Annotated in this window: 81 protein-coding genes, 1 tRNA gene, 3 rRNA genes and 2 pseudogenes (1 of these 87 running past the window's edge); 58 read left to right on the top strand and 29 right to left on the bottom strand. The window is 69.1% G+C overall.

The genetic code is table 11. The features are described 5' to 3' along the window. Positions 1–559 precede the first annotated feature (559 nt). The 4 genes from OG504_RS15935 to eccCa all read right to left on the bottom strand — a co-directional run bounded on the left by OG504_RS15935 (position 560) and on the right by eccCa (position 7,766). Positions 560–1,081: a hypothetical protein gene (locus OG504_RS15935; RefSeq protein ID WP_405990430.1), complete on the bottom strand. Its 522-nt coding sequence runs from the start codon at positions 1,079–1,081 to the stop codon at positions 560–562. Between the two features lie 47 nt (positions 1,082–1,128). Beyond that, positions 1,129–3,198, bottom strand: coding sequence for a DUF6571 family protein (locus OG504_RS15930; protein WP_405990429.1), 2,070 nt, complete (start codon positions 3,196–3,198; stop codon positions 1,129–1,131). After that, the gene (locus tag OG504_RS15925; protein ID WP_405990428.1) at positions 3,198–3,644 is read right to left on the bottom strand and encodes a hypothetical protein; all 447 of its coding nucleotides are present in this window, start codon (positions 3,642–3,644) and stop codon (positions 3,198–3,200) included. Before OG504_RS15925 ends, OG504_RS15930 begins: the two co-directional genes overlap by 1 nt. 156 nt (positions 3,645–3,800) lie before the next feature. Next, positions 3,801–7,766 (bottom strand): type VII secretion protein EccCa, encoded by a 3,966-nt coding sequence (eccCa, locus tag OG504_RS15920; protein ID WP_405990427.1) that lies wholly within the window; start codon positions 7,764–7,766, stop codon positions 3,801–3,803. Between the two features lie 250 nt (positions 7,767–8,016). Here eccCa and eccD point away from each other — a divergent pair, with 250 nt between their 5' ends. Both eccD and OG504_RS15910 read left to right on the top strand, forming a co-directional pair. After that, complete coding sequence (eccD, locus tag OG504_RS15915) at positions 8,017–9,522, top strand: type VII secretion integral membrane protein EccD (RefSeq protein ID WP_405990426.1); 1,506 nt, start codon at positions 8,017–8,019, stop codon at positions 9,520–9,522. A 65-nt stretch (positions 9,523–9,587) separates the two neighbouring features. Next, a complete protein-coding gene (locus OG504_RS15910; RefSeq protein WP_405990425.1) occupies positions 9,588–11,114 on the top strand; it encodes a PQQ-binding-like beta-propeller repeat protein in 1,527 nt (508 codons plus the stop codon). Between the two features lie 68 nt (positions 11,115–11,182). Here the strand turns inward: OG504_RS15910 and OG504_RS15905 are convergent, their stop codons facing one another. Continuing rightward, the gene (locus tag OG504_RS15905; protein ID WP_328678178.1) at positions 11,183–11,464 is read right to left on the bottom strand and encodes a DUF397 domain-containing protein; all 282 of its coding nucleotides are present in this window, start codon (positions 11,462–11,464) and stop codon (positions 11,183–11,185) included. A 284-nt stretch (positions 11,465–11,748) separates the two neighbouring features. On the opposite strand from OG504_RS15905, the gene rpsO reads away from it, so the two are divergent. From rpsO to OG504_RS15880, 5 genes are all read left to right on the top strand, one after another. Beyond that, complete coding sequence (gene rpsO, locus OG504_RS15900; RefSeq protein ID WP_019064787.1) at positions 11,749–12,036, top strand: 30S ribosomal protein S15; 288 nt, start codon at positions 11,749–11,751, stop codon at positions 12,034–12,036. Positions 12,037–12,367: 331 nt separating this feature from the next. Then, positions 12,368–14,590, top strand: a complete 2,223-nt coding sequence (locus OG504_RS15895; RefSeq protein WP_405990424.1) for a polyribonucleotide nucleotidyltransferase — start codon at positions 12,368–12,370, stop codon at positions 14,588–14,590. Beyond that, positions 14,587–15,966, top strand: a complete 1,380-nt coding sequence (locus OG504_RS15890; protein ID WP_366436980.1) for a pitrilysin family protein — start codon at positions 14,587–14,589, stop codon at positions 15,964–15,966. Before OG504_RS15895 ends, OG504_RS15890 begins: the two co-directional genes overlap by 4 nt. Positions 15,967–16,008: 42 nt before the next feature. Next, entirely contained in the window at positions 16,009–16,761 is a 753-nt protein-coding gene (dapB, locus tag OG504_RS15885) for a 4-hydroxy-tetrahydrodipicolinate reductase (protein WP_405990423.1), read from the top strand. Between the two features lies 1 nt (position 16,762). Further along, positions 16,763–17,215: a hypothetical protein gene (locus OG504_RS15880; protein WP_405990422.1), complete on the top strand. Its 453-nt coding sequence runs from the start codon at positions 16,763–16,765 to the stop codon at positions 17,213–17,215. A 99-nt stretch (positions 17,216–17,314) separates the two neighbouring features. Here the strand turns inward: OG504_RS15880 and OG504_RS15875 are convergent, their stop codons facing one another. Continuing rightward, the gene (locus tag OG504_RS15875; protein WP_405990421.1) at positions 17,315–17,869 is read right to left on the bottom strand and encodes a hypothetical protein; all 555 of its coding nucleotides are present in this window, start codon (positions 17,867–17,869) and stop codon (positions 17,315–17,317) included. Positions 17,870–17,991: 122 nt separating this feature from the next. Next, the gene (locus tag OG504_RS15870; protein WP_390156654.1) at positions 17,992–18,231 is read right to left on the bottom strand and encodes a hypothetical protein; all 240 of its coding nucleotides are present in this window, start codon (positions 18,229–18,231) and stop codon (positions 17,992–17,994) included. Between the two features lie 213 nt (positions 18,232–18,444). Between OG504_RS15870 and thyX the strand changes: the two genes are divergently transcribed. The 8 genes from thyX (at position 18,445) to OG504_RS15830 (ending at position 28,741) form a co-directional block, all read left to right on the top strand. After that, on the top strand, positions 18,445–19,185 hold the full coding sequence (gene thyX, locus OG504_RS15865; protein ID WP_033284978.1) for an FAD-dependent thymidylate synthase: 741 nt from the start codon (positions 18,445–18,447) through the stop codon (positions 19,183–19,185). A gap of 211 nt (positions 19,186–19,396) precedes the next feature. After that, the gene (gene dapA / locus OG504_RS15860) at positions 19,397–20,296 is read left to right on the top strand and encodes a 4-hydroxy-tetrahydrodipicolinate synthase (protein WP_405990420.1); all 900 of its coding nucleotides are present in this window, start codon (positions 19,397–19,399) and stop codon (positions 20,294–20,296) included. Positions 20,297–20,424: 128 nt separating this feature from the next. Next, positions 20,425–22,110: a ribonuclease J gene (locus OG504_RS15855; protein WP_366490327.1), complete on the top strand. Its 1,686-nt coding sequence runs from the start codon at positions 20,425–20,427 to the stop codon at positions 22,108–22,110. A gap of 508 nt (positions 22,111–22,618) precedes the next feature. Beyond that, positions 22,619–24,146 (top strand): 16S ribosomal RNA (locus OG504_RS15850). A 316-nt stretch (positions 24,147–24,462) separates the two neighbouring features. After that, positions 24,463–27,584: ribosomal RNA gene (locus tag OG504_RS15845) — 23S ribosomal RNA — on the top strand. A 93-nt stretch (positions 27,585–27,677) separates the two neighbouring features. Then, positions 27,678–27,794, top strand: a 5S ribosomal RNA gene (gene rrf / locus OG504_RS15840). The 16S, 23S and 5S rRNA genes sit together here, the layout of an rRNA operon. Before the next feature lie 113 nt (positions 27,795–27,907). Then, positions 27,908–28,570 (top strand): DegT/DnrJ/EryC1/StrS family aminotransferase, encoded by a 663-nt coding sequence (locus tag OG504_RS15835; RefSeq protein ID WP_405996346.1) that lies wholly within the window; start codon positions 27,908–27,910, stop codon positions 28,568–28,570. A 95-nt stretch (positions 28,571–28,665) separates the two neighbouring features. Next, a tRNA-Thr gene (locus OG504_RS15830) sits at positions 28,666–28,741 on the top strand. Between the two features lie 54 nt (positions 28,742–28,795). Here OG504_RS15830 and OG504_RS15825 read toward each other — a convergent pair. Beyond that, positions 28,796–31,546, bottom strand: coding sequence for a SpoIIE family protein phosphatase (locus OG504_RS15825; RefSeq protein WP_390160246.1), 2,751 nt, complete (start codon positions 31,544–31,546; stop codon positions 28,796–28,798). Positions 31,547–31,925: 379 nt separating this feature from the next. Here OG504_RS15825 and OG504_RS15820 point away from each other — a divergent pair, with 379 nt between their 5' ends. From OG504_RS15820 to OG504_RS15785, 8 genes are all read left to right on the top strand, one after another. Next, entirely contained in the window at positions 31,926–37,391 is a 5,466-nt protein-coding gene (locus OG504_RS15820) for a HAMP domain-containing protein (RefSeq protein ID WP_405990419.1), read from the top strand. 286 nt (positions 37,392–37,677) lie between these two features. Beyond that, positions 37,678–38,361 carry a two-component system response regulator gene (locus tag OG504_RS15815; RefSeq protein ID WP_405990418.1) on the top strand — a complete coding sequence of 228 codons (684 nt, stop codon included), beginning with the start codon at positions 37,678–37,680 and terminating at the stop codon, positions 38,359–38,361. A gap of 123 nt (positions 38,362–38,484) precedes the next feature. After that, on the top strand, positions 38,485–41,193 hold the full coding sequence (locus tag OG504_RS15810) for a DNA translocase FtsK (protein ID WP_405990417.1): 2,709 nt from the start codon (positions 38,485–38,487) through the stop codon (positions 41,191–41,193). A gap of 264 nt (positions 41,194–41,457) precedes the next feature. After that, positions 41,458–42,315 (top strand): RodZ domain-containing protein, encoded by an 858-nt coding sequence (locus tag OG504_RS15805; RefSeq protein WP_318019198.1) that lies wholly within the window; start codon positions 41,458–41,460, stop codon positions 42,313–42,315. Between the two features lie 110 nt (positions 42,316–42,425). Further along, a complete protein-coding gene (gene rimO / locus OG504_RS15800) occupies positions 42,426–43,898 on the top strand; it encodes a 30S ribosomal protein S12 methylthiotransferase RimO (protein ID WP_405990416.1) in 1,473 nt (490 codons plus the stop codon). Further along, positions 43,895–44,713: a CDP-diacylglycerol--glycerol-3-phosphate 3-phosphatidyltransferase gene (pgsA, locus tag OG504_RS15795; RefSeq protein WP_405990415.1), complete on the top strand. Its 819-nt coding sequence runs from the start codon at positions 43,895–43,897 to the stop codon at positions 44,711–44,713. Before rimO ends, pgsA begins: the two co-directional genes overlap by 4 nt. Beyond that, a complete protein-coding gene (locus OG504_RS15790; RefSeq protein WP_405990414.1) occupies positions 44,710–45,255 on the top strand; it encodes a CinA family protein in 546 nt (181 codons plus the stop codon). Before pgsA ends, OG504_RS15790 begins: the two co-directional genes overlap by 4 nt. A gap of 109 nt (positions 45,256–45,364) precedes the next feature. Beyond that, positions 45,365–45,739 (top strand): helix-turn-helix domain-containing protein, encoded by a 375-nt coding sequence (locus OG504_RS15785; RefSeq protein ID WP_019060943.1) that lies wholly within the window; start codon positions 45,365–45,367, stop codon positions 45,737–45,739. Between the two features lie 906 nt (positions 45,740–46,645). On the opposite strand, the gene OG504_RS15780 is transcribed toward OG504_RS15785, so the two are convergent. The 3 genes from OG504_RS15780 to OG504_RS15770 all read right to left on the bottom strand — a co-directional run bounded on the left by OG504_RS15780 (position 46,646) and on the right by OG504_RS15770 (position 53,927). Next, positions 46,646–47,410 carry an SDR family NAD(P)-dependent oxidoreductase gene (locus OG504_RS15780; protein WP_405990413.1) on the bottom strand — a complete coding sequence of 255 codons (765 nt, stop codon included), beginning with the start codon at positions 47,408–47,410 and terminating at the stop codon, positions 46,646–46,648. 32 nt (positions 47,411–47,442) lie between these two features. Next, positions 47,443–48,429, bottom strand: coding sequence for a DNA-formamidopyrimidine glycosylase family protein (locus OG504_RS15775; RefSeq protein ID WP_405990412.1), 987 nt, complete (start codon positions 48,427–48,429; stop codon positions 47,443–47,445). Between the two features lie 350 nt (positions 48,430–48,779). Continuing rightward, complete coding sequence (locus OG504_RS15770; RefSeq protein ID WP_405990411.1) at positions 48,780–53,927, bottom strand: ATP-dependent helicase; 5,148 nt, start codon at positions 53,925–53,927, stop codon at positions 48,780–48,782. A 176-nt stretch (positions 53,928–54,103) separates the two neighbouring features. Between OG504_RS15770 and OG504_RS15765 the strand changes: the two genes are divergently transcribed. The 3 genes from OG504_RS15765 to OG504_RS15755 are packed head-to-tail and all read left to right on the top strand — an operon-like array spanning position 54,104 to position 56,066. Further along, positions 54,104–55,090, top strand: coding sequence for an AraC family transcriptional regulator (locus tag OG504_RS15765; protein WP_405990410.1), 987 nt, complete (start codon positions 54,104–54,106; stop codon positions 55,088–55,090). Continuing rightward, entirely contained in the window at positions 54,994–55,761 is a 768-nt protein-coding gene (locus tag OG504_RS15760) for an AzlC family ABC transporter permease (protein WP_405996345.1), read from the top strand. Before OG504_RS15765 ends, OG504_RS15760 begins: the two co-directional genes overlap by 97 nt. Beyond that, complete coding sequence (locus OG504_RS15755) at positions 55,758–56,066, top strand: AzlD domain-containing protein (protein ID WP_405990409.1); 309 nt, start codon at positions 55,758–55,760, stop codon at positions 56,064–56,066. Before OG504_RS15760 ends, OG504_RS15755 begins: the two co-directional genes overlap by 4 nt. Positions 56,067–56,077: 11 nt before the next feature. Here OG504_RS15755 and OG504_RS15750 read toward each other — a convergent pair whose 3' ends face one another. Further along, positions 56,078–57,022 (bottom strand): hypothetical protein, encoded by a 945-nt coding sequence (locus OG504_RS15750; RefSeq protein WP_405990408.1) that lies wholly within the window; start codon positions 57,020–57,022, stop codon positions 56,078–56,080. An 80-nt stretch (positions 57,023–57,102) separates the two neighbouring features. On the opposite strand from OG504_RS15750, the gene OG504_RS15745 reads away from it, so the two are divergent. Together OG504_RS15745 and OG504_RS15740 are read left to right on the top strand one after the other, a co-directional pair. Then, a complete protein-coding gene (locus OG504_RS15745) occupies positions 57,103–57,297 on the top strand; it encodes a DUF3046 domain-containing protein (RefSeq protein ID WP_405990407.1) in 195 nt (64 codons plus the stop codon). Between the two features lie 81 nt (positions 57,298–57,378). After that, positions 57,379–58,818, top strand: a complete 1,440-nt coding sequence (locus OG504_RS15740; protein ID WP_405990406.1) for an AI-2E family transporter — start codon at positions 57,379–57,381, stop codon at positions 58,816–58,818. Between the two features lie 34 nt (positions 58,819–58,852). Here OG504_RS15740 and OG504_RS15735 read toward each other — a convergent pair whose 3' ends face one another. Continuing rightward, positions 58,853–59,599 carry a hypothetical protein gene (locus OG504_RS15735; protein ID WP_405990405.1) on the bottom strand — a complete coding sequence of 249 codons (747 nt, stop codon included), beginning with the start codon at positions 59,597–59,599 and terminating at the stop codon, positions 58,853–58,855. 179 nt (positions 59,600–59,778) lie between these two features. Between OG504_RS15735 and OG504_RS15730 the strand changes: the two genes are divergently transcribed. From OG504_RS15730 to OG504_RS15710, 5 genes and pseudogenes are all read left to right on the top strand, one after another. Then, positions 59,779–60,390, top strand: coding sequence for a dihydrofolate reductase family protein (locus OG504_RS15730; RefSeq protein WP_405990404.1), 612 nt, complete (start codon positions 59,779–59,781; stop codon positions 60,388–60,390). Between the two features lie 556 nt (positions 60,391–60,946). Beyond that, entirely contained in the window at positions 60,947–62,080 is a 1,134-nt protein-coding gene (gene recA / locus OG504_RS15725; RefSeq protein ID WP_405990403.1) for a recombinase RecA, read from the top strand. A gap of 3 nt (positions 62,081–62,083) precedes the next feature. Beyond that, positions 62,084–63,061 carry a recombination regulator RecX gene (recX, locus tag OG504_RS15720; RefSeq protein WP_405990402.1) on the top strand — a complete coding sequence of 326 codons (978 nt, stop codon included), beginning with the start codon at positions 62,084–62,086 and terminating at the stop codon, positions 63,059–63,061. Positions 63,062–63,304: 243 nt separating this feature from the next. Next, positions 63,305–63,793: pseudogene (locus OG504_RS15715) on the top strand (FtsX-like permease family protein); the annotation flags it as partial. A 404-nt stretch (positions 63,794–64,197) separates the two neighbouring features. Continuing rightward, the gene (locus OG504_RS15710) at positions 64,198–65,127 is read left to right on the top strand and encodes a sugar ABC transporter substrate-binding protein (protein WP_405996344.1); all 930 of its coding nucleotides are present in this window, start codon (positions 64,198–64,200) and stop codon (positions 65,125–65,127) included. Positions 65,128–65,181: 54 nt separating this feature from the next. Here OG504_RS15710 and OG504_RS15705 read toward each other — a convergent pair whose 3' ends face one another. From OG504_RS15705 to OG504_RS15675, 7 genes are all read right to left on the bottom strand, one after another. Beyond that, on the bottom strand, positions 65,182–65,589 hold the full coding sequence (locus OG504_RS15705; protein WP_405996343.1) for a rhodanese-like domain-containing protein: 408 nt from the start codon (positions 65,587–65,589) through the stop codon (positions 65,182–65,184). Next, positions 65,580–66,119, bottom strand: a complete 540-nt coding sequence (locus OG504_RS15700) for a cysteine dioxygenase (protein ID WP_405990401.1) — start codon at positions 66,117–66,119, stop codon at positions 65,580–65,582. Before OG504_RS15700 ends, OG504_RS15705 begins: the two co-directional genes overlap by 10 nt. Before the next feature lie 241 nt (positions 66,120–66,360). After that, complete coding sequence (locus OG504_RS15695; RefSeq protein ID WP_405990400.1) at positions 66,361–67,956, bottom strand: FAD-dependent monooxygenase; 1,596 nt, start codon at positions 67,954–67,956, stop codon at positions 66,361–66,363. Positions 67,957–68,131: 175 nt separating this feature from the next. Further along, complete coding sequence (locus OG504_RS15690; protein WP_405990399.1) at positions 68,132–69,040, bottom strand: amino acid ABC transporter permease; 909 nt, start codon at positions 69,038–69,040, stop codon at positions 68,132–68,134. Beyond that, positions 69,037–69,705, bottom strand: a complete 669-nt coding sequence (locus tag OG504_RS15685; protein WP_405990398.1) for an amino acid ABC transporter permease — start codon at positions 69,703–69,705, stop codon at positions 69,037–69,039. The genes OG504_RS15690 and OG504_RS15685 overlap by 4 nt, the downstream gene beginning before the upstream one ends. Positions 69,706–69,756: 51 nt before the next feature. Further along, entirely contained in the window at positions 69,757–70,596 is an 840-nt protein-coding gene (locus OG504_RS15680) for a glutamate ABC transporter substrate-binding protein (RefSeq protein WP_405990397.1), read from the bottom strand. Positions 70,597–70,789: 193 nt separating this feature from the next. Beyond that, a complete protein-coding gene (locus OG504_RS15675; protein ID WP_405990396.1) occupies positions 70,790–71,566 on the bottom strand; it encodes an amino acid ABC transporter ATP-binding protein in 777 nt (258 codons plus the stop codon). A 291-nt stretch (positions 71,567–71,857) separates the two neighbouring features. Here OG504_RS15675 and OG504_RS15670 point away from each other — a divergent pair, with 291 nt between their 5' ends. Next, complete coding sequence (locus tag OG504_RS15670; RefSeq protein ID WP_328678120.1) at positions 71,858–72,544, top strand: response regulator transcription factor; 687 nt, start codon at positions 71,858–71,860, stop codon at positions 72,542–72,544. Positions 72,545–72,553: 9 nt separating this feature from the next. Next, on the top strand, positions 72,554–73,966 hold the full coding sequence (locus OG504_RS15665) for an ATP-binding protein (RefSeq protein WP_405990395.1): 1,413 nt from the start codon (positions 72,554–72,556) through the stop codon (positions 73,964–73,966). 78 nt (positions 73,967–74,044) lie between these two features. Here OG504_RS15665 and OG504_RS15660 read toward each other — a convergent pair whose 3' ends face one another. Next, positions 74,045–75,043, bottom strand: coding sequence for a TAXI family TRAP transporter solute-binding subunit (locus tag OG504_RS15660; RefSeq protein WP_405990394.1), 999 nt, complete (start codon positions 75,041–75,043; stop codon positions 74,045–74,047). Between the two features lie 134 nt (positions 75,044–75,177). Between OG504_RS15660 and OG504_RS15655 the strand changes: the two genes are divergently transcribed. From OG504_RS15655 to OG504_RS15645, 3 genes are all read left to right on the top strand, one after another. After that, on the top strand, positions 75,178–75,582 hold the full coding sequence (locus OG504_RS15655; RefSeq protein WP_405990393.1) for a MazG nucleotide pyrophosphohydrolase domain-containing protein: 405 nt from the start codon (positions 75,178–75,180) through the stop codon (positions 75,580–75,582). A 63-nt stretch (positions 75,583–75,645) separates the two neighbouring features. Next, positions 75,646–77,163, top strand: a complete 1,518-nt coding sequence (gene miaB / locus OG504_RS15650) for a tRNA (N6-isopentenyl adenosine(37)-C2)-methylthiotransferase MiaB (RefSeq protein WP_405990392.1) — start codon at positions 75,646–75,648, stop codon at positions 77,161–77,163. A 107-nt stretch (positions 77,164–77,270) separates the two neighbouring features. After that, positions 77,271–78,008: a class III extradiol dioxygenase subunit B-like domain-containing protein gene (locus OG504_RS15645; protein ID WP_405990391.1), complete on the top strand. Its 738-nt coding sequence runs from the start codon at positions 77,271–77,273 to the stop codon at positions 78,006–78,008. Between the two features lie 379 nt (positions 78,009–78,387). Here OG504_RS15645 and OG504_RS15640 read toward each other — a convergent pair whose 3' ends face one another. Both OG504_RS15640 and OG504_RS15635 read right to left on the bottom strand, forming a co-directional pair. Next, positions 78,388–78,678, bottom strand: coding sequence for an antitoxin (locus OG504_RS15640; protein WP_405990390.1), 291 nt, complete (start codon positions 78,676–78,678; stop codon positions 78,388–78,390). 24 nt (positions 78,679–78,702) lie between these two features. Continuing rightward, entirely contained in the window at positions 78,703–78,924 is a 222-nt protein-coding gene (locus OG504_RS15635) for a hypothetical protein (RefSeq protein ID WP_405990389.1), read from the bottom strand. 249 nt (positions 78,925–79,173) lie between these two features. On the opposite strand from OG504_RS15635, the gene miaA reads away from it, so the two are divergent. From miaA to hflX, 6 genes are all read left to right on the top strand, one after another. Then, positions 79,174–80,112, top strand: a complete 939-nt coding sequence (miaA, locus tag OG504_RS15630; protein WP_405990388.1) for a tRNA (adenosine(37)-N6)-dimethylallyltransferase MiaA — start codon at positions 79,174–79,176, stop codon at positions 80,110–80,112. A 108-nt stretch (positions 80,113–80,220) separates the two neighbouring features. After that, a complete protein-coding gene (locus OG504_RS15625) occupies positions 80,221–80,721 on the top strand; it encodes a hypothetical protein (RefSeq protein WP_405996342.1) in 501 nt (166 codons plus the stop codon). 72 nt (positions 80,722–80,793) lie between these two features. After that, complete coding sequence (gene dapF / locus OG504_RS15620; RefSeq protein ID WP_405990387.1) at positions 80,794–81,663, top strand: diaminopimelate epimerase; 870 nt, start codon at positions 80,794–80,796, stop codon at positions 81,661–81,663. Between the two features lie 285 nt (positions 81,664–81,948). Then, positions 81,949–84,102 carry a RelA/SpoT family protein gene (locus tag OG504_RS15615; protein WP_405990386.1) on the top strand — a complete coding sequence of 718 codons (2,154 nt, stop codon included), beginning with the start codon at positions 81,949–81,951 and terminating at the stop codon, positions 84,100–84,102. Positions 84,103–84,765: 663 nt separating this feature from the next. After that, complete coding sequence (locus tag OG504_RS15610) at positions 84,766–86,313, top strand: M1 family metallopeptidase (protein ID WP_405990385.1); 1,548 nt, start codon at positions 84,766–84,768, stop codon at positions 86,311–86,313. A 149-nt stretch (positions 86,314–86,462) separates the two neighbouring features. After that, complete coding sequence (gene hflX, locus OG504_RS15605) at positions 86,463–87,956, top strand: GTPase HflX (protein ID WP_405990384.1); 1,494 nt, start codon at positions 86,463–86,465, stop codon at positions 87,954–87,956. A gap of 82 nt (positions 87,957–88,038) precedes the next feature. Here the strand turns inward: hflX and OG504_RS15600 are convergent. Together OG504_RS15600 and OG504_RS15595 are read right to left on the bottom strand one after the other, a co-directional pair. Further along, positions 88,039–89,233 (bottom strand): annotated as a pseudogene (locus OG504_RS15600) (trypsin-like serine peptidase). 197 nt (positions 89,234–89,430) lie between these two features. Beyond that, entirely contained in the window at positions 89,431–90,660 is a 1,230-nt protein-coding gene (locus tag OG504_RS15595; protein WP_405990383.1) for a trypsin-like serine peptidase, read from the bottom strand. A gap of 518 nt (positions 90,661–91,178) precedes the next feature. On the opposite strand from OG504_RS15595, the gene OG504_RS15590 reads away from it, so the two are divergent. The 3 genes from OG504_RS15590 (at position 91,179) to OG504_RS15580 (ending at position 96,995) form a co-directional block, all read left to right on the top strand. Beyond that, a complete protein-coding gene (locus OG504_RS15590; RefSeq protein WP_405990382.1) occupies positions 91,179–93,404 on the top strand; it encodes an IucA/IucC family protein in 2,226 nt (741 codons plus the stop codon). A 165-nt stretch (positions 93,405–93,569) separates the two neighbouring features. Further along, positions 93,570–94,550: a GNAT family N-acetyltransferase gene (locus OG504_RS15585; RefSeq protein WP_405990381.1), complete on the top strand. Its 981-nt coding sequence runs from the start codon at positions 93,570–93,572 to the stop codon at positions 94,548–94,550. Positions 94,551–95,012: 462 nt separating this feature from the next. Continuing rightward, entirely contained in the window at positions 95,013–96,995 is a 1,983-nt protein-coding gene (locus tag OG504_RS15580; RefSeq protein ID WP_405990380.1) for an ATP-dependent DNA helicase, read from the top strand. Positions 96,996–97,165: 170 nt separating this feature from the next. Here OG504_RS15580 and lexA read toward each other — a convergent pair whose 3' ends face one another. Next, on the bottom strand, positions 97,166–97,945 hold the full coding sequence (gene lexA, locus OG504_RS15575) for a transcriptional repressor LexA (protein WP_366493388.1): 780 nt from the start codon (positions 97,943–97,945) through the stop codon (positions 97,166–97,168). Between the two features lie 565 nt (positions 97,946–98,510). Between lexA and nrdR the strand changes: the two genes are divergently transcribed. The 3 genes from nrdR (at position 98,511) to OG504_RS15560 (ending at position 102,988) form a co-directional block, all read left to right on the top strand. Next, a complete protein-coding gene (nrdR, locus tag OG504_RS15570) occupies positions 98,511–99,062 on the top strand; it encodes a transcriptional regulator NrdR (protein ID WP_405990379.1) in 552 nt (183 codons plus the stop codon). A gap of 165 nt (positions 99,063–99,227) precedes the next feature. Beyond that, positions 99,228–102,122: a vitamin B12-dependent ribonucleotide reductase gene (locus OG504_RS15565; protein ID WP_405990378.1), complete on the top strand. Its 2,895-nt coding sequence runs from the start codon at positions 99,228–99,230 to the stop codon at positions 102,120–102,122. A 170-nt stretch (positions 102,123–102,292) separates the two neighbouring features. Beyond that, entirely contained in the window at positions 102,293–102,988 is a 696-nt protein-coding gene (locus OG504_RS15560) for a DUF6215 domain-containing protein (protein WP_405990377.1), read from the top strand. Between the two features lie 18 nt (positions 102,989–103,006). Here the strand turns inward: OG504_RS15560 and OG504_RS15555 are convergent, their stop codons facing one another. After that, complete coding sequence (locus OG504_RS15555) at positions 103,007–103,540, bottom strand: TerD family protein (RefSeq protein WP_405990376.1); 534 nt, start codon at positions 103,538–103,540, stop codon at positions 103,007–103,009. A gap of 155 nt (positions 103,541–103,695) precedes the next feature. Here OG504_RS15555 and OG504_RS15550 point away from each other — a divergent pair, with 155 nt between their 5' ends. The 3 genes from OG504_RS15550 to OG504_RS15540 all read left to right on the top strand — a co-directional run bounded on the left by OG504_RS15550 (position 103,696) and on the right by OG504_RS15540 (position 106,055). Then, a complete protein-coding gene (locus tag OG504_RS15550) occupies positions 103,696–104,301 on the top strand; it encodes a YdbC family protein (RefSeq protein ID WP_063744493.1) in 606 nt (201 codons plus the stop codon). A gap of 140 nt (positions 104,302–104,441) precedes the next feature. Then, entirely contained in the window at positions 104,442–105,101 is a 660-nt protein-coding gene (locus OG504_RS15545) for a histidine phosphatase family protein (protein ID WP_366436423.1), read from the top strand. 12 nt (positions 105,102–105,113) lie between these two features. Next, the gene (locus OG504_RS15540; RefSeq protein WP_405990375.1) at positions 105,114–106,055 is read left to right on the top strand and encodes an ADP-ribosylglycohydrolase family protein; all 942 of its coding nucleotides are present in this window, start codon (positions 105,114–105,116) and stop codon (positions 106,053–106,055) included. Positions 106,056–106,264: 209 nt separating this feature from the next. On the opposite strand, the gene OG504_RS15535 is transcribed toward OG504_RS15540, so the two are convergent. Beyond that, complete coding sequence (locus OG504_RS15535) at positions 106,265–107,812, bottom strand: MFS transporter (protein ID WP_405990374.1); 1,548 nt, start codon at positions 107,810–107,812, stop codon at positions 106,265–106,267. Between the two features lie 186 nt (positions 107,813–107,998). Between OG504_RS15535 and OG504_RS15530 the strand changes: the two genes are divergently transcribed. The 3 genes from OG504_RS15530 (at position 107,999) to OG504_RS15520 (ending at position 110,117) form a co-directional block, all read left to right on the top strand. Next, the gene (locus OG504_RS15530) at positions 107,999–108,622 is read left to right on the top strand and encodes a TetR/AcrR family transcriptional regulator (protein WP_405990373.1); all 624 of its coding nucleotides are present in this window, start codon (positions 107,999–108,001) and stop codon (positions 108,620–108,622) included. An 83-nt stretch (positions 108,623–108,705) separates the two neighbouring features. Beyond that, the gene (locus OG504_RS15525; protein ID WP_405990372.1) at positions 108,706–109,407 is read left to right on the top strand and encodes a ribonuclease HII; all 702 of its coding nucleotides are present in this window, start codon (positions 108,706–108,708) and stop codon (positions 109,405–109,407) included. A gap of 68 nt (positions 109,408–109,475) precedes the next feature. Then, a complete protein-coding gene (locus OG504_RS15520; protein ID WP_405990371.1) occupies positions 109,476–110,117 on the top strand; it encodes a hypothetical protein in 642 nt (213 codons plus the stop codon). 234 nt (positions 110,118–110,351) lie between these two features. On the opposite strand, the gene OG504_RS15515 is transcribed toward OG504_RS15520, so the two are convergent. Further along, entirely contained in the window at positions 110,352–110,987 is a 636-nt protein-coding gene (locus OG504_RS15515) for a hypothetical protein (RefSeq protein WP_329349201.1), read from the bottom strand. Positions 110,988–111,355: 368 nt separating this feature from the next. Between OG504_RS15515 and OG504_RS15510 the strand changes: the two genes are divergently transcribed. Further along, the gene (locus OG504_RS15510; RefSeq protein ID WP_405990370.1) at positions 111,356–113,515 is read left to right on the top strand and encodes a RecQ family ATP-dependent DNA helicase; all 2,160 of its coding nucleotides are present in this window, start codon (positions 111,356–111,358) and stop codon (positions 113,513–113,515) included. 316 nt (positions 113,516–113,831) lie between these two features. Further along, on the top strand, positions 113,832–115,343 hold the 5' portion of the coding sequence (locus OG504_RS15505; RefSeq protein WP_405990369.1) for a DUF4192 domain-containing protein. The gene runs 273 nt beyond the window's last position; the window shows 1,512 of its 1,785 coding nt (coding positions 1–1,512); the start codon lies at positions 113,832–113,834; its stop codon lies off the right edge, out of view.

Below are 115,343 nucleotides of genomic sequence, written 5' to 3'. Positions count from 1 at the left end.
ACTGCCCGAAGTCGTCGAACAGGTCCTGTGCCGCCGAGCCGACCGCCGCAAGGTCCTTCTGGCTGACAGTGAGGTCGCCCCACGAGCTCTTCCCCCCGCCCCGCCGCCTCCCGAGGGCGCGAGCTGGTTGAGTTGCATGCGCGCCGACTGCTTCTGAGCCGCCTCGGACTTCAGCCGCTCCCACTCGTCCCACGCCATGCGCGGTCCCTCCCCGTTGGTCTGCTCCGCCCTCGTCCTGACGAAGGCCGGCGAGCTGCCTCGCGTGCTTCGGCATGGCGGAACCGATCCCTCAATTTACCAATGGATCAGCTTCACTTGACCGATTCCAAACGGGAGCGACCAACCTCCGCATCCCCTCCACAGGCCGTCCGAGTCACTGCGGCGGACGTGACCAGGAGCCTGGGCCTACGAGCTGTGCCTGCCTCACCGCGTGAGCCTCGGCCCCACGCGTGACAGCACCGCAGGTCCCTGACCCCGCGCAGGATTGCCCGGCTACGGACTCGCGGCCGACGGCAACCGCGCGTTCACCCGCAACCGCGCATTCATCCGCAACCGCAGCTCAACTCGCCTGCCCGCACCCCTGCTTGGCCATCGCCTTCGGGAAGTAGGCGCTCAGGAACGAGCGCAACGCATCCCGCCGCTCCGAGGTCTTCGCCGGAGTCTTCTCCTGGAGCTGCACCAACGTGACGAACTTGCGCCGACTGCCTTCGTACGTGCACGCGGCCACCGCCAGTGCTCCGTTGTCCGCCACTCTGGCGCTGTCACCGATGTCGACGGCAGCGGGGTTGCCGAGACGTACCAGGGCCCGGTCCTGGACCTTGACGGGATCGGTCTCCGCGGGGACGACGTCGCCCGACAGGTAGACGACCAGTTTGCCGTCCACCGACAGGCGGCAACGCGGGCTCTCCTGACCGGCGTTGTACGCGCGCTGGGTGAGCTTCTGTCCGTCCGGCAGGAGCGGCGACAGAAGATCCGAGTCGACGGCCACTCCACAGACCTTGTCCGGAACGGCGTAGGCGCGTGCGTCCGAGTCCGTGCAGCCGGCCGTAGCCAGGGCAAGGACAAGGGCAAGGAGCGTCACCGCAGTTGCCGCGTGAAGCCGCGCCGAAGGTCCTGACATCCCTGTGGTCACTGATTGCCCGCCAGTCCCTGAGCCCGCGCGTTGCCGTCGAAAGCGGCACCGTTGATCTCGGAAGTCAGTGTGTATCTGTTGCTGTCGCCGTGGTTCGGATGGGCGTCGATCCACAGGTCGCTGAGTTTCTGCAACTGGTTCTCCCGCGCGGTGAACACCTCGCCGTTCTGGCGTGCGTTGTCGTCGTCGATACGGGCCTGCTCGTCCAACTGCCATTGATACGCGAGGGCATCGACACCGCGCTGGGCCGCGTCACCGACGACCGGAATGAAGTTCACGGCGCCACCGAAGCCGTGGTAAAGCCATTTGGCATTCCACGAGGGATCCTCCTTGTCGGTCGCCAGGGCCTGATAGCGGGCCTCCTCCAGGAAGCCCACCGTGTGCCCGGCTCTGAGCAGGGTCTCCTTGGGGTCACTGGGGTGGTCCGTGTAGATGTCGCGGACCATCTCCTTGTTCAGGCCGTCGTTGAGGATTCCGTACGCGTGCTGGTCACGCGACACCTGTTTCGTCACTTCCAGCAGCTGGTGCCGGTCGAGCTGGCGGGGGTCACTGGGATCGTCCGCGAGTGAACTCGCCGTGTTGTGCACCTCGTCGCCGTAGTTCACCAGCACTTTCGCCATGTCGTCACGCATCTCGGGAGCGAAGTCGTCACCCGTGCCGGAGATGATCTTCAGCGACCGGTCGAGGACACTCCGGTTCTCGGCGCTGTGTTGCACCGGAACGGCATGGGGGTCATTGGGGTTGACACCGGTGGCCGCGGCGACGAGTGCGTTCCCGGTGGCGTCGCGTGACTGGTTTCCGTCGTGACTGTCCAACGGTGTGTCGTCGAATGTGGGGCGGTCTTTGAGAACCCATTCCGCGTTGTCCTGGGGCTGGGTCTCGTTGAAGAAAGCGGTCGCGGCATCGGGGCTGTTCGACAGGGCTGTCATGAAACCGGTCATCGGGTCCCGGCCGAAATCCTCGCCGATGAAATTCATCTTGGGCATGAGCGGGCCGCCGCTGCCGTTCCAGTAATGGTCGGGAATCTGCATCTTCTTCTCGGTCGAGACGAGAGAATTCCCGTACCTGTCCAGAAACGCGTCGTCGTAGTCCCCCACGCGCATGAGATTGCTCATGAGCTGGAAGCCGTAGACCTGCGTCCCCCGGGTCTGGATACGGTCGTCCGCCAGGTCGACCATGGTGTTCTCCCACTGCCGCATGGCCGGTGAGTCCGAGCGCGTCGCTCCCGCGAGGGTGAGGCCGAGATTCTTCTGGAGATCGCCCAGCTGGTCCAGGCGGGCCCGCTGGAGATCGCCTCCGTCGGAGGGATCGGAGAGATCCGCCCAGAAGTCCAGCACGCCTTTCGGGCCCAGCGTGGTGGCGAACTTCTCCTGGAAGAGGGGGTCGTTCCGGTATCCCGCGAGCTGCCGGTTGAGATCGTCGAATTCCTCGGGGGACATGGAGTCCCCCTTGGTCTTGATGAGATTCGCGTACTTCTCGGCGTCCTTGAGCGCCTGCGCGGCGGAGTCCCGGTCCTCGTACGCCGCGCCGGAGAAACCGTACTCGGCCTCGTCCGCCATGGCACGCAGAGCCTCGGAGGCGGTGTCATCGCTGTGGGTCGCCCTGCTCAGGAGGCGTCTGACGTCCTCGCACAGTTCGTCCACGTCCTGCTGGCTGTGCTCGGGAACCGTGGTTCCCTTCGCGGCGCGATCGGGGTGGATGTTCATGGTGACGGTGAAGGAGCCGTTTCCGGTGTCCATCACGGTGAGGTTCTTCCTGAGGCCCCGTGAGATCGTCTCGACCAATTGATCGTGGTAGCCGACGAGTTCGTCGTGGGTGTCCCTGAGAATGTTGTGGATCGTCGTCGCCTGGGTGTGGGCGTCGGTGAACTCGCCGGCCGTCTTGGTGATGAACTCGCGGGAGACGGTCGCGTTGACACCGGACCAATTGGCTTTGTCGGCCAGTCCCTTCAGGCCTTCACGCGCGTCCTTCTCAAGGGTTTCCAGGTGTTTCACCATCCGGGACCAGTCGTCTATGGCGGTGCCGAGCGAAGCGAAGTTCCCGAATCGGAGCGTATCGAGGTCCATCAGTGCCCCGTCCCTTCACTGAATCCCTTGTCCAGTGTCGAGATGCTGCTGATCTGACCGGATATGTAGAACTCGTCGCCCTGGTGCGCCTTTTTGGTGTAGTCCATGTGGTTCGAGATATGGCCGCACGCGTCGAGCAGACTCGTGACCTGCTCTTCCCACCGTTTCTGTACGTGGTCCACCGCCCCGCCGAGCCCGAACCCCTGGGCCGTGAGATCCGAGGCCGCGGTCCGGCTGCTCGACGAGGCGTCACGGCCGTACCGGCCCAGGTCCTCCCAGAGCTTGAACGCCCGGTCGCCGATCGCCGCCAGATCCTTGTTGCTGACGGTCAGATCGCCCTGCGGTGTGCTGCCGCCGCCGTCCGCCGGAAGCTGATCGATCCGCATGCGCGCGGACTGCTTCCGCGCGGCCTGGCTCTTCAGCTGTTCCCACTCGTCCCATGTCACGCGTGGACCCCTTCCCCGTGCCCCCGTGGGACCCCGTCCGTCGGACGGGACCAGTCCGTCAACCTACCCAACAGGCCGGTCCGGAGCCCTGGTTCAGGGGACCGGACCGGCCTCGGCCGACTGTCGTCATGTCCGCGACGTCCGCGTCGCCGACCGTCAGTACTCCGTGTCCGGCACCAACCCCGTCTGCACCAACGGCTTCCCCCGCTTCCGTGACACGAACACCCCCCGCCCCGCGGGCATCGGCCGCGGCCGCACCCCGCCCAGGACGTCGCCCTCGCCGGGGTCGCCCGCCAGGACGACGCCCTGGGCGCCCAGTTCCTGCATCCGCTGCATGAACGGCTCGTACGCGGCGCGTCCGGCGCCCGCCGTGGAGCGGGCGATGATGAAGCGGACGCCGACGTCACGGGCGAACGGCAGCATCTCCGTGAGGTTGCCCAGCGGGTTGCCGCTGGACGTGGAGACGAGGTCGTAGTCGTCCACGACGACGTACACCGTCGGGCCCTGCCACCAGCTCCGTTCGCGGAGCTGTCGGGCCGTGACGTCCGCGGTCGGGGTACGGCGCTGCATCAGGTCCGCCAGGGCGACCATGTGATGGTCCATGGCGTTGGACATGGGGATGTACTCGGCGAGGTGCGTGGACGGCGTCGCGTCCAGCAGCGAGCGCCGGTTGTCGATGACGAAGAGCTTCGCCTCGTCGCCGCTGTACCGCTCCGTCAACTGCTTGACCAGCAGCCGCAGCAGGTTCGACTTGCCCGACTCGCTCTCACCGAACACGAGGAAGAACGGGTCCTGCTCGAAGTCGACGAAGACCGGCTCCAGATTGTTCTCGTCGATGGCGAACGCGACACCGCGCTGCGGGAAACGGTCGCCCGGCGGCAGCTGCGCGGCGGCCAACTCGCGCGGCAGCAGCCGTACTTCGGGCGCGCCCGGCGCCTCCCAGTGCCGGGACACCTCGGTCGCCAGCGCCTGGGTTGCGTCGGCCAGGTCGGTGTCCGAGACCAGGCCGTCGATGCGGGGCACCGCCGCCATGAAGTGCAGCCGCTCCGGCGACACACCGCGTCCGGGGACGCCCGTCGGGACGTTCACCGCCACCTTGCGGTCGATCTCGGAGTCCATCGTGTCGCCGAGCCGCAGTTCGAGGCGGTTCATCAGGTGGTCCTTGAGGTTCGCGCGGACCTCCATCGACCGGGACGCGGTGAGCACCAGGTGGATGCCGAAGCCCAGGCCGCGGGCGGCGATGTCGAGTACCGCCGCTTCCAATCCCTCATAGTCAGCACGGAAGTTGCCCCACCCGTCGATGACGAGGAAGACATCGCCCCAGGGCTGGTCCGTGACCGAGATCTGGCCGCGCGCCCGGCGGGAGCGGAACTCCGCGATCGACGGGATGCCCGCCGAGCGGAAGTACTCCTCGCGGCGCGTCATCACGCCGTACACCTCGGAGACCGTGCGCCGGACCTTCTCGGGGTCGAGGCGGGAGCCGATGCCGCCCACGTGGGGCAGGCCGGCCACCGAGGACAGACCGCCGCCGCCGAAGTCGAGGCCGTAGAACTGGACTTCGTGCGGGGTGTGGGTCAGGGCGAAGGCGCAGATCAGGGAGCGCAGGAGGGTGGACTTGCCGGACTGCGGGCCGCCGACGATCTGCATATGGCCGGCCGCGCCCGAGAAGTCGGCCCACAGGTGGTCGCGGCGCTGCTCGTACGGCTTGTCGACCAGCCCGACCGGGACCACCAGCCGGCCCGCGCCCTCGTAGCCGGGCTGCGTGAGTCCGCGGCCCGGTACCGGGGTGAGGCCGGGCAGGAGGCCGTCCAGCGAGGGCGGGCTGTCCAGCGGCGGCAGCCACACCTGGTGGGCCGCCGGACCCTGCGCCTCAAGGCGGCGCACGATGACGTCGAGCACCGTGTCGGCGAGCGCGTCGTCGATGTCCGGGGACGCGGTGCGCTGCTGGGGAACCGCCGTGTACTGCACCGGGACTTCGGCCGCCGTGAACAGCACCGGCCGCCGGTCGACCGGCAGTTGACCGGCACCGAACGACGCCTGCGGGGAGTCCGAGCGGTAAGTGCCGGACACGTAGGCGGCCTTGAACCGCACCATCTCGTCCGTGCCGTACTTCAGGAAGCCGGACCCGGGGACGTTCGGGAGTTCGTAGGCGTCCGGCACGCCCAGCGCCGCCCGCGACTCGGCCGCCGAGAAGGTCCGCAGACCGACGCGGTACGACAGATAGGTCTCCAGGCCGCGCAGCCGGCCCTCCTCCAGGCGCTGCGAGGCCAGCAGCAGATGCACGCCGAGCGAGCGGCCGATCCGGCCGATCTGCACGAACATCTCGATGAAGTCCGGCTTGGCGGTGAGCAGTTCGCTGAACTCGTCGATCACCAGCACCAGGGAGGGGATCGGCTGCAGCGGGGCGCCCGCGGCGCGTGCCTTCTCGTAGTCGTGGATGTTGGCGTAGTTGCCCGCGTCCCGCAGGAGTTGCTGGCGGCGGTTGAGCTCGCCGCGGATGGAGTCGCCCATGCGGTCGACCAGCGTCAGATCGTCCGCGAGGTTGGTGATCACGGCCGCCACGTGCGGCATCTGCGCCATGCCGGCGAAGGTGGCGCCGCCCTTGAAGTCCGCGAGGACGAAGTTCAGCGTCTCCGAGGAGTGGGTGACCGCGAGGCCGAGGACCAGCGTGCGCAGCAGCTCGGACTTGCCGGAACCGGTCGCGCCCACACACAGGCCGTGCGGGCCCATACCCTCCTGCGCGGCCTCCTTGAGGTCGAGCATCACGGGCCGGCCGTCCTCGCCGAGCCCGATCGGCACCCGCAGCCGCTCGGCCAGCGAACGCGTCCGCCAGGTGCGCTTGGTGTCGACGGAGGCCGCGTCACCGAGGTTCAGCAGATCGGTGAACTCCAGGTTGGCCAGCAGCGGTTGGTCGTCGTCCCCACCGGACGCCATCCGCAGCGGCGCCAACTGCCGCGCGAGCGCCTCGGCGGACTCGTACGACATGGTGTCGGGAGTCCCTTCGTAGACCTCTCCGTGATCGGACTCCAGATGCAGCGACGTCGGCTGTACGACGATGGACAACTCGCCGCGGACCGCGGCCGGTTCGCCCGGGACGACATCGACGAGCGTCACACCCTGCAGGCCCTCGGGGTTGGCGAGGACCGAGTCGGGGGGCAGGGAGACCCCGTCGAGGACGACGACGATGTGCGGCTCGTCCGGCAGCGGCGACGCGTCGGGGTGGAAGCGCGGACGGCCGGTCAGCCGGGCGGAGATCAGGTTCTCCAGCTCGCGGACATCGCTGTCGATCAGCCGGCGGGTGCCCGCGCCGTCCGTGGCACCGGGCGCCTGCGCGTGCGGCAGCCACTTGGCCCACTCCCAGTGCGGCAGGGACTCCCTGGCCGCCGCGACCACGATCACCAGGTCCTCGGGCGAGTGCAGCGCGGCCAGCGAGCCGGTCAGGGCACGGGCGGAGGACCGTACGGACTGTGCCTCGCCACTGATGGTGAGGTAGGAGAAGGCACGCAGGGAGACCGCCATCGGCAGGTCGTCCAGGTTGCCGTGGACGGACAGGAAGCGCTGCATCGCGCCCGCCGTCAGCGGCTCCAGCTGGTCGACCCCGCCGGTCTCGGGGGCGATGAGCGGAGTGGCGAGCGACTGCCGGCCGAGGCCGATGCGCACCTGGCCGAAGTCCTCGTCGCCCGGCCGCCGTTCCCACACCCGGCTGCCCTCGGCGACCAGCGCCCAGAGCTGCTCGGGGGAGGGGTGGAGGTAGTACTGGGCGTCGCGCTGCGCCCGCGCGGTGTCCAGGGCGGTCCGCCGGGTCTGTGCCAGGTAGCGCAGATAGTCGGTGCGCAGGTCCGCCAGCTGGCCCTGGGAGCCGCGGCGGAAGCGGACCACCATCGCGATGGACATGGCCACCGTCGAGACGATCATCACCATGCCCATGATCTTCATGAACGGCTGTCCGCTCGTGAAGAAGAACACCACCGAGCCGCCCATGCCGAGCGTCGGCAGCAACTGCATCAGGACGCTCTCCTGATGCCCGCGGGGCAACTCCGGCGGAGGTTGCAGGACGATCTCGTCCGTGGGCACCTCGGACGGCAGCGCGCGCGGCGGGCGCTTGACGACGATGTGGCTCACTGCTCACCAATTCCCTTGCGCGGCCCCGGGACTACCGTCCGCCACCCCGTGTCAGGCGGACGCAGGCCGCCGCGCGATCCTACTGACTTCGCGTGGGACGGGTGAGCGGTAGGGTGCCGGATGTTCGCGTGCGCACACGCGAACCAGGCTGGAAAAACGGGGCATTTCGCGTGATGTGAAGGTCTGCGGAACGCACCGCGCGACACCTTCACGAAGCAGACGCACCATCATCATTGAGGGGGATCAGCAGGTGAGCATCACGGCCTCCGCGGCGGGCGGGCCCGGTACCGGAGCCCCTGTCGGCACCGGCCCGGGGCTCGGTTTCTGCCGGGTCACGATCGTCGCGCCCGACAGCCGGATCGACGTGGCACTGCCCGACGACATCCCGGTCGCCGACATCTATCCGGAGATCCTCAGGCTCTCCCGGCAGAGCCCCGCCGAGGGCGCCCCCGTCGGCTATCACCTGGTGCGCCGGGACGGCACCGTCCTCGACAGCTCCCGCACGTTCGCCGGCCAGCGCATTCTCGACGGCGAACTCCTCACCCTGCGCCCCTTCTCCGAGTCGCTCCCGCCGGCCGTGTTCGACGACGTGTCCGAGGCCGTCTCGGCGGCGGTGACCCGCGAACACACGCTGTGGGGCGGCGAGTTGACCCGCGCCGCCGGCCTCGTCGGCGGCGGGGTCCTGCCGGCCCTCCTCGCCTTCGTCGCCTGGACCGCCGACCCGCGCCACGACATGAACAGCCTGCCCGGCATCCTCGCCGCGGTCGTCGGCGTCCTGCTGGTGGTCCTGGCGTGCGTCCGCGCCCGGGTCTACGACGACCGGTCCTCGGCCATCGCGCTGGGCCTCGGCGCCCTGCCCAACATCGGGGTGGCCGGCTCGGGCCTCCTGCCGCTCACCGACGGCCAGGGGATCGGCAAACTGCAGTTCCTCCTCGCGTGCGCGGCCGTGCTGGTGGCCGCCGTCGTCCTCACCCTGTGCTCACCCGGCGGGGACGCGCCGTTCGTCGCCCTCGTCTTCGCGTCCGCGGTCGGCCTGATCGTCGCGTTCGCAGCGATCCGGGCCCACTGGACGCCGTCCGAGATCGCCGCGCTGTGCGCCCCGGTCGCGGTCGGCGCGCTGGCCTTCCTGCCGGGCCTCTCGATGCGCTTCGCGCGCCTGCCGATCGGCTTCGACCCCCCGAACACCGCCCCGCGCAGCGCGTACGGCGCCGAGCCCGCCGTCCAGGAAGCGGTCGACACCGAACGCGTCGCCGCCCAGGCCCGCCGCGGTCACGAACTCCTCGTCGGCCTCGTCGGCGGCTGCGCGGTCACCGCCGTCGGGGCCACGGCCGTCCTCGGTTTCTCCCACGACGTCTGGGCCCAGCTGCTCGCCCTCGCGACCGGGGTCGCGCTGCTGATGCGCGCCCACCTCTTCCGCTACACCGCCCAGGTCGCCCCCGTCCTGGCCGCCGGGCTCGGCTCCCTCGTGCTGCTCGGCCTGGGCCTCGCGCTCAACCCGCCGCACTCCCTGATGAGCGCGGCGCTCCACGGCAACCGCGGCGGCCTCGACCTCCGTACGGTCTGGCTCGTCGCGGCCATCGCGGCGGCCACCGCACTCGTGACCGCGATCGGCCTGATCGTCCCGCGCAGCGGCCTCACCCCGTTCTGGGGACGCTTCCTGGAGATCGCCGAGGGCTTCGTCCTGCTGACGCTGGTCCCGCTGGCGCTCGCCGTCTTCGACGTGTACGCGACGGTCCGCTCGCTGACGAGCAACTGACCCGGCGCCCACGGGCGCGGACGACGACACAGACCGCTGAACAGGCGCCGAAAGGATTCGCCCGCGTGAGCTTCGGCCCACCCCCCTCCCCGTACACCCACTCCGTCCTCACCCAGAACGACCAGCACAAGAAGCGCCGCCGGAACCGGCTGCTCGCGCTGCTCGCGGTCGTCCTCGCGGCGGCCGTGGGCACGGCCGGCCTTCTCGCGGCAAGGGGCGACGACAAGAAGAACGCGACGACCGACAACGCCCCCGCGGCGAGCCTCGGACGCCTCGACGTCCGGGACACGGTCGAGAAGAAGCCCGCCACCACCACCGGTGACATGGCGTTCCGCTTCTCGATCGACGACGCGGTCGCCGGCGAACACACCGAGCTGCCGGGCACCTGGGCCACCGACAAGATCCTCGCCAAGGGCATCAACCAGACACTGGTCGGCTTCAGGACGGGCACCGACGCGGTACCGGGCGACGAGATCTGGAAACTCCGCCTGGCCGGCCCGATCTGCGGCTACACCCGCCGTGTGACCGGCGAGAACCGTACGGCCGTGGTCTTCAGGGACAGCAAGGACAAGGCGTCCCTCTGCGACCACGTCGCCTTCTTCGACCTCGACGACGGCAAGAAGATCTGGGAGCACGAGTTCCCCGTCTCCACGGTCGGCGACGAACCGGGCACCCCGACGGACGGCGCCGTCCAGGACACCCCGAGCGTCACCCTGACCCACGCCACCGTGGCCGTCACCTGGGGCGGCGGCACGGACGCGTACGACATGGACACCGGCGAGCGGACCTGGCGTACGACGGAGTCCGGCTCGTGCCAGGACATGGGGGCCGCGGGCGGACGCGCCCTGCTCGTGCGCCTCGAGTGCTGGGACGACAGCACGACCGCCGCCTCCTGGCAGACGATCACCTACAAAGTGCGCAAGGTCGACCCCGGCACCGGCAAGGAGAAGTGGACGTACGCCGGGACCAAGGGTCTGCGGGATCTCGAACTGCCGTCGAGCGATCCCCCCGTCGTGGCCGTCTCGGCGGGGGAGACGGGCTTCACCGAGCTGCTCTCCCTGGACGACCGGGGCAAAGTGCGCGCCACGATCGGCCTGACCGGCGGCGACTACGTCGGCGACTGCTCCGACGAGGTCGACTACCTCGTCGTCGACGACTGCCAGACGATCGCCGTCGGCCTCGGCCAGGTCTTCGTCCGGAGCAAGGAGGCGGGCGCCCCGCACAACTCGAACTGGATCATCGGCTTCGACCTGGCCACCGGGAAGACGACGGAGAAGTTCGAGTCCGGGTCCAACTCCCTGCTGTACCCGCTGCGCGTGAACGGCAGCCGGCTCCTCGCGCTGCGGATGAGCGACGACCACATCTCGCCCTCGGCACTCGTCAGCCTCGACCCGAAGACCGGCAAGGAGACCCCGTACCTCTACTTCGGGGTGCCACAGGACGCCGACACCCTCACGACCCTCGACGCGAACGACATCCTCGTCCAGGACGGCCGGCTGTTCTTCGCGGCCCACGCGGCGGACGGCCCCAGCAGCGGCAAGGCGTGGATCTGGCTGGTCCTGGGCATCGGGAGCAGAGCCACGAAGAACTGACGGAGATGGGCAGTGACGGCAAAAGGGGCGGCACGCGTGCGCGTGCCGCCCCTTTTGCCTGCGTACGGCTACTGCTGCTCCTCCGGAGCCGGCTCCAGGTCGAACTCGCCGTCCCGCGCGCCCAGCACGAAGGCCGTCCACTCCGCCTCCGTGTACCGCAGCACGGTGTCCGGGTCGAGCGACGAGCGCATGGCCACCGCGCCGTCGGGCAGGTCGGCGATCTCGACGCGCTCCTCGTGGTCCTCCGTGCCCGGCGCGCTGCGCCACTCGACACCCGAGATGTCGAGGGCGTACAGCTCGTCCCGCTCCCGCTCCTTGCGTGCCTTGATCTCCTGCTCCGTCTCCGCCATGGCGAAGCGACCCCTTCCGGACGAACCGACGTGATCTGCGATCCACGTGTGGATGCAGATCACCCTAGTGGCCGTATCCGCCCCGGTCAGGGCCCTTCAGGGAGCTGGACCGAGGCGTCCCCCCAGGCTGGTACGCTGTGTAGCGGCCGTTTGTGTACGCACCCCTGGAGCTCACCGCTCCGGAGGCAGCGCCCTACGGATCCCCGCCTTCCGAGTTATGGAAGCTCCCCTGAGAAGTGGACCAGGGGCACTCGGTGGCACATCTCAGACTACGAGGAGTACGCGTGTCGCTCGACGCCGCTACGAAGAAGCAGCTCATCAGTGAGTTCGGTCAGAAGGAGGGCGACACCGGCTCCCCCGAGGTCCAGGTCGCCATGCTCTCGCGCCGTATCTCGGACCTGACCGAGCACCTCAAGACCCACAAGCACGACCACCACTCCCGTCGTGGTCTGTTGATCCTGGTCGGTCAGCGCCGCCGGCTGCTCCAGTACCTGGCCAAGAAGGACATCCAGCGCTTCCGTGCGCTGGTGGACCGCCTGGGCATCCGCCGCGGTGCGGCGGGCGCCAAGTAAGACGCCGTGAAGGGAGCGGTTCCCGAAACGATCGGGAGCCGCTCCCTTTGCCGTACGTGCGGATTGCCCGTACGTGGGGAAACGTGCGGAGTGTCACTCACGCTTTGTAGTGTGGTAGCACAACGCACGACGTAGGACGCACGACCCAGTACGACCACGAAGAGGAGAAGCGCGCCTCGCCGCCGCCGGTCCTCGGTAGTGGCCCCCGGGGATGAAGCCCCGGGTGCTTCGATCGAAGACCGGCCCGCACCAGACAGCGCTTCTCCGCCACCGTCCCCCCGCCACACGGGCGGGGAGGGACGAAAGACGACAAGTAACGGAGAAAACGCTAGTGGAGAACGAGACCCACTACGCCGAGGCCGTCATTGACAACGGCACTTTCGGCACCCGCACCATCCGCTTCGAGACGGGCCGCCTGGCCAAGCAGGCCGCCGGCTCCGCCGTCGCGTACCTGGACGACGACACCATGGTGCTGTCGGCCACCACCGCCTCCAAGAACCCCAAGGACCAGCTCGACTTCTTCCCCCTCACGGTGGACGTCGAGGAGCGGATGTACGCCGCCGGCAAGATCCCCGGCAGCTTCTTCCGCCGTGAGGGCCGCCCCTCCGAGGACGCGATCCTCACCTGCCGGCTGATCGACCGCCCGCTGCGCCCGTCCTTCAAGAAGGGCCTGCGCAACGAGATCCAGGTCGTCGCGACGATCATGGCGCTCAACCCCGACCACCTGTACGACGTCGTGGCGATCAACGCCGCCTCCGCGTCCACGCAGCTGGCCGGTCTGCCCTTCTCCGGCCCGGTCGGCGGCGTCCGCGTCGCGCTGATCAACGGCCAGTGGGTCGCGTTCCCGACGCACACCGAGCTCGAGGACGCCGTCTTCGACATGGTCGTCGCCGGTCGCGTCCTGGAGGACGGCGACGTCGCGATCATGATGGTCGAGGCCGAGGCCACCGAGAAGACCATCCAGCTGGTCGCGGGCGGCGCCGAGGCGCCCACCGAGGAGGTCGTCGCCTCCGGTCTGGACGCCGCGAAGCCCTTCATCAAGGTGCTCTGCAAGGCCCAGTCCGACCTCGCCGCCAAGGCCGCCAAGCCGACCGGCGAGTTCCCGATCTTCCTCGACTACCAGGACGACATCCTGGAGGCCCTCACCGCCGCCGTCCGCCCGGAGCTCGCCTCCGCGCTGACCATCGCCGGCAAGCAGGACCGCGAGGCCGAGATCGACCGCGTCAAGACTCTCGCCGCCGAGAAGCTCCTCCCGGAGTTCGAGGGCCGCGAGAAGGAGATCTCCGCCGCGTACCGCTCGCTGACCAAGTCCCTGGTCCGTGAGCGCGTCATCAAGGAGAAGAAGCGCATCGACGGCCGCGGTGTCACCGACATCCGCACCCTGGCCGCCGAGGTCGAGGCCATCCCGCGCGTGCACGGTTCCGCGCTGTTCGAGCGCGGCGAGACCCAGATCCTGGGCGTCACCACCCTCAACATGCTCCGCATGGAGCAGCAGCTGGACACCCTCTCCCCGGTGACCCGCAAGCGCTACATGCACAACTACAACTTCCCGCCGTACTCCGTCGGCGAGACCGGCCGCGTCGGCTCCCCGAAGCGCCGCGAGATCGGTCACGGAGCGCTCGCCGAGCGCGCCCTGGTCCCGGTCCTGCCGACGCGCGAGGAGTTCCCCTACGCGATCCGTCAGGTCTCCGAGGCCCTCGGCTCGAACGGCTCGACGTCCATGGGCTCGGTCTGCGCCTCCACCATGTCGCTGCTGAACGCCGGTGTGCCGCTGAAGGCCCCCGTCGCCGGTATCGCCATGGGCCTGATCTCCCAGGAGATCAACGGCGAGACGCACTACGTCGCCCTCACCGACATCCTCGGTGCGGAGGACGCCTTCGGCGACATGGACTTCAAGGTCGCCGGCACCAAGGAGTTCGTCACCGCCCTCCAGCTCGACACCAAGCTGGACGGCATCCCCGCCTCCGTCCTGGCCGCCGCTCTCAAGCAGGCCCGTGACGCCCGCCTCCACATCCTCGACGTGATGATGGAAGCGATCGACACGCCGGACGAGATGTCCCCGAACGCCCCGCGGATCATCACCGTCAAGATCCCCGTGGACAAGATCGGCGAGGTCATCGGCCCGAAGGGCAAGATGATCAACCAGATCCAGGAGGACACCGGCGCCGAGATCACGATCGAGGACGACGGCACCATCTACATCGGTGCCCAGGTCGGCTCGCAGGCCGAGGCCGCCCGCGCCACGATCAACGGCATCGCCAACCCGACCATGCCGGAGGTCGGCGAGCGCTACCTGGGTACGGTCGTCAAGACCACCACCTTCGGCGCGTTCGTGTCGCTGCTCCCGGGCAAGGACGGTCTGCTGCACATCTCGCAGATCCGCAAGCTCGCCGGCGGCAAGCGCGTGGAGAACGTCGAGGACGTCGTCGGCGTGGGCCAGAAGGTCCAGGTCGAGATCGCCGAGATCGACTCCCGCGGCAAGCTCTCCCTGATCCCTGTCATCGAGGGTGAAGAGAACGCCGAGGACGACAAGAAGGACGACGGCGACAAGTGACGTCGACCAGCACCACGACGACGGCCCGCACCTCCTCGGAGGCGCGGGCCGTCGCCCGTACCCAAACCCTCATCCAGGGCACCAACGGCATCGGCACGGTCCGTAAGACCACCCTCCCGGGCGGCCTGCGCATCGTCACCGAGACGCTGCCCTCGGTCCGCTCCGCGACCTTCGGCATCTGGGCACACGTGGGCTCCCGCGACGAGACACCGTCCCTGAACGGCGCCACGCACTACCTGGAGCACCTCCTCTTCAAGGGCACGCACAAGCGCAGCGCGCTGGACATCTCCTCCGCGATCGACGCGGTCGGCGGCGAGATGAACGCGTTCACGGCGAAGGAGTACACGTGCTACTACGCGCGCGTGCTCGACACCGACCTGCCGCTCGCCATCGACGTGGTCTGCGACATGCTGACCGGCTCCCTCATCCGTGAGGACGACGTCAACGTCGAGCGCGGCGCCATCCTCGAAGAGATCGCCATGACGGAGGACGACCCGGGCGACTGTGTGCACGACCTGTTCGCGCGCACGATGTTCGGCGACAACCCCCTCGGCCGCCCCGTCCTCGGCACGGTCGACACCGTCAACGCCCTCACCGCGGACCGCATCCGCCGCTTCTACAAGAAGCACTACGACCCGACCCACCTCGTGGTCGCCGCGGCCGGCAACATCGACCACGACAAGGTCGTACGACAGGTTCGCGCGGCCTTCGACAAGGCGGGCGCCTTCCGCACTCCCGAGGCGGCCCCCATCGCCCCGCGCGACGGCCGCCGCGTGCTGCGCTCCACCGGCAAGGTCGAGCTGATCGGCCGCAAGACCGAGCAGGCGCACGTCGTCCTCGGCATGCCGGGCCTGGCCCGCACCGACGAGCGCCGCTGGGCGCTGGGGGTCCTGAACACGGCCCTCGGCGGCGGCATGTCGTCCCGCCTCTTCCAGGAGGTCCGGGAGAAGCGCGGCCTGGCCTACAGCGTGTACTCGTACACGTCCGGCTTCGCCGACTGCGGGCTCTTCGGCGTCTACGCCGGCTGCCGGCCCTCGCAGGTCCACGACGTGCTGAAGATCTGCCGCGACGAGCTCGACCAGGTCGCCGCGAACGGCCTGTCCGACGACGAGATCGGCCGCGCCGTCGGCCAGCTCCAGGGCTCCACCGTCCTCGGCCTCGAGGACACGGGCGCGCTGATGAACCGTATCGGCAAGAGCGAGCTGTGCTGGGGCGAGCAGATGTCCGTCGACGACATGCTGGCCCGGATCGCGTCGGTCACCCCGGACGAGGTCCGCGAGGTCGCCCGCGAGATCCTGGGACAGCGGCCCTCGCTGTCGGTCATCGGCCCGCTCAAGGACAAACAGGCGGCCCGACTGCACGACGCCGTCGCCTGACACCCGCCTTCGGAACCCGTATCCGGTAAGGAAGCAAGAACGATGAGCAAGCTGCGCGTGGCGGTCCTCGGTGCCAAGGGCCGGATCGGCGCCGAGGCGGTACGAGCCGTCGAGGCCGCCGAGGACATGGAACTGGTGGCCGCCCTTGGCCGGGGCGACACCCTTGAGGCGCTCACGGCTTCGGGCGCCCAGGTGGCGGTCGAACTGACCACCCCCGCCTCGGTGATGGACAACCTCGACTTCTGCGTGCGGCACGGCATCCACGCGGTCGTCGGCACCACCGGCTGGACCGACGAACGCCTCGCGCAGCTGAACGGCTGGCTGGACGCCTCCCCGGAGACGGGCGTCCTCATCGCGCCCAACTTCTCCATCGGCGCCGTACTCACCATGAAGTTCGCGCAGATCGCCGCGCCCTACTTCGAGTCGGTCGAGGTCATCGAACTGCACCACCCGAGGAAGGTCGACGCCCCGAGCGGTACGGCCACGCGCACGGCCCAGCTCATCGCCGAGGCGCGCGCGAAGGCGGGCACGCCCGCGGCGCCGGACGCGACGGAGACGGCTCTGGACGGCGCGCGGGGTGCGGACGTCGACGGGATCCCTGTCCACTCCGTCCGGCTGCGCGGCCTGCTGGCCCACCAGGAGGTCCTGCTGGGCGGCGAGGGCGAGACCCTGACCGTCCGCCACGATTCGCTCCACCACAGCAGCTTCATGCCGGGCATCCTGCTCGGCGCCCGCCGCGTGGTGACGACCCCGGGCCTCACCTTCGGCCTGGAGCACTTCCTGGACCTGGGCTGACATGCGCGCCAAAGTCACCTACGCCGTCACGGCCGCCGTCCTGGTCTTCTACTTCGTCCTGGTCGGCAGCCGCGGCGTCATGCTCATACAGTCGGGCACGGTCATCACGGTCACCTTCGGGATCGCGGTCCTGATCCTGCCGGTGATCGGCATCTGGTTCCTCTGGAAGAACACCCAGTTCGTCCGGAACGCCAACAAGCTCGCCGCCGAACTCGACGCCGAAGGCGGCCTGCCCGTCGACGAGTTGAGGCGCACCGCCGGCGGCCGCATCGACCGCGACTCCGCCGACGAGGTCTTCGCCAAGCGCAAGGCCGAGACCGAGGACGCCCCCGACGACTGGCGCAGCTGGTTCCGCCTCGCCGTCGCCTACCACGACGCCCGCGACACCCCGCGCGCCCGCAAGGCCATGCAGCGCGCGATCGCCCTGCACGAGGGCAGACCCGTCCAAGCCTGAACTCCCGAAACTCCCGTACGCCGAAGGGGCCGACCCGCACTCACTGCGGACCGGCCCCTTCGGCATACGGCTGCTCGGCTCACGGCTGCTGTCGGGCGGTCAGCTCCGCCGGTACTCGTCGGACCACACCTCGACCGAGTCCGCGGCCCGGTCGAAGGAGGAGGCACGCGCCACGAAGTCGAGGTCGTGCGTGGTCAGCAGCGCGGTCACGTCCTCCGGAGCACGGTCCTTGCGTACGAGGGTCAGCGCCTGCCCCTGCACCGTGCGCGGCAGTCCGAGCCAGCGCACCGGCTGCTGCACCGTGCGCACGGCGACGACCCGGTCCCACCGCACCGTCAGGGTGAGGAGGAACCGCACCCGGCGCAGCCCGCGCGCGCTCACCCACACGCCCATGCGCAGCAGCCGCAGGGCGCAGAGGATGACGGCCACCGCGATGCCGAGGATCACCGCGGCCTCGGACCGAGAGCCGGTCAACGCGATGATGACCGCGGCGAACAGCACGTACGACGCGAGCAGCAGCACGAGCGCCGCCACCGCCACCCGCCATGGTCCGGGCCGGTAGGGGCGCCGCCAGCGGTCGCGGTCGTCGAACGGCAGCGCGAGCTCGTCCGCGGCCTCGAATGCGCGGTCGGCCGTAAGGAAGGGCAGGGGCACGGCTGGTGTCCTCACTGAATCCATGCGTGGGCTGTGCCCGGTGAGGCTATCCGGCCGTGTTCCCGCTCACCACCGTTGGGGGTCCGGATGAGTCATGGTCAGCTGTACGGCTGCGCGCCAGGTCAGCGATTGTCGGCGGCCTGGGACTGCTGGTGTTGTGTCGAGAGGTTGTTCTGGGACAGTGCCGGCATCCCGAGGACCAGGGAGCCCACGATTCCGGCGACGATGGTGAGGCCCAGGAGCCAACGCCCGGCTATCTGACCGGCGGAGGCCCGCTCACGCGGCGGCGGGGTGACATTGCTGCGGAAGCGGTCGGTCTCGGCGATGAAGGCGAACGGAACGGGTTCGCGCCGACGGAACATCGGTGGTGCTTCTCCCCTCTGGGGTCGAATCGGGATCGAACGGGTGGCTCTCACCAAGACAGACGAGCGAACGCCCCAATTGGTGCCCTGTTTCACCGAATTCGCAGAAGTTCGCCAATGAATGTCGCGGCACGGCACCGAACGCCCCGATGTCAGTGCCGGGCCGTAGAGTGGGCGCCGCCCGAGAGACGTGATGGAAGGACCCTCCGAGCCGTGACCGACACTCCCGCCGACGACCTCAAGCCCAGCTTCCGCAGCGACGTGACCGTCGAGCTGGTCAAGCACACCGCGTCCGACGCGGACGTGCTCTTCGCCGCCCGCGTCTCGACGATCGGCGAGCAGTCCCTGGACGAGATGGGCAAGGACCCCGAGCGCTCCAAGGGCCTGATCAACTACTTGATGAGGGACCGGCACGGCAGCCCCTTCGAGCACAACTCGATGACGTTCTTCATCAGCGCCCCGATCCTCGTCTTCCGCGAGTTCATGCGGCACCGGGTGGGCTGGTCGTACAACGAGGAATCGGGAAGGTACCGGGAGCTCCAGCCGGTCTTCTACGTCCCCGGAGAGTCCCGCAAGCTGGTCCAGGAGGGCCGCCCGGGCAAGTACGTCTTCGTGGAGGGCACCGAGGCCCAGCAGGAGCTGGTCGGCCGCGCCATGGAGGACTCGTACCGCCAGTCGTACGAGGCGTACCAGGAGATGCTCGCCGCCGGCGTCGCCCGCGAGGTCGCCCGCGCGGTGCTCCCCGTAGGCCTCTTCTCCTCGATGTACGCCACGTGCAACGCGCGCTCGCTGATGCACTTCCTCGGCCTGCGCACGCAGCACGAGCTGGCGAAGGTCCCGTCCTTCCCGCAGCGGGAGATCGAGATGGTCGGCGAGAAGATGGAGGAGCAGTGGGCCAAGCTCATGCCGCTCACCTACGCCGCCTTCAATGCCAACGGCCGTGTCGCCCCGTAGCGCACCTCTGTTTGCCGGTCGGGCACACATGTACGGATGGGCCGCGCGAAGTGTCCGTATTGCGGCATTTGGAGAAGTTCATCTAGCCTGATCAAACGGACCCGGCACTGCTTGAACCCCCGAGCAGGCAGTGCCGGGCTCCATATTTGTCACGACTTGTCGCCTGCCCCTAAGGCAGACCCCGCATTGAGCAGCGAGTAGCGTGTTACCCATGGCTCCGACCTCCACTCCGCAGACCCCCTTCGGGCGGGTCCTCACCGCCATGGTCACGCCGTTCACGGCGGACGGCGCACTCGACCTCGACGGCGCTCAGCGGCTCGCAACCCACCTGGTGGACGCAGGCAACGACGGCCTGATCATCAACGGCACCACCGGTGAGTCCCCGACCACCAGCGACGCGGAGAAAGCGGATCTCGTACGAGCCGTACTGGAAGCGGTCGGAGACCGCGCCCACGTCATCGCCGGCGTCGGCACGAACGACACCCACCACAGCGTCGAACTCGCCCGCACGGCCGAACGCACCGGCGCACACGGCCTGCTCGTCGTCACGCCGTACTACAACAAGCCCCCGCAGGAGGGCCTCTACCGGCACTTCACGACCATCGCCGACGCCACCGAACTGCCGGTCATGCTCTACGACATCCCCGGCCGCAGCGGCGTCCCGATCGGCACCGAGACCCTGGTGCGACTCGCCGAGCACCCGCGGATCGTGGCCAACAAGGACGCCAAGGGCGACCTCGGCCGCGCCAGCTGGGCCATCGCCCGGACCGGCCTGGCCTGGTACTCCGGCGACGACATGCTGAACCTGCCGCTGCTCTCCGTGGGCGCGGTCGGCTTCGTCTCGGTCGTCGGCCATGTGGTCACACCTGAACTGCGCACCCTGGTGGAGGCGTATGTCTCCGGTGACGTCCAGAAGGCCACCGAGATCCACCAGAAGCTGCTCCCCGTCTACACCGGCATGTTCCGCACCCAGGGCGTCATGACCACCAAGGCCGCGCTCACCCTTCAGGGACTGCCCGCCGGACCGCTGCGCTCACCGATGGTCGAGTGCTCGCCCGAGGAGATCGCCCAGCTCAAGATCGATCTTGCCGCCGGCGGGGTACAGCTCTGACAACGGACTTCACAACTGAATACGCGGGGCTTCGGCGCCCGCACCCCACATCCGACAACCGCATTTGCACGAACGTCATGCGCGCCACGTGCCCACAGGTACGTGGCGCGCATGGGTAGGAGAGTCTTTTGAGTCATCCGCATCCTGAACTCGCCCCGCCGCCCAAGCTCCCCGAAGGCGGCCTGAGGGTCACTCCACTCGGCGGCCTCGGGGAAATCGGCCGGAACATGACGGTCTTCGAATACGGCGGCCGTCTGCTCATCGTCGACTGCGGCGTGCTCTTCCCCGAGGAGGAGCAGCCCGGAATCGACCTGATCCTGCCGGACTTCACGTCCATTAGGGACCGCCTCGACGACATCGACGGCATCGTCCTCACACATGGCCACGAGGACCACATCGGTGCAGTCCCGTACCTCCTTCGTGAGAAGGCGGACATTCCGCTGATCGGCTCCAAGCTGACCCTCGCCCTCATCGAGGCGAAGCTCCAGGAGCACCGCATCCGGCCGTACACGCTGGAGGTCGCCGAGGGGCACCGCGAGCGCATCGGCCCCTTCGACTGCGAGTTCGTCGCGGTCAACCACTCGATCCCGGACGCGCTCGCGGTCGCCATCCGCACGCCTGCGGGCATGGTCGTCCACACCGGCGACTTCAAGATGGACCAGCTCCCGCTGGACGGCCGTCTCACGGATCTACACGCGTTCGCCCGGCTCAGCGAGGAGGGCATCGACCTGCTCCTCGCCGACTCGACGAACGCCGAGGTCCCGGGCTTCGTCCCGCCCGAGCGCGACATCTCGAACGTCCTGCGGCAGGTCTTCGGCAACGCCCGCAAGCGGATCATCGTGGCGAGCTTCGCCAGCCACGTCCACCGCATCCAGCAGGTCCTGGACACGGCGCACGAGCACGGCCGCAGGGTCGCCTTCGTCGGCCGCTCGATGGTCCGGAACATGGGCATCGCCCGTGACCTCGGCTATCTCAAGGTCCCGCCGGGCCTGGTGGTGGACGTCAAGACGCTCGACGACCTCCCGGACAGCCAGGTCGTCCTGGTCTGCACAGGCTCGCAGGGCGAACCGATGGCCGCCCTGTCCCGCATGGCCAACCGGGACCACCAGATCCGCATCGTCGCGGGCGACACGGTGATCCTGGCCTCGTCGCTCATCCCGGGCAACGAGAACGCGGTCTACCGGGTCATCAACGGCCTCACCCGCTGGGGCGCCAACGTCGTCCACAAGGGCAACGCCAAGGTCCACGTCTCCGGACACGCCTCGGCCGGCGAGCTGCTGTACTTCTACAACATCTGCCGGCCGAAGAACCTGATGCCGGTCCACGGCGAATGGCGCCACCTACGGGCCAACGCGGAACTGGGCGCCATGACAGGCGTCCCGCACGACCGCATCGTCATCGCCGAGGACGGCGTGGTCGTCGACCTCATCGAGGGCAAGGCCAAGATCTCGGGCAAGGTCCAGGCGGGTTATGTCTACGTCGACGGCCTCTCGGTCGGCGATGTCGGCGAGCCCGCGCTGAAGGACCGCAGGATCCTGGGCGACGAGGGCATCATCTCGGTCTTCGTCGTCGTGGACTCGTCCACCGGCAAGATCACGGGCGGCCCGCACATCCAGGCCCGCGGTTCCGGCATCGAGGACTCCGCCTTCGTGGACGTCGTCCCGAGGATCACGGAGGTCCTGGAACGCTCGGCCCAGGACGGTGTCGTGGAGCCCCACCAACTGCAGCAACTGATCCGCCGCACGCTGGGCAAGTGGGTCTCCGACAACTATCGGCGCAGGCCGATGATCCTCCCGGTCGTCGTGGAGGTCTGACCGTCGTACGACCCCTCGTACGCGTGAACCTGGAGCGGGCCGCCTCGATTTGCATCGAGGCGGCCCGCTCCAGTACGTTTACGGCTCCGCCTGAGGGGGAACCCGGACACTTCGCGTGTACGGGAGCCACTCCCGAAGGGCCGGAAAATCCGACTCAGAACTTCTGATAAAGTCGGAACCGCCGGAAAGGGAAACGCGGAAGCGGAAACCTGGAAAGCACCGAGGAAATCGGGACCGGAAACGGTCTGATAGAGTCGGAAACGCAAGACCGAAGGGAAAAGCCCGGAGGAAAGCCCGAGAGGGTGAGTACAAAGGAAGCGTCCGTTCCTTGAGAACTCAACAGCGTGCCAAAAATCAACGCCAGATATGTTGATACCCCGTCTCCGGCCATCACGGCTGGGGCGAGGTTCCTTTGAAGAAAACATACAGCGAGGACGCTGTGAACGGTCGGGCTTATTCCGCCTGACTGTTCCGCTCTCGTGTGTGTGGTCCCGATTACGGGAAAACATTCACGGAGAGTTTGATCCTGGCTCAGGACGAACGCTGGCGGCGTGCTTAACACATGCAAGTCGAACGATGAACCACTTCGGTGGGGATTAGTGGCGAACGGGTGAGTAACACGTGGGCAATCTGCCCTGCACTCTGGGACAAGCCCTGGAAACGGGGTCTAATACCGGATAATACTCCTGCACTCATGTGTGGGGGTTAAAAGCTCCGGCGGTGCAGGATGAGCCCGCGGCCTATCAGCTTGTTGGTGAGGTAATGGCTCACCAAGGCGACGACGGGTAGCCGGCCTGAGAGGGCGACCGGCCACACTGGGACTGAGACACGGCCCAGACTCCTACGGGAGGCAGCAGTGGGGAATATTGCACAATGGGCGAAAGCCTGATGCAGCGACGCCGCGTGAGGGATGACGGCCTTCGGGTTGTAAACCTCTTTCAGCAGGGAAGAAGCGAAAGTGACGGTACCTGCAGAAGAAGCGCCGGCTAACTACGTGCCAGCAGCCGCGGTAATACGTAGGGCGCAAGCGTTGTCCGGAATTATTGGGCGTAAAGAGCTCGTAGGCGGCTTGTCACGTCGGGTGTGAAAGCCCGGGGCTTAACCCCGGGTCTGCATTCGATACGGGCTAGCTAGAGTGTGGTAGGGGAGATCGGAATTCCTGGTGTAGCGGTGAAATGCGCAGATATCAGGAGGAACACCGGTGGCGAAGGCGGATCTCTGGGCCATTACTGACGCTGAGGAGCGAAAGCGTGGGGAGCGAACAGGATTAGATACCCTGGTAGTCCACGCCGTAAACGGTGGGAACTAGGTGTTGGCGACATTCCACGTCGTCGGTGCCGCAGCTAACGCATTAAGTTCCCCGCCTGGGGAGTACGGCCGCAAGGCTAAAACTCAAAGGAATTGACGGGGGCCCGCACAAGCAGCGGAGCATGTGGCTTAATTCGACGCAACGCGAAGAACCTTACCAAGGCTTGACATACACCGGAAAGCATTAGAGATAGTGCCCCCCTTGTGGTCGGTGTACAGGTGGTGCATGGCTGTCGTCAGCTCGTGTCGTGAGATGTTGGGTTAAGTCCCGCAACGAGCGCAACCCTTGTCCTGTGTTGCCAGCGTGCCCTTCGGGGTGACGGGGACTCACAGGAGACCGCCGGGGTCAACTCGGAGGAAGGTGGGGACGACGTCAAGTCATCATGCCCCTTATGTCTTGGGCTGCACACGTGCTACAATGGCCGGTACAATGAGCTGCGATACCGTGAGGTGGAGCGAATCTCAAAAAGCCGGTCTCAGTTCGGATTGGGGTCTGCAACTCGACCCCATGAAGTCGGAGTTGCTAGTAATCGCAGATCAGCATTGCTGCGGTGAATACGTTCCCGGGCCTTGTACACACCGCCCGTCACGTCACGAAAGTCGGTAACACCCGAAGCCGGTGGCCCAACCCCCTTGTGGGGAGGGAGCTGTCGAAGGTGGGACTGGCGATTGGGACGAAGTCGTAACAAGGTAGCCGTACCGGAAGGTGCGGCTGGATCACCTCCTTTCTAAGGAGCACTTCTTACCGATCCCTTCGGGGTGAGGTCAGAGGCCAGTACATCGGCGAATGTCCGGTGCTGGTTGCTCAAGGGTGGAACGTTGATTATTCGGCACTGTCGGTCATCTCATGGCTGCGAGTACTGCTCTTCGGGGCGTGGAAAGCTGATCACGAGTGGCGATGGTGCCGGGCACGCTGTTGGGTGTCTGAGGGCACGGCTGTAACAAGCTGCCTTCAGTGCCGACCCCGGTAAAAATCTGCTTCGGTGGGTTGTGACGGGTGGTTGGTCGTTGTTTGAGAACTGCACAGTGGACGCGAGCATCTGTGGCCAAGTTTTTAAGGGCGCACGGTGGATGCCTTGGCACCAGGAACCGATGAAGGACGTGGGAGGCCACGATAGTCCCCGGGGAGTCGTCAACCAGGCTTTGATCCGGGGGTTTCCGAATGGGGAAACCCGGCAGTCGTCATGGGCTGTCACCCTTGCCTGAACACATAGGGCAAGTGGAGGGAACGCGGGGAAGTGAAACATCTCAGTACCCGCAGGAAGAGAAAACAACCGTGATTCCGGGAGTAGTGGCGAGCGAAACCGGATGAGGCCAAACCGTATGCGTGTGAGACCCGGCAGGGGTTGCGTATACGGGGTTGTGGGATCTCTCTTCTGTCGTCTGCCGGCGACAGGACGAGTCAGAAACCGTTGATGTAGGCGAAGGACATGCGAAAGGTCCGGCGTAGAGGGTAAGACCCCCGTAGTCGAAACATCAACGGCTCGTTTGAGAGACACCCAAGTAGCACGGGGCCCGAGAAATCCCGTGTGAATCTGGCGGGACCACCCGCTAAGCCTAAATATTCCCTGGTGACCGATAGCGGATAGTACCGTGAGGGAATGGTGAAAAGTACCGCGGGAGCGGAGTGAAATAGTACCTGAAACCGTGTGCCTACAAGCCGTGGGAGCGTCGCGCATCAAGTTTACTTGGTGCGTCGTGACTGCGTGCCTTTTGAAGAATGAGCCTGCGAGTTTGCGGTGTGTTGCGAGGTTAACCCGTGTGGGGAAGCCGTAGCGAAAGCGAGTCCGAATAGGGCGGTTTAGTAGCGCGCTCAAGACCCGAAGCGGAGTGATCTAGCCATGGGCAGGTTGAAGCGGAGGTAAGACTTCGTGGAGGACCGAACCCACCAGGGTTGAAAACCTGGGGGATGACCTGTGGTTAGGGGTGAAAGGCCAATCAAACTCCGTGATAGCTGGTTCTCCCCGAAATGCATTTAGGTGCAGCGTCGTGTGTTTCTTGCCGGAGGTAGAGCACTGGATAGGCGATGGGCCCTACCGGGTTACTGACCTTAGCCAAACTCCGAATGCCGGTAAGTGAGAGCACGGCAGTGAGACTGTGGGGGATAAGCTCCATGGTCGAGAGGGAAACAGCCCAGAGCATCGACTAAGGCCCCTAAGCGTACGCTAAGTGGGAAAGGATGTGGAGTCGCAGAGACAACCAGGAGGTTGGCTTAGAAGCAGCCACCCTTGAAAGAGTGCGTAATAGCTCACTGGTCTAGTGATTCCGCGCCGACAATGTAGCGGGGCTCAAGCGTACCGCCGAAGTCGTGTCATTCATACAATAGGGCCAACGCCTGTATGGATGGGTAGGGGAGCGTCGTGTGCCGGGTGAAGCCGCAGCGGAAGCTAGTGGTGGACGGTTCACGAGTGAGAATGCAGGCATGAGTAGCGATACACACGTGAGAAACGTGTGCGCCGATTGACTAAGGGTTCCTGGGTCAAGCTGATCTGCCCAGGGTAAGTCGGGACCTAAGGCGAGGCCGACAGGCGTAGTCGATGGATAACCGGTTGATATTCCGGTACCCGCTGTGAAGCGTCAAACATCGAGCATCGTGATGCTAAGGCCGTGAAGCCGTTCCGGACCCTTCGGGGAATGGAAAGTGGTGGAGCCGCCGGCCCAAGCGGTTAGTAGGTGAGTGATGGGGTGACGCAGGAAGGTAGTCCATCCCGGGCGGTGGTTGTCCCGGGGTAAGGGTGTAGGACGTGGTCTAGGCAAATCCGGATCACACATAGTCTGAGACCTGATGCCGAGCCGATTGTGGTGAAGTGGATGATCCTATGCTGTCGAGAAAAGCCTCTAGCGAGTTTCATGGCGGCCCGTACCCTAAACCGACTCAGGTGGTCAGGTAGAGAATACCGAGGCGTTCGGGTGAACTATGGTTAAGGAACTCGGCAAAATGCCCCCGTAACTTCGGGAGAAGGGGGCCATCACCGGTGAGAGGACTTGCTCCTTGAGCTGGGGGTGGCCGCAGAGACCAGCGAGAAGCGACTGTTTACTAAAAACACAGGTCCGTGCGAAGCCGTAAGGCGATGTATACGGACTGACGCCTGCCCGGTGCTGGAACGTTAAGGGGACCGGTTAGTCCAACTTCGGTTGGGCGAAGCTGAGAACTTAAGCGCCAGTAAACGGCGGTGGTAACTATAACCATCCTAAGGTAGCGAAATTCCTTGTCGGGTAAGTTCCGACCTGCACGAATGGCGTAACGACTTCTCGACTGTCTCAACCATAGGCCCGGTGAAATTGCACTACGAGTAAAGATGCTCGTTTCGCGCAGCAGGACGGAAAGACCCCGGGACCTTTACTACAGTTTGATATTGGTGTTCGGTTCGGCTTGTGTAGGATAGCTGGGAGACTGTGAAGCTTGGACGCCAGTTCAGGTGGAGTCGTCGTTGAAATACCAGTCTGGTCGTGCTGGATGTCTAACCTGGGTCCGTGATCCGGATCAGGGACAGTGTCTGATGGGTAGTTTAACTGGGGCGGTTGCCTCCTAAAGAGTAACGGAGGCGCCCAAAGGTTCCCTCAGCCTGGTTGGCAATCAGGTGTTGAGTGTAAGTGCACAAGGGAGCTTGACTGTGAGACCGACGGGTCGAGCAGGGACGAAAGTCGGGACTAGTGATCCGGCGGTGGCTTGTGGAAGCGCCGTCGCTCAACGGATAAAAGGTACCCCGGGGATAACAGGCTGATCTTCCCCAAGAGTCCATATCGACGGGATGGTTTGGCACCTCGATGTCGGCTCGTCGCATCCTGGGGCTGGAGTCGGTCCCAAGGGTTGGGCTGTTCGCCCATTAAAGCGGTACGCGAGCTGGGTTTAGAACGTCGTGAGACAGTTCGGTCCCTATCCGCTGCGCGCGCAGGAACATTGAGAAGGGCTGTCCCTAGTACGAGAGGACCGGGACGGACGAACCTCTGGTGTGCCAGTTGTTCTGCCAAGGGCATGGCTGGTTGGCTACGTTCGGGAGGGATAACCGCTGAAAGCATCTAAGCGGGAAGCCTGCTTCGAGATGAGTGTTCCCACCCCCTTGAGGGGTTAAGGCTCCCAGTAGACGACTGGGTTGATAGGCCGGATCTGGAAGGCGGGTAACCGCTGGAGGTGACCGGTACTAATAGGCCGAGGGCTTGTCCTCAGTTGCTCGCGTCCACTGTGTTGGTTCTGAAACCACGAACAACCCCATGTCCAGGGCCACTGGGTGTGGTGCGGTTGATGTGTTTCATAGTGTTTCGGTGGTCATAGCGTGAGGGAAACGCCCGGTTACATTCCGAACCCGGAAGCTAAGCCTTACAGCGCCGATGGTACTGCAGGGGGGACCCTGTGGGAGAGTAGGACGCCGCCGAACGAATATTGAAAGGGTTGGATCCTGAACTTCGGTTCGGGGTCCAACCCTTTTTTGTTTGCCGTCACTTGAAGTTCACGTTGCGCAATCACCATCCGAGCATGGGTACTGCTGCAATGCTCAGGGCCGCAGGCGTCGGACTCGGTGACGAGGTCGTCGTGCCGGCGTTCGGGAACGTGGAAGTCGCCGAGGCCGTCACCCTCGCGGGTGGCCTGCCGGTGTTCGCCGACATAGATCCGGTGACCTACTGCCTGGACGCGTCCGCTGTCGAAGCGGCCGTAACTCCGCGTACCGCGGCGATAGTTGTCGTACATCGATTTGGTCGGTCCGCTGATGTCGGGCGGTTGCTCGGGGTCGGGCAGCGGCATGGGCTGCTGGTGTTGCAGCAGGGGGAGTCCGAGGCGCCGTATGACGAAGTCGCTCAGCGGCGGGAGCGGGCTGCCTACCTTGATGCGAAGTTGCGTGGGGTGCGGACGCCCGATGGTGGGGACGGGCACACCTACCAGCAGTACGTCGTGCGGGTGCCGGGGAACGGGCGGCCGGATCGTGACGCCTTTGCTCGGGCCGTGCGTGGCAGGGGAGTTGGGTGCCGGGTGCCGGTGAAGACTCCTGTGCATCGGCTGCCGGAGTTTCGGCGGTGTGTGGCTCTGCCGGAGACCGAGCGTGCCGCGGACGAGACGCTGGCGCTGCCGGTGGACGCCTCGTTGACTAAGCGGGAGATGCAGAGGATCGTTTCTGCGTGCAACGCGCTCGGCGGATTGTTGCAGCCCGCTTTCTGATCGAGTCGGGGTCGGGCGGCGGTGGTTGGGCGCACGGGTCTGTTCGGGGTATGATTCTTTTCGTCGCCGCGAGGGAAACCTCGGGAAAGCGACAGGCCCTCTTAGCTCAGTCGGTAGAGCGTCTCCATGGTAAGGAGAAGGTCAACGGTTCGATTCCGTTAGAGGGCTCCAGACATCAGAAGGCCCCGCCCAATTGGGCGGGGCCTTCTGCGTGTTCGGGGTCGGTCAGTCCTTCTGGAGGCCCGGGACGCGCATTGCGAGGATCGCCATGTCGTCGGAGGGGGCGTCCGACGCGAAGCGTTCGACCGCGCGCATCACGCGGGCCGCTACGGCTCCCGCTGTGAGGCCCGTGCAGGTCGTGAGGACGTCGGTGAGGCCGTCGTCGCCGAGCATGCGGGTGCCCTCGCGGCGTTCGGTGACGCCGTCCGTGACGCACAGGAGGACGTCTCCGGGGTCGAGGGTGACCGTCTGCTCGTAGAGCTCCAGGTCGTCCATGACGCCGAGGAGCGGCTGGGGTTCGGCGGCCGGTTCGACCGTGCCGTCCTGGCGGAGGCGGAGCGGGAGCGGGTGGCCGGCGCAGACCACCTTCAGTTCGGCGCTGCCGTCCTCCTGGGGCCACAACTCGCCGTAGAGGAGGGTCAGGAAGCGGCTGCGGGCTCCCTCGTCGAGGATGGCGGAGTTGAGGCGCTCCAGGACCGCGGGGCCGCCGAAGCCCTCCCTGGCGAGCAGGCGGAGGGCGTGGCGGGCCAGGCCGGTGACCGCGGCCGCCTCGGGTCCTGTGCCGCAGACGTCGCCGATGGCGAAGCCGTAGACGCCGTCTCGGATGGGGAACAAGTCGTAGAAGTCGCCGCCTACTTCGTTGCCCTCGCCGGCCGCGCGGTAGATGACCTCGACCTCGACGCCCTCGATGTGCGGGAGGTCGGGGGGCAGGAGGCTGCGCTGGAGGGACTGGCTGATGGCCGTGCGCTCCGAGTACAGGCGGGCGTTGTCGAGGGCGAGGGCGGCCCGGCGGCTCAAGTCCTCGGCCAGTTCCAGGATTTCCTGGCGGAAGTGTTCGTCGGTGGGCTTGCCGAGGGTCAGCATGCCGATGACGCGGTTGCGGGCGACCAGGGGGAGGACGACCGTCTCGCCGCCAACTGCGGAGGCGGTGGCGAGAGTTGGGCCGATGCCCGAGCTGACGCGGCGGGTGGGTTCGCCGAGGCCGAGGCTGCGCATGGAGGTGCGCAGGGCAGCCTGGTGGGCGGCCTCGGCGGGGGCGGCCCAGACGCGGGCGCCGGGGGTGGGGACCGGGTCCGGAGGGGCGATCTTGGAGAGCAACGACTTGATGCCGTCGATGAGTTCCTCGTCCTCGTGAAGGACGTACGAGAGGTACGGGTCCGAGGACTGGTCGGCGATCGTGTAGACCGCGCACCAGGTGGCGAGCGTCGGGACCGTCATCTGGGCCATCAGGGCCAGGGTCTGGTCGCGGTCCAGGGTGCCCGCGAGGAGGTCGGAGGCCTCGACCAGGAAGCTGAGCGAGCCGCGGCGCAGGCGTTCCAGTTCGCCCAGGCGGGCCGACTCGACCGCCAACGCGATCCGGTCGGCGGCGAATTGGAGGCGTAGCGCCTCTTCGTTCGAGTACTTGTTGGGGCCTTCGGCGGCCACTCCCAGGGAGCCGGTGAGGCGGCCCTCCACTTTCAGGGGGACCGTGACGACCGAGCGCATTCCGGTGCCGCTCAGGAGTGGTACGGCGCCCGGGACGGCCTGGAGGTCCTCGTGGACGGCCGGCATGCGGGCGGAGCCGTAGCGGCCGGGGCCCGCCTCGACGGGCACGCGCGCGAAGCGCTGGCGGGCGGAGGGCAGGCCGGTGGAGGCGCGGACCTCCAACTCCGTTTCGTCGTCGGTCGCGAGGAGGAGGAAGGCGGAGTCTCCGTCGAGCATGTCGCGGGCGCGCTCGACCGTGCGCTGGAGGAGGCCGTCGAGGTCGTCCGGCGCGGGGGAGCCGATGAACACCTCGAAGGGGTCGGTGTTCTGGCCGTCCGGGGTGGACGCCGCGTCGGGGGCGGGGCCGCGCAACGGGGTCTGCAGAACCGCGCGTTCGTGGTCCCTCACCAGGAGGCACACGGTTGACGGCTCGCCGTCAGTGTCGCGGACGCGGAGGTGGGAGGCGTAGACCGGGGTCACCCGGCCGTCGGCGCCGCGGATCCCGTAGGTGCCCTCCCAGCGGGAGAGGCGGAGGGCCTCGGCGATGCCGGTGCTGGTGCCCGGGGTGTGCGGCCAGGCGGCGAGGTCGGTGAGGGGCTTGCCGGTGACCTGCTCGGCGGCGTAGCCGAAGAGTTCCTCGGCGTCCTCGTTCCAGGACGCGATGGAGCCCGTGCGGTCGATCTGGACGACCGCGACGCGGACCCTGCCGTCGGCGAGCGGGAGGAGGGCGGCCGGGAGGGACGGGCCGGCGGCGCGGGTGCCCACCGGGCGTGCGGGGAGGTCGAGTTGGAACCAGACCAGCTTCTTCGTGGGGGTGTAGTCGACGCCCCAGCGGCTGGCCAGGGCCGCGCACAGCTGGAGGCCGCGGCCGCCCTCGCGGTCGGGGCTGCTCATGGTGATCGCGGCCCCCTGGAGGGGGATCTCGCGCTCCGGGTAGTGGTCGGCGACCTCGATCCTCGCGCCGTCGTCACTCCTTAGGCACAGGACATCCGCGGCCGTGCCCGCGTGGACGACGGCGTTGGTCACCAGCTCGCTGGTGAGGACCACGGCGTCGTCGATGATGTCGGCGAAGCCCCAGCCCTGAAGGGTGTCGCGGACGAAGGACCGCGCGGTGGCGACCGATCGTCCGACGGGCTCGAAGCTGGCGGCCGCGCGCGCGGTGATCACAGAACTCCTCGGCCTGTTGTCGGCGGGCAGGTCACCATGGCCGATCGGCGCCTGCCGGGGCACCGGCTGGTTTCCGGTCGGCGGGGGATCCTGGGGCGTTCCCCCAGGATGCAGTCCGGTGGTCATGGTGCGGTGCCCCTCCGATGCCTGCCCGCTCGTGCTCGTGCCACCGCCCAGGCCGGACGGAACCGGCGCGGCTGGACAGCCGCATGCAAGGTTACTTACCTTCACCGTCCATGCGGATGCCGGTCCACAGTGTTTCCGTCCTCAGGGTGTGCGGACCGTGTGCGAAGCTGCCGAACTGTTATGGCCTGGTTCAGGCAGGGTGAAACACTGGGCAGGATTCTGGTGAAGGTCCGGGCAGGCCGGGTGTCTTCTGTGGACGGAGGACACCACACCCTGTTGAAGCCCGGTAAACCGGGCAGAGATACGCGGCGGAACCTGATACGCCGAGCAGTAGCACACCGGCACAGCAGTAACGGTCGACCCCTGCGGGAGGGACACAGTGGAGTCTGGCGCAGCGACGCGGGCCACCAAGACGCGCGCGAAAGGCGGACAGTCCCTGAAGAACCAGCGCAAACCGCGCAATGGGACCACGGAAGTGGACGCGGCCTCCTTGGACCGGCTGCTGACGGCTCTGGTCTCCATGCGGGACGGGAACTTCCGCAAGCGGCTCACGGTGTCCGGCGACGGCGTGATGTCGGAGATCGCCGCCGTGTTCAACGAGGTGGCCGACCGCAATCTGCACCTCACGGGTGAGCTGTCGCGGGTGCGGCGCATGGTGGGCCGTGAGGGAAAGCTCACGGAGCGGCTGGAGACGGGCGCCTGCGAGGGTTCCTGGGCGTCGGCCATCGATGCCTCCAACGCGCTCGTGGACGACCTCGTACGGCCCGTCTCCGAGGTCGGACGGGTGCTGTCCGCGGTGGCCGAGGGTGATCTGTCGCCGCGCATGGAGCTGAGGACGCAGGCGCCGGACGGGACCGGGCATCCGCTCCGCGGGGAGTTCCTGAAGGTCGGGCGGACCGTCAACAACCTGGTCGACCAGCTGTCGACGTTCACCGACGAGGTCACGCGCGTGGCCAGCGAGGTGGGCACTGAGGGCAAGCTGGGCGGGCAGGCACGCGTGCGTGGCATGTCCGGCTCGTGGAAGGACCTCACGGAGTCGGTCAACACGATGGCGTACCGGCTGACGGCCCAGGTGCGGGACATCGCGCTGGTGACGACGGCGGTCGCCAAGGGTGACCTGTCGCGGAAGGTCACCGTCCATGTCGCCGGCGAGATGCTGGAGCTCAAGAACACCGTCAACACGATGGTGGACCAGCTGTCGTCGTTCTCCTCCGAGGTGACGCGAGTCGCCCGTGAGGTGGGCACCGAGGGCGAGCTGGGCGGTCAGGCGCAGGTGCCGGGTGTGGCCGGGGTGTGGAAGGACCTCACCGACTCGGTGAACATCATGGCCGGCAACCTGACGGCCCAGGTGCGCGGGATCGCACAGGTGACGACGGCGGTCGCCAACGGTGACCTGTCGCAGAAGGTGACCGTGTCGGCGCGGGGCGAGGTCGCACAGCTCGCCGAGACGATCAACCAGATGACCGAGACGCTGCGGACGTTCGCGGACGAGGTCACGCGCGTGGCCAACGAGGTCGGTGCCGAGGGGCAGCTCGGCGGGCAGGCGAACGTGCCGGGTGCGGCGGGAACGTGGAAGGACCTCACCGATTCGGTGAACACGGTCTTCCGGAACCTGACGATCCAGGTGCGGGACATCGCCGCCGTGACGACGGCCGTGGCGAGCGGTGACCTGTCCCAGAAGGTCACCGTGAACGTGGCCGGCGAGATGCTGGAACTGAAGAACACCGTCAACGGGATGGTCGACCAGCTGTCCTCGTTCGGTGCCGAGGTCACGCGCGTGGCGCGCGAGATCGGTGTCGAGGGTGAACTGGGCGGCCAGGCACAGGTACCGGGCGCGGCCGGGACGTGGAAGGACCTGACGGACTCCGTCAACACGGCGTTCCGCAACCTCACCGGACAGGTGAGGAACATCGCGCAGGTGACGACGGCCGTGGCCAACGGCGACCTGTCGCAGAAGGTCACCGTCGACGTGTCCGGCGAGATGCTTCAGTTGAAGAACACCGTGAACACGATGGTGGACCAGTTGTCGTCGTTCGCCGACCAGGTGACCCGGATGGCCCGTGACGTGGGCACCGAGGGACGACTGGGCGGTCAGGCGCGCGTGGACGGCGTCTCGGGCACCTGGAAGGAGCTCACCGACTCCGTCAACTCGATGGCCGGGAACCTGACTTCCCAGGTGCGCAACATCGCCCAGGTGACGACGGCGGTGGCCCAGGGCGACCTGTCCCAGAAGATCGACGTGGACGCGCGCGGCGAGATCCTGGAGCTGAAGAACACCATCAACACGATGGTCGACCAGCTCTCCGCCTTCGCCGACCAGGTGACCCGGGTCGCGCGCGAGGTGGGCACGGAGGGGCGCCTGGGCGGGCAGGCGCAGGTGCCCGGTGTCGCCGGTGTGTGGCGCGACCTGACCGACTCGGTGAACGGCATGGCCGGCAACCTCACCGCGCAGGTCCGCAACATCGCCCAGGTCGCGACCGCGGTGGCCCGGGGTGACCTGTCCCAGAAGATCACCGTGGACGCGCGCGGGGAGATCCTGGAGCTGAAGAACACCCTGAACACGATGGTCGACCAGCTGTCCTCGTTCGCCGAGGAGGTCACGCGTGTGGCCCGCGAGGTGGGCACCGAGGGGCAGTTGGGCGGGCAGGCCGAGGTGCAGGGTGTCTCCGGCACCTGGAAGGACCTCACGCAGTCGGTGAACTTCATGGCGAACAACCTGACCATCCAGGTGCGCCAGATCGCCGAGGTCACGACCGCCGTAGCCAAGGGCGACCTCTCCAAGAAGATCACCGTCGACGCCAAGGGCGAGATCCTCGAACTCGTCACCACGGTCAACACGATGGTCGACCAGCTGTCGTCCTTCGCCGAGCAGGTGACCCGGGTGGCCCGTGAGGTGGGCACCGAGGGCATCCTGGGCGGCCAGGCGCACGTGCCGGGTGTCACGGGCATCTGGAAGGACCTCAGCGGCAACGTCAACCTGATGGCCAACAACCTGACCATGCAGGTGCGGAACATCTCCCAGGTCGCGGCGGCCGTCGCCAACGGCGACCTGACGCGGACGGTGACGATCGAGGCGCGCGGCGAGGTCGCGCAGCTCGCCGACACCTTCAACACCATGGTGAAGACGCTGAGTTCGTTCGCCGACCAGGTCACCAAGGTGGCCCGCGAGGTGGGCACGGACGGCATCCTGGGCGGGCAGGCGCGCGTGCCCGGTGTGGCCGGCACGTGGAAGGACCTCACCGAGTCCGTGAACGGGATGGCGTCCAACCTGACCGGTCAGGTGCGCAACATCGCGATGGTCACCACGGCCATCGCCAAGGGCGACCTGACCAAGAAGATCGACATCGACGCCCGCGGCGAGATCCTCGAACTGAAGACGACGATCAACACGATGGTCGATCAGCTGTCCTCGTTCGCCGAGGAGGTCACCCGGGTCGCCCGAGAGGTGGGCACCGAGGGTCAGCTGGGCGGTCAGGCACGCGTGCGTGACGTCGACGGCACCTGGCGCGACCTCACCGAGTCGGTGAACGAGATGGCCGGGAACCTGACCCGGCAGGTGCGTGCCATCGCGCGCGTGGCGACCGCGGTGACCCGCGGCGACCTGAACCTGAAGATCGACGTCGACGCGGCCGGCGAGATCCAGGAACTGCAGGACTACATCAACAAGATGATCGCCAACCTGCGCGACACCACGATCGCCAACAAGGAGCAGGACTGGCTCAAGGGCAACCTCGCCCGCATCTCCGCGCTGATGCAGGGCCGCCGCGACCTGGACGACGTCGCCTCGCTGATCATGAGCGAGCTGACGCCGGTGGTCTCCGCGCAGCACGGCGCGTTCTTCCTCGCGCTGCCCCTGGCGGACGCGGAGGGCGAGGAGGCGTACGAACTGCGCATGCTGGGGTCGTACGGCTACTCCATGGGGTCCATGCCGACCTCGTTCAGGCCCGGTGAGGCGCTGATCGGGACGGCCGCCCAGGAGCGGCGCACGATCCTCGTGGAGAACGCGCCCAGCGGCTATCTGAAGATCTCCTCGGGGCTCGGGGAGGCGCCGCCCGCGCAGGTGATCGTGCTGCCGGTGCTGTTCGAGGGCAAGGTGCTCGGGATCATCGAGCTGGCCTCCTTCACGCCCTTCACGCACATCCAGAAGGACTTCCTCAACCAGATCGCCGAGATGATCGCGACCAGCGTCAACACCATCTCCGTCAACACCAAGACGGAGGTGCTGCTGAAGCAGTCGCAGGAGCTGACCGAGCAACTCCGGGAGCGGTCGGCCGAGTTGGAGAACCGGCAGAAGGCACTCCAGTCGTCGAACGCCGAACTGGAGGAGAAGGCCGAGTTGTTGGCCCAGCAGAACCGCGACATCGAGGTCAAGAACACCGAGATCGAGGAGGCGCGGCAGGTCCTGGAGGAGCGTGCCGAGCAGCTCGCGGTGTCGATGCGCTACAAGAGCGAGTTCCTCGCCAACATGTCGCACGAGCTGCGCACGCCGCTCAACTCGCTGCTGATCCTGGCCAAGCTGCTCGCCGACAACGCGGAGGGGAACCTCTCCCCGAAGCAGGTCGAGTTCGCCGAGACGATCCACGGCGCGGGGTCCGACCTGCTCCAGCTGATCAACGACATCCTGGACCTGTCGAAGGTCGAGGCGGGCAAGATGGACGTCTCCCCGACGCGTATCGCGCTCGTCCAACTCGTCGACTACGTAGAGGCCACTTTCCGCCCGCTGACCGCGGAGAAGGGCCTCGACCTGTCCGTACGGGTGTCGCCGGAACTGCCCGCCACCCTGCACACCGACGAGCAGCGCCTCCTCCAGGTGCTGCGCAACCTGCTGTCCAACGCGGTGAAGTTCACCGACTCCGGGGCGGTCGAGCTGGTCATCCGGCCGGCCGGCGCGGATGTGCCGGTGGCGATCCGGGAGCAGCTCCTGGAGGCCGGTTCCCTGCGGGACGCGGACGCCGGTCTGATCGCGTTCTCGGTGACCGACACCGGAATCGGGATCGCCGGCAGCAAGATGCGGGTCATCTTCGAGGCGTTCAAGCAGGCGGACGGTACGACCAGCCGCAAGTACGGCGGTACGGGCCTCGGGTTGTCGATCTCCCGGGAGATCGCGCAGTTGCTCGGCGGCGAGATCCACGCGCAGAGCGAACCGGGACGCGGCTCGACGTTCACGCTGTATTTGCCGCTGCACCCCAGCGAACTGCCCCCGCAGGGCTACCAGCAGCTGCCCGCGCTGGAGGCGGGCGACCTGGTGGCATCGTCGGCGGCGGAACTCGCCGAGCTCTCCGAGCGGAGCGAGGTGGACTTCGAGACGCCGGCCGAGGTGAAGTCGTACCACGAGACGCAGAACGGTGCCGCCGCGCTCTTCAGGCGCCGCCGCAGGGCCGTCGAGCAGTCCACGCAACTGGGGCAGACCGTACGGGACCAGTGGGCGGCACCGGAGTCGCCGCCGCCGTCGCGCCGGGGCATCCGGTTCGGCGGGGAGAAGGTGCTGATCGTCGACGACGACATCCGCAACGTCTTCGCGCTGACCAGTGTCCTGGAGCAGCACGGCCTGTCCGTGCTGTACGCGGAGAACGGCCGTGAGGGCATCGAAGTCCTGGAGCAGCACGACGATGTGACGGTCGTTCTGATGGACATCATGATGCCCGAGATGGACGGATACGCGACGACGACGGCGATCCGCAGGATGCCCCAGTTCGCTGGGCTGCCGATCATCGCGCTGACCGCGAAGGCGATGAAGGGCGACCGGGAGAAGGCGATCGAGTCCGGCGCCTCGGACTACGTCACCAAGCCGGTCGATCCCGATCACCTGCTGGCGGTGATGGAGCAGTGGATGCGCACGGAGTGAAGGAAACGACCGGACTTGACGGGAAAGCAGTGGGAACGGTGCGGGGAACGTCCGGTGGCCACGCGGAGTTGCTGACTCAGTGTGGCCGGGGCCGTGTAGAAGCACGGGATTCGGGGAACCTTCTGGTCTCCCGCTGCGTTTCTGCTACGTGCACAGTGACAACACGGTGACAGGGTGTGGCGACGGGCGGGGTGCGGCTACCATGACCGGCACAAGGACGGACGGCGCAAGAGAGTCGTCCCCTGGGGCGGCGCCCGGTGCACATCCGGGGCGAGGAGGGCGGGCCATGGTGCAGAAGGCCAAGATCCTCCTGGTCGATGACCGGCCGGAGAATCTGCTGGCGCTGGAGGCCATCCTCTCTGCGCTCGATCAGACACTGGTTCGGGCATCGTCCGGGGAGGAAGCGCTCAAGGCACTGCTGACGGACGACTTCGCGGTCATTCTGCTGGACGTCCAGATGCCGGGCATGGACGGTTTCGAAACCGCCGCGCACATCAAGCGACGGGAGCGGACCCGGGACATCCCGATCATCTTCCTCACCGCGATCAACCACGGCCCGCACCACACCTTCCGAGGTTACGCGGCGGGCGCGGTCGACTACATCTCCAAGCCGTTCGACCCATGGGTGCTGCGCGCGAAGGTCTCGGTCTTCGTCGAGCTCTACATGAAGAACTGCCAGTTGCGGGAGCAGGCGGCGTTGCTGCGGCTCCAGTTGGAGGGCGGCGGCAAGCCCGCGGCCGGTGCGGCCAAGGAACCGGCCGGACTGCTCGCCGAGCTGTCGGCGCGGCTCGCGGCCGTCGAGGAGCAGGCGGAGGCGTTGTCCAAGCAGCTCGACGACGAGTCGGCGGACGCGGCGGCTGTGGCGACCGCGGCTCATCTCGAACGCAAACTCACCGGGCTGCGCAGGGCACTCGACGCCCTGGAGCCGGGCACGGGCAGCGGAGCGAATTCGGTCCCGTCGCAGAACTGACGTCCGCCGCGGGCGCAGTTGTGCGTGAGCGGCCGTCAGTTCCCGGTCCCGTACGGGCGACACGAACGGGTGAAGCAGTGGGCACACGTGTCCGCTGCCGTCTCCACAGGTAACCTCACACCTATGGCCTCACGTCCCTCCGCAGCCAAGAAGCAGCCCGCCAAGAGGGCTGCTCCGGCGAAGGCTCCGGCGAAGAAGGCCGCTGCGAAAAGGGCCCCCGCGAAGAAGGCGGCCGTCAAGAAGACCGCCCGCCCGGCGCCCAGGCCGGCTCCCAGCCCCACCGGGGGCATCGTCAAGCTCGTGCGCGCCGTCTGGCTCGGCACCGCGCACGCCGTCGGCGCGGTGTTCCGCGGCATAGGGCAGGGCGCGAAGAACTTGGACCCGGCACACCGCAAGGACGGCGTCGCACTGCTGCTGTTCGGCCTCGCGCTGATCGTCGCCGCCGGCACCTGGGCCGATCTGCGCGGCCCGGTCGGCGACCTCGTCGAGATCCTGGTGACCGGCGCCTTCGGCCGACTCGACCTGCTCGTGCCGATACTGCTCGCGGTGATCGCCGTGCGCTTCATCCGGCACCCCGAGAAGCCCGAGGCCAACGGCCGCATCGTGATCGGCCTGTCCGCGCTCGTCATCGGCGTGCTCGGCCAGGTCCACATCGCCTGCGGCGCGCCCGCCCGCAGCGACGGCATGCAGGCCATAAGGAACGCCGGCGGCCTCATCGGCTGGGGGGTGGCGACCCCGCTGACGTACACGATGGGCGAGGTCCTCGCCGTACCCCTCCTCGTGCTGCTCACGGTCTTCGGGCTGCTGGTCGTCACGGCCACGCCCGTCAACGCCATCCCGCAGCGCCTGCGGCTGCTCGGCGTGAAGCTGGGCATCGTCCACGACTTCGACGACGAGGACGAGTTCGTCGGCGAGGACGACGAACGCTACGACGAGCAGTGGCGCGAGGCGCTGCCCGCACGCCCCCGCAAGCGCGGGAGCGCCCCCGAGGCCTACGACCCCGAGAGCGCCGAGCAGGACGCCCTCTCCAAGCGCCGGAGCCGCCCCCGGCGCTCCGCGGTGCCCCAGCCCGACATGAACCGCCCCATGGACGCCGTGGACGTCGCAGCGGCCGCCGCAGCGGCGCTCGACGGGGCCGTCCTGCACGGCATGCCGCCCTCGCCGATCGTCGCCGACCTCACCCAGGGCGTGCGCGTCGGGGGAGACCGCGAGGACACCACCCCGACGCCCGTCCCGGCTCCCGCCGCGCGCCCCAAGCAGGAGAAGCTCAAGGGCGAGGTCATGGACCTCACGAAGGCGCCCCCGGAGGAGCCCCGCGACCTCCCGCCGCGCGCCGAGCAACTCCAGCTCTCCGGCGACATCACGTACTCGCTGCCCTCGCTCGACCTCCTCACGCGCGGGGGCCCCGGCAAGGCGCGCAGCGCCGCGAACGACGCCGTGGTCGCCTCACTGACGAACGTCTTCTCCGAGTTCAAGGTCGACGCCGCCGTCACCGGCTTCACGCGCGGGCCCACGGTCACGCGCTACGAGGTGGAGCTCGGCCCCGCCGTCAAGGTCGAGCGGATCACCGCCCTCACCAAGAACATCGCCTACGCCGTCGCCAGCCCCGACGTGCGGATCATCAGCCCGATCCCCGGCAAGTCCGCGGTCGGCATCGAGATCCCGAACACGGACCGCGAGATGGTCAACGTCGGCGACGTCCTGCGCCTCGCGGACGCGGCCGAGGACGACCACCCGATGCTCGTGGCGCTCGGCAAGGACGTCGAGGGCGGCTACGTCATGGCCAACATGGCGAAGATGCCGCACATCCTGGTGGCCGGTGCCACCGGCTCGGGCAAGTCGTCCTGCATCAACTGCCTGATCACGTCGATCATGTGCCGCGCGACCCCCGAGGACGTCCGCATGGTCCTCGTCGACCCCAAGCGCGTCGAACTGACCGCCTACGAAGGCATCCCGCACCTGATCACGCCCATCATCACCAACCCGAAGAGGGCCGCCGAGGCGCTCCAGTGGGTCGTACGCGAGATGGACCTCAGGTATGACGACCTCGCGGCCTTCGGGTACCGGCACATCGACGACTTCAACCAGGCCATCCGCGACGGCAAGCTGAAGACTCCGGAGGGCAGCGAGCGGGAGCTCAAGACCTATCCGTATCTCCTGGTGATCGTCGACGAGCTGGCCGACCTGATGATGGTCGCGCCGAGGGACGTCGAGGACTCGATCGTGCGCATCACACAGCTCGCGCGCGCGGCCGGCATCCACCTGGTGCTCGCTACGCAGCGGCCGTCCGTCGATGTCGTCACCGGTCTGATCAAGGCGAACGTGCCCTCCAGGCTCGCGTTCGCCACCTCGTCCCTGGCCGACTCGCGGGTCATCCTCGACCAGCCCGGCGCAGAGAAGTTGATCGGCAAGGGTGACGGACTGTACCTGCCGATGGGTCAGAACAAGCCCACCCGTATGCAGGGCGCCTTCGTCACCGAGGACGAGATCCACGCCGTCGTGCAGCACTGCAAGGACCAGATGACCCCGGTCTTCCGGGAGGACGTCACCGTGGGCACCAAGCAGAAGAAGGAGGTCGACGAGGAGATCGGCGACGACCTCGACCTGCTGTGCCAGGCGGTCGAGCTGGTCGTGTCCACGCAGTTCGGCTCGACCTCGATGCTCCAGCGCAAACTGCGCGTCGGCTTCGCCAAGGCCGGGCGGCTCATGGACCTCATGGAGTCCCGGGGCATCGTCGGACCCAGCGAGGGATCCAAGGCGCGTGACGTTCTTGTGAAGGCCGACGAGGTGGATGGCGTGCTCTCGGTGATCCGCGGGGAGTCTGAAGGGTAGGCGTCCGCCGAAAGGTCCGCCGAAAGGATGCGACCGTGATCCACCCGTTAGAGATCCTCGGGCAACCGTTTCCCTTTGCCGTACGTCAAGTTGAGCGAGAAGACAGATCGGGCTCCCACCATGGGGTCCGTGTCTGGCTCGCCGTCGGGCGCTCCGGCCATACCGATGGCGTACAAAGTCCCACCGCCCGGTTGCCCCACCCTTCAGTACCCCCCCTAGACTGAATTTCCAGCACAGGCGGCTACACGCTCGAAAGGCGCCCCCGTGTCCATCGGCAACTCCCCTGAAGACGAGCGTCCGTTCGAAGACGGTCGTTCCTCAGACGGTCATGAGGAAGAAGCCCGCCCTTCCGTCGGCCGAACCCTGCAGCAGGCACGTATCGCCGCCGGGCTGACCGTCGACGACGTCAGCAGTGCCACCCGGGTCCGTATCGCCATCGTGCACGCCATCGAGGCCGACGACTTCACGCCCTGCGGCGGTGACGTCTACGCCCGCGGGCACATCAGGACCCTCGCCAGGGCCGTCCACATCGATCCCGCCCCCCTCCTCGCGCGCTACGACGACGACCACGGCGGACGCCCGGCCCCGACACCGGCGGCGCCCCTCTTCGAGGCGGAACGTATCCGTCCCGAGCGGCGGGGCCCCAACTGGACCGCGGCCATGGTCGCCGCGATCGTCGCGGTCGTCGGCTTCGTCGGGTTCACGGCGTTCAAGGGCGGCGACAGCGACAGTGACGCCGCGTCACAGGTCACCCAGGGGGCCACGCCCAGCGCCAGCAAGCCCGCCGCGCCCAAGCCCTCGAACACCACCGCCACGCCCAAGTCCGACCCCTCCGACAGTGCCATCGCCGCCGCGCCGCAGGACAAGGTGACGGTCCAGGTGAGCGCGGTCGACGGCCGCAGCTGGATCTCCGCCAAGGACCACAACGGCCGGATGCTCTTCGACGGACTCCTCAAGAAGGGCGAGTCGAAGACCTTCCAGGACAGCTCGAAGGTCAACCTGATCCTCGGCGACGCCGGTGTGATCCAGCTCTACGTCAACGGCAAGAAGATCGAGGACGACTTCCAGCCCGGAGCGGTGGAGCGCCTCACGTACACGAAGGGCGACCCCGAGGTCGGTTAGGACCTCCAGGCCGGTTCACCGGTCCGACGGGATGCTTGTTCAAGGGGTTGGCCAAGATCGGCCAGCCCCTTCGACGTGGGGTGTCAGTGGGACGAAGTAGTCTTGAGCCCATGCCTGAACGCCGTACCGTCGCACTCGTCACTCTTGGCTGCGCCCGTAACGAGGTGGACTCGGAGGAGCTCGCAGGCCGCTTGGAGGCGGACGGCTGGCAACTCGTGGAGGACGCCGAGGACGCGGACGTCGCCGTCGTCAACACCTGTGGCTTCGTCGAGGCCGCCAAGAAGGACTCCGTCGACGCCCTCCTCGAAGCCAATGACCTCAAGGGTCACGGCAGAACGCAGGCCGTCGTCGCGGTGGGCTGCATGGCCGAGCGGTACGGCAAGGATCTCGCCGAGGCGCTGCCCGAGGCCGACGGAGTGCTCGGCTTCGACGACTACGCCGACATCTCCGACCGCCTGCAGACCATCCTGAACGGCGGCATCCACGCCTCGCACACCCCGCGCGACCGCCGCAAGCTGCTGCCGATCAGCCCCGCCGAGCGGCAGGAGTCCGCCGCCGACGTCGCGCTGCCCGGCCACGGCCCGGTCGACCTCCCGGACGGCCTCGCGCCCGCCTCGGGCCCCCGCGCGCCCCTGCGCCGCCGTCTGGACGGTTCCCCGGTCGCCTCGGTGAAGCTCGCCTCCGGCTGCGACCGCCGCTGCTCCTTCTGCGCCATCCCGTCCTTCCGCGGCTCCTTCATCTCCCGCCGCCCGAGCGACGTCCTGAACGAGACGCGCTGGCTGGCCGAGCAGGGCGTCAAGGAGATCATGCTGGTCTCCGAGAACAACACGTCCTACGGCAAGGACCTGGGCGACATCCGCCTCCTGGAGACGCTGCTGCCCGAGCTCGCGGACATCGACGGCCTGGAGCGGGTGCGGGTCAGCTACCTCCAGCCCGCCGAGATGCGCCCCGGACTCATCGACGTGCTCACGTCGACGCCGAAGATCGCGCCCTACTTCGACCTGTCCTTCCAGCACTCCGCGCCCGACGTGCTGCGCTCCATGCGCCGCTTCGGCGACACGGACCGCTTCCTCGAACTGCTCGACACCATCCGTTCCAAGGCCCCGCAGGCCGGCGTCCGCTCGAACTTCATCGTCGGCTTCCCCGGCGAGACCGAGTCCGACCTGGCCGAGCTGGAGCGCTTCCTGAACGGCGCGCGCCTGGACGCCATCGGTGTCTTCGGCTACTCCGACGAGGAGGGCACGGAGGCGGCGACGTACGACAAGAAGCTCGACCAGGACGTCGTGGACGCGCGGCTCGCGCACATCTCCCGGCTCGCCGAGGAACTCGTCTCGCAGCGCGCCGAGGAGCGCGTCGGAGAGACCGTGCACGTGCTGGTCGAGGCGGTGGACTCCGAGGACGGCGCCTACGGCCGTGGTGAGCACCAGGCACCGGAGACGGACGGCCAGGTGCTTCTCACGAGCGGCGAAGGCCTGAGCGTCGGCCGTATGGTCGAGGCGAAGGTGGTCGGTACGGAAGGTGTCGACCTGGTGGCCGAGCCGCTCCTGGGCTCGCTCGCGTGTAGTGAGGAGGCGGGCAGATGACCGGAGTCCCGGCATCGGCGGCGGGCGACACCTCCAGCGCGAGCGGCACGCCCGTGAGCGCGGGTTCCGGTGGCGCCTCTTCCGGCGCGATGTCGGGCAACGTCTCCGGCGGTGTCCCTTCCGGTGGAGCCCCGGCCGGCGGTGCCTCGTCGGGTGTCGTCGAGACCGGTGTGCCCGGTGGTCCGAGGCCGGCGCGCGGTGCGAAGGTCGTCGCCGCGGCCGTCAACCAGGCAAGCGTCTGGAACATCGCCAACTTCCTGACCATGCTCCGGCTGCTGCTCGTCCCCGGCTTCGTCGCGCTGATGCTGGCCGACGGCGGGTACGACCCGGCGATGCGTTCGTTCGCGTGGGCGGCGTTCGCCATCGCCATGATCACCGATCTGTTCGACGGCCATCTGGCGCGGACGTACGACCTCGTCACCGACTTCGGGAAGATCGCCGACCCCATCGCCGACAAGGCGATCATGGGCGCGGCGCTGATCTGTCTGTCCTCGCTCGGCGATCTGCCGTGGTGGGTGACCGTCGTCATCCTCGGCCGGGAACTCGGGATCACGCTGCTGCGTTTTGTTGTCATCCGGTACGGCGTCATTCCCGCGTCGCGCGGCGGCAAGCTGAAGACGCTCGTCCAGGGCGTGGCCGTAGGGATGTATGTGCTGGCGCTGACGGGGTGGCTGGCCACGCTGCGGTTCTGGGTGATGGCCGCGGCCGTGATTCTGACCGTGCTGACCGGGCTGGACTATGTGAGACAGGCCATTGTGCTGCGCAGGCAGGGAATCGCCGAGCGGATGGCGGCGTCGGAGGAGACGGAAGCGTGAGTTCCACGGCCACTGAAGTGGTGCGACTACTGACGGTGAGCGGGGCGACGCTCGCTGTCGCCGAGTCGCTCACCGGTGGTCTGGTTGCGGCGGAGATCACATCGGTGCCCGGAGCCTCCAAGGCCTTCCGCGGTTCGGTCACCGCCTACGCCACCGAGCTGAAGCACCAGCTGCTCGGTGTCGACGCCGCTCTGCTGGCCGAGCGCGGAGCTGTGGACGCGCAGGTCGCGGCCCAGATGGCGGTCGGCGTGCGGAAGGCGCTGGGTGCCGACTGGGGCATCGCGACCACCGGCGTGGCGGGCCCGGAGCCGCAGGACGGACAGCCCGTGGGCACCGTCTTCGTGGCCGTGGACGGCCCCTTTCGACCTGATTCGGATGCCGCCGGTGGCGGGAAAGTGGCCGCGCTGCGGTTGAACGGCGGCCGGGCGGAAATTCGTATGGAGAGTGTACGGAGCGTACTCGCGCTGCTTCTGGAGCGGCTCGTGAGCGAACAGACCGGGAATGAGCGGACACAGGATACGGAACAGAACGGGGGGTTTTGATGTTTGCAGCCCTGAGTGAACACGACATCGCTCCCCGCACGGCCGCGGCGCAAGGCGGTACGGTGGGGCGAGAAGGATGCGGCTACGCGGTCCGAGGAGGGAGCCACCGATGATTCTGCTCCGTCGCCTGTTGGGCGATGTGCTGCGTCGGCAGCGCCAGCGCCAGGGCCGTACTCTGCGCGAAGTCTCCTCGTCCGCCCGAGTCTCACTCGGCTATCTCTCCGAGGTGGAGCGGGGGCAGAAAGAGGCTTCCTCTGAACTGCTGTCCGCCATCTGCGACGCGTTGGACGTACGGATGTCCGAACTCATGCGGGAAGTGAGCGACGAGCTCGCTCTCGCCGAGCTGGCCCAGTCTGCTGCGGCCACCGGTTCTGTGCCCACGTCGGTACGTCCGATGCTGGGTTCCGTGTCGGTGACCGGTGTGCCACCGGAACGGGTGACCATCAAGGCCCCCGCCGAGGCGGTGGACGTGGTCGCCGCGTGACGCTCACGCTGGTGTAGACCGATGAGGCACTGACCAGCCTCAGTGAAGTGTGCGGGCCCCGGCCGGGGCTTCTCCAGGGAGATCTGGAGGGGTGCGGTCGGGGCTTTTCGCGTTTGCAGGGGGCTCACACGTGGCCCGTACGGCCGGCGCGGTCCGTTTGCCGGGGTGGCCCGGTGCGGTCATGGTTGAGGCGAGTGGTGCGTCCGTGTGCCGTTGATGCGCCCTTCTCGCGGGTGACCGTGACGTTCTAGCGTCGGGCTGGAGGTGGGGCCATGGCGGGGCGAATAGCACGCTGGGGGCTCGCGCTCGGGCTCTGCGCCGTGTGGTGGTGGGCGGTGCTGCGGCTCGCGCTGACCCCGCACGCCGGGGCGCTGGAGGGGGCCGTAGCGGCCGGGGGGTGGGGGCTGAGTCTGCTTCCGGTGCACTGCATGCCGAAGGCCCGGGCGGTGGGGGCTGTGGCTACGGGGCGGTGGCGGGCGGCTTGGCGGGGGTCTGTCGTGCCGGTTGGCGGGGTGTCGCCGGATGTTGGCTTTACGAGCACTGGGGTGTGGCCGGACCCTGGGGTGATGGATGTTGGGGTGTCGCTCGACCCTGGGGTGATGAGCGCTGGGGTGTGGCGGGACCCGGGCGGGGCGGACGTTGGGGTGATGCCGGGTCCGGGCGGGACGGGTACCGGGATGACGGACGTTGAGGTATCGCCGGACCCCGGGGTGACGAGTGCTGGGGCGTGGCCGGGCCCGGGCGGGACGGGCGCTGGGATGACAGATGCTGGGGTCACGTCGGACTTGGACGTGACGGACGCCGGGGTGTGGTCGGCGGACGGGCCCTTGCCGGGTGACGGACCATCGTCGGGCGCTTGGCCGTCGTCGGCCCCCGGACCGGAGCCGGGCGCCGAGTCGGTGCCTGTTACCAAGGCATCGCCACGCCGCCGTTCGGGCGGAGGATCTGGCCCGTCGTGAACGACGACGCGTCCGACGCCAGATGCAGCACGGCGTGGGCGATGTCCTCCGGCTCACCTACCCGGCCCAGTGGTGACAGCCGGACCATCAACGCCTCGGTGCGGGCCTGTACCTCGGCCTCGTGGTGGTCGGTCATGGGTGTGCGGACCCAGCCCGGCGCGACCGCGTTGACGCGGATGCCGTGCCGGCCCAACTCCGTCGCCAGCGTCTTCGTCAGCTGGACGACGGCCGCCTTGGTCACGCTGTAGCAGAGCAGTCCGGCTCCTCCCGTGTCGATCGCGCCCGACGCCATGGTGACGATGCTGCCCCTGGTGCCACGGTCGAGCATCAGCCGGGCCGCCTCCTGGCAGGCGTACAGGACGCCCTTGAAGTTGACGTTCAGCACCCGGTCGAGATCCTCGTCCCGGGTCTCCAGCACGGTGCTGCTGTGCATGATCCCGGCGACCGCGGCCATGACGTGCAGCTCCTCGCAGGAGTCCACGGCCTCCTTCAGTTGGGCGCGGTCGGTGACGTCGAGGTGGTGGGTGCGGGCGATGCCGCCCTTGTCCTTGATCAGGGTCGCCGTCTCGTGCAGGCCCTGCGCGTCGCGGTCGGCGCAGTGCACGGTGGCGCCCGCCTCGGCGAGCAGTACGGCGGAGGCGCGGCCGATACCGCTGGCGGCGCCGGTGACGAAAGCGGTGCGTCCGGTGAGGTCGTACGCCTTGACGGGCATGAACCGACCGTACGAGGGTTTCTGACGGGTCGTCAATTAGTCGTACGGTGCTGAGTTCCGCGGGGTGGGGTGGCGCCCGGGGCCGGTCCTATCTGGCAGGTCGGGCACCAGTAGGTGGGGCGTTCGCGGGAGCCGTCGCCCTGGTTCGCCGTGCGGATGGGGGTGTTGCAGCGGAGGCAGGGGCGGGGGGCTCGGCCGTAGACGAAGAGGTCAGGGGTGTGGGGACCTGTGGGGTGGTGGGGTGTAGTGCCGGGGAGTGGGGTGCGGGTGCGTGGGGCGGGGTGGGCTGGAGTGCCGGGGGCTGAGGTGCGGGCGTCTGGAGCGCGGTGGGTTGGGGTGCGGTTTGGGTTCGGGGTGTTGTTCGTGAGGGTGCTTGTGGTGTTGCGGACGGGGCGGTCGCGGTTGGCTTCCAGGAGGCGCTTGGCGATGGCGGGCAGCTTCGCGGCGCGGTCGGCGGGGAGTGCGCCGATGGGGAGCCACGGGGTGGCGCCCAGGAGGAAGCAGAGTTCGCTTTTGTAGATATTGCCGATGCCGGCCAGGTTGCGCTGGTCGAGCAGGGTCTCGCCGAGGGGGCGGGCGGGGTCCGCGAGGAGGTTGGCGAGGGCCAGTTCGGGGTTCCAGTCGGGGCCCAGGAGGTCGGGGCCGAGGTGGCCCACGGTGCGGTGCTCGTCGGTCGTGCGGAGGAGTTCGAGTACGGGGAGGCGGTAGCCGACGGCCGTGCGGTCGACGGTGCCGAGGATCACGCGGATCTGGTGGGCCGGGCCGCCGCCGCTCCAGCGCTGACCGTTGGCGTACACCCTCCAGGTGCCGTCCATCCGCAGGTGCGAGTGGAGGGTCAGGCCGCCCTCGATACGGGTCAGCAGGTGTTTGCCCCGGGGCGTGACGTCCAGGACGGTGCGGCCGGTGAGGTCTGCCGTGGCGTACTTGGGCACGCGGAGGTCGCTGCGGGTCAGCACCTTTCCCGCGAGGGCCGTGTGGAGGCGCTTTGCGGTCTGCCAGACGGTGTCGCCTTCAGGCATGGGTCAAGGGTGACATGGGGTGGGCGTGGGGGTGGGTTGGGGCGAGGGGCTGCGCAGGGTGGGAAGAGGAGCGGCGCGGGATGAGAAGGGGCTCGAGGGGAGGGGAGCACGGGGAGTGAGGCGGCGTGGGGGAGAGGGGACTCGGGGTGAGGGCAGGTTGGGGTGGAGGTGGCCTGGGGCGAGGGGCTGCGCGAAGTGAGCGCCGGGATGAGGCAGGGGCGGCACGAGGTGAGGGTCAGCTTGGGGTGAGCGGGGGCGCGGGGGCAGGGGCGGTTCGGGTTGGGAGGTGGCTCGGGTGAGGGGCGGCTTGGGTGAGTCGTGGCCGAACCCCGGGACGCCGTTGATCCGGTTCATGCGCGGAGGCGCAGGCCGCGCGGTGTCGCGATGAAGCCTGCTCCTTCCAGGAGGGTGCCGAGGGGGGAGGTCAGAGCCGAGACGCCGTTGACCCGCTCCACCGTGACCGTGCCGAGGGAACCGGCTCGGGCCGCCGCCGCGAGGGCCTCGGCGGACGCCTGGAGGCGTGGGTCTTCGGCGGCCGTGGTGTCCGGTGCCGAGGGCCAGGCGAGCAGGGTCTTGCCGCCGCGCTCCATGTAGAGGGTCAGTTCACCCTCGACCAGCACTACGAGAGAGCCCGCTTTACGCCCCGGCTTGTGCCCGGCGCCGGTCGGCGGCTCGGGCCAGGGGAGAGCGGCGCCGTACGCGTTCGCGGGGTCGGCGGCGGCCAGGACCACGGCTCGGGTGGCGAGGGAGGGGCGGCGGGCGTGGTGGTTGGCGTAGGGGGAACTGGTGTTGCCCTGAGGTGGCGGAGCGGGGAAGTCGCGGGGGGAGATGTAGTCGCCCGGGGCCGGGGGGTGGGAGGCAGGAGTGCGGTGGTGCCGGGAGGTCGCGCCCGGGTTCGTGGGGCGGTCGTCCGGTGAGCCCAGGCTGTCGAGGTCGTCGAAGTCGGTGAACGGGCCGAAGGCGTCGGCGAAGTCGTGGACTCCGGAGGCGGCGTCGGATGCTCCGGGGGAGTGGGAGGTGTCGTAGCGGCCGTGGTCGGTGGGGGAGGCGTACGGGGCTTGGCGGTTACCGGTGTTCGGTGAGGCGTAGGGATCCTGTCGGCCGCGGTTGTCCGGCGAGTCGTAGGTGGCGCTCGGGGTTCCGAACGGGTCGGCGGAACCGTTGCCGGAGGCGGCCGTCGGCGCGGTGGAGCCGGTGAGGGCGCCGAAGCCGTAGGGGTCGTTGTCCGTGGGGTTCGGAGTGGGCAGGTCGTCGCCCCGGTCGCGGGCGTTGGCGACCGCGCGGAGGCGGTCCACCGCGCCGTCCATCGCGAACTGGGCGGCGCCGAGGCCTTCCACGACATAGCCGCGCCGTGCCTGACCGCTGTCCTCGAAGGCGGACAGGACGCGGTACGTCGCCGAGAAGCCGCCCTCGACGCCCTCCGCGGCGACCGCTCCCCGGGTCACCACGCCGTGCCGGTCGAGCAGAGTGCGGGCCAGGGCGTGGGCGCGCACGGTGGGGTCGGGTTCGTGGGCGGGGAGCAGGGACCAGCGGCCCGCGACGGTCGGCGGACCGGTGCGGGAGGCGGGGCGTGCGGCGGCGGTGAGCGAGCCGTAGCGCCCGCGCGGGACCGTGCGCTTGGCACGGTGGGCCGTGGAACCCGCCGTACGGCCGGAGCCCAGCAGGGAGCGCATCGGGGCGAGCGTGTCGTTCGTGAGCCGCCCGGACCAGGCCAGGTCCCATACGGCGTCGGCCAGTTGGGGGTCGGTGACGTCGGGGTGGGTGGTCGCGCGGATCTGGTCGGTGATCTGGCGGAAGAAGAGGCCGTAGCCGCCGGAGAGGGTGTCCAGGACCGACTGGTGCAGCGCTGTGAGTTCGAGTGGGTGCGGTGGCGGGAGGAGCAGGGGGGCCGCGTCCGCCAAGTACAGGGAGACCCAGCCGTCCTTGCCGGGGAGGGAGCCCGCGCCGGCCCACACCAGCTCGCCGGCGGAGGTGAGTTCGTCGAGCATGGCGGGTGCGTAGTTCGCCACGCGGGACGGCAGGACGAGCTTCTCCAGGGCGGACGCGGGCACGGAGGCGCCCTGCAACTGCTCGACGGCGCGCACCAGTCCGTCGATGCCGCGCAGCCCGTGGCCCTTGCCGATGTGCTGCCACTGGGGGAGGAACTGCGCGAGCGCGGCGGGCGGCACCGGCTCCAACTCGTGCCGCAGCGCGGCCAGGGAGCGACGGCGCAGGCGGCGCAGCACCGTCGCGTCGCACCACTCCTGGCCGATGCCGGCCGGGTGGAACTCCCCTTGTACGACACGGCCGTTGGCCGCCAGTCGCTGCAACGCGCCGTCGGTGACCGCCACGCCGAGGCCGAAACGGGCCGCCGCTGTGGCCGACGTGAACGGGCCGTGGGTGCGGGCATGCCGTGCCAGGAGGTCGCCGAGCGGATCCTTGACCGGTTCGGTGAACGCCTCCGGGACGCCGACCGGCAGCGCCGTACCGAGTGCGTCGCGCAGGCGGCCCGCGTCCTCGATCGCCGCCCAGTGGTCGGCACCGGCGATACGGACCCGGATCGCGCGGCGGGCCGAGGCCAGCTCCTGGGCCCACTGCGGCGCGGCACCCCGCTCGGCCAACTCGGCGTCGGTGAGCGGGCCGAGCATCCGCAGCAGGTCGGCGACGCCCTCGACGTCCTTGATGCGGCGGTCCTCGGTGAGCCACTGGAGTTCGCGCTCCAGCTCCGTCAGCACCTCGGCGTCGAGGAGTTCGCGCAGCTCCGCCTGGCCGAGCAGCTCGGCCAGCAGGTGGGAGTCCAGGGACAGGGCGGCGGCGCGGCGCTCGGCGAGCGGTGAGTCTCCCTCGTAGAGGAACTGGGCGACGTACCCGAAGAGGAGGGAGCGGGCGAAGGGGGACGGCTCGGGGGTGGTGACCTCGACGAGGCGCACCTTGCGGGACTCCAGGTCGCCCATCAGCTCGGTGAGGCCCGGGACGTCGAAGACGTCCTGGAGGCACTCGCGGACGGCCTCCAGGACGATCGGGAACGAGCCGAACTCGCTTGCCACCTGGAGCAGTTGGGCCGCCCGCTGGCGCTGCTGCCACAGCGGGGTGCGCTTGCCGGGGTTGCGGCGCGGCAGCAGCAGGGCGCGGGCGGCGCACTCGCGGAAGCGGGCCGCGAACAGGGCCGAGCCGCCGACCTGGTCGGTGACGATCTGATTGACCTCGCCCTTGTCGAAGGCGACGTCCGCCGCGCCTACGGGGGCCTGGTCGGCGTCGTACTCCGTGCCGGCCTTCATGGGTTCCTGGTCGAGCAGGTCCAGGCCCATCAGGTCGGCGTCGGGCAGCCGCAGGACGATGCCGTCGTCGGCGTGCATCACCTGGGCGTCCATGCCGTAGCGCTCGGAGAGGCGGGCGCCGAGGGCGAGGGCCCAGGGGGCGTGGACCTGAGCGCCGAAGGGGGAGTGGATGACCACGCGCCAGTCGCCGAGTTCGTCCCGGAAGCGCTCCACGACGATCGTGCGGTCGTCCGGGATGTGGCCGCAGGCCTCGCGCTGTTCGGCCAGGTACGACAGCACGTTCTCCGCGGCCCAGGCGTCGAGGCCCGCGGCGAGGAGGCGCAGGCGGGCGTCCTCCTTGGGCTGCGAGCCGACCTCGCGCAGGAACGCGCCCACCGCGCGGCCCAGCTCGAGCGGGCGGCCCAGCTGGTCGCCCTTCCAGAAGGGGAGCCGGCCGGGGACGCCCGGCGCGGGGGAGACCAGGACGCGGTCGCGGGTGATGTCCTCGATCCGCCAGGAGGAGGTGCCGAGCGTGAAGACGTCGCCCACCCGGGACTCGTAGACCATCTCCTCGTCCAGCTCGCCGACCCGGCCGCCGCCCTTCTTGGGGTCGGCGCCGGCCAGGAAGACCCCGAAGAGACCGCGGTCGGGGATCGTGCCCCCGGAGGTGACGGCGAGGCGCTGCGCGCCGGGGCGGCCGGTGATCGTGCCCGCGATGCGGTCCCACACCACGCGCGGGCGCAGCTCCGCGAACGCGTCGGAGGGATAGCGGCCCGCGAGCATGTCGAGCACGGCCGTGAACGCCGACTCCGGGAGCGAGGCGAAGGGGGCGGCCCGGCGGACCGTGGCGAGCAGGTCGTCGACCTGCCAGGTGTCCAGCGCCGTCATCGCGACGAGCTGCTGGGCCAGGACGTCCAGGGGGTTGGCGGGGACCCTCAGGGACTCGATGGAGCCGGTGCGCATCCGCTCGGTGACCACGGCGGCCTGGACGAGGTCGCCCCGGTACTTCGGGAAGACCACACCGGTCGAGACCGCGCCGACCTGGTGTCCCGCGCGGCCGACGCGCTGGAGGCCGGAGGCCACGGAGGGCGGGGACTCCACCTGGATGACGAGATCGACGGCACCCATGTCGATGCCCAGCTCCAGACTGGACGTGGCCACCACAGCGGGGAGCCGGCCCGCCTTGAGGTCCTCCTCGACCTGGGCGCGCTGCTCCTTGGAGACCGAGCCGTGGTGGGCGCGGGCAATGACGGGGGGTGCGCCCTGGGCGGCGCCGGAACCGCCCATCAGCTCGGCCGGTGCGTGGTGTTCGTCCAGGGGCTCGCCGGTCGCGCGCTCGTAGGCGATCTCGTTGAGCCGGTTGCACAACCGCTCGGCGAGACGACGGGAGTTGGCGAACACGATCGTTGAACGATGCGACTGGACGAGGTCGGTGATGCGCTCCTCGACATGCGGCCAGATCGAGGGCTTCTCCGCGCCCTCTTTGCCGTCGGCAACCGGAGAGCCGCCCAACTCCCCCAGGTCCTCGACCGGGACGACCACGGAGAGGTCGAACTCCTTGCCGGACTTCGGCTGGACGATCTCCACCTTGCCGCGCGGTGAGAGATAGCGGGCGACCTCGTCGACCGGACGCACGGTCGCCGAGAGGCCGATACGGCGGGCCGGCTTCGGCAGCAGCTCGTCCAGCCGCTCCAGGGACAGCGCGAGATGCGCGCCCCGCTTGGTGCCCGCGACCGCGTGCACCTCGTCCAGGATCACCGTCTCGATGCCCGTCAGCGCGTCGCGCGTGGCCGACGTGAGCATCAGGAACAGGGACTCCGGGGTGGTGATCAGGATGTCCGGCGGGCGGGTGGACAGGGCGCGGCGCTCGGCGGGCGGGGTGTCGCCGGAGCGGATGCCGACCTTGACCTCGGGCTCGGGCAGGCCCAGGCGGACGGATTCCTGGCGGATGCCGGTGAGCGGGGAGCGGAGGTTGCGCTCCACGTCGACCGCGAGGGCCTTCAGCGGAGACACGTACAGGACGCGGCAGCGCTTCTTCGGGTCGGCGGGTGGGGGTGTCGCGGCAAGCTGGTCCAGGGCGGCGAGGAAGGCGGCCAGGGTCTTGCCGGAACCGGTCGGGGCGACCACCAGCACGTCCGAGCCCTCGCCGATGGCCTTCCACGCGCCCGCCTGGGCCGCGGTGGGCGCGGAGAAGGCCCCCGTGAACCAGCCGCGGGTCGCGGAGGAGAAGCCGTCGAGGGCTCGATGTGCGGAGCTGACCATGCGTCCATCCTGCACCCGACCACTGACAATGCGTCTGACCTGCGGGGATTCTGCGGCGGCTGCTCGCGGAACCGTTTCGGTCTCCTGCCGCCCGTCGCGGGCAGGACCGTTTCAGCGGCTTCCGGTCGCCGTGGGCAGGACCGCTTCCTCCCGTCGCCGTGGCGGAGAATGGCCGTATGGCAGGTTCGGGCGAGCTGGCGAGGCACTGGAAGTACACGGAGCTGCCCGGCGTCGACCTGCTGCGGGCCCGGTACATCCAGAAGACGTTCGTGCGGCACACGCACGAGAGCTTCGTCATCGCCGCCATCTCGGACGGCGTCGAGGTGTTCCACCACGGTGGGGGTGACGTGTCCGCCGGGGCGGGGGCGCTCGCGCTGGTCAATCCGGACACCCCGCACACCGGCCGGGCGGGCGTGCCCGAGGGCTGGCGGTACGGGGCGGTCTACCCGTCGCCCGAAGTGGTGGCCGCGATAGCCGCCGAGACCACCTCGATCCGCGGCACTCCCGGTTTCATCAGGCCCGTGCTCGACGACCCTTACACGGTCGGGCTCGTCCATCAGATCCTGCGCGCGGCCGACGAGGGCAACGCGCTCGCCGCCGACACCCTGCTGCGGGTCGCCGTCACCAGGCTGCTCCGGCTGAACGGCGGACCGCTGCCGCAGCGCGCCGTGCCCACGGCCGGCGGTCGGGTCGCCGCACGCGCGCGTGCCGTGCTGGAGGAGCGGATGGCGCAACCGCCCACCCTGGAGCGGCTCGCCGGAGATCTGGGGACCAGTCCCTTCGCGCTGCTGCGCGCGTTCCGGGGTGCCTACGGGATGCCGCCCCACGCCTGGCTGACCGACGCCCGGGTGCGGGAGGCACGTCGGCTCCTGGACGGGGGCACGGCGCCCGCGGAGGCCGCCGTCGCCGTCGGTTTCACGGACCAGCCGCACCTCAACCGGCACTTCGCCCGGATCGTGGGTGTGCCCCCGGGCGCATACCAGCGGGAGCGCAAGAACGTACAAGACGCGGGACACCGGCTGCTCGTACCGTCCGACACGTGGCAGAACAGATCGCTTCAGAAGACATACGCGCCGGAGCGGGAGGGGAACCGGACTCCAGCGCAGGGAAAAAGCCGGACTCCGCCGTCGTACGGGACGCCCTCGGGGTCGGGGTCGCCGTAGGGCTGTCCGGGTTCGCCTTCGGGGTGACCTCGGCCGGTGGCGGGCTCACCCTGCTGCAGACCTGCGCCCTCAGTCTCCTGGTGTTCACCGGTGCCTCCCAGTTCGCGCTCGTGGGAGCGCTCGCGGCCGGCGGCAATCCGCTCACCGCGGCAGCCGGAGCCTTCTTCCTGGGCGTACGCAACACCTTCTACGGGCTGCGGCTCTCGCAGTTGCTGGCACTCCCGCGCGCGGTGCGGCCGTTCGCCGCCCAGTGGGTCATCGACGAGACGACGGCCGTCACCCTCGCGCAGCCCACACGGCGTGCCGCGCGGATCGGCTTCACCGTCACGGGGCTCACCCTGTACCTGCTGTGGAACCTCACCACGCTGCTCGGCGCGCTGGGCGCCAAGGCCATCGGGGACACGGACGCCTGGGGTCTCGACGCGGCCGGGCCCGCCGTCTTCCTCGCGCTGCTCGCGCCCATGCTCACGACCACCACCGAGCGTGCCGTCGCCGCACTCGCGGTCCTTCTGGGACTGGGCCTGCTGCCCGTGCTGCCGGCCGGCGTGCCGGTCCTGGCGGCGGCTCTCGCGGCGCCGATCGCCCTCTACGTAGAAGGGCGTCGGCAGGGCGGGGTGCGTAACGGCGCACCAGAAGAAGGCAGTCACGACGCACAGGAGGAAGACCGTTGACCGTCTGGATCGCGATCGTGGCGACCGCCCTCGGCTGCTACGTCGTCAAGCTCGCCGGACTCCTGGTGCCCGCGGGCGCCCTTGAACGGCCGTTGGTGCGGCGGCTCGCCGGCCTGTTGCCGGTCGCCCTGCTCGCCGCGCTCACGGCCCAGCAGACCTTCGCCGACGGGCACGCGCTCGTGCTCGACGCCCGGGCCGCGGGGCTCGCGGCGGCCGCCGTGGCGCTGGTGCTGCGGGCACCGTTCCTGCTCGTCGTCGCGGCGGCCGTGCTGGTGACGGCAGGCGTGCGGGCCATCGGCGGCTGAGGCGACCGGGGTCAGCCCACGGAGCGGCCGTACGCCTTCAGGGTGCGCAGTGCCTGGATCGTCACCATGGGGCGTGCCTCCAGGGCGATGCCCGGTGCCCACTGACGCCAGCGGATCGGCCAGCCGCCGTCCTCCCGCTGGCCGCCCGCGAGGTGGTCCAGGGAACGGGCCATCTCGTCGTCCGTGAACCACGCGCGCGCGAGGGAACTCGGCGTCTTCGCGTAGTCGTACGGGAAGTGGTGCTCACCCGGCGCGTATCCGGAGGCGACCGGATAGGCCTCCAGACGCTCCGGGTCCAGGGCGGCGAGGCGGTGTTCGCGCACCAGGCGGCCGAGGCGGTCGGCGGCGGCCTCCGCGCGCGGGCGGTCGGGTGCCGAGTCCAGGAAGGCCACGGCGGCCTCGATCTCGTACGGGTGCGACTTCTCCAGGGAGTCGACGGCCTGCCAGCAGAAGTCGGTGGCCCGGAACAGCCAGGCGTGCCACACCTCGTTGCGATGCAGCAGGCCCACCACCGGCCCGGTGGCGAGGAGTTCGCTGGGCGGGTCGTCCACGATCGGCACGAAGGGCGCCGTCGGATAGCCGCGCTGGCCGGGAAGGATCGCCGGCAGGGCGCCGTCGGCCGTGGAGACCGAGGTCAGATAGCGGCACACGCGTTCCACGCGCTGCCCGCCGCAGCGCCCGACCGCGTCCAGGACGCGCAGCGCGTGCCCGGTGTGCAGCGGCTGGCTCACCGGGCCGCGCAGATCGGGTTCCAGCGCGTGCCCGTACCCGCCGTCCTCGTTGCGGTAGGCGTCCAGCGCGGTCTCCACGGGATCGGGTTCGCCGTTGAGGAAGTGGTACGCGAAGAGGCGCTGTTCCAGCACGCGCGCGGTGAGCCAGACGAAGTGCTCGGCGCGGAAGAGCGGGGAGTGCGCCGGGGGCGTCGGGGGGAGTGGGGAAGCTCCTGTTTCGGCCATGCGTCAGACCGTAGGACGGAAAGCGGTCTCCGCAAGGGGTCCCGAGCTGGTCCCACTCTCAGGGGCGGGATACTGGTGTCATGCGGTTGACGGTCTTCTGGCAGCGGATGACGGAGCACTTCGGGGCGGGGTACGCCGAGAGCTTCGCGCGCGATCACGTGATGACGGAACTCGGCGGGCGGACGGTGCACGAGGCGCTGGACGCGGGCTGGGAGGCCAAGGACGTGTGGCGCGTGGTCTGCGACGTCATGAACGTTCCGGCGCAAAGCCGCTGATCCTCCGCGGGAAAGTCGCTGATCGGTCACGAAGATCGACGGCGGTGACCGGTTGTCAGTGGCGTAGGCGAGACTTGCACCGTGGCAGTCACTGACGAGACCGGGCACGACGCCCAGCAGGCATCCCCGACCGGTGCGACGCCGCCGGCCCGCCCCCCGGCCGACGGCGCCGCGCCGGGCCCGGGCATGCCGCGCTGGCTGCCCCGCGCCATGGTGCTGGCGCTCGCCCTCGTCGCCGTGTTCCAGCTGGGCAGTTGGGCCTTCCACCAGCTCATCGGGCTGCTGATCAACATCCTCATCGCGTTCTTCCTGGCCCTCGCCATCGAGCCCGCGGTGAGCCGGCTGGCCGCCTACGGCATGCGCCGGGGGCTGGCCACCTTCCTGGTGTTCCTAGGCCTGCTGATCGTGAGCGCCGGGTTCATCACCCTCATGGGGTCGATGCTCGCCGGCCAGATCATCAAGATGATCGAGGACTTCCCGGACTACCTCGACTCCGTCATCAACTGGGTCAACGGGCATTTCCACACCGACCTCAGACGGGTCGACATCCAGGAGGGGCTGCTCCACTCCGACTGGCTGCGCAAATACGTGCAGAACAGCGCGACCGGCGTGCTGGACGTGTCCACCCAGGTGCTCGGGGGCCTCTTCCAGCTGCTGACGATCGGTCTGTTCTCGTTCTACTTCGCCGCCGACGGGCCGCGGCTGCGGCGCGCGCTGTGCTCCGTACTGCCGCCCGCCCGGCAGGCCGAGGTGCTGCGCGCGTGGGAGATCGCCGTCGACAAGACGGGCGGCTACATATACTCCCGCGGTCTGATGGCGCTGGTCTCCGGAGTGGCGCACTACATCCTGCTGCAGGCGCTGGGCATCCCGTACGCGCCTGTGCTCGCCGTCTGGGTGGGCCTGGTCTCCCAGTTCATCCCGACCATCGGCACGTATCTCGCGGGCGCCCTGCCCATGCTGATCGCCTTCACCGTGGACCCCTGGTACGCGCTGTGGGTGCTGATCTTCGTCGTGGTCTACCAGCAGTTCGAGAACTACATGCTCCAGCCCAAGCTGACCGCGAAGACCGTCGACATCCACCCCGCGGTCGCCTTCGGCTCGGTCATCGCGGGCACCGCGCTCCTCGGTGCCGTCGGCGCGCTGATCTCCATCCCGGCGGTCGCCACGCTCCAGGCGTTCCTCGGGGCGTACGTGAAGCGATATGCCGTCACCGACGACCCCAGGGTCCACGGACACCGGACCACCCGAGGCTCCGACGGCCCCGGCCCGCTGGCCCGCGCGCGACAGCTGTGGGCCCGGCGGCAGGGAACGGCGGAGCCGACAGCGGCCGACTCCGCCGGTACCGGCGATTCCGCTGCGACCGACTCCACCTCTACGAACAACTCTGTCGTTACGACCGACTCCGGGACGACCGACTCCGCTACGACCGACTCCCGGCCGACCGATCCGGAGCCGGCCGACTTTACGCCGAAGGACTCCGAACCGAAGGACCCGGGAGAGGGCTCCTCCGGCTCCTCCTGAAGGATGATCCGGCGAGAACACCAGGGCGTCGCGGTCAGTACGTGAGCACCGCCCACACCCCGGCTCCGGCCACGGCAACGACGTAGCAGCCGACCGCGACGGTCACGGTCCGCCGCCGTACCGCCTCACTCCAGGACGTGCGGGACAGCAGCCAGGCCAGGGCCGGCAACACCAGGACGGCGTGCAGGCTCACCCCGTGCAGCGGCTTGAGCGGGGCCGTCGAGTGGTACGCCGCCTCCTGGTGACCGGTTCGGGCGAGGACCACCCCGCGCGCGATCATCGCGGCGCCCGAGGCCAGCGCCACGAGCAGGATCGCGAACCCGGAACGCACCGCGAGGGCCATCCCCGTAGGCCCCGTCGGCCGGTGCCGGAAGGACGCCACCGCGAACACGGTGAGCAGCACCACGAGGACACCGCCGCCCACCGCGAGCGTCATGGACACCGCGGTGTCGAAGGGCGTCTCCATGTCGAGGTGCGACGGCACCCGGCGCCACGCCTGGAGGGTGATGCCGCCGACCTCCACGACACAGTCGGCGGCGAACACGACGAGCAGCACGGTGCGCAGCCGGGCCCCGACGCGCAGATACGACGTGACCCAGGTGACCGCGATCAGCGTCGCCCCGAAGGAGAGCCCGAACGTGACGGGCTTGCGCCAGGAGACGGGCCCGTACCAGGGACCGCCGTCGACCGCGAACACCCCCAGGTGCACCAGCCCGGAGAGGATCAACAGGGCACCGGTCACCTGGCAGAGACGCTCGGCGGGACGTATCTGGCTCGTCATGGCCCGAGCCTCGCGGGAACCCGCCGCGCAGTCGTCGTACGGCCGAAGACACCCGCCGTACGACGGCGGAAGTAGTGCTCCTGGAGGCGCCGCGATGAGTTTCGGGGGCGTGCCGGGTCCATGGAGGTGAGAGCCGCCCGGAATCCGCCGAACGGTGACCCCCGAAGCGAGGATCGATCATGTCCACCGCGAAGACCCCGCAGAGCGTCGAGACCACGCCCGCCCCGCAGTTGGCGGACACCGGACCGCAGACCGCCGCGGGCAAGGTGCTGTGGCACTTCACGATGTCGTTGGACGGGTTCGTGGCGGGGCCGGACCACGCGATGGACTGGATGACGGGGTTCTCGTTCCGGGCCGGCCTCGTCGAGGAGTACGCCGCTACGACCGGTGCCGTACTGGGCGGCCGGGACGGCTTCGACGCGTTCCCCGATGTCGGCAGCGTCTACGGGGGCGCGTGGCAGGGGCCGGTGTTCGTCCTCACGCACCACCCCGACGACGCGCCGCCCGCCCCCGGGGTGACCTTCCTGAACTGCGATGTGGCCGAGGCCGTACGCATCGGGCTGGCGGCCGCCGGCGGCAAGAACCTCGAAGTGTTCTCGCCCACGATCGGCCGACAACTCCTGGAGCGCGAACTGATAGACGAGATCGACCTGCACATCGTGCCGGTGCTGCTCGGCGACGGCATCCGGCTCTACGACAACCCCGGCGGCAGCCCGGTCCGGCTCGGGCTGCTGAACGGCGATGACCACGCGGCCGCGGTGAACGTGCGCTGTCGGCCGGTCGGGACGTGATCGTCCTGTGGCATCAAGGCTCGAGGGAGTGCCGGGAAGTCCGATGGTTCGGTGGCGCGCGATGCTCGCGGGGGCTCCTACTGGTAGCAGTTTCCGCTGCACAGGATGGTGACGGTGCCGGTCTCGTCGGCCGAGGCGATCGCCGAGCCCTGTGCCGGTGCGGGGTGGTGCACGCGGCTGGTCTCCTATGGCATGGGCGCGGCCGACGCCGCCGGACTCATGACGCCGACGGTCGCTGTGACCAGCACGGCTGCCACCAGTCAACGGGCCCGACCCCCGGCACGGGAAGGATTTCCATGTCGTTCGAAGCGTCGCCACGGCGTGAGGCGGCACAGGACATCGATGATGCGAGTGCCGCGTGGTGCGCTTGACACGAAAATCGAACATCCATTCTCATGGAAGCTCCGGCGAGGCCATGACGGGCATTTCGGCAGGCTTTTGATGGTGAAGTGTCCGAGTTATCCACAGGCTGGGCGGGCGTCGGGGCGCGTTGTCAGTGGCAGGCGTTAGCGTCTTTGACGTGAAGCGATCGACACAAGCAAATCGGGTGGAACCCATGGCAGGAACCGACCGCGAGAAGGCGCTGGACGCCGCGCTCGCACAGATTGAACGGCAATTCGGCAAGGGCGCGGTGATGCGCCTCGGCGAGCGGCCGAACGAGCCCATCGAGGTCATCCCCACCGGGTCGACCGCACTGGACGTCGCCCTCGGTGTCGGCGGCCTGCCGCGCGGCCGAGTGGTGGAGGTCTACGGCCCGGAGTCCTCCGGCAAGACGACCCTGACCCTGCACGCGGTGGCGAACGCCCAGCGGGCCGGCGGCCAGGTCGCGTTCGTGGACGCGGAGCACGCCCTCGACCCCGAGTACGCGAAGAAGCTCGGCGTCGACATCGACAACCTGATCCTGTCCCAGCCGGACAACGGCGAGCAGGCCCTGGAGATCGTGGACATGCTGGTCCGCTCCGGCGCCCTCGACCTCATCGTCATCGACTCCGTCGCGGCACTCGTCCCGCGCGCGGAGATCGAGGGCGAGATGGGCGACAGCCACGTCGGTCTGCAGGCCCGCCTGATGAGCCAGGCGCTCCGCAAGATCACCGGCGCGCTCCACCAGTCCGGGACCACCGCGATCTTCATCAACCAGCTCCGCGAGAAGATCGGCGTGATGTTCGGCTCTCCGGAGACCACGACCGGTGGCCGCGCGCTGAAGTTCTACGCCTCGGTGCGACTCGACATCCGTCGTATCGAGACCCTCAAGGACGGCACCGACGCGGTCGGCAACCGCACCCGCGTCAAGGTCGTCAAGAACAAGGTCGCGCCGCCCTTCAAGCAGGCCGAGTTCGACATCCTCTACGGCCACGGCATCAGCCGCGAGGGCGGCCTGATCGACATGGGCGTGGAGAACGGCTTCGTCCGCAAGGCCGGCGCCTGGTACACGTACGAGGGCGACCAGCTCGGCCAGGGCAAGGAGAACGCGCGCAACTTCCTGAAGGACAACCCCGACCTGGCCAACGAGATCGAGAAGAAGATCCTGGAGAAGCTGGGCGTGGGCGTCCGTCCGGAGAAGGACAAGCCCGCTGCCGAGCCGGTCGCGGACGGGGCGGTCCCCACCGCCACGGACGACGCCGCGAAGGCGGTGCCCGCTCCGGCCGTGGCCAAGACCACCAAGGCCAAGGCCACGGCAGCCAAGAGCTGACCCGTGACACGACGAACGGACTGGGCCGAGTACGCGTATCCCGACGCCCCGCAGGGGCGCGGGAGAGGCGGCGACGGCCTGGCCTACGGTGCTGACGGCACGCCCGAGGAGCCGTACGGCACGGACGGGCCGTACGGCGACGAGCCGGGCGGCGGTTTCGCGGGGGAGACCGGTCCGCCTTTTGGTGGCCCGGAGCCCGGCGATGGTTCGGCGGGCACCGGTCGGCTCTTCAGGAGCTCGGCGCCAGGCGGCAGTTCGCCCGGCGACGGGTCCGCCGATGACGACGCACCCGGCCGCGGCACGCGCCGCAGCCGCGGAGCGCGTGGCGAGGGCGGCTCACGAGGGTCTACGGCGCGCGGTGACGGCGCACGCGGTAGACGTGGGCGCCGTGGCCGCGGCTTCGGGGAGTCCTCCGAAGCGGACGGGGCCGACTTCTCCTCGCCGAGGGCCGAGAAGAAGGAGGAGCCGCCGGCGGACCCGGCTGAGCGGGCGCGGGGAATCTGCCTGCGCCTGCTCACCGGGAACCCGCGCACCCGCAAGCAACTCGCGGACGCCCTGCGCAAGCGGGAGATCCCGGACGAGGTGGCGGACGAGGTGCTGTCGCGGTTCGAGGAGGTCGGACTGATCAACGACGGCGCGTTCGCGGACGCCTGGGTGGAGTCCCGGCACCACGGCCGGGGCCTGGCCCGGCGCGCGCTCGCCCAGGAACTGCGCACCAAGGGCGTCGACTCGACGCTGATCGACGAGGCCGTCTCCCAGCTCGACTCCGACCAGGAAGAGACGACGGCGCGCGAACTGGTGGACCGCAAACTGCGGTCCACCCGGGGCCTCGACCGCGACAAGAGGCTGCGCCGCCTCGCGGGCATGCTGGCCCGCAAGGGCTACTCCCAGGGCATGGCCCTCAGAGTGGTCCGGCAGGCCCTGGAGGAAGAGGGCGAGGACACGGAGTTCCTCGGGGACGAGGGTGATGAGGGGTACTGATCCGGAATCGATCGGTTCTGCATCGATCCGGTTCTGACCCCTCGATGGTGCGAACGTCCTGAACACGGTGGACGCGCGGGGGCGCCGACCGCGTTCAGGCAAGCACCGGGCCGGTGCCCGGGGTAGGGCCAACCGCCGGTTGAAAACGCCGGATTACCCCAGTGCACAGGCGCCCATACACAAACGACTGTGTACGCATGGCACTGGATCCCGGCACACACGGCGCGGAGACATCTACAGACACAACTCGCGGCTACCCTCCGTGAGTTCCCGGGTATCCAGATCCTCTCGCCGGACGCCGCCGACTCGCTCCGAGCACAGCGGCAGCAGGCGAACGCCCAGGTCAACTACCTGGCCATGTGGCTCGTCCTGGCGTTCACGGCCATCGCTGTGGTCAACACACTCGCCATGTCGGTCGCGGAGCGTGTCCGGGAGTTCGCGCTGCTTCGTCTCGCCGGGGTGACCCGTAGGCAGGTGCTGCGGATGCTGCGTACCGAGGCGCTGTCGGTGTTGCTGCTCGCCACAGCGCTCGGCAGGGGTATCGCCCTCGCTGTCCTGACCGCGTGCAGCGTCGGCATGACCGGCCGGGCGACACCGTCGGTCACGCCCCTCGTGTATCTCACGGTGGTCGCGGTGGCCGGGACCCTCGCCCTCGTCGCCACGGCACTGCCGGGACGCGTCGCGCTCGGGGTCCGGGTCCGGGCGGTCACGGTGGCGACCGCCAGGGAGTGAGCGCGGAAGCCGCCGGTCGCCCGTCCCGGGAGTGAGGGAAGCCGCCGACCGTCCGCCCCGAGGAGGAGTGAGGGAAACCGTCAGTCGTCCGCCGGTCGTCCGTCCCGAGAACGAGCGCGGGGAACCCTCAGGCATCCGTCCCAGCGGCCACTCGCCTCACCGGAGGGCACGCGTTGCGCACACTTAGCGTGCGTTACGTAGAGGGTGCGCATGTTTGCCGCGGGGGTAGCTTCTGCTGCCGAACCTCGGCCCTCCACGCTTGCCGACCCTCGGCCATCCCCGCCCGCTGAGCCGCAGCCAGGCCTGCCCGAGTGCCTCCGGCCGTTTCGCCGACCGGTCCTCGTACGTCCTGAAAGGCGGCTCCCTTGTCCTCGCCCCTGTCCGCTCACCACCGAAGAACCCTCCTGGTGCTCCTGGTCGGTACGTGTCTCTTACTCAGTGGCTGCGGACTGGAGTCCAGCGCCACGCCCGCAGACGACGGGCCCACCACCCTCGGGTTCGTCAACGGCGGCAGCACCGAGTTCCACACCTGTCTGCAGGAGTCGATCGAGAACACGGCCAAGAGCAACTTCGCGAAGCTCGTCACCGTCAACTCGCATCAGGACGCCGCGCGGGAACTGGCCAACATCCAGGACATGATCGCGCGCCATGTCGACGCGATCATCCTGCAGACGGTCAACACCACCGCCCTCAAGAGCGACATCGCCAAGTCCAAGAGCGCGCACATCCCGATCTTCCTGACCTCGGTCAGCGCCGATCCGTCCGACATCCTCGGGGCCGTCGTCGTCGACCTGAAGACGGTGGGCAAGCTGGACGCCGACTGGATCGAGGACGACGCCGCGGGGCGCGAGGTGCAGGTGGGGGTCATCGCGGGTGCTCCCGGCGCCGCCTCCGACCTGCTCGTCGGCGGTTTCACCAAGGGGCTGTCGGCGAACGTGAAAGTGGTCGCGAACCAGCCCGCCATGTTCGTCGCCGCCAAGGCGAGGATCGTCGCCGCGAGCATGATCAAAGAGCATCCCGATCTGGACTACGCCTTCGTCGCCAACGAGGAGATGGCGTTCGCCGCCCGCAAGGCCTTCGACGCGGCCGGCGGCAAGAAGGTCAAGATCGTGACGGTCAACGGCACCGACGAGGCCCTCGTCGCCCTCAAGGACGGCCGTTTCGCCGCGACCGTCTCCAACTCGGCCAAGGACACCGGCGAACTGGCCGTCACCAACGCCATCAGCCTTCTCCGTAAGGAGAAGGTGGAGAAGATCGCCACCACACCGGCCCGCCTGATCACCAGGACCAACGCGGACACCGCCCCGCTCTACTGCCCCTCCGACGGATCGTGAGCGGGCCGGTGTGTCACGTCGTGGACCTGGTGTGTCACGTCGTGGACGGAGTGTCTACGACGTGACAGGCAGGCCCGCGGCCTTCCAGGCCTGGAAGCCGCCGACGAGGTCCGTCGCGCGGTGCAGGCCCAGTCGGTGCAGGGACGCGGCTGCCAGGGTGGACGCGTAGCCCTCGTTGCAGATCACCACGACGCGCACGTCGTGGCCGGTGGCTTCGGGGGCGCGATGGCTGCCCCGGGGATCGAGGCGCCACTCCAGTTCGTTGCGTTCGACGACCAGGGCGCCCGGGATGAGGCCGTCGTGGTCGCGCAGGGCCGCGTAGCGGATGTCGACCAGGAGGGCATCGCCGTCGCGGGCCGCGTCGTACGCAGCCTGTGCCTCGATGCGGTCGTAGCCCGCGCGGACGCGCTCCAGCAACTCGTCTATGCCGAGCGGCTGTTCGTGCGCGGCAGTCACTGCCAGTCCTCCGGGCGCTCCACCTGCTCCAGGCGCAGCACCGGGCCCGTGCGGCTGTAGCGGCGGATCTGCGGGAGCGGCGGGTAGTAGGCGTGGACGGAGATCGCGTGCTCTTCGGAGGACTCGTTGAGGACCTCGTGGACGTGGTGCTGACCGAAGGCACGGCCCTTGCCGGTCGGCAGCCGCCGTTCGCGGTCCACGCCCTCCTCCAGTTCGAGGGTCTTCCAGCCGTTGCTCGGGAGCCGGGCGGCGAGCGAGTTCTCCTTGAGTTCGCCGGCGGCGGTGAGGAAGGCGCCGACCGACTCGGCGTGGTCGTGCCAGCCCGTGCCGCTGCCGGGCGGCCAGCCGATCAACCAGGCCTCGCTGCCACCGGGGCCTTCGAGCCGCACCCAGGTGCGGCCCTCGGGGTCGAGGGGGAGCGAGGCGATCAGCTCGGCGTCGGCGGCCGTACGGCGGACGAAGTCGAGGAGGACCGCCTGCGTCGGGGCCTGAGAGGGCGCGGCGGGGGACACGGAGGCAGAAGGGGAGACAGACACGTGCACCGTCCTGATGAATGTTCGCGAGGGTGCGCGCAGGCATCACGACAGTGGCGCGCGCGGGTGAGAGAGATGCGAATTCAGCAGGCGACGTGACACACACAGCCCACGTAGCGGACGAGGTCCAGGTGGACCTTCCGCCAGAGGTGGACAGAGGTGTCGGTCATGGTCCGGAGTACAGCACGGTGGTGCGGGCCGGTCAACTCAGCGTCACTATGTGGACAGTTCGGATACGGCCGCCTCAGCGCGAGCCGGCCGTGGCCTCCGTCCTCGTCGGACCGCCCAGGGTCGCCTCGGCCGCCGCGTACAGGTCGGCCGGACGCACCCCGCTCAGCGCCGTGACCAGGTGACCGTCGGGCCGTACGAGGAGGACGGTGTGCGCGGCGGCGCCCGGGTAGCTCTCGGCGACCAGCAGCTCGGCCGGGTGCGGCAGCGCCGTCACGGCGGCCGCGAGGCGGGGCATGATCCCGGCCGTCACCCAGTGCTTGCGCTCCCACACGCCCGTGCCCGGCGCGACCAGGACGACCAGCAGGGAGCCACGCCCGAGACGGTCCCGCAGCCGTACGAAGGCGCCGTCCTCGGCGGTGACCAGGACATCGGCGACCGGCGCACCGGGCGGGGTGTCGACGGGGACCTCCGCCTCGATGTGCCGGGGCGCGAGCGGTGAGTCGGCGTACGCCCCCGGCGCACCGAGCGTGCCGCGCCCCAGGTGACCGTCCGTGAGCAGCACGTCGTGGCCGCGGGCCGAGCCGGGCACGACCGCGCGCAGCCCGGCGCCGCCGCGCACCAGCGGCAGCGCCTGGTCGGCGGCGCGCAGCCGGGCCGCCACGACCGCCCGCCGCTCCGCCTGATAACTGTCGAGCAGCGGCTCGTGCGGCCCGTGGTGCCAGGCCAGGGCCAGCTTCCAGGCGAGGTTGTCGGCGTCCCGCAGCCCCTCGTCCAGCCCCTGCGTCCCGAGCGCCCCCAGCAGGTGCGCGGCGTCCCCGGCGAGAAACACCCGCCCCGCCCGCCACCGCCGCGCGAGCCGGTGGTGCACGGTGTGCACGCCGGTGTCGAGCAGTTCGTACGGCGGTGTCGGGCCCTCGGTCCAGCCCGCGAGCGTCTCCCGGATGCGGGCCAGCAGCAGCTCGGGGGTGACCAGGTCCTTGCCCGGCGGCAGCAGCCAGTCCAGGCGCCACACGCCGTCCGGAAGGGGGCGTCCGGTGACCTCCCCGGTCGAGGGTCCGGACGTCCGCCACGGCGGCACCCGATGCAACAACGCCCGGTCGGGCCACGGAAGTTCCGTGCGCAGCGCGGCCACGGCGTGTCGTTCCACCGCCGTACGGCCGGGGAAGCGGATGTCGAGGAGTTTGCGCACGGTCGAGCGCGGGCCGTCGCAGCCGACCAGGTAACTGCCGCGCCACCAGGTGCCCTTGGGGCCGCGGGTGTGAGCGGTGACGCCCGAGGGCTCCTGTTCGAGCGAGTCGAGGCGGTTGTCCGGGGCGATCTTCACGAGCCGCTCGCCCGCGAGGGCCTGGCGCAGGGCGCCGGTGAGCACGTGCTGCGCGATGTGCAGCGGGGCGGGCGCGGTCTCGTCGAACGTGATCTCGCGCATCACCTGCTTGCGCCGCATCGACCGCCATCCGGCCCAGCGTGAACCGAGCTCGGCGAGGGGTACGCCGGTCAGTCGCTCCAGGAGTGCCGTGGTGTCCTCCCGCAGGACGACGGTGCGCGCGGGACGCGATTCGTCCTTGCCCGGGCCCTCGTCCAGAAGGACGGAAGGCACCTCCTGCCGCGCCAGTGCCAGGGCGAGCGTGAGCCCCACGGGCCCCGCTCCGACGATGATCACCGGGTCCACGGTGCGGCGCCCCCTGCCCGCGAAGGTGTCCTCAGGGACGCATGTGAACAGGAAGTTGGAGCAGGGTGCACGATCACAGAACGTATGCAACCTATTGCCGGTGCTTGCGTCAAGTGACGGAGGCAGTGGCGATCATGCCACTGCCTCCGTGTCGTTCATGCCACTTGACCGATCATCAGATCGTGCCGCCGGCGCCGGTTCCGAAGCTGCCCCCGACCTGCGCGGGGTTGAGCCCCGTGGCGTCTTCGAGGTCGACGGTCGCGCCCGTGCTCTTCTTGCTGCGCCGCAGCCTGCGCTCCAGCCAGCTCGCGAAGGTGGTGAGGGCGAGGTTCAGCACGATGTAGATGATCCCCACGACGATGAAACTCGCCACCACGTTGGCGTAGTTGGCCGCCAGGGTGCTGCGCGCGTTGAGCAGCTCGGTGAAGCCCAGCATCACGCCGCCCAGCGCGGTGTCCTTCACGATGACCACGAGCTGGCTGACGATGGCCGGCAGCATGACGGTGACGGACTGCGGGAGCAGGATGCTCGTCATCGTCTGGCCCTTGCGCAGACCGATCGCGTGCGCGGCCTCCGTCTGCCCCTTGGGGAGGGACAGGATGCCCGCCCGGACGATCTCGGCGAGCACCGAGGCGTTGTAGAGCACCAGGCCGGTGACGACAGCGTAGAGAGGCCGTTCCTCGCTGCCGATGTTCGTGGAGCGGACGTAGAACTCGTTCGCGAACAGCATGAGCAGCAGGACCGGGATCGACCGGAAGAACTCGACCACCACGCCGGCCGGGACACGCACCCACCGGTGGTCGGACATCCGGGCGATACCGAAGAACGCGCCCAGGGGGAGGGCGATCACCATGGCGAGGCCGGCGGCCTTCAGGGTGTCGCCGAGGCCCGGCAGCAGATACGTCGTCCAGGCGTCCGACGTGGTGAACGGCTGCCACAGGGCCCATTTCAGCTGGCCCTTGTCGTCCATCGTCTGCCAGACCCACCACAAGAAGAGGGCCAGCAGGACGAAGAACACGACGGAGAAGAGCACGTTGCGCCGCTTGGCACGGGGGCCGGGCGCGTCGTAGAGGACGGAGGTCATCGCTTCACCGCCAGTCGCTTGCCCAGCCAGCCGAGGAAGAGGCCGGTGGGCAGGGTCAGTACCACGAAGCCGAACGCGAAGACCGAGCCGATGGCGACCGTCTGGGCCTCGTTCTCGATCATCGTCTTCATCAGGGCCGCCGCCTCGGCGACCCCGATCGCGGCCGCCACGGTGGTGTTCTTGGTCAGCGCGATCAGCACGTTGGCCAGTGGTGTGATCACCGCCCGGAACGCCTGCGGAAGGATGACGATCCGCAGCACCTGGCTGAAGCTCAGCCCGATGGCGCGGGCCGCCTCCGCCTGTCCGACGGGCACCGTGTTGATGCCGGAGCGCACCGCCTCACAGACGAAGGCCGCGTGGTACGCCACGAGACCCAGCAGTGCCAGCCGGAAACCCTGCACCTTGAAGTCGTCGGACGCCCCCATGGTGACGCCGAAGATGTCGGCGAGGCCGAGCGAGGTGAAGACGATGATGACCGTCAGGGGGATGTTCCGGACGGTGTTGACGTAGAAGGTCGCGAAACCACGCATCAGTGGGACCGGGCTGACCCGCATCCCGGCCAGCAGCGTGCCCCAGACCAGGGAGCCGAGGGCGGAGAGGACGGTCAGTTTCACCGTCATCCAGAACGCCCCGAGGACGTCATAACCTTGAAGAAAGTCGAACACGATCTCCCGCGCTTCCGGGTATGGGGCCTGCCTTACCGGGGTTTTCTCGGGCTACTTGACGATGTTGCCGATCTTCGGGGCGGGCTCGTTCTTGTAGTCGGCCGGGCCGAAGTTCTTGGTGACCGCGGTCTCCCAGGCGCCGCTGCTGACCATCTTCTCCAGCGCGGTGTTGATCTTGGTGACGGTCGCGGAGTCGCCCTTCTTGACGCCGATGCCGTAGTTCTCGTTGCTGAGCTTCAGGCCGGCGAGCTTGAACTGGCCCTTGAACTTGTCCTGCGCGGCGAAGCCCGCGAGGATCGAGTCGTCGGTGGTCACCGCGTCGACGGCACCGCTCTGGAGGGCCGCGATGCACTCCGAATAGCCCGCGTTCTCACGGAGGTTGGCCTTCGGGGCGATCGTGTCGTGGATGTTCTGCGCCGAGGTCGAGCCGGTCACGGAACACAGGTTCTTGCCGTTGAGGTCCGTGGCCTTCGCGATCGTCGAGTCCTTCTTGACGAGCAAGTCCTGGTGCGCCAGCAGGTAGGGGCCGGCGAAGTCGACCTTCTTCTTGCGCTCGTCGTTGATCGAGTACGTGGCCGCGATGAACTTGACGTCGCCACGCGCCAGCGCGTTCTCACGGTCGGCGCTCTTGGTCTCGACCCACTCGATCTGGGCGGGCTTGTAGCCGAGCTGCCCGGCCACATAGGTCGCCACGTCCACGTCGAAGCCGGCGTAGGTCCCGTCCGGCTGCTTCAGGCCGAGGCCGGGCTGGTCGAATTTGATGCCGATCTTGATCTTGCTGCCGCCGGAGCCCGAACCGGAGTCGTCCTTGTCGCTGCTCCCGCACGCCGTCGCGGCGAGCGAGAGGACGAGAGCGGTGGTCGCGAACACGGTGACCTTGCGGAGCTTCATGGTGAACATCCTTCGGCTGGTGAGGAGATGAGGGACCGTCAGGGCGCGTGACGGTGGCCCTGAGGGCGTGCGGGACCCTCAGCGGCAGTCGGCGGCCGCCCGTCGTCGGCGGGCCGCCAGTGGCTGGCTGTAGCGGTTGGTCAGCGTTCGTGGCTGATCGTCGGTGGGTGTCGGCGCTGATCGCCGGCGGTCGTCAGTGGTGAAGGATCTTCGACAGGAAGTCCTTGGCCCGGTCGCTGCGCGGGTTGCTGAAGAACTGGTCAGGCACGGCCTCTTCGACGATGCGGCCGTCGGCCATGAACACCACGCGGTTGGCGGCCGAGCGGGCGAAGCCCATCTCGTGGGTGACGACGATCATCGTCATCCCGTCCCGGGCGAGCTGCTGCATGACCTCCAGCACCTCGTTGATCATCTCCGGGTCGAGCGCCGAGGTCGGCTCGTCGAAGAGCATCACCTTGGGGTCCATGGCCAGCGCCCGCGCGATGGCGACGCGCTGCTGCTGACCGCCGGACAGCTGAGCCGGGTACTTGTCCGCCTGCGTGGCCACGCCGACCCGGTCGAGCAAAGCCCGGGCCTTCTCCTCGGCCTGCTTGCGGTCGGTCTTGCGGACCTTGATCTGGCCCAGCATCACGTTCTCGAGCACGGTCTTGTGCGCGAAGAGGTTGAAGGACTGGAAGACCATGCCGACGTCCGCACGCAGCCGGGCCAGCTCCCTGCCCTCCTGGGGCAGCGGCTTGCCGTCGATCGTGATCGAACCCGAATCGGTCGTCTCCAGGCGGTTGATGGTGCGGCACAGAGTGGACTTCCCGGACCCGGAGGGCCCGATCACCACGACGACTTCGCCGCGGGCGATCGTCAGATCGATGTCCTGGAGTACGTGCAACGCGCCGAAGTGCTTGTTGACGCTCTTCAGGACGACGAGTTCGCCGGTCGCGGCCACATCTTCCTTGGCCACCGATACTTCGGTCATCGCTTGCTGGCTCCGTCCTCGTCGGTTGCGGAGGACAGTAGTGAGGCCTCACGACCAGCGTCATCACATCTGAGCGAGATCTGAGCATCACGATCGGATAGCAATAGGACACGTGTCGTAGCACTTTGCCGCCGGGATCCGTACCGGCTGGACAACGGAAGGCCGCACGCAACCGGAACCCACTTGACGGCGTCTTCGTCCATCAGCGTGACTGCCTGGAGTGCACGCGCGCGTGAGACGTGCTTTTGTACAGGCCGACACCATACGAACGATGAACCGGAGGGGGCCGGGATGAGACTGCTCCTCGTCGAGGACGACAACCATGTCGCCGCCGCTCTGTCCGCGGTCCTGGCGCGGCACGGATTCGACGTCACGCACGCCCGCAGCGGCGAGGAGGCCCTCCAGGCACTCGTCCCCGAGAGCGACGGCTTCGGTGTCGTCCTCCTCGACCTCGGCCTGCCCGACCAGGACGGCTACGAGGTCTGCGGCAAGATCCGCAAGCGCACCAGCACCCCGGTGATCATGGTCACCGCCCGCTCCGACGTGCGCTCCCGCATCCACGGCCTCAACCTCGGAGCCGACGACTACGTAGTGAAGCCGTACGACACCGGGGAGCTGCTCGCCCGTATCCACGCCGTCAGCCGGCGCAGCGTCCACGAGGACGCCGGCGGGGGCGGCGACACCGCGCTGCGGCTCGGGCCGGTGCGCATCGAACTGCCCACCCGCCAGGTCAGTGTGGACGGTTCGGTCGTCCAGCTGACCCGCAAGGAGTTCGATCTGCTGGCGCTGCTCGCACAGCGCCCGGGGGTCGTGTTCCGGCGGGAGCAGATCATCAGCGAGGTGTGGCGCACCAGTTGGGAGGGCACGGGACGCACCCTGGAGGTGCATGTCGCGTCCCTGCGCGCCAAACTGCGGATGCCCGCGTTGATCGAGACCGTACGAGGCGTCGGCTACCGGCTCGTCGCCCCGGCCGCGTAGCGGGCCCGGGTGCGCACACGTCTTCTCCCGCTGCTCATCGTCCTGATGGCGGCCGTGCTGCTGGCGCTCGGCGTCCCGCTCGCCATCAGCGTCGCCAAGGCGCAGCAGCAGAAGGTGATCGTCGACCGTATCGACGACACCGCGCGGTTTGCGGCCCTCGCCCAGTTCGTCACCGACGCACCCACGGGATCACGCCCCGCCAACACGGTCCCGGACGAGCGCCAGGAGACCCTGGACCGCGAACTGGCCAGCTACTACGAGGTCTACGGCATCCGCGCGGGCGTCTTCTACCGCACCGACATCTCCATGGCGAACGCGCCGGACGACTTCCTTCTGCCCAAGACGGGCGAGGTGCGCGACGCGTTCGCCGAGGCACTCCTCAGCCGCCGCAGCCACGACCCGGAGCAGGTCTGGCCCTGGCAGCGCAACCGCCTGGTCGTCGCCTCGCCGGTCATCCGGGACGGCGACGTCATCGCGGTCGTGGTCACCGACTCGCCCACCGGACCGATGCGTTCACGGACCCTGCGCGGCTGGCTGACGATCGGCGCCGGCGAGATCGCCGCGATGCTGCTGGCCGTCGGTGCGGCCCTACGGCTGACCGGCTGGGTCCTGCGACCCGTACGGGTCCTCGACGCCACCACCCACGACATCGCCACCGGACGCCTCAAGTCCCGGGTCGCCGCCGCCGGCGGGCCGCCGGAACTCCAGCGCCTGGCCCGTTCGTTCAACGAGATGGCGGACAACGTCGAGGACGTGCTGGAGCAGCAGCGCGCCTTCGTCGCCGACGCCTCGCACCAGCTGCGCAACCCGCTCTCGGCGCTGCTGCTGCGCATCGAACTGCTCGCACTCGAACTGCCGGAGGACAACGACGAGATCGCCTCGGTCCGTACCGAGGGCAAGCGCCTGACCCAGGTCCTGGACGACCTGCTCGATCTGGCCCTGGCCGAGCACGCGGACGCCGACCTCAGGATCACCGACATCGGCGCGCTGACCGCCGAGCGCGTCGCGGCCTGGGCACCGACCGCTGAGGCCAAGGGCGTGTGCCTGGTGGGCAATTGTCCGCCGACCACGGCCTGGGCCGACCCGGTCACGCTGTCCAGCGCCCTGGACGCGGTGATCGACAACGCGGTGAAGTTCACGCCCGAGGACGAGTGCGTCGAGGTGACGGTCGCGTCGAACGGCGAGACCTCGACCGTCGTCGTCACGGACCACGGCCCGGGCCTCACCGAGGACGAACTCGCCCGCGTCGGCGACCGCTTCTGGCGCAGCGGCCGCCACCAGAACATCAAGGGCTCCGGCCTCGGCCTGTCCATCTCCCAGGTCCTGCTGGCCGCGGGCGGCGGCTCCCTCACGTACGACCACCACGACTCGCACGGCCTCAAGGTGACCGTGTCGGTGCCCAGGAGCGGTCCTACGGCCTGAACGGGCGGCTCAGGGGCGGGTGTTGAGGTCCCCGGGGCCCGGGCGGCGATCCGGGCGCTTGTGGCGCGCTCTACGGCTCTACGGCTTGACGGAGCGGTAGTAGCGCCGGGCGCCCTCGTGCAGGGCCAGGGGGTCGGTGTAGATCGCCGTGCGCAGGTCCACCAGCTGAGCGGAGTGGACCTGCTTGCCGATGCCGTCGCGGCTCTTGATCACGGTCTTGGTGATCCACTCGGTGAGCCTGGCGTTCATGTCCTTGCGGGTCATCAGCAGGTTGGACACGGCGATGGTCGGGACGGTGGACCCACGCTGGACGGTCGGGTACGCCGACTCCGGCATGTTGGTGGCGCGGTAGTAGCGGGTGGCGTCGCCCTGCTCGTGCATCTTGGCCACGAGGGTCGCCTCGATCGGCACGAACCGGAACGCGTAGTTCTTGGCGAGGTCCTTCAGGCCGTCCGTCGGCAGCCCGCCCGACCAGAAGAAGGCATCGATCTTGCCCCGCTTGAGCAGGTTCGGTCCGGTGTCGATACCCGCCGCCACCGGCTCGACGCCCTTCTTCGGGTCGATGCCGGCCGCCGTGAGCACCCGGTCGGCGATCAGCCGCACACCCGAGCGGTCCGGCCCTATGGCCACGCGCTTGCCCCGCAGATCGGTGACCGAGTCGATGTCCGAGTCACGCGGCACGATGAGCTGGACGTAGTCGTCGTAGAGCCGCGCGACCCCGCGCAGTCCGGCCGCACCGGGCTTGCCTTCCATCTCGTACGTCCCCACCGCGTCGGCCGCGGCGATGGTGAAGTCGGCGTGGCCGGTCGCCACGCGCGCGACGTTCTCCTGCGACCCGTCGCTGTTCACCAGCTTCACCGTGAGGCCGGGCATGTCCTTGTCCAGCTCGGTGCGCAGGAGCTTGCCGTACTCCTGGTAGACGCCCAGCGGGGTCCCAGTGCTGAAGGTGATCGTCCCGGTCGGCGGCTCGTCGCCCAGGGGCAGCAGCCACCACAGCAACAGCCCGAACGCGACGACGCCGGCGGCCGCACCCTGGAGGGCCCGGCGCCTGCTGATACGGGAGAACACCTTGAGCATGCGCGCGATCCTGCCAGTCCGTGCGCGGTGCTGACCAGGGCAGGGCCGGGCTCGGGGCCGTGCGCCGGATCGGGGCGGAGGGAATCGGCGGAGACTGATCGGAGCCCGTCAGCGGAGGCCATTAGGGTCGTCGCATGAGTTCTTCGCCCGCCGACCTGGTCCGCGAATTCCACCTGGCCTTCGGGCTCGACGCCCGCACCACACCCACCGAGGTCGCCCCCGACCTCGCCGCCCACCGGGGCGAACTGCTCGCAGAGGAGGCCGCGGAGGTCGCCGAGGTCTCGGTCGGCGGCCCCCTCGACAAGCTGGCGCACGAGCTGGCCGACGTCGTCTACGTCGCATACGGCACGGCCCTCGTCCACGGAGTCGACCTCGACGCGGTGATCGCCGAGATCCACCGCGCCAACATGACCAAGATCGGCCCGGACGGCGAGATCGTCCGCAGGGATGACGGCAAGGTGCTCAAGGGGGAGCACTACGAGGCGCCGGATGTCTCCGCGGTGCTGCGCAGGCAGGGGTGGGGCACGAGCGACGAGTGACGTGAGCCGCGGCGGTTCTCGGCCGCCGGAGGAGTCGCTCCCGGCACCGCCTACCCTTGTCACATGAGCAGCGGTGACCGGAGCGGGACAGTGGACGTCAAAACGTACGAAGTGCGCACTTATGGGTGCCAGATGAACGTTCACGATTCCGAGCGGCTCTCCGGTCTCCTGGAGGGTGCCGGTTATGTGCGCGCGCCCGAAGGGTCGGACGGTGACGCGGACGTCGTCGTCTTCAACACCTGCGCCGTGCGCGAGAACGCCGACAACCGGCTCTACGGCAACCTCGGCCGGCTCGCCCCGATGAAGACGAAGCGCCCCGGGATGCAGATCGCCGTCGGCGGCTGCCTCGCCCAGAAGGACCGCGACACCATCGTGAAGAAGGCGCCCTGGGTGGACGTCGTCTTCGGGACGCACAACATCGGCAAGCTGCCGGTCCTCCTGGAACGCGCGCGCGTCCAGGAAGAGGCGCAGGTCGAGATCGCGGAGTCCCTGGAGGCCTTCCCCTCGACGCTGCCGACCCGGCGCGAGAGCGCCTACGCGGCCTGGGTGTCGATCTCCGTCGGCTGCAACAACACGTGCACCTTCTGCATCGTCCCGGCGCTGCGCGGCAAGGAGAAGGACCGCCGCACGGGCGACATCCTCGCCGAGATCGAGGCCCTGGTCGGCGAGGGCGTCTCCGAGATCACGCTGCTCGGCCAGAACGTCAACGCGTACGGCTCCGACATCGGCGACCGCGAGGCCTTCAGCAAGCTGCTCCGCGCGTGCGGCGCGATCGAGGGCCTGGAGCGTGTCCGGTTCACCTCGCCGCACCCGCGCGACTTCACCGACGACGTCATCGCCGCGATGGCCGAGACACCGAACGTGATGCCGCAGCTGCACATGCCCATGCAGTCCGGCTCCGACCCGATTCTCAAGGCCATGCGCCGGTCCTACCGCCAGGAGCGCTACCTGGGGATCATCGAGAAGGTCCGCGCGTCCATCCCGCACGCCGCGATCACCACCGACATCATCGTGGGCTTCCCCGGGGAGACCGAGGAGGACTTCGAGCAGACGATGCACGCGGTCCGCGAGGCGCGCTTCGCGCAAGCGTTCACGTTCCAGTACTCCAAGCGGCCCGGCACCCCGGCCGCGACCATGGAGAACCAGATCCCCAAGGAGGTCGTCCAGGAGCGCTACATGCGTCTCGTCGCCCTCCAGGAGGAGATCTCCTGGGACGAGAACAAGAAGCAGGTCGGCCGCACCCTGGAACTGATGGTCGCCGAGGGCGAGGGCCGCAAGGACGGCGCCACCCACCGACTCTCCGGGCGTGCCCCCGACAACCGCCTCGTCCACTTCACCAAGCCGGACCAGGACGTCCGCCCCGGTGACGTGGTGACGGTCGAGATCACGTATGCCGCCCCGCACCACCTCCTCGCCGAGGGCCCCACCCTGAGCGTGCGCCGCACGCGCGCGGGCGACGCCTGGCAGAAGCGCAACGCGGCCGAGGCTGCGAAGCCCGCCGGCGTGATGCTGGGCCTGCCGAAGATCGGCGCACCCGCGCCGCTGCCGGTCGCCACGGCGAGTGGTTGCGGCTGCGACTGACGTCGTCGCGCCCCGTTGGGCGTGACGCCGGGCCGCTGCCGTATCGACGGCGTGGCCATGTGGACTGTCCGCGTGATGTGACGGGGCGCCTTGTTAGGGTTCCGGCCATGCTCGTAGCTGCTGCCGTCTGCCCCTGCCCGCCGCTCCTGGTTCCCGATGTCGCCGCAGGCGCCGCGCCCGAACTGGCCGCCGCGCGGGCGGCGTGCACCGACGCGCTGGGCGTGCTCGCCGCCGCGCGACCCGACCGCCTGGTGGTCGTCGGGCCCGCCGAGCAGAACGGGCGCGGGCCGCACCCTGAGGGCACGCGCGGTTCGTTCCGCGGCTTCGGCGTGGATCTCGACGTACGGCTGGGCGGGAACGGCAACAGGGATGGGCGCGGGGACGCTGGCGCGGCGACGGAGCGTGAGCTTCCGCCCTCTCTCGCCGTCGCCGCGTGGCTGCTGGAGCGGACCGGGTGGTCCGACGCCCCGATCGAGGGACTCGGCGTGGGGGAACCTCTCAAGGCCGAGCGGTGTATCCAAACGGGGAGGGACATCGTCGCGCGGGCCGACCGGGTCGCGCTGCTGGTGATGGGCGACGCCAGCGCGTGCCGGACGCTGAAGGCACCGGGCTATCTCGACGAACGGGCGGCACCCTTCGACGCGGAGGTCGCGCGTGCGCTGGGGGCGGCGGACGTGGCGGCCGTCAAGGCGCTGGATGCCGAGCTGGCGTACGAGCTGAAGGCGTCGGGCCGAGCGCCGTGGCAGGTGCTCGCGGGCGCGGCGGAGGGGGCGGACCTCGGCGGGGCGTTGTTGTACGAGGACGCGCCGTACGGGGTCGGGTACGTGGTCGCTACCTGGTCGTAGGTGCGGGTGGGGAGCGAGGGTGACTCGCCCTGGGTGGCGTTGCCCGAAGGCGGTCTCAGCGTCGCCGGTGGGGCCGCAGGGTGGGGAGAAGTGCCCCGTGGCCGGCGGGCGGGACACGCGTCTGCACGCGGCGCCCGTGACACCTAACCTCGTACGCCGTCGTCTCCCCGTACGCCGTCGTCGTTGCGTAGGCCGCAGGTGCACACGCGTGCAGGCGTGGCCGTCGTAGCGCCCCCGAACCGCGTCCACTCGCCCCGCCCGGAATTGAACGCATCCACCGGCGTCCGAACCGCCCCCCCCGTACGCAGAACGCAGAACGGCGGACGGCCGAGGAGCCATGAGCCCCGCGGCCGTCCGCCGATCGATGTGCAGGCGCCGTTCAGGGAGCCGGCGGGGTCGAATCCGGCGGCGTGGTCGTGCCGCCGCCCTCCGCCCCGGTGCTGCCGGCGCTTCCCGCGTCGCCCTGGTGCGCGAGTCGGTCCATGGCGTCCTTGGCCTTGCCCGTGCCTGTCTGGATCTTGTCGCTGTACTTGCCCTTGGTCTTCTCGTCGACCATTTTCGCGGCCTTGTCCAGGCCGTTCTCGATCTTGCCTCCGTGCTGCTGCGCGAGGCCCGAGACCTTGTCCTTCGCCGGGGCGAGTTTGGCCTTCCAACTGTCCATCAGACCCATGGTTCACCTTCCCACGCGGGGCAGTTACGTTCGGGCGCCTTCACCGGCCTCGTTGTCGGCGGCGGCTTGGGCGGACTGCTGCTTCGGAATCTCGACGCTGTCGACAGCGTCGACGGACTCGCCAGTCGCGACGGCCTCCGTCGCCCTCGTCTCCGCCGCTTCCTCGACCCCTGCCCCCGCCTCGGTCTCCGACACCTCGTCCGCCGCTTCCGCCGTCGGCGCCTCGGCCGTCGCCGTGTCGGTCACCGCTTCGGCGGTTGACGCCTCCTCCGTAGCCTTCGACCTCCGAAGAAGCCGGTCAAAAACGCCCATATCAACTCCATACGTTACTCGTGCGGGCGAAATCCCGCGTAGCCCGGTGCGTCCGTTTGCGTCGCCCGGGTCACCGCCTCCAGAAACCGGCGGCGGGATACCTCGCAACGGGCAACGACCCCGCGCGCGTGCTGTCACGTAACTCGTTCGAGGCGAGGGTCCGACGTTTGCGAGACTGGGAACGTGAGCAGCGCACCCCCCGCCCCCCGAGTCATCGCCGTCGTCGGACCGACCGCGGCCGGAAAGTCCGATCTGGGCGTCTTCCTGGCCCAGCGCCTAGGTGGCGAGGTCGTCAACGCCGACTCCATGCAGCTCTACCGAGGGATGGACATCGGCACCGCCAAGCTGACGCCCGAGGAGCGCGACGGCGTCCCGCACCATCTCCTGGACATCTGGGACGTGACGGTCACGGCGTCCGTCGCCGAGTACCAACGGCTCGCCCGGGAGCGCATCGACGCCCTGCTCGCCGAGGGGCGCTGGCCGATCCTGGTCGGCGGCTCCGGGCTGTACGTGCGCGGGGCCGTCGACAACCTGGAGTTCCCCGGCACCGACCCCGAGGTCCGGGCCCGGCTGGAGGAGGAGCTCGCCCTGCGCGGCTCCGGCGCCCTGCACGCCCGCCTGGCCGCCGCCGACCCGGAGGCCGCGCACGCGATCCTGCCCAGCAACGGCCGCCGTATCGTCCGGGCCCTGGAGGTCATCGAGATCACCGGCAAGCCCTTCACCGCCAACCTCCCCGGCCACGACTCGGTCTACGACACCGTCCAGATCGGCGTCGACGTGGCGCGCCCCGAACTCGACGAGCGCATCGCGCGCCGGGTCGACCGGATGTGGGGCGCGGGGCTCGTGGACGAGGTGCGGGAGCTGGAGGCGCGCGGGCTGCGCGAGGGGGTCACGGCATCCCGTGCGCTCGGCTATCAGCAGGTGCTCGCGGCGCTCGCGGGGGAGTGCACGGAACAGGAGGCGCGCACGGAGACCGTGCGTGCCACCAAGCGCTTCGCGCGCCGTCAGGATTCGTGGTTCAGGCGCGATCCCCGGGTGCACTGGTTGAGTGGGGCTGCGGCGGATCTCACAGAACTGCCGCACCTGGCACTGGCGTTGGTCGAACGACCGGTTACAGCCTGATCACGTCATGGCATCGGGACGCTCCGGCCGCCGTTCCGGCCTCCGGGGGCGTGCCATCATCGAGCTTCGATCGACCAAGTGGAGTCCGAGTTGGGAGGGCGCGTGGCGATGGAGGCCGGCCCTCGCGACACCGCAGAAGGCATCGAGCAGGTCACCGCGGACCGTGGTGAACCGGAAGAGGGCGACGACCGGCTGAGCCCGGACGGCCCGGACGAGATCCAGGGCGGCGTGACCGCCGACGGTCCCGGGCCCGACGAGATGTTCGCCGGTCCCGAGGTCGAGGTCGAACTCCGCCCGCAGCGCCGTCTGCGGATCTGGCAGCTCGCCCCCATCGTGGCCCTGGCCGCGGTCGGCTCCCTGATGTTCTCCTTCCCGCTCGCCTTCGATTTCGGCGACAGCGGGGCCGTGGTCGCCATGCTCGGCCTGCTCATCTGCTCCTGCGCGGCCGGCTGGGGCACGACGGCCGCCCGCCGCGTCGGGTACACCTGGCCGGGCTTCCCGCAGCGCGGCTCCGGGCGCCGCCCGGACTGGCGGGTCGTCATCGCGTACGCCCTGGTGGTGGCCGTAGTGGTGGTCCTGGCCGTGTGGCGCGTGGCCAGACTCCGCTAGCCGCCGAGCTCTGTCACTGAGGTTGTTCACCGGGCTCGTCGGGTTGTCATAGCCACCCCGTACGATCGAGGAATGAGCACGCGGATCGCCTTCCTCAAGGGGCACGGCACCGAGAACGACTTCGTGATCGTCCCGGACCCCGAGAACGTCATCGACCTCCCCCCGGCAGCCGTGGCCGCCCTGTGCGACCGCCGCGCGGGCATCGGCGGCGACGGACTGCTGCACGTCGTACGGTCCGCCGCGCACCCCGAGGCGCGGGACATGGCGGCCGAGGCGGAGTGGTTCATGGACTACCGCAACGGCGACGGGTCGATCGCGGAGATGTGCGGAAACGGCACCCGTGTGTTCGCCCGCTATCTCCAGCGAGCCGGATATGTGGCCGAAGGTGACTTCGCGATCGCCACGCGCGCGGGTGTGAAGTCCATGCACATCGCCAAGGACGGCGACGTCACCACCGGCATGGGCAAGGCCCGTCTCCCCGAAGGGGACGTCACGGTGAGCGTCGGCGAGCGCAGCTGGCCCGCGCGGAACGTGAACATGGGCAACCCGCACGCGGTCGCCTTCGTCGACGACCTCGCGCAGGCCGGCGACCTGCTCTCCGCGCCGCTCTTCGGTCCGGCCGCCGCCTACCCGGACGGCGTGAACGTGGAGTTCGTGGTCGACCGAGGCCCCGGGCACGTCGCCATGCGCGTGCACGAGCGCGGCGCGGGCGAGACCCGCTCGTGCGGCACGGGCGCGTGCGCGGTCGCCGTGGCCGCCGCCCGCAGAGACGGCGCCGACCCGGCAGTCACCGGGACGCACGCGACGTACACCGTCGATGTGCCCGGTGGAACGCTGGTGATCACCGAGCGGCCCGACGGCCAGATCGAGATGACCGGTCCCGCGGTGATCGTCGCCGAGGGCGAGATCGATGCCGAGTGGCTGGAAAACGCCATCCGCTGAACGGGTGAATCGCAGTCCTGGCCGCTCCGGACACCCTGATCCGAAGTCTCCGGCGTCCGGTGCGGCTCGAAACCACGGCTGACCTCCTATGGCGTGGCGCAAAACCGTAAACCCGCCGACCTTCGCTCGAATGGGTGATCCGTTTCACGCTCGGCGAGAGGCGGTCAGTCGCACGTGGTGGGCTCGGTAGCATCAAGCACCGGCCCGGACGGGGGATCGTCACCATCCCCTGAGCCGAGTACGCCATGGGGCACCCGTCCGCCGGTCAAGCAGCCGGAGGTGCCCATGAGTGCGGAGGCCACGAACCCTGCGAGCCCAGGCCCTGTGATCAACACAGTGCCCCGCAGGAAGGCCCGCCCCCGGATCGACCTGCGCCGGCTCGGCCGGGCCGCCCTGCTCGGCCCCGCCGCCCGCGACCGGCTGCCCGACGCCATCGGCCATGTCGCCGAGGCGCATCGCGCCCACTATGCGGACGCCGACCTCGAACCGCTGCGCCGCGCCTGGGTCCTGGCCGAGTCCTCGCACCGCGGCCAGATGCGCAAGAGCGGCGAGCCGTACATCACGCACCCGCTCGCCGTGACCCTGATCCTCGCCGAACTCGGCGCGGAGACAACGACGTTGACGGCCTCCCTGCTCCACGACACCGTCGAGGACACGGAGGTGACACTCGATCAGGTCGGCGAGGAGTTCGGCGCCGAGGTGCGCTATCTCGTCGACGGCGTAACGAAGTTGGAGAAGGTCGACTACGGCGCCGCGGCCGAACCGGAGACCTTCCGCAAGATGCTCGTCGCCACCGGCAGCGACGTCCGCGTGATGTCGATCAAACTCGCCGACCGACTGCACAACATGCGCACCCTGGGCGTGATGCGCCCCGAGAAGCAGGCACGTATCGCCAAGGTCACCCGGGACGTCCTCATCCCGCTCGCCGAACGGCTCGGCGTCCAGGCGCTCAAGACCGAACTGGAAGACCTGGTCTTCGCGATTCTCCACCCCGAGGAGTACGACCACACACGCGAGTTGATCGTCGACAACGCGTCCCGCGCGGACGACCCGCTCGCCGAGGTCACCGACGAGGTGCGCGGCGTCCTGCGCGACGCAGGCATCCCGGCCGAAGTCCTCATCAGGCCACGGCACTTCGTCTCCGTGCACCGCGTCGCCCGCAAGCGCGGCAGGCTGCGCGGCGCCGACTTCGGCCGACTCCTGGTGCTCGTGAACGAGGACGCGGACTGTTACGGCGTCCTCGGCGAACTGCACACGTGCCTGAAGCCGGTCGTCTCGGAGTTCAAGGACTTCATCGCCGTCCCCAAGTTCAACCTGTACCAGTCGCTGCACACCGCCGTGGCCCACACGGACGGCCAGGTCGTCGAAGTCCTCATCCGCACCCACCAGATGCACAAGGTCGCCGAGGCCGGCGTCATCGCGCTCGGCAATCCCTACGCTCCTCCTTCGGAGGAGCAACAGGCCGCGAACGACGGCGAGCGCGCCGACCCCACCCGGCCCGGCTGGCTCTCCCGCCTCCTCGACTGGCAGGAGGGCGCGCCCGACCCGGACACCTTCTGGTCGACGCTCCGCGAGGACCTCGCCCAGGATCGCGAGATCACCGTGTACCGACCCGACGGCGGCACGCTGGGCCTGCCCGACGGGGCGACCTGTGTGGACGCCGCGTACGCGCAGTACGGCGAGGACGCCCACGCCTGCATCGGCGCGCGCGTCAACGGCCGTCTGGCGACCCTCAGCACGGCCCTGAAGGACGGCGACACCGTCCAGCTCCTCATGGGCCAGGACCCGGCCTCCGAGCCCTCCAGGGAGTGGCTGGAGCACGCGCACACGCCCGCCGCCCGGATCGCCATCCAGCGGTGGATCGCGGCGCATCCGGCGACCGGTGACGGGCAGGGCGCGGAGGTGAACGAGGGGGCGCAGAGCGTCCGTTCGGCGCCCCCCGCCTCCGAAGACACCCCGGGCACCCCGAACACGGGGGACGCCCCCGCCACCCCGGTCGTCGACCAGCCCGGCGCGACCGTACGGCTCGCAGGCTGCTGCACGCCCGTACCGCCCGACGAGGTCACCGGATTCTCGGTACGCGGCGGTGTCGTGACCGTCCATCGCGTGGAGTGCAGCGCGGTGGCGCACATGAAGAGCGTGGGGCGCGCGGAAGTCGGCGTGCGCTGGGGCGACACCACCGAGTGCCGGGTCACGCTGGTAGCCGAATCGTTCGGCCGCCCGCATCTGCTCGCCGACCTCACCGAAGCGATCGCTCTGGAGGGCGCGGAAATCGTCTCGGCGACTGTCGAACCCCCGACCCAGCAACGCGTCCGCCACACCTACACACTCCAACTCCCGGACGCCGCCCACCTCCTGACTCTCATGCGGGCGATGCGCAACGTACCGGGCGTCTACGACGTGAGCCGCGCGCAGCACCACAACACGACGGCGTTCTGAGGCGGGCGCGGGCTTCGCAACCGGCCTGCTGAGGGACGCGCCCGGGGTGAGCGGTCCTTGGCCTTGCGAGGTGCGCGTTCGGCTTCAGCCGCCCCTGATCCCCTGAGACGTGCGTTTGCCCGGAGTGGCCTCGGGTCTCTTGGGACGTGCATCTGCCCGGAGTCGCCCCTGGTCTCCTGAGAGCCGCGTCCGGCCTGAGCTGCCCCAGCCCGTTGAGGTACGTGCTCCGCTTGAGCCGCCCTGGTCTTCTGAGGCGTTGCGTCTGCCCGGAGTTTCCCCTGGCCTTCCGAGGCCCGCGTCCCCCTTGAGCCGACCCGACCCGTTGACGTACGCGTCCACCATGAGTCCTCCCGGGGGAGAGCTTTTGCGACGCGCGTCCGCTGTGAGCCCCCCCCGGAGTCCCGCGGTACAAGCCGATGTTGAGCGACCCGGTCCTCCGATCCACGCGCCAACCTGAAGCGGCCCGGCTCGCTGAGGCGTGAGGCGCGCTTGACTTGAGTGCCCCTGGCGTCCTGAAAGCCAGCGCCGTGAAAGCCCGCGCGGCACCCTGAAAGCCCGCGCAACCCGGTGCACCGAGCCCCGTAGCCCCCCGAATGACCCCGTTCGAGTGGGCCGGGCGCGAGTCGTCGCCGTAGGGCACGCGCGCGCTGGTAGCGGTGGTGCATGCTGCTCACCCCTCGCACCGGCACGACCGGCAACGGCATCCCCCGCACCGGCTCCGGTGATTCGGCTCCCCGGCCGCGCACCAGGAACTCCCGACGGCTGAAGGCGGCGCTGCTCGCCTCCGCCGTGTCCGTCTGCCTAGTCGCCGCGAGCGCCCCGCCCACGCCCCTCGGCGTCGGTGACCGGCTCTTCCCGACGCTGGGCAACCCGGGCTACGACGTGGCGTCGTACGACCTCTCGTTCACGTATCCCGGCAGCAACAGCAAGCCGCTGCAGGCCGTCACCACGATCGACGCGTGGACGACCGAGAGGCTGGACCGGATCAACCTGGACTTCGCGCACGGGACGGTCGACTCGGTCGAGGTCGACGGTCGGCCCGCCACCTTCGCCGGTGCCGGCGAGGACCTGGTCGTGACCCCGGAGAGGCCGATTTCCGAGGGGAGTTGGACGCGGATCACCGTGCGGCACACCAGCGACCCCGTGTCCGCCAAGGGCCAGGACGGCGGCTGGGTGCGCACCAAGGACGGGCTCGCGATGGCCAACCAGGCCGATGCCGCGCACCTGGTGTTCCCGTGCAACGACCATCCCTCCGACAAGGCGATGTTCACGATCCGGGTCACCGCCCCCAATGCCTACACGGCCGTGGCCAACGGGCTGCCGGCCGGCGTCGACAAGGTCGGCAGGAACACCACCTGGACGTACCGCACACAGCACCCCATGGCCACCGAACTCGCCCAGGTGTCCATCGGCCGCTCCGCCGTGCTGCACCGCACAGGACCGCACGACCTGCCGATGCGCGACGTCGTACCCGCCAAGGACGCCAAGCAGCTGGAACCGTGGCTCGAGAAGACCCCCGACCAGATCGCGTGGATGGAGAGCAAGGTCGGCCGGTACCCCTTCGAGACGTACGGGCTGCTCATGGCCGACGCGTCCACCGGCTTCGAACTCGAGACGCAGACGATCTCTCTCTTCGAGAGAGATCTCTTCACCGAGCCCGCCTACCCCAAGTGGTACGTCGAGTCGATCATGGTGCACGAGCTGTCCCACCAGTGGTTCGGCGACAGCGTCAGCCCCCGCGCCTGGTCCGACCTGTGGCTCAACGAGGGACACGCCACCTGGTACGAGGAGCTGTACGCCGAGGAGAAGGCGCACCGGCCCATGGAGACACGCATGAAGGCGGCCTACGCGGCCTCCGACGGCTGGCGCGCCGCAGGCGGACCGCCCGCGCTCCCCAAGGCGCCCGCGCCCGGCCAGAAGATCGGCATCTTCCGCCCCAACGTCTACGACGGCGCCGCCCTGGCCCTCTACGCCCTGCGCCAGGAGATCGGCCGCCCCGCCTTCGAGCGCCTGGAGCGCACCTGGGTGAGCGTCCACCGGGACGGCACGGCCACCACCGCCGACTTCGAGGAACTCGCCTCCGCGATCTCCGGCCGCGACCTGAGCGACTTCTTCAAGGCCTGGCTCTACGGCGAGAAGACCCCGCCGATGCCGGGCCACCCGGACTGGAAGTCGCAGGCACCGGTGAAACGGGGCGGTGACGGGCAGTAAATAAGGCAGTGACGTGGCGATCCGCGCCGTGCGACCATCTTCAGGTCGGCGGCGCGGGTCACCGGGGACACACCCGGCAGCCACCGGGAATCTCCGGAGGCACTCGCACGTTATGACCTTTGCAGGACTCCCATCGACGTAAGGACCCAATGACCTCCTCTTCTTCCCCTTCCCAGGACACTGAGCGCTTCGCGCACGCCTACCCCGAAGGTCTTCGGGCCGATGCCCTGATGGAAGAGGACGTCGCCTGGAGCCACGAGATCGACGGAGAGCGGGACGGCGACCAGCTCGACCGCTCCGAGCGCGCGGCCCTGCGCCGCGTCGCCGGCCTCTCCACCGAGCTCGAGGACGTCACCGAGGTCGAGTACCGACAGCTCCGCCTGGAGCGCGTCGTACTCGTCGGCGTCTGGACCACGGGCACGGTGCAGGACGCGGACAACTCGCTCGCCGAGCTGGCCGCCCTCGCGGAGACCGCGGGCGCGCTCGTGCTCGACGGTGTCGTCCAGCGCCGCGACAAGCCGGACGCGGCCACCTACATCGGTTCGGGCAAGGCCAACGAACTGCGGGACATCGTCCTGGAGACCGGCGCCGACACCGTCATCTGTGACGGTGAGCTCAGCCCGGGCCAGCTGATCCACCTCGAAGACGTCGTCAAGGTCAAGGTCATCGACCGTACGGCCCTGATCCTCGACATCTTCGCCCAGCACGCCAAGTCCCGGGAGGGCAAGGCGCAGGTCGCGCTCGCGCAGATGCAGTACATGCTGCCGAGGCTCCGCGGCTGGGGTCAGTCGCTGTCCCGTCAGATGGGCGGCGGCTCGGGCGGCGGCCTCGCCACCCGTGGTCCTGGTGAGACCAAGATCGAGACGGACCGGCGTCGTATCCGCGAGAAGATGGCGAAGATGCGCCGGGAGATCGCGGACATGAAGACGGGCCGCGACATCAAGCGCCAGGAGCGCCGACGCCACAAGGTGCCCTCGGTCGCGATCGCCGGTTACACCAACGCCGGAAAGTCGTCCCTGCTCAACCGCCTTACGGGCGCGGGCGTGCTGGTCGAGAACGCGCTGTTCGCGACCCTCGACCCGACCGTGCGCCGGGCCGAGACCCCGGGCGGACGGCTGTACACGCTGGTCGACACCGTCGGGTTCGTCCGGCACCTGCCGCACCACCTGGTCGAGGCCTTCCGCTCCACGATGGAGGAGGTCGGCGACGCCGACCTGATCCTGCACGTGGTGGACGGTTCGCACCCGGTCCCGGAGGAGCAGCTGGCCGCCGTACGCGAGGTGATCCGGGATGTCGGCGCCACCAAGGTGCCCGAGATCGTCATCATCAACAAGGCGGACGCGGCCGACCCGCTGACGCTCCAGCGGCTGATGAGGAACGAGAAGCGCTCCATCGCGGTCTCGGCCCGCACCGGCCAGGGCATCGACGAGCTGCTCGCGCTCATCGACAGCGAACTGCCGCGCCCCTCGGTCGAGATCGAGGCGCTCGTGCCGTACACCCACGGCAAGCTGGTCGCCCGCGCCCACTCCGAGGGCGAGGTGATCTCCGAGGAGCACACCTCGGAGGGCACCCAGCTCAAGGCCCGGGTGCACGAGGAACTGGCGGCGGAACTCGCGCCGTACGTCCCGGCACCGCTGGCCTGACGGTCGTAGCAGGTTAGTCCGAAGGCCCGCCCCCAACGCTCTTCCAGGGGGCGGGCCTTCGGCATGCACGCGTGCGTGCGGGTCACCGACCGCCGTACGTCCTGCTCATGTTCTCGTAGAGCGACTCGGCGGTGGTGCCGAGCTGGGGGCCCGTGAGCCAGGTGTTGTCGGACGGGCCGATCGAGGTGTTGGAGACCAGCTCCTTCTTGCCGTCGATCACGCGGAACCAGCCGCCGCCGGAACCGCCGGTCATCGTGCAGCCGATGCCGTACATCGTGGGCAGGGCCGTGTCGAGCAACAACCGGCCCGGCCGGTCGAGGCACTTGAACATCTTCAGACCGCTGTACGGCGGCGCGGCCGGGTAGCCCCAGGCACCCAGCGAACCGACCTCGGTCGCGGAGGGCGCCGAGAAGTCCACGTCGAGCGCGGCGCCGACCGTCTCCTCAAGGGAATTGGAACCGGACTGCGGCGCCACATGCAGGATCGCGTAGTCGTACGCGGCACCCGCGCCACCCGTCTCCGAGCCGCCCTGGATCCACTGGTTCGAGGTCGAGGCCCAGTCGGCCCACCACTGGCCGTAGGGAGCGATCTCGGACGCCGAGGCGTTGCTCAGCCGGGACGCGGACTCGCCGAGGTCGTTGTACGAGGACACGAACTCGATGTTGCGGTAACAGCCGCCGTCCTTGCCCGCGTGGACGCAATGGCCCGCCGTCCACACGAGGTTGGACTTGCCGGGGTGGTTGACGTCCTTGACGACCGTGCCGGAGCAGACCATCGAGCCCTTGGGGGAGTCGAAGAAGACCTTCCTGACCGGGGCCGCGTTCTTGGTGGTACGGCGTCTTCTCGGCGGCGGCCTCGACGGGCGTCGGCTTCGGGTCACTGACGCCCTGGTCGGCGGCGGCGTCCTTCGTGGAGACCGTCTTGTCGGCCTCCACGCCGGACTTCATCCGCTCGGGCTTCCACAGCTCCTTGATCACCGGATTGACGAAGTCCTTGGCCCCACTGAGCCACTTGTCCTTGTCCCAGTTCTTCCAGCCGCCATCCGCGCACTTGTCGACATCGACGCCGTGCGCCTTGAGTTTGTCGGCGACGGACGACGGAATCCGGATCTTGTCCTGGCCGGAGGCCTGAGTGGCGGTGGCGGCCGGCTTGTCGCTCGCGGAGTCGTCGCCGTTGCACGCGGTCGTGGTGAGCGCCAGGGCCGCGACGAGACCGGCGGCGACCAGGCCGGTGCGCCGCCCGCGCCGAGACGACGCGGGCGTACTTGTGGAACGCATGGTGCGATAACGCCCGTGGAAACTGCTGAACTTCTCCTACTGAATACTGCTGGTCGCGCACAACTGACCGCCCACTGCTGGTCGTTCCGCGACACCTCACTATGCCGGGGGAGTTGGGGATGAACGCCGGTGAGGCGGTGAGGTTCCTGTGAGACACCCCGCCGACGTCTGTCCCCCGACTGTGCCTGCCGTCGCGCCTACTGGCCGGCGAACTTCTTGCTGACCGAGTCGTACACGCCCTTGGCCACATCGCCCAGCCGCGGACCCGCCAGCCAGCCCGAAGTCACCGGCCCGATCGAGGTGTTGGACACCAGCGTCGGCTTGCCGTCGGAGCCCGTCTCGACCCAGCCGCCACCGGACGAACCGCCGGTCATGCTGCAGCCGATGCGGTACATCGTCGGGTCCGAGGTGTTGATCGACAGCCGCCCCGGCTTGTCCGTGCACTGGTAGAGCGTCGAACCGTCGTACGGCTTCGCCTCGGGGTAGCCGGTCGCCGTGATGCTGGACACCTTCAGCACGGCCGGCGCGTTGAAGTTCACCGGCAGCGCCGAACCGACCGTCTCCTCAAGGGACTTGCCCCCATTGCCCTTCTCGGGCGTCACATGGATCACGGCGTAGTCGTATGACGAACCCTGCCCGCCCGTCTCACCGCCCTGGTCGATCCACTGCTGCGAGGTCTGCGCCCAGTCACCCCACCAGACACCGTAGGGAGCGACCTGGTCCCTGGTCGCGGTCTCCAACTGCGCAGTCTTCATGCCCGCGTTGTTGTACGACGGCACGAACGCGATGTTGCGGTACCAGCCGCCCTTCTTGCCGGCGTGCACGCAATGGCCCGCCGTCCACACCAGATTGGATTTGCCCGGGTGCGCCGGGTCCTCCACGACCGTCGCCGAGCAGACCATCGTGCCCTCGGGGGAGTCGAAGAACACCTTGCCCGCCGTCGCCGCGTTGACGTGATAGGTGGGTGACACGGCCTTCGCGTTCACCACCGTGGGCGTTGGGTCGGTCACGCCCTGGTCACCGGAGATGTCGTTGGTGTCGACGCCCGTGTCCGGGTCGTTGGCGTCGCGCATCCGGCCGGAACTCCACAGTCCCTTGATGATCGGGTTGATGTAGTCGTCGGCCTCGCGCAGCCAGTCGTCCCTGTTCCAGTTCTTCCAGGCGCCGCCCTTCCACTTGTCGATGTCGATCCCGTGCTCTTTGAGCTTGTCCCTGATGTCGTCCGGGATCTTGATCTTGCCGTCACCGGTGTCACTGCTGGTGGCGGACGCGGTGGACTTGCCGTCGGCTTTCGTGTCACTGGAACCGCACGCGGTCGCGGTGAGCGCGAGCGCCGAGGCGAGGGCAACTGCGGCCAGCACGGAGGAGGTTCCGCGACGCGCGCCCCTCCCACGACGGGTGGTGAAGGACGGCCGTATCGATCGCATGGTCTTGACTCCCCCTGGGTGAACGGATGTTGCGCTTCCAGCTGTCATCTCAGCCGGAACGGCACCACACACTATGCGCTCGCTGTGGGGGACTTCCCACGGGACGGCAACGGTTCCGTCACGGCAAGGATCTTGGGGCAACCCGTAACTCCGTGGGCGGTGCGGGGTTGGTAGCGAGGGGGCCTGCTGTCGACGCGCGGTGTCCTGCGCTTGTGCGGGCCGGCTTGGCGGTGTGTCTGCGGTGGGGCGGGAGGGCGGCCTTGGGGCGTCGGTCGATGGGCGGGCGGTACGAGAGCGTCCTGCGGAAGCGCATCGGTGCATGGACTGGCCCGCGCCGGTACGCCGACCGGTCGCCACCGGCATGTCGAGGTGACTGATCCGGAAGGCGTAGCGCCATCGGACACCAACGCGGTTGATCTGCAGCACCAGTTGCAGAGCATTCAAGATCAACGCCCGCCAGAACAACGGGACTTGACCCCACGCGACTCCCACTCCGAAACCCCTCCCGAGGAACAGTCTTGAACTCCACGCCCACCTCTGACGGCCACTCCTATGAGGCGAGTCCTCGACACATGCAGACTCTGGCGTCGGCGCTGGCGTCGGCGTCGGCCGAGTCCGTTCCCCGGCAGCAGCCCCGGAGCCCGGAAGCAGGTCAGCCGTGCGGTGCAACCGCTGACCTCCTGGAGCACCCCGACCCCCATACCGCCGCCCAGGCCGCAGCCGTCGAGAACCTCCTGCGTTGCTGGGTACGCGAAACGAACCTCCCCGCCCCCACCAACGGCATCCTCCGCATCCCGCTCCCCGCCAGCGGCACGGCCCTGCACGCCCTGGTCCGCTACTGGTCCCCGACGGGCTGGCACCGCTTCGGCCTTCCGTACCTGTCCGACGCTCACCATGGCGCACCGCCCGCCGACGCGGTGACGGTCGCGGCGTTGCTCGCCCGGGAGACGGCGGTGCGCGACAGTGGCCCGGTAACGGGTGCTGACGCGGCGGCCGTTGCCTCTGAGGGAGCGGTGTCGCAGGGGCTCGGCCGCGTTGCCGGGGGCGTCGACGTGTCGGCACTTCCCGGCGCCACCTCGGTTGTTGACGGGGCGGCGACTGCGGCAGCGACCAGGGCACCCGGAACACCATCCGCACCAGCACCCGCGACGGCACCCGAAACCGCACCCGAAACCGTGACCGACCTGGTGGCCCGTGTAGCCGACTCCGTCCGCCGTACCGTCACCTTCGTCACCGACCGCCGCGCGCACCCGGCCGACGGCCCCGATCTCTTCCTCTCCGCCGAACAGGCACTCCTGCTCGGCCACCCGTTGCACCCGACCCCGAAGAGCCGCGAGGGACTCTCCGAGACCGAAGCCCGCCTGTACTCACCGGAGTTGCGTGGCTCCTTCCCGCTGCACTGGCTGGCTGTGGCCCCTTCCGTACTCGCCACTGACTCGGCCTGGACCGAGCGGGGCCGACCTGTCCCGGCCGCCCACCTCACGGCCCGACTCGCCGGCTCCGAACTGCCGTTGCCCGAAGGCCATGCCGCGCTTCCCCTTCACCCGTGGCAGTGGCGCGAGATCCAACACCGCACCGATATCGCGGCCTTGCTCGACGTCGGCCTGCTCCAGGACCTCGGCACCCATGGTGCCCCGTGGCACCCCACCTCCTCCGTACGAACCGTCCACCGATCCGGCGCCCCCGCCATGCTCAAGCTGTCCCTGGGTCTCCGCATCACCAACTCCCGCCGTGAGAACCTCCGCAAGGAACTCCACCGAGGCGTCGAGGTGCACCGCCTGCTGCGCACGGGCCTGTCCCAGCAGTGGCATGCCGCCCACTCGGGCTTCGACATCGTCCGCGACCCGGCCTGGCTGGCCGTCGACGCGTTGGACGAGTGCGGTGCCGACTCGAAGGGGAGCGGTTCCGATCGCGTCGGCCATGGCGAGCGAGATGCCCGGGTGCCCTTGGCCGGAATCGACATGGTGATCCGCCACAACCCGTTCAGCGCGTCCGACGACGTGTCCTGCATCGCCGGGCTCGTCGCACTCCGGCCGTACGCCGGGCGGAGCGCCAGCGTCGGCGGACCGGCGGCAACCTCGCACACCAACCAGACCGACCACTCCGCGTCCGGCGCACCGCTGTTGCGGTCCCGTCTGGCCGAGGTCGTCACGGGTCTCGCCGCGCGAACCGGCCGGTCACGTGGAGCCGTCGCCGCCGAGTGGTTCCTGCGCTATCTGGAGCAGGTCGTCCGTCCCGTGCTTTGGCTGGACAGCGAGGCGGGGATCGCCCTGGAGGCGCACCAGCAGAACACCCTGCTTCTGCTAAACGGTGAAGGCTGGCCCGTGGGCGGCCGTTACCGCGACAACCAGGGCTACTACTTCCGAGCATCTCGGCGCGCGGAACTCGACGCCCGACTGCCCGGCATCGGCGAACACAGCGACACCTTCGTCTCCGACGAGGTCACCGACGAACGCTTCGCGTACTACCTCGCGATCAACAACGTGCTCGGTCTCATCGGAGCGTTCGGTTCGCAACGTCTCGCCGACGAGCGGTTGTTGCTCTCCGCCTTCCGCCGCTTCCTGGGAGACGTGGCCTCCGGTCCCGCCCGGCTGCGCACCTCCCTGCCGGCCCGCCTGCTCGACTCACCCGTCCTGCGCTGCAAGGCCAACCTGCTGACCCGACTGCACGGCCTCGACGAACTCATCGGCCCGGTCGACACCCAGTCCGTCTACGTCACCATCGCGAATCCCCTTCGTTCTTGACCGTTGCCGTTGCCCTCGCCGGGTTCGAATGCCACCAGCTTGTTCAGAACTCGGCCGTCGCCGACCCCCTTCCATCCCGACCACTACCAATCAGCCCTGATCACCGCCAACGCCCTTCGCCCCTGAGGAACATGACCCACCCCATCTCCTGAGAGGAGCGCCACCGTGCCTCCCACCGATGTGAGCGCCGACACTGCGACTGCCCCCGGCTCCGACCCAGGCACCAGCGCGAGTGCGAGCCAGAGTCCGGGCCTGGATGGCGAGGACACCCTCGACCTTCGCCTGCCCGAGGAGTTCATCGCGCTCTGCGCCGAGGCGGACGCGGCCGAGGCGGTAGACCTTCGCGCGGTAGCTCACCGTGCGGCGTCCCACGACGCGGTAGACCACCCCGCATCCGCGCCTTGTGCGGCCACCCCCGACGAGCCCGACACCATCGGGCTACGGAACCAGACGGAGGGCACGGAAGTCACGGCCCAGCCCAACTCCGCTGCCCAGCCCAACTCCGTCGTCCCGCCAGACGTAGATGTCCCGCCTAGCTCTGGCCTCTCGCCCAACTCCTATATCCCGCCCGGCGACGACCTCCTCGACCGCGTCGCGGCCTGGGGGCCGACCCACACTCCCGCAGGCACCTTCCATCTCCTCCCCGTCCGCATGGAACGCGACCTTCCGCTGATCAGCCGCTGGATGAACGACCCCGCTGTCGCGGAGTTCTGGGAACTGGCCGGCCCTCAGGCGCTGACCGAGGACCACCTGCGCGCCCAACTCACCGGTGACGGACGCAGCGTTCCCTGTCTCGGCGTGCTGGACGGCACCCCGATGAGCTACTGGGAGATCTACCGGGCGGACCTCGACGCATTGGCCCGCCATTACCCGGCCCGACCACACGACACCGGCATCCACCTTCTTATCGGCAACGTCACCGACCGAGGACGAGGACTGGGCGTCACCCTCCTCCGGGCCGTCGCCGACCTCGTACTCGACAAGCGCTCCGCCTGCGCCCGCATCGTCGCGGAACCCGACATTCGCAACACCCCTTCCGTAGCCGCTTTTCTGGGCGCCGGTTTCCGGTTCTCCGCCGAGGTCGACCTGCCCGCCAAGCGGGCCGCCCTCATGGTCCGAGACCGTTCCTTGCGTGATCTGCTGTAGCGCCACGTGGCAGCGCCATCACTTTTGGTACACCGCTCGGTCCGATCGGGTTCCCACTCCCTCGAATCGGATTCCTACCTTCATGCCTCGACCCGACCGACCCGACCGACCGCACTCACTGCCAGAACCCACCCCGAACTGACCGGACTCCCGAACAATCCGAGCCCACCCTGCCGAATCAATCCCAGCTCCCCGAACCAATCCCCAGCTCCCCGAACCCATCCGACCTCACCCCCAACAACCCGAGCCCACCTCGAACCGAACCAGCTTCAACCCGCACCCAGTCCGCCTCCGAACCAACCCCCTCCGCCCCGAATCGATCTGCACATGCCCTGGCCCGAACCGACCCGATCCCCATCCGGACAAAACCCACCCCCACCCAAAAGCCGCCGGTCCAGACCCACCCCCTCCCTCCGCCTTGATCGCCCGGCTGTCAGTCCCGCCCCGTAGGCTGGTTGCGCTATGACGAAGCCCTCACTCCCCGAACTCCTGCATGCTGCCGTCACTGCCGTCGGCGGTTCGGAGCGCCCCGGCCAGGTGACCATGGCCGAAGCCGTCGCGGAGGCGATCGACGACGGTTCCCATCTGCTGGTCCAGGCCGGCACCGGCACCGGAAAGTCGCTCGGCTACCTCGTGCCCGCGCTCGCGCACGGGGAGCGTGTGGTCGTCGCGACCGCCACGCTCGCGCTCCAGCGCCAGCTGGTGGAGCGCGACCTGCCGCGCACGGTCGACGCCCTGCATCCCCTGCTGCGCCGCCGTCCCCAGTACGCGATGCTCAAGGGCAGGTCGAACTACCTGTGCCTGCATCGTCTCCACGAGGGCATGCCGCAGGACGAGGAGGAGGGCCTCTTCGACCAGTTCGAGGCGGCCGCCCCCACCAGCAAGCTGGGCCAGGACCTGCTGCGGTTGCGCGACTGGACGGACGAGACCGAGACCGGCGATCGGGACGACCTCACGCCCGGAGTCTCCGACCGCGCGTGGGCGCAGATCTCGGTGTCCTCGCGCGAGTGCCTCGGTGCCCAGAAGTGCGCCTACGGGGCGGAGTGTTTCGCAGAGGCGGCCCGCGAGCGAGCCAAGCTCGCCGACGTCGTCGTCACGAACCACGCGCTGCTCGCGATCGACGCCATCGAGGGTGCTCCCGTCCTCCCGCAGCATGAAGTGCTAATCGTCGACGAGGCGCATGAATTGGTCTCCAGGGTCACCGGAGTTGCCACCGGCGAGCTCACCCCCGGCCAGGTCAACCGCGCGGTGCGCCGTGCTGCGAAGCTGGCCAACGAGAAGGCCGCCGACCAGCTCCAGACCGCCGCCGAGGGCTTCGAGCGGCTGATGGAGCTCGCCCTGCCGGGCCGCCTGGAGGAGATCCCGGAGGACCTCGGTTACGCCCTCATGGCGCTGCGCGACGCCTGCCGTACGGTGATCTCCGCGATCGGCGCCACCCGCGACAAGTCCGTGCAGGACGAGGACGCGGTCCGCAAACAGGCGCTGGCCTCCGTGGAATCCGTCCACGACGTGGCGGAGCGCATCACCAACGGCTCCGAGTGGGACGTCGTCTGGTACGAACGCCACGACCGCTTCGGTGCCTCCCTGCGCGTTGCCCCCATGTCGGTGTCGGGCCTGCTGAGGGAGAAGCTCTTCACGGACCGCTCGGTGACCCTGACCTCCGCGACCCTGAAGCTCGGCGGCGACTTCAACGGCGTAGGCGCCTCCCTGGGCCTCGCCCCCGAAGGCACCGCCGGCGACGACCTGCCGCACTGGAAGGGCGTCGACGTGGGCTCGCCCTTCGACTACCCGAAGCAGGGCATCCTGTACGTAGCCAAGCACCTCGCACGCCCCGCGCGGGACGGCGATCGGGCCGACATGCTGGACGAGCTGACGGAGCTGATCCAGGCGGCCGGCGGTCGCACCCTGGGCCTCTTCTCCTCGATGCGGGGCGCCCAGCTCGCCGCCGAGGAGCTGCGTTCCCGCATCCCCGAGTACCCGATCCTGCTCCAGGGCGAGGAGACGCTCGGCGAGCTGATCAAGAACTTCGCGGCCGACCCGAAGACCTGTCTCTTCGGCACGCTGTCACTCTGGCAGGGTGTCGACGTCCCCGGAGCCAGCTGCCAGCTCGTCGTCATGGACAAGATCCCGTTCCCGCGCCCGGACGACCCGCTGATGAGCGCTCGCCAGAAGGCAGTTGAGGACGCCGGGGGCAACGGCTTCATGGCCGTGGCCGCCACGCATGCGGCGCTTCTCATGGCCCAGGGAGCCGGCCGCCTCGTCCGCGCGTCGGGGGACCGAGGCGTGGTCGCCGTCCTCGACCAGCGGCTCGCAACCGCCCGCTACGGCAGCTATCTCAAGGCGTCACTGCCCGACTTCTGGTACACCACGGACCGTAACCAGGCTCGGAGGTCGCTGGCCGCGATCGACGCGAAGGCGAAGCAGGAGGAGGTCGAAGCGGAGTGATCCGGGGCGGTGTTGGCCCGGTGCGCCGGGTCAACACGGGATCGACGACAGGCACCAGATCGGGATCCAGCCGTCACCGGGGTCGGGACAGCACAGGACCCCGGAACCGGCGCAGGGGTCCCGGGGTCCGGTCAGGAGGCCGGGCCGATGAGGCCCGCCCGCCGCAGCCGTCACACGCGCCGCAGCACTGCCACCACCTTGCCGAGGATCGTCGCGTCGTCGCCGGGGATCGGTTCGTAGGCCGAGTTGTGCGGGAGGAGCCAGACGTGGCCGTCCTCGCGCTTGAAGCGCTTGACGGTGGCCTCGCCCTCGAGCATGGCGGCGACGATGTCACCGTTCTCGGCGACCGGCTGGCGGCGAACGGTGACCCAGTCCCCGTCGCAGATCGCGGCCTCGATCATCGAGTCACCGACGACCTTGAGGACGAACAGCTCACCGTCACCGACCAGTTGGCGGGGGAGGGGGAAGACGTCCTCGACCGACTCCTCGGCGAGGATCGGGCCACCGGCGGCGATCCGGCCCACCAAGGGGACGTACGACGCGGCGGGCTTGCCCGCGGTGTCCGTGGGCTGCACCGACGAGGACTGGTCGCTGCCGCGGACCTCGTACGCGCGCGGGCGGTGCGGGTCGCGGCGCAGGAAGCCCTTGCGCTCCAGTGCCATCAGCTGGTGTGCGACCGAGGACGTGCTGGACAGGCCCACGGCCTGGCCGATCTCGCGCATCGACGGCGGGTATCCCCGTCGCTGCACCGAGTCCCTGATGACCTCGATCACCCGGCGCTGCCGGTCCGTGAGCCCCGAGCTGTCCGCCCGGATACCGGGAGGTCGGCCCGGCAGGGAGCGCTTTTGTCCCTCGGGATTCGCGGCTTCGTTCATTGCATGCACCGGCTCGAGTCGGCCCTGGGAGCGATCCTGGGCAGTGATGGTGGCACTGTCTGCGGTGGTGGTCACGTCGGCCCCTCTCGATGGTCTCCCTGCTGGACAACGGTAGTTGCTTTCGAAAGGTTGCGCCAAACACACGTTCGAGTGAAAAAGTGCAGATAGCCTGTCGCGATCATGCGTCTGGGTGTATGGCTAACGCGGCACCTGGCGGACAAAAGAGCTCATTGTTGTACTCTTCGCCGCCGTGGTGGTGACCTCGTGGGTTGTCGCCTCAGTCTGCCACCCGGTGTCCCGGCGGTCGGGGGCCGGTCCCGTTCTGTGCGGGAGTCCCACGTCTCCTCCGTGCCGCGCTCACGGTATCTCCGTAAGTGGCCTGGCGGTACGGCTGTGCGCCCGCGTGTTCGGGGTGGCGGGACGGTCGTATGGCACATGCCAATACGGGCGCGACACGCGCGTACGGCGTGTTTGTGTGAGCCAATCACCACATCTAGTGGTTGGATTGCGACAGCAGCCCAGAAGTTGTGGTCCCCCGGGTCTCCAGCGTCTCGGTCATCGCCTATGCTTGGGGCTGCTTCGAGAGGCCCAAGGGGTCTCACGAGGCTATTGAGTCTGCTGCGAGGGAGGGTTGGAGACCATGCACTGCCCCTTCTGCAGGCACCCCGACAGCCGTGTCGTCGACAGCCGTACGACCGACGACGGCACGTCGATCCGCCGGCGCCGCCAGTGCCCTGATTGCTCCCGTCGTTTCACGACCGTGGAGACGTGCTCGCTCATGGTGGTCAAGCGGTCCGGAGTCACCGAGCCTTTCAGTCGTACCAAGGTCATCAACGGTGTGCGCAAGGCATGCCAGGGACGGCCTGTCACCGAGGACGCACTCGCCCAGCTCGGCCAGCGGGTCGAGGAGGCGGTGCGGGCCACCGGAAGCGCCGAACTGACCACCCATGACGTCGGGCTGGCCATACTCGGCCCGTTGCAGGAACTCGACCTCGTCGCCTATCTGCGATTCGCCTCCGTCTACAGGGCGTTCAACTCCCTTGAGGACTTCGAGGCCGCGATCGTGGAGCTGCGCGAAGTGACCCCAGGTACCGCCGCGGACGACGAAGACGCGGCATCGGGGAGCCAGGAAGACGACGGCGGGAGCGGGGGGACTGTTCAGGTCCCCGTGCCCGCCCACTCCGCCGACTGACCGACGGGCAGGAACCGGGCGGAGACCCCGGGTCCGGTCGGACAGCGGCGTACCAGGACTTGTCGCGGAGCCATGAGCGTGTGGGCTGCCGTGACATCAGACAAACACTCTGCCACGGGAACATCGTGGCATTTTCGGGCGTTTTTGCCTGTAGAGGGAGGCGGCATGACAGAGACGGCGAGCGGTCCGGCACGAGGTTCCCGCGCGAAGGGGACCAAGGCCACCAAGGGACTGCGCATCGAGCGTATTCACACCACCCCCGGCGTGCATCCGTACGACGAGGTGGAGTGGGAGCGTCGTGACGTCGTCATGACCAACTGGCGCGACGGCTCGGTCAATTTCGAGCAGCGTGGCGTCGAGTTCCCCGCCGAATGGGCGGTGAACGCGGTCAACATCGTCACCAGCAAGTACTTCCGCGGTGCCGTGGGCACCCCGCAGCGAGAGGTGAGCCTCAAGCAGCTCATCGACCGCATCGTGAAGACGTATCGGAAGGCCGGCGAGGACCACAAGTACTTCGCCTCGCCCGCCGACGCCGAGATCTTCGAGCACGAGCTGGCGTACGCCCTCCTGCACCAGGTCTTCAGCTTCAACAGCCCCGTGTGGTTCAACGTGGGCACCCCGCAGCCCCAGCAGGTCTCGGCCTGCTTCATCCTGGCCGTCGACGACTCCATGGAGTCCATCCTCGACTGGTACAAGGAAGAGGGCATGATCTTCAAGGGCGGTTCCGGCGCGGGCCTGAACCTGTCCCGCATCCGCTCCTCCAAGGAGCTGCTCTCCTCCGGTGGCAACGCCTCGGGTCCGGTCTCCTTCATGCGTGGCGCCGACGCCTCCGCGGGAACCATCAAGTCCGGTGGCGCCACCCGCCGCGCGGCCAAGATGGTCATCCTGGACGTCGACCACCCCGACATCGAGGACTTCATCCAGACCAAGGTCAAGGAAGAAGAGAAGATCCGCGCCCTCCGTGACGCGGGCTTCGACATGGACCTGGGCGGCGACGACATCACGTCGGTGCAGTACCAGAACGCCAACAACTCGGTCCGCGTGAACGACACGTTCATGAAGGCCGTGGAGAACGGCGACAAGTTCGGCCTGACGTCCCGCATGACCGGCGAGGTCATCGAGGAGGTCGACGCCAAGGAGCTCTTCCGCAAGATGGCCGAGGCCGCCTGGGCCTGCGCCGACCCGGGCATCCAGTACGACGACACCATCAACCAGTGGCACACGTGCCCGGAGTCCGGCCGTATCAACGGCTCGAACCCGTGCAGCGAGTACATGCACCTGGACAACACGTCCTGCAACCTCGCCTCGCTGAACCTGATGAAGTTCCTGAAGGACGACGGAAAGGGCCTCCAGTCCTTCGAGGTCGAGCGCTTCGCCAAGGTCGTCGAGCTCGTCATCACCGCGATGGACATCTCCATCTGCTTCGCGGACTTCCCGACACAGAAGATCGGCGAGAACACACGCGCGTTCCGCCAGCTCGGCATCGGCTACGCCAACCTCGGCGCCCTGCTGATGGCGACCGGCCACGCCTACGACTCCGACGGCGGCCGTGCCCTCGCCGGTGCCATCACCTCCCTGATGACCGGCACCTCGTACAAGCGCTCCGCCGAACTCGCCGCGGTCGTCGGCCCGTACGACGGCTACGCCCGCAACGAGCAGCCGCACCTGCGTGTCATGAAGCAGCACGCCGACGCCAACGCCGTGGCCCCGCGCGCGGACGACCTGGACACGCCCATCTGGGCCGCGGCCACGGAGTCCTGGCAGGACGTGCTGCGCCTCGGCGAGAAGAACGGTTTCCGTAACTCGCAGGCGTCCGTCATCGCCCCGACCGGCACCATCGGTCTCGCGATGTCCTGCGACACCACCGGACTTGAGCCCGACCTCGCCCTGGTCAAGTTCAAGAAGCTGGTCGGCGGCGGCTCGATGCAGATCGTCAACGGCACCGTCCCGCAGGCCCTGCGTCGTATGGGCTACCAGGAGGAGCAGATCGAGGCGATCGTCGCCCACATCGCCGACAACGGCAATGTGATCGACGCCCCGGGTCTCAAGCAGGAGCACTACGAGGTCTTCGACTGTGCCATGGGCGAGCGTTCCATCTCCGCGATGGGCCACGTCCGCATGATGGCCGCGATCCAGCCCTGGATCTCCGGCGCGCTCTCCAAGACGGTCAACCTGCCGGAGACGGCGACCGTCGAGGACGTCGAAGAGGTCTACTTCGAGGCGTGGAAGCTGGGCGTCAAGGCGCTCGCGATCTACCGCGACAACTGCAAGGTCGGCCAGCCCCTCTCCGCGAAGACCAAGGAGAAGGAGAAGGTCGAGGTCACCGCCAAGGCCGAGGAGACCATCCGCACCACGGTCGAGAAGGTCGTCGAGTACCGCCCCGTCCGCAAGCGTCTGCCCAAGGGCCGCCCGGGCATCACGACCTCCTTCACGGTCGGCGGCGCCGAGGGCTACATGACCGCCAACTCCTACCCGGACGACGGTCTCGGCGAGGTCTTCCTGAAGATGTCGAAGCAGGGCTCGACCCTCGCGGGCATGATGGACGCCTTCTCGATCGCCGTCTCCGTAGGCCTGCAGTACGGCGTGCCCCTCGAGACGTACGTCTCGAAGTTCACGAACATGCGCTTCGAGCCGGCCGGTATGACGGACGACCCGGACGTGCGAATGGCACAGTCGATCGTCGACTACATCTTCCGTCGCCTGGCGCTCGACTTCCTCCCCTTCGAGACGCGCTCCGCACTCGGCATCCACTCCGCCGAGGAGCGTCAGCGTCACCTGGAGACCGGTTCGTACGAGCCGACCGAGGACGAGGTCGACGTCGAGGGCCTGGCCCAGTCGGCGCCGCGCGCCCAGGAGTTGAAGGCCGTGGCCGCGCCGAAGGCCGTGGCCGAGGCGGTCAAGCCCGCCCCGCAGCAGGCGCACACCAGCGCCGAGCTGGTGGAGATGCAGCTGGGCATCCAGGCCGACGCCCCGCTCTGCTTCTCCTGCGGTACGAAGATGCAGCGGGCCGGTTCCTGCTACATCTGCGAGGGGTGCGGCTCGACCAGCGGCTGCAGCTGATCAAGGGCATCTGCTTGAAGTGAACTAGCTGGTCAGGGCGGTGGAGTCGGTATCCGGGCTTCACCGCCCTCAGCATGTCCCGGCCCGGGACGAATCCGGTTTCCCAGCGGAACGATCAGCGGTTAATCTCCCTCGACGCGCATAGCGTGCGCACAGGGGAGGGTGGGGGCATGGTCGACAATTCCGTCGAGCCCGAAAAAGGTATGAGGGCGGGGGCCCAGGCAGTCGCGGCGGTGGTCGTGGTCGGGGGTGTCGTAGGCGGTATGTGGGGACTCGGGGGAGTGCTGCCGAAGACGTCGCAGCAGGACAGCAAACCGGCGACCTGCACGGCGAGCACGGACAAGACGCTGCCGGCGAAGTACGTCTCGCCGGCGCAACTCTGCACGGCACTGAACCGCTCGGACCTTCCGGTGCTCCTGGGGACCCCGGACGAGCACGCGGAGACCGCCGGAGGCAGCGCGGGCTGGATGACCCTGGCGGGTGGCACCAAGATCGCCAGCCCGGAGGCCGACGTCGACCTGAAGACGTACTCCGTGCGGCTGTCGGCGTCCTACGACGACGTCCCCGTCGCCCAGGCGGCGCGATATGTGGACTCGACCTCAGAGGTGAAGATGGTCCTGGGGCACCCGGCCCTCCTCTACTCGGACCGGACCATCGCCATCAGCTTCAACCTCGGCGGAGGCAAGGCCAGTACGGGCCCTGGGGGCATTGCCCGCAGCCTGCTGATCTCGACGAGCGCGAAGGACGGCGGCGACTCCTTCGAGATATCCATCTGGCGTCAGGACGACGTGCCGCCCGACGACGAGGCGTTGTTCCGCATCGCCGAGGAGGTGTTGCCGACGGTCCCGGGCTGGACCGCCGGCTGACGCGCCGACCCGATGGGCTCAGGGCTGCTGCGCCCTGCCCATCGTCCTGGTGAAGGTCGCGGGGTCGTCCTCGAAGCCCCGGATGCCGGGATGGAAGTCCCAGCTTCCGGAGTCGTCGCGGACGAACTCCCCGACCGTCGCCGCCGTAGCACCGAGGACGTCACCGAAGTCGTCCTCGATGAGGACGGTGTACCCCTCGCGGATGCGCAGCTTCGGGTTGAGGACATTGACGAACGTGCGGTGGGCGACCCGCTGTTGGATGACGACACCGACCACCACGCGCGCGTACCGGTCGGCGAGCCGGTCGAGTTCCAGCGTCATGACCTCGTCCCAGCCGAAGCCCTTGCCGTCCTTGCTGTCCCGGTTGAGATAGATGGTGCCGTCGGGCGAGCGGCTGTCGAAGTGCACCGCGTACGCGGGAGCGCCGTACAGATCGCCCGCCACATACGTGGTGGCGACGATGTCCAGATCGACGGGCGGCTGCCCGGTGGGACTCGGATCCCACTGGAGCCCGACTTCGGCCTTGCGGATCCCCTTGTTGAGGCCGTTCACCACAGTTCCCCTTCCCCGTTCGCCTCGATCGCGCGCCCCAACTACTGGGCGATCAGCGTTCGTTGTCCATCGTGCCACGCGCGCGGGGGCGCATGCGCCGACGATCTCAGCCGGAGCGTGACCGGCGCCACGCTCCGTGGCCTTACGATGGCGCGGTGCTGGTCAAGTGGATTCGCTGCACCGTGGTGGACCGCCGCGGCTTCGAGCGCGGGCAGCGAAAGTGGGCGGGGCTTCTGGGGGAGCCAGGATTTCGGGGACAGGGGGGAGGCTGGAGCAGAGCGCGGCCGGGGGTGGCACACATTTTCGCGTTCTGGGAAAGCCGTGCCTTCTACGACTCCTTCATGGCCCGATCCCACGACCGGCTGGCGTCGGCCCAGGCGGGCACCTTCAAGGACGCGCAGGTCAAGCTGTTCGACCACCGCTTCGACGTGAAGACCGGCTTCGAACCGCGCTTCACGGACGCGGACCTGGTGCGGGTGGCCCTGTGCCGCGTCCACGAGGAGCGCGCCGAGCACTTCACGCTGATGCAGGAGAAGGTCTGGAACCCGGCGATGGCCGGTTCCCCCGGCATGCTCCGCGGGCTGTTCGGCGAGGCCCCGGGACACGAGTTCATGGTGCTGTCGATGTGGCAGTCGGCCGCCGAGCACGGCAAGTACCGCGCCGAGCGGGTCGAGCGGCTCGCCCTGCGGGCCCAGATCGAGGCGGACATCGATTCCCTCACGGGGGACATCGTCCAACTGGAACCGTCCTGGACGGTTTGAAATCCGAACTGACGTCACCGGCGTCCCACTGTGTGAATCGTGCGCGCCTATGTGGCCCATCGGGCACAATTCGTGTGACCTACGCCGTATGGAGCCCGTACGAGTGCTCGATATGCCGTCACTCGATCTAGGGTTTTGGCATGGCACGACCACGGCGCATCGTCCTTGTCCGGCACGGCGAGTCAACGGGCAATGTTGATGACACTGTGTACGAGCGTGAACCCGACCATTCCCTGGCGCTGACCGACCAGGGCTGGCGACAGGCGGAGGAGACCGGAAAGCGGTTGCGGGAGGTGTTCGGCCGCGAGCGCATCAGCGTGTACGTCTCCCCGTACCGCCGTACGCACGAGACCTTCCGCGCCTTCCACCTCGACCCCGACCTCGTCCGCGTGCGCGAGGAACCCCGGCTGCGTGAACAGGACTGGGGGAACTGGCAGGACCGCGACGACGTACGCCTCCAGAAGGCGTACCGGGACGCGTACGGGCACTTCTTCTACCGCTTCGCCCAGGGCGAGTCCGGCGCCGACGTCTACGACCGGGTGGGCGGCTTCCTGGAGAGCCTGTACCGCAGCTTCGAGGCACCCGACCACCCGCCGAACGTGCTCCTGGTGACACACGGCCTGGCGATGCGGCTGTTCTGCATGCGCTGGTTCCACTGGACGGTCGCGGAGTTCGAGTCGCTGTCGAATCCGGGGAACGCCGAGATGCGGATGCTCGTTCTGGGAGACGACGGCAGGTACGCGCTGGACCGGCCGTTCGACAGCTGGCGAGACCCGGAGCCGTACGGGATCACCGGATAGGGTGGCGGATCGATGATCGCTGACTCCGCTTCCCACACTCCCGACCCTTTTGTCTCTCCCGACTCCCTCGATGCGCGCCTGGACCGCACCCTGGCCAGCCTGCGTGGGCTCGCCGTGGGCGACGCGCTGGGCTCACAGTTCTTCGTCCCCGAGAACCACCCGCTGCTGAAGCGCCGCGAACTGCCTCCGACTCCCTGGCAGTGGACGGACGACACGGAGATGGCGTGCTCCGTGGTCGCCGTCCTGGCTGCTCACCGCCGCATCGACCAGGATGCCCTGGCCCGTTCCTTCGCCGAACGCCATGACTTCGACCGTGGCTACGGCCCAGCGGTCAACCGGCTGCTGCGCCTCGTCCGCGAGGGCGGCGACTGGCGTGAACTGTCCTCCGCGCTCTTCAACGGACAGGGTTCATGGGGCAACGGCGCGGCGATGCGGATCGCACCCCTGGGCGCCTGGTACGCGGACGACCCCGAGCAGGCCACCCACCAGGCGGAGATCTCCGCCTACCCCACGCACCAGCACCGTGAGGCCGTGGTGGGTGCCATGGCCGTCGCCGCGGCCGCGGCGTTGGCCGCGGCACCCGGCGGCCCGCCCAGTGCCGAGGAACTCCTCGACGGCGTCATCGCACTCGTACCGAAGAGCGCCGTAGGCGCGGGCCTGCGGCGCGCCCGGGACATGCTCGACTACGCCGATCCCGGCACCGTCGCGGCTGTACTGGGCTGCGGACGCCGTACGTCCGCTCACGACACGGTCCCCTTCGCGCTCTGGTCGGCTGCGCGCGGCCTCGGCGACTACGAGGGGGCGTTCTGGGCCACCTCCGAGGTCGGCGGGGACGTGGACACCACGTGCGCCATCGTGGGCGGTGTACTCGCCGGCGGGAAGGCGGGGGCGCCGCCCGCCGAGTGGCTGGAGCGGACGGAGGCGCTGCCGGGCTGGGTTCCGACGTCCGTCTGACGTCCTCGCCTCGCCCCTGGGCAGCGCCGCCCGCATCTCGCTGAAACTCTCTGTGCTCGTTGGGAACTCTCCGTGACCGCCCGCCCGTTGTCGTGGCAGTCGCGGTGCGACACGTGAGTCCGCACAGACAGGACACGGCAGTTGGGGGTGTGGTCATGAGGTTTTCGCTGGTGTCCGAGGGTCGGGCCCTGACCTGGCTCGGCCGGCGGTCAGCCGATCCCCGCACCCACCGTGCCCGCGAGGGCGTCCAGGTCACTCTTGCGGACCCGGATCACCAACCAGGCGGTGGCCAGGGCGAGTACGGCCATCGCGGCGGCCGGGACGAAGGCCGTCGCGATGCCGTGCGCGAGCACCTCGTGCCCCCAAGGCGCGGGCAGCTGGTGGGACTTGGAGAACGCCGCCTTCTGTCCCGCCGATCCGTCCGCCAGGAACTTCGGCAGCTGCTTCTTCGCCTCGTTCTTGCTGGCCGAGCCGAACACCGTGGTCAGGATGGACAGACCGAGCGAACCGCCCACCTGCTGCATGGCGTTGAGCAGCGCGGAGGCCGCGCCCGCCTCGTGCTGGGCGACACCGGAGACGGCGGTCACCGTCAGCGTCACAAAGTTCAGGCCCATCCCGAAGCCGAACACGAGCATGGGGCCGAGCACTCCGCCGACGTACGAACTGTCCGAGCTGATGAGGGTCTGCCAGGCCAGCCCGATCACCGCGAGCGTCGAGCCCATGAGCATGAAGGGCCGTGGCCCGAGCACCGGCAGGAACCGCTGGGACAGCCCCGCGCCGGCCGCGATCACGACCGTCACCGGCAGGAAGGCGAGGCCCGCCTGGATCGGGGTGTACCCCAGCACGTTCTGCACGAAGAGCACGATGTAGAAGAACATCCCGAACATCGCGGCGGCCAGGCTCAGCATGATCACGTAGGTGCCCGAGCGATTGCGGTCGGCGAACATCCTGAGCGGGGTGATCGGTTCCTTGGCCCGGGACTCGGTGATCACGAAGGCCAGCAGCAGGACGATCGCCGCGACGAAGGAGCCGATGGTCAGGCTGTCGCGCCATCCCTTGTCCGCCGCGCGGATGAAGCCGTAGACGAGGGAGGCCATGCCCGCCGTCGAGGTCAGCGCGCCCGCGATGTCGAAGCGGGCGGTGTGCCGTTCGGACTCGTTGATGTACAGCGGTGTGAGCACCGCGATCAGGACGCCGATCGGCAGGTTGACGAAGAACACCCAGCGCCAGTCGAGCCACTCGGTGAGCATGCCGCCCGCGAGCAGTCCGATCGCGCCGCCGCCCGCCGAGACCGCGGCGAAGACTCCGAACGCCCTGTTCCGCTCCGGCCCTTCGGGGAACGTGGTGGTGATGAGTGCCAGCGAGGTGGGCGACGCGATCGCGCCACCCATGCCCTGCAGGACGCGCGCGGCCAGCAACTGCCAGGGTTCCTGGGCGAGACCGCCGAGCAGCGAAGCGAAGGTGAAGAGCAGGATGCCGGTGGTGAACACCCGCCGCCGGCCGAGGATGTCACCGGCCCGGCCGCCGAGAAGCAGCAGGCCACCGAAGGTGAGCGTGTAGGCGCTGACGACCCAGGTGAGGTCGGTGGTGCTGAAACTGAGTGCGGCTTGAATGTGCGGGAGAGCGATGTTCACAATCGTCGCGTCGAGTACCACCATGAGTTGACAGGCCGCGATGACCGCGAGCGCGATGCCGGGATGCCCCTCCCGGCGGGCCGCTCCTGGCTTGGGGTGCTGAATCAACTGAGAGGTTGTCACTATGGGTCCCCCACAAGTGTGTTAGTGAACGCTCGCGTTCACTGCCGCGTCAACGGTAGTGAGTCCCCGACAGTGAACGCAAGCGTTCACTTAACTCGCCTTCGTGCGGCACGTCCCCGTCGCTGCCGCGTGACGCATCCCCGATCCCCGGAATCCCCCATTCCACTGCTCGCTGGAGAAACTCAGATGGTTACTTCGGGCTGGACGGCCGCCCCCGCTCGGACGGCCTCCCTCCGCCGCCGCGGCGCCGTGCTCGAACGCGCGATCCTGGAGGCCGCGCTGGAGCAACTAGGCACGGTCGGATGGAACGCCCTCACGATGGAAGGCGTTGCCGCCGGCGCCCAGACGGGCAAGGCCGCCGTCTACCGGCGCTGGTCCTCGAAGGAGGATCTCGTCGCGGACGCGTTGCAGGCCGGGCTGCCGCGTCTGGACGAGGCGCCCGACCTGGGAAACGTGCGCGAGGATCTGCTGGCGCTGTGCATGCGGGCGCGCGACGCGATGTTCTCGCGCCCTGGATTCGCCCTGCGCGCGGTGATTCACGAATGCGACACCGTGCAGGCGGAACGCTTCCACGGCGTGATCACCGAAGGGGTCGTAGAGCCGACGATCCGACTGCTTCGCGAGGCCATCAACCGTGGAATAGAGCGAGGTGAGGTCCGGTCCGACGCGTCCAACGGCTACGTCATCGATGCCATCCCGGCGATGATGATGTACCGCTCGAAGATGTGCGGCAGCGAATGGGCCGACCGTGAAATCGAGGAAATGATCGACCAGTTGATGCTTCCGCTGCTCCGGCCCGGCGGTGTGTGAAGCCGGATCGGAGCGGTCTTCGGGGGGCTTGGGGAAACCCGGGTGTCGCAGAGGGGGTCCGGGCGGCGTACCCTGAGCACGCCATGCCGTACGAACCACCCACTCACACCGTCGAGCGCTCACTCCGCGCCACGACCGGGGCCAAGGTCATTGCCGGCGTCGACGAGGTGGGGCGCGGTGCGTGGGCCGGCCCCGTCACCGTCTGCGCGGCGGTCACCGGACTGCGCCGCCCCCCCGAAGGCCTCACCGACTCCAAGCTCATCGCGGTCAGACGACGCACCGAACTCGCCGAAGAACTCCGCAAGTGGGTCTCGGCGTACGCCCTGGGACACGCCTCCCACGAAGAGATCGACGACCTGGGGATGACGGCCGCGCTGCGGCTCGCCGCAGTGCGTGCTCTGGAGGCCTTGCCCGTTCGCCCCGACGCGGTCATCCTCGACGGGAAGCACGATTACCTTGGGGACCCCTGGCGGGTCCGTACGGTGATCAAGGGCGACCAGTCGTGCGTGGCGGTCGCGGCCGCTTCGGTGATCGCCAAGGTTCAGCGCGACAAAATGATGGCCGAACTGGGCCTCGACCATGCAGACTTCGCTTTCGCGGCCAACGCCGGGTATCCCTCACCCGTGCACAAGGCCGCACTGGAGGAGCGGGGCCCCACCCCGTACCACCGGTTGTCGTGGGCGTATCTTGATGCGCTGCCCCAGTGGCGGCACCTCAAGAAGGCCCGCAGTTGGGCGGAGGGAAACGTTCCGAAGATCGAGGGCCAGCTCGGTTTCGACTTCTGACCGTTCCGCTCGCACTCATGTGCCACCCGCTGCCGCAAGCCGCACCAGCGTTTGATAAAAATCAGCTCATGCCTCTCATTCCCGAGGAGCCTCAGATTCACGAGAGTGCCCAGGGTCCCAGCGTCACTCCGGCCAGTGGCCGCGTCGCGCCGACCCCCCGCCCTGTACCCGGCCCCCGCCCTGCGGCGCCGTCGCGTCCCGGTCGCCCCGGCCCCCTGCGGCCCACGGCGCCGGCGCAACGTACGCCGCGTGATGTGGCCGTGGCCAAGCCCGGACCCTCGGGTCCGGCTGTCCCCGTCTCCTCCGACACCGCTGTGGCGACCCCGCAGATCCAGCTGATCCCGGCCTCGGCCGAGGGTGCGCTGGACGCTGCCGAGGAAGCCGTGGACCTGCTTCTGGAGTCGGGCCGTGCCCCCGGTGACGTGCTGGTGATCACTACCGGCGAACCGCACCCGTGGGCCGCCCACGAACTGTCCTTCGGTGAAGCCTCCTACTGGGCGCAGCACGACGCGCGCGACGACGTCTTCTACGCGGACGCCGCCGTCGTGGGCCGGGCGGCGTCCCGTCCCGTCGTCGTGGTCGCCGTCAACGGAGGCGAAGCCGCCGTTGCCACCACCGCCCTGCCCCTGGCCCTCGGCCGGGCCGGCACCCTGCTGATCGTCTGCGGCGACCCGCAGCAGATCAACTCGGTGCTGGGCGCGGGCGTCTGAGCCGTTCCGGGAACGCCCGGAAGGCTCTCGGAGGGCGACGACGGTCAGGTGAACGTCGTCGCGACGGTCTGTGCACGGTGACGCGTCCGGCGTGCGCGGATTTCCGGCGCGGTCGGTGAAGTGTGCCTGCTGCGGCTGTACTTGTGCCCCGTGACCGGAGCGTGGGCGACTCAGTGTCGTAACGACTCCGCAGTGGCAGGACCGTGCGGTCCGGGCGCGGAGCCCGGACCGGTTTCAGCGGGCCGCGGCGCGGCGCAGGACCTCCGAGGCGGCGCCGCCGGTGCGGGGCAGCAGGGGCGGTACCTCGGACATGGCGAAAGGTTCCGGCGCGGAGTCCGCGCTGGGCCTACGGCCGCCGCGTCCCTCGCCGAGCACCTGCCAGCCGTCGCGGGTCAGTGTGATGTAGGCCCCGCAGCGCAGCCCGTGCAGGGTGCAGGCGTCGCGCAGCCCCCACATCCAGGCGCCGTCCTCCTCCGTCCAACGCGCGTCGCCCTCACGGCAGTAGAGCAGCACGGCCGTACGCACCGGGGTACGGCGGCGCAGATCGTGCGGGATGACGCGGCGCAGCTGCGCGAGCAGCGCGTTGCGGAACATCCAGCCGTCGGCCGGGGCGGACCGCCGGACGAACGAGGCGCTCGCGAGCAGCCGCTCGTCCGGATCGAGGACGGCCACGATCGCGGTCGCCGGTCTCGGACGGTGCCGGGAGTGCAGCCCGCTGACGACCTCGCGGGGATTGCGCAGCAACGGGATTCCGGCGGCGGCCCATTCGGAGGGCTCGAGCAGACGGGCCAGGGGGTTGGCGGAAGCGGCGGACAGGTCGGCTGACGTCGACGTGGATGCCGCGGAGGACGGAGCGAATCCGAAGGTCACGGTCCTCCCTTCGGCTACGCGCCCACACTTTGGGCGGGGTCGGATTCGGGGGAGCGCACACCGCAGCAGAGCCCTACCGGATCACGGACGAGCCGTGCGGGGAGCGGACTCCAATTCTTGCTGTCGAACTGGGATGCGGCAACGAGCAAATGGGGCCACAGACCCTTATCTGACGGTCTGTGGCTTATATCCCTACCCAATGCGTCACTCGGCAACGCCTGGGACGTTCGGGCACGACACTTTCGTACGCCATTGAGGTGCGGAAGGTCCAGAGGGAGCCGGTCGGCCCGGGTGCGGGACAGGGGTCCGCGCGCTGCGTCGCGGCGGGGGATTGGGCTGTTGTCAGTGGCGTGCGGTTGCATGGGGGTATGAGCAACCAGGAGCTGCGTGCCGAAGCCGACGCCATCCTCGCCGAGCTGGTCGGTGATCAGAGCGGTACGGCGCGGCTGCGCGAGGACCAGTGGCAGGCGGTGGCGGCCCTGGTGGAGGAGCGTCGGCGCGCGCTGGTGGTGCAGCGCACCGGCTGGGGCAAGTCGGCGGTCTACTTCGTCGCCACCGCCCTGCTGCGCCGGCGCGGCGCCGGTCCTACGGTGATCATCTCGCCGCTGCTCGCGCTGATGCGCAACCAGGTCGAGTCGGCGGCGCGGGCCGGTATCCGGGCGCACACGATCAACTCGGCCAACCCCGAGGAGTGGGACAACATCTACGGAGAGGTCGAACGGGGCGAGACCGACGTCCTCCTGGTGAGCCCGGAGCGGCTGAATTCCGTCGACTTCCGCGACCAGGTGCTGCCCAAGCTCGCCGCTACGACCGGCCTCCTGGTGGTCGACGAGGCGCACTGCATCTCCGACTGGGGACACGACTTCCGCCCCGACTACCGCAGGCTGCGGGCGATGCTGGCCGAACTGCCCGCCGGCGTACCGGTGCTGGCCACGACCGCGACCGCCAACGCGCGCGTGACGGCCGATGTGGCCGAGCAGTTGGGCACGGGCGCCGGGGAGGCACTGGTGCTCCGCGGCCCCCTGGAGCGGGAGAGCCTCCGGCTCGGAGTGGTCCAACTGCCGGACGCCGCCCACCGTTTGGCCTGGCTCGCCGAGCACCTGGACGAACTGACCGGCTCCGGGATCATCTACACGCTCACCGTGGCCGCCGCCGAGGAAGCCACCGCCTTCCTGCGCCAACGCGGCTTCAAGGTGGCCTCGTACACCGGGAAGACGGAGAACGCCGACCGTCTGCAGGCCGAGATCGACCTCCAGGAGAACCGCGTCAAGGCCCTGGTCGCCACCTCGGCGCTGGGCATGGGCTACGACAAGCCGGACCTGGGCTTCGTCGTCCACCTCGGCTCGCCCTCCTCGCCGATCGCCTACTACCAGCAGGTGGGCCGTGCGGGTCGCGGTGTGTCCCACGCCGACGTGCTGCTCCTGCCCGGCCGCGAGGACGAGGCCATCTGGCGCTACTTCGCCGATACGGCCTTCCCGCCCGAGACGCAGGTCAGGCAGACCCTCTCGGCCCTCGCCGACGCCGGACGGCCACTGTCCGTGCCCGCTCTGGAGACGGCTGTCGACCTACGGCGCAGCCGCCTGGAGACGATGCTGAAGGTCCTGGACGTCGACGGCGCGGTCAAGCGTGTGAAGGGCGGCTGGGCGGCCACGGGCGCGGAGTGGATGTACGACGCCGAGCGGTACACCTGGGTGGCCAAGCAGCGCGCGGCCGAGCAGCAGGCCATGCGCGACTACGTGAGCACGTCCCAGTGCCGGATGGAGTTCCTGCGCCGGCAGCTGGACGACGAAGGCGCGGTGCCGTGCGGCCGTTGCGACAACTGCGCGGGCGCCTGGATCGATTCCTCCGTCTCCGCGGAGACGTTGACGGGGGCGACGAAGGAACTGGACCGCCCGGGCGTGGAGGTCGAGCCGCGCCGGATGTGGCCGACCGGGATGGCCGCGCTGGGTGTCGAACTCAAGGGCCGTATCCCGGCCAAGGACCAGTGCTCCACGGGACGTGCCCTGGGGCGGCTCTCGGACATCGGCTGGGGCAACCGGCTGCGCCCGTTGCTGGCCGAGAACGCGCCCGACGGCCCGGTCCCCGACGACGTCCTGAAAGCCGCGGTGGCGGTCCTCGCCGACTGGGCGCGCTCTCCGGGCGGTTGGGCACCGAATGTCGCGGACGCCTCCGCCCGGCCCGTGGGCGTCGTGTCCGTACCGTCCCTGGGCCGCCCGCAATTGGTCGGCTCCCTCGCCCAGGGCATCGCGACCATCGGCCGCCTCCCCCTCTTGGGCACCCTGACGTACACCGGACCCGACGGCACGCACGCGGCACGTCGCAGCAACTCGGCCCAACGCCTCAGGGCACTGTCCGACGCCTTCACCGTCTCCGGGGAACTGGCCGACGCCCTGGCCGCCTCTCCCGGCCCTGTCCTGCTCGTGGACGACTACACCGACTCGGGCTGGACGCTCGCGGTCGCTGCCCGACTGCTCCGCCGGGCAGGCAGCGAACAGGTGCTTCCGCTGGTCCTGGCCGCGGCGGGCTGAGGTCTCGTTTTCGGGATCCTTGTCGTAGGCGGCATGCGGTCGGAGTGATGGCGGCCTGCGGGTGTGGTGATTCGTGCTGGGCCGGGGCGCGCTTCGATGGCACGGAAGTGCCTCGGCCGGGGCGGGCTTTGGTTGCGGCGACCGCATCACCCCGGCCGCCCCCTCCCCGCGGGGCGATCACGCGATCGCGGAGGGCGGTCCGGATCTCCCGGTCAGCTGGGCCGACTTGGCCTTGCCGAACCTCATGTGGCGTGTCCCTGACCGGACTTATCCACAGGCTCAAGCGGAACTTCGTAATCCGCGAGATCGTCGATGTATGACGAACCACGGCGAAACGACCGGATCTGCCGAAAACGGCGACATCGACCCGACCGCGTACGAACGACACGGCGCCGAGCACCAGGTCACCCTGCGCTCGCCTGCCGAACTCGCCGACGCCCTGCCCTATCTGCTCGGGTACCGCCCCGAGGACAGCATCGTTCTCGTCGCCCTGCACGATCGAGGCGGCCGGGGCCGGTTCGGCGGCAGGGCTCGGCTCGGCATTCCCGCCGGCGCCGACGACTGGGCTTCCGTGGCACGGCAGTTGGCCCACGGCCTGGTGACCGGCAGCGAGCGCAGGGGAACCCGGCCCGAGCAGATGATCGCCTACGTCTGTCAGGAACCGGCGCCGGGAGAGTCGGGGCGCCAGGTCATGGAACGCCTGCGCCCGCTCGTGCAGAAGCTGCGCACCGAGTGCGGCCGCCTCGACGTGACCGTGATCGAGGCGCTCTGCATCTCGGACGGCCGCTTCTGGTCCTACTGCTGCCCGATCGAGGGGTGTTGCCCGGTCGACGGAACCCCGATGGGCCTGCCCGGCACCTCCGTACTGGCCGCTGCGGCGACCTACGCGGGACTCCAGGTGCGCGGGACGCTGAGGGAGTTGCGGGCCAGGCTGCAGCCCTGGGAGACGGCTATGGCGCTCAAGCAGGAAGTTGCCCTGGACGCCGCCGGTATGACCCTGGTTCCCCGGATCCTCGATGACGCCAGCCGGGCGGACGTGGCGCAGGAGACCTTGGATCTGGCCCAGCGGATCATGAGGCGATTCGCCGCGGCACCGCATGTGTCCGGTGCCCTCCACTCGGACTTCCGCGACGACGCACTGCTCGCCCACGACGAAGCAGCCACGTTGATCCTCGGCCTCCAGGACCGTACGACCCGCGACCGCGCCGCCGAGTGGATGGAGGGCGACGACGCGGTACCGGCTCTGCGCCTGTGGCGCGCGTTGGCCCGCCGCTGCGTCGGACCGTACGGCGAACACGCCGCGGCTCCTCTCACGCTGGCCGGCTGGGTCGCCTGGTCGACCGGCGACGACCTGGAGGCCAGGGAGGCCCTGGCCATGGCCCTGGGCGTGGACCCCGACTACCTGTTCGCCCACCTCTTGCACCAGGCATGCAACGAGGGGCTGGATCCGGAGTCGATCCGGCGGTGTCTGCGCGCGGAGCGGGTGGGGCGGACGGGGGTTACGGAAGGTGAAGAGGTGACGGGCGCCGGGAGGGTGACGGGAGTTGGAAGCGCTACAGGAGCCGGAGGGGCGGCGGGAGTTGGAGGAGCGGTCGGCATTGGAGAGATGACCGGAGTCGGGGGAGCGGCGGGCGCCGGAGAGGTGACGGGCGCTGGAGGGTCTGCGGGCATCGGAGATGTGACGGAAGTTGGAAGCACGGCGGGAGCTGGAGGAGCGAAGGGAGTTGGAAGGACGGCCGGAGTTGGAGAGGCAACGCACGCTGGGGGGCTGGTCGGCGGCGCGGCGGCCGCTGACGCTTCCGCACAGCACGGCGCGAGCGGTCCCGGC

The organism is Streptomyces sp. NBC_00986 (genome assembly GCF_045162565.1).
Classification (GTDB): Bacteria; Actinomycetota; Actinomycetes; order Streptomycetales; family Streptomycetaceae; genus Streptomyces.
Note: the sequence above shows the minus strand (reverse complement) of the source record. Positions and strands in the feature narration are given on the sequence as shown.

Excerpts from the sequence above, each read along its gene's own strand:
- OG504_RS15930 (WP_405990429.1), bottom strand. The coding sequence starts at position 3,198 with ATGGACCTCGATACGCTCCGATTCGGGAACTTCGCTTCGCTCGGCACC.
- OG504_RS15905 (WP_328678178.1), bottom strand. The coding sequence starts at position 11,464 with ATGGCGGAGACGGAGCAGGAGATCAAGGCACGCAAGGAGCGGGAGCGG.
- dapB (WP_405990423.1), top strand. The coding sequence starts at position 16,009 with ATGAGCAAGCTGCGCGTGGCGGTCCTCGGTGCCAAGGGCCGGATCGGC.
- OG504_RS15880 (WP_405990422.1), top strand. The coding sequence starts at position 16,763 with ATGCGCGCCAAAGTCACCTACGCCGTCACGGCCGCCGTCCTGGTCTTC.
- OG504_RS15870 (WP_390156654.1), bottom strand. The coding sequence starts at position 18,231 with ATGTTCCGTCGGCGCGAACCCGTTCCGTTCGCCTTCATCGCCGAGACC.
- dapA (WP_405990420.1), top strand. The coding sequence starts at position 19,397 with ATGGCTCCGACCTCCACTCCGCAGACCCCCTTCGGGCGGGTCCTCACC.
- OG504_RS15835 (WP_405996346.1), top strand. The coding sequence starts at position 27,908 with ATGCTCAGGGCCGCAGGCGTCGGACTCGGTGACGAGGTCGTCGTGCCG.
- OG504_RS15825 (WP_390160246.1), bottom strand. The coding sequence starts at position 31,546 with ATGACCACCGGACTGCATCCTGGGGGAACGCCCCAGGATCCCCCGCCG.
- OG504_RS15815 (WP_405990418.1), top strand. The coding sequence starts at position 37,678 with ATGGTGCAGAAGGCCAAGATCCTCCTGGTCGATGACCGGCCGGAGAAT.
- OG504_RS15810 (WP_405990417.1), top strand. The coding sequence starts at position 38,485 with ATGGCCTCACGTCCCTCCGCAGCCAAGAAGCAGCCCGCCAAGAGGGCT.
- rimO (WP_405990416.1), top strand. The coding sequence starts at position 42,426 with ATGCCTGAACGCCGTACCGTCGCACTCGTCACTCTTGGCTGCGCCCGT.
- pgsA (WP_405990415.1), top strand. The coding sequence starts at position 43,895 with ATGACCGGAGTCCCGGCATCGGCGGCGGGCGACACCTCCAGCGCGAGC.
- OG504_RS15785 (WP_019060943.1), top strand. The coding sequence starts at position 45,365 with ATGATTCTGCTCCGTCGCCTGTTGGGCGATGTGCTGCGTCGGCAGCGC.
- OG504_RS15780 (WP_405990413.1), bottom strand. The coding sequence starts at position 47,410 with ATGCCCGTCAAGGCGTACGACCTCACCGGACGCACCGCTTTCGTCACC.
- OG504_RS15775 (WP_405990412.1), bottom strand. The coding sequence starts at position 48,429 with ATGCCTGAAGGCGACACCGTCTGGCAGACCGCAAAGCGCCTCCACACG.
- OG504_RS15770 (WP_405990411.1), bottom strand. The coding sequence starts at position 53,927 with ATGGTCAGCTCCGCACATCGAGCCCTCGACGGCTTCTCCTCCGCGACC.
- OG504_RS15765 (WP_405990410.1), top strand. The coding sequence starts at position 54,104 with ATGGCAGGTTCGGGCGAGCTGGCGAGGCACTGGAAGTACACGGAGCTG.
- OG504_RS15750 (WP_405990408.1), bottom strand. The coding sequence starts at position 57,022 with ATGGCCGAAACAGGAGCTTCCCCACTCCCCCCGACGCCCCCGGCGCAC.
- OG504_RS15745 (WP_405990407.1), top strand. The coding sequence starts at position 57,103 with ATGCGGTTGACGGTCTTCTGGCAGCGGATGACGGAGCACTTCGGGGCG.
- OG504_RS15735 (WP_405990405.1), bottom strand. The coding sequence starts at position 59,599 with ATGACGAGCCAGATACGTCCCGCCGAGCGTCTCTGCCAGGTGACCGGT.
- OG504_RS15730 (WP_405990404.1), top strand. The coding sequence starts at position 59,779 with ATGTCCACCGCGAAGACCCCGCAGAGCGTCGAGACCACGCCCGCCCCG.
- recA (WP_405990403.1), top strand. The coding sequence starts at position 60,947 with ATGGCAGGAACCGACCGCGAGAAGGCGCTGGACGCCGCGCTCGCACAG.
- OG504_RS15690 (WP_405990399.1), bottom strand. The coding sequence starts at position 69,040 with ATGACCTCCGTCCTCTACGACGCGCCCGGCCCCCGTGCCAAGCGGCGC.
- OG504_RS15680 (WP_405990397.1), bottom strand. The coding sequence starts at position 70,596 with ATGAAGCTCCGCAAGGTCACCGTGTTCGCGACCACCGCTCTCGTCCTC.
- OG504_RS15675 (WP_405990396.1), bottom strand. The coding sequence starts at position 71,566 with ATGACCGAAGTATCGGTGGCCAAGGAAGATGTGGCCGCGACCGGCGAA.
- OG504_RS15670 (WP_328678120.1), top strand. The coding sequence starts at position 71,858 with ATGAGACTGCTCCTCGTCGAGGACGACAACCATGTCGCCGCCGCTCTG.
- OG504_RS15660 (WP_405990394.1), bottom strand. The coding sequence starts at position 75,043 with ATGCTCAAGGTGTTCTCCCGTATCAGCAGGCGCCGGGCCCTCCAGGGT.
- OG504_RS15655 (WP_405990393.1), top strand. The coding sequence starts at position 75,178 with ATGAGTTCTTCGCCCGCCGACCTGGTCCGCGAATTCCACCTGGCCTTC.
- miaB (WP_405990392.1), top strand. The coding sequence starts at position 75,646 with ATGAGCAGCGGTGACCGGAGCGGGACAGTGGACGTCAAAACGTACGAA.
- OG504_RS15645 (WP_405990391.1), top strand. The coding sequence starts at position 77,271 with ATGCTCGTAGCTGCTGCCGTCTGCCCCTGCCCGCCGCTCCTGGTTCCC.
- OG504_RS15640 (WP_405990390.1), bottom strand. The coding sequence starts at position 78,678 with ATGGGTCTGATGGACAGTTGGAAGGCCAAACTCGCCCCGGCGAAGGAC.
- OG504_RS15625 (WP_405996342.1), top strand. The coding sequence starts at position 80,221 with ATGGAGGCCGGCCCTCGCGACACCGCAGAAGGCATCGAGCAGGTCACC.
- dapF (WP_405990387.1), top strand. The coding sequence starts at position 80,794 with ATGAGCACGCGGATCGCCTTCCTCAAGGGGCACGGCACCGAGAACGAC.
- OG504_RS15615 (WP_405990386.1), top strand. The coding sequence starts at position 81,949 with ATGAGTGCGGAGGCCACGAACCCTGCGAGCCCAGGCCCTGTGATCAAC.
- OG504_RS15610 (WP_405990385.1), top strand. The coding sequence starts at position 84,766 with ATGCTGCTCACCCCTCGCACCGGCACGACCGGCAACGGCATCCCCCGC.
- hflX (WP_405990384.1), top strand. The coding sequence starts at position 86,463 with ATGACCTCCTCTTCTTCCCCTTCCCAGGACACTGAGCGCTTCGCGCAC.
- OG504_RS15595 (WP_405990383.1), bottom strand. The coding sequence starts at position 90,660 with ATGCGATCGATACGGCCGTCCTTCACCACCCGTCGTGGGAGGGGCGCG.
- OG504_RS15580 (WP_405990380.1), top strand. The coding sequence starts at position 95,013 with ATGACGAAGCCCTCACTCCCCGAACTCCTGCATGCTGCCGTCACTGCC.
- nrdR (WP_405990379.1), top strand. The coding sequence starts at position 98,511 with ATGCACTGCCCCTTCTGCAGGCACCCCGACAGCCGTGTCGTCGACAGC.
- OG504_RS15565 (WP_405990378.1), top strand. The coding sequence starts at position 99,228 with ATGACAGAGACGGCGAGCGGTCCGGCACGAGGTTCCCGCGCGAAGGGG.
- OG504_RS15560 (WP_405990377.1), top strand. The coding sequence starts at position 102,293 with ATGGTCGACAATTCCGTCGAGCCCGAAAAAGGTATGAGGGCGGGGGCC.
- OG504_RS15545 (WP_366436423.1), top strand. The coding sequence starts at position 104,442 with ATGGCACGACCACGGCGCATCGTCCTTGTCCGGCACGGCGAGTCAACG.
- OG504_RS15540 (WP_405990375.1), top strand. The coding sequence starts at position 105,114 with ATGATCGCTGACTCCGCTTCCCACACTCCCGACCCTTTTGTCTCTCCC.
- OG504_RS15530 (WP_405990373.1), top strand. The coding sequence starts at position 107,999 with ATGGTTACTTCGGGCTGGACGGCCGCCCCCGCTCGGACGGCCTCCCTC.
- OG504_RS15525 (WP_405990372.1), top strand. The coding sequence starts at position 108,706 with ATGCCGTACGAACCACCCACTCACACCGTCGAGCGCTCACTCCGCGCC.
- OG504_RS15520 (WP_405990371.1), top strand. The coding sequence starts at position 109,476 with ATGCCTCTCATTCCCGAGGAGCCTCAGATTCACGAGAGTGCCCAGGGT.
- OG504_RS15510 (WP_405990370.1), top strand. The coding sequence starts at position 111,356 with ATGAGCAACCAGGAGCTGCGTGCCGAAGCCGACGCCATCCTCGCCGAG.